Origin of the sequence: Corynebacterium sp. DNF00584 (genome assembly GCF_001552965.1) — a bacterium.
In the GTDB taxonomy this organism is placed as follows: domain Bacteria; phylum Actinomycetota; class Actinomycetes; order Mycobacteriales; family Mycobacteriaceae; genus Corynebacterium; species Corynebacterium phoceense.
Genome location: NZ_KQ959732.1, coordinates 112,980 through 226,454, shown reverse-complemented (window position 1 = coordinate 226,454; position 113,475 = coordinate 112,980). Strand labels below are relative to the sequence as shown.

The 113,475-nt window shown below is 63.5% G+C and carries 107 protein-coding genes, 3 pseudogenes and 1 riboswitch (2 of these 111 running past the window's edge); of the genes and pseudogenes, 73 read left to right on the top strand and 37 right to left on the bottom strand.

All coding sequences use genetic code 11. The features are described 5' to 3' along the window. The 5 genes from HMPREF0307_RS03360 to HMPREF0307_RS03340 all read right to left on the bottom strand — a co-directional run. Positions 1-759, bottom strand: partial view of a GTP pyrophosphokinase gene (locus HMPREF0307_RS03360; protein ID WP_066487126.1) — the 5' portion only. 222 nt of this gene lie to the left of the window's left edge; 759 of the gene's 981 nt are visible here — the first part of the coding sequence; it begins with the start codon at positions 757-759; its stop codon lies off the left edge, out of view. Positions 760-797: 38 nt separating this feature from the next. Next, positions 798-1,523: a hypothetical protein gene (locus HMPREF0307_RS03355; RefSeq protein ID WP_066487124.1), complete on the bottom strand. Its 726-nt coding sequence runs from the start codon at positions 1,521-1,523 to the stop codon at positions 798-800. A 135-nt stretch (positions 1,524-1,658) separates the two neighbouring features. After that, on the bottom strand, positions 1,659-3,128 hold the full coding sequence (locus HMPREF0307_RS03350; protein WP_231725016.1) for an exonuclease domain-containing protein: 1,470 nt from the start codon (positions 3,126-3,128) through the stop codon (positions 1,659-1,661). Between the two features lie 21 nt (positions 3,129-3,149). Continuing rightward, positions 3,150-5,312 (bottom strand): glycogen debranching protein GlgX, encoded by a 2,163-nt coding sequence (gene glgX / locus HMPREF0307_RS03345; protein ID WP_066487121.1) that lies wholly within the window; start codon positions 5,310-5,312, stop codon positions 3,150-3,152. Positions 5,313-5,331: 19 nt separating this feature from the next. Further along, a complete protein-coding gene (locus tag HMPREF0307_RS03340) occupies positions 5,332-5,913 on the bottom strand; it encodes a TetR family transcriptional regulator (RefSeq protein WP_066487118.1) in 582 nt (193 codons plus the stop codon). Between the two features lie 354 nt (positions 5,914-6,267). Here HMPREF0307_RS03340 and HMPREF0307_RS03335 point away from each other — a divergent pair, with 354 nt between their 5' ends. Both HMPREF0307_RS03335 and HMPREF0307_RS03330 read left to right on the top strand, forming a co-directional pair. Continuing rightward, positions 6,268-6,993, top strand: coding sequence for a hypothetical protein (locus HMPREF0307_RS03335; RefSeq protein ID WP_066487110.1), 726 nt, complete (start codon positions 6,268-6,270; stop codon positions 6,991-6,993). 137 nt (positions 6,994-7,130) lie between these two features. Then, the gene (locus HMPREF0307_RS03330) at positions 7,131-7,604 is read left to right on the top strand and encodes a hypothetical protein (protein ID WP_068802199.1); all 474 of its coding nucleotides are present in this window, start codon (positions 7,131-7,133) and stop codon (positions 7,602-7,604) included. Here the strand turns inward: HMPREF0307_RS03330 and HMPREF0307_RS13520 are convergent. From HMPREF0307_RS13520 to HMPREF0307_RS03320, 3 genes and pseudogenes are all read right to left on the bottom strand, one after another. Beyond that, positions 7,528-7,701 (bottom strand): annotated as a pseudogene (locus HMPREF0307_RS13520) (winged helix-turn-helix transcriptional regulator); the annotation flags it as partial. The gene HMPREF0307_RS03330 and the pseudogene HMPREF0307_RS13520 overlap by 77 nt on opposite strands. A 284-nt stretch (positions 7,702-7,985) precedes the next feature. After that, positions 7,986-9,194, bottom strand: coding sequence for a YbjN domain-containing protein (locus HMPREF0307_RS03325; RefSeq protein WP_066487104.1), 1,209 nt, complete (start codon positions 9,192-9,194; stop codon positions 7,986-7,988). A 179-nt stretch (positions 9,195-9,373) separates the two neighbouring features. Next, positions 9,374-10,318: a YbjN domain-containing protein gene (locus HMPREF0307_RS03320; protein WP_066487102.1), complete on the bottom strand. Its 945-nt coding sequence runs from the start codon at positions 10,316-10,318 to the stop codon at positions 9,374-9,376. A 249-nt stretch (positions 10,319-10,567) separates the two neighbouring features. Here HMPREF0307_RS03320 and hisD point away from each other — a divergent pair, with 249 nt between their 5' ends. From hisD to pyk, 14 genes are all read left to right on the top strand, one after another. Beyond that, positions 10,568-11,887 (top strand): histidinol dehydrogenase, encoded by a 1,320-nt coding sequence (gene hisD / locus HMPREF0307_RS03315; RefSeq protein WP_066487093.1) that lies wholly within the window; start codon positions 10,568-10,570, stop codon positions 11,885-11,887. Positions 11,888-11,992: 105 nt separating this feature from the next. Further along, positions 11,993-13,132, top strand: coding sequence for a histidinol-phosphate transaminase (locus HMPREF0307_RS03310; protein WP_066487091.1), 1,140 nt, complete (start codon positions 11,993-11,995; stop codon positions 13,130-13,132). Positions 13,133-13,276: 144 nt separating this feature from the next. Beyond that, positions 13,277-13,888, top strand: coding sequence for an imidazoleglycerol-phosphate dehydratase HisB (gene hisB, locus HMPREF0307_RS03305; protein WP_066487250.1), 612 nt, complete (start codon positions 13,277-13,279; stop codon positions 13,886-13,888). Between the two features lie 13 nt (positions 13,889-13,901). Beyond that, positions 13,902-14,060 carry a hypothetical protein gene (locus HMPREF0307_RS13115; RefSeq protein WP_168162236.1) on the top strand — a complete coding sequence of 53 codons (159 nt, stop codon included), beginning with the start codon at positions 13,902-13,904 and terminating at the stop codon, positions 14,058-14,060. A 318-nt stretch (positions 14,061-14,378) separates the two neighbouring features. Continuing rightward, on the top strand, positions 14,379-15,587 hold the full coding sequence (locus HMPREF0307_RS03300; RefSeq protein ID WP_066510249.1) for an MFS transporter: 1,209 nt from the start codon (positions 14,379-14,381) through the stop codon (positions 15,585-15,587). Between the two features lie 3 nt (positions 15,588-15,590). Continuing rightward, positions 15,591-16,229 carry an imidazole glycerol phosphate synthase subunit HisH gene (gene hisH / locus HMPREF0307_RS03295; RefSeq protein WP_066487089.1) on the top strand — a complete coding sequence of 213 codons (639 nt, stop codon included), beginning with the start codon at positions 15,591-15,593 and terminating at the stop codon, positions 16,227-16,229. Between the two features lie 93 nt (positions 16,230-16,322). After that, positions 16,323-17,087 (top strand): bifunctional 1-(5-phosphoribosyl)-5-((5-phosphoribosylamino)methylideneamino)imidazole-4-carboxamide isomerase/phosphoribosylanthranilate isomerase PriA, encoded by a 765-nt coding sequence (gene priA, locus HMPREF0307_RS03290; protein ID WP_066487087.1) that lies wholly within the window; start codon positions 16,323-16,325, stop codon positions 17,085-17,087. Between the two features lie 30 nt (positions 17,088-17,117). Then, positions 17,118-18,020 carry an inositol monophosphatase family protein gene (locus HMPREF0307_RS03285; protein WP_066487085.1) on the top strand — a complete coding sequence of 301 codons (903 nt, stop codon included), beginning with the start codon at positions 17,118-17,120 and terminating at the stop codon, positions 18,018-18,020. A 5-nt stretch (positions 18,021-18,025) separates the two neighbouring features. Next, complete coding sequence (gene hisF / locus HMPREF0307_RS03280; protein ID WP_066487084.1) at positions 18,026-18,814, top strand: imidazole glycerol phosphate synthase subunit HisF; 789 nt, start codon at positions 18,026-18,028, stop codon at positions 18,812-18,814. Then, positions 18,811-19,197: a phosphoribosyl-AMP cyclohydrolase gene (gene hisI, locus HMPREF0307_RS03275; RefSeq protein ID WP_066487079.1), complete on the top strand. Its 387-nt coding sequence runs from the start codon at positions 18,811-18,813 to the stop codon at positions 19,195-19,197. The genes hisF and hisI overlap by 4 nt, the downstream gene beginning before the upstream one ends. Positions 19,198-19,239: 42 nt before the next feature. Next, on the top strand, positions 19,240-19,875 hold the full coding sequence (locus HMPREF0307_RS03270) for a TIGR02234 family membrane protein (RefSeq protein ID WP_082723199.1): 636 nt from the start codon (positions 19,240-19,242) through the stop codon (positions 19,873-19,875). Positions 19,876-20,090: 215 nt separating this feature from the next. Beyond that, on the top strand, positions 20,091-20,936 hold the full coding sequence (locus tag HMPREF0307_RS03265) for an indole-3-glycerol phosphate synthase TrpC (protein ID WP_231725015.1): 846 nt from the start codon (positions 20,091-20,093) through the stop codon (positions 20,934-20,936). 37 nt (positions 20,937-20,973) lie between these two features. Further along, positions 20,974-21,921 carry a prolipoprotein diacylglyceryl transferase gene (gene lgt / locus HMPREF0307_RS03260; RefSeq protein ID WP_066487070.1) on the top strand — a complete coding sequence of 316 codons (948 nt, stop codon included), beginning with the start codon at positions 20,974-20,976 and terminating at the stop codon, positions 21,919-21,921. Between the two features lie 160 nt (positions 21,922-22,081). Further along, a complete protein-coding gene (gene pyk, locus HMPREF0307_RS03255; RefSeq protein WP_181734561.1) occupies positions 22,082-23,503 on the top strand; it encodes a pyruvate kinase in 1,422 nt (473 codons plus the stop codon). 68 nt (positions 23,504-23,571) lie between these two features. On the opposite strand, the gene HMPREF0307_RS03250 is transcribed toward pyk, so the two are convergent. Then, complete coding sequence (locus tag HMPREF0307_RS03250) at positions 23,572-24,684, bottom strand: PrpF domain-containing protein (RefSeq protein WP_066487064.1); 1,113 nt, start codon at positions 24,682-24,684, stop codon at positions 23,572-23,574. A gap of 157 nt (positions 24,685-24,841) precedes the next feature. Between HMPREF0307_RS03250 and HMPREF0307_RS03245 the strand changes: the two genes are divergently transcribed. Then, entirely contained in the window at positions 24,842-25,078 is a 237-nt protein-coding gene (locus tag HMPREF0307_RS03245) for a hypothetical protein (protein WP_070736227.1), read from the top strand. Between the two features lie 229 nt (positions 25,079-25,307). On the opposite strand, the gene HMPREF0307_RS03240 is transcribed toward HMPREF0307_RS03245, so the two are convergent. Then, the gene (locus tag HMPREF0307_RS03240; protein ID WP_066487060.1) at positions 25,308-27,695 is read right to left on the bottom strand and encodes a glycogen/starch/alpha-glucan phosphorylase; all 2,388 of its coding nucleotides are present in this window, start codon (positions 27,693-27,695) and stop codon (positions 25,308-25,310) included. A gap of 93 nt (positions 27,696-27,788) precedes the next feature. After that, a complete protein-coding gene (locus HMPREF0307_RS03235) occupies positions 27,789-29,006 on the bottom strand; it encodes an amidohydrolase (protein WP_066487058.1) in 1,218 nt (405 codons plus the stop codon). A 36-nt stretch (positions 29,007-29,042) separates the two neighbouring features. Between HMPREF0307_RS03235 and HMPREF0307_RS03230 the strand changes: the two genes are divergently transcribed. Continuing rightward, complete coding sequence (locus HMPREF0307_RS03230) at positions 29,043-29,441, top strand: hypothetical protein (RefSeq protein WP_066487223.1); 399 nt, start codon at positions 29,043-29,045, stop codon at positions 29,439-29,441. Positions 29,442-29,712: 271 nt separating this feature from the next. On the opposite strand, the gene HMPREF0307_RS03225 is transcribed toward HMPREF0307_RS03230, so the two are convergent. Next, the gene (locus tag HMPREF0307_RS03225) at positions 29,713-30,828 is read right to left on the bottom strand and encodes a glycerate kinase (RefSeq protein ID WP_066487056.1); all 1,116 of its coding nucleotides are present in this window, start codon (positions 30,826-30,828) and stop codon (positions 29,713-29,715) included. Between the two features lie 214 nt (positions 30,829-31,042). Between HMPREF0307_RS03225 and gdhA the strand changes: the two genes are divergently transcribed. The 3 genes from gdhA to HMPREF0307_RS03210 all read left to right on the top strand — a co-directional run bounded on the left by gdhA (position 31,043) and on the right by HMPREF0307_RS03210 (position 34,271). Then, the gene (gene gdhA, locus HMPREF0307_RS03220; RefSeq protein ID WP_066487052.1) at positions 31,043-32,395 is read left to right on the top strand and encodes an NADP-specific glutamate dehydrogenase; all 1,353 of its coding nucleotides are present in this window, start codon (positions 31,043-31,045) and stop codon (positions 32,393-32,395) included. Positions 32,396-32,579: 184 nt separating this feature from the next. Further along, positions 32,580-33,485 (top strand): hypothetical protein, encoded by a 906-nt coding sequence (locus tag HMPREF0307_RS03215; protein ID WP_066487043.1) that lies wholly within the window; start codon positions 32,580-32,582, stop codon positions 33,483-33,485. An 87-nt stretch (positions 33,486-33,572) separates the two neighbouring features. Then, entirely contained in the window at positions 33,573-34,271 is a 699-nt protein-coding gene (locus HMPREF0307_RS03210; RefSeq protein WP_066487040.1) for a DivIVA domain-containing protein, read from the top strand. Between the two features lie 21 nt (positions 34,272-34,292). On the opposite strand, the gene HMPREF0307_RS03205 is transcribed toward HMPREF0307_RS03210, so the two are convergent. After that, positions 34,293-34,871, bottom strand: coding sequence for a hypothetical protein (locus tag HMPREF0307_RS03205; RefSeq protein ID WP_066487036.1), 579 nt, complete (start codon positions 34,869-34,871; stop codon positions 34,293-34,295). Between the two features lie 166 nt (positions 34,872-35,037). Here HMPREF0307_RS03205 and HMPREF0307_RS03200 point away from each other — a divergent pair, with 166 nt between their 5' ends. The 8 genes from HMPREF0307_RS03200 to ftsY all read left to right on the top strand — a co-directional run bounded on the left by HMPREF0307_RS03200 (position 35,038) and on the right by ftsY (position 44,896). After that, positions 35,038-35,580: a YceD family protein gene (locus HMPREF0307_RS03200; RefSeq protein ID WP_066487033.1), complete on the top strand. Its 543-nt coding sequence runs from the start codon at positions 35,038-35,040 to the stop codon at positions 35,578-35,580. Beyond that, entirely contained in the window at positions 35,577-36,353 is a 777-nt protein-coding gene (gene rnc, locus HMPREF0307_RS03195) for a ribonuclease III (RefSeq protein ID WP_066487032.1), read from the top strand. The genes HMPREF0307_RS03200 and rnc overlap by 4 nt, the downstream gene beginning before the upstream one ends. Before the next feature lie 6 nt (positions 36,354-36,359). Beyond that, on the top strand, positions 36,360-37,178 hold the full coding sequence (gene mutM / locus HMPREF0307_RS03190; protein WP_066487030.1) for a bifunctional DNA-formamidopyrimidine glycosylase/DNA-(apurinic or apyrimidinic site) lyase: 819 nt from the start codon (positions 36,360-36,362) through the stop codon (positions 37,176-37,178). A gap of 68 nt (positions 37,179-37,246) precedes the next feature. Continuing rightward, positions 37,247-38,767 (top strand): alanine/glycine:cation symporter family protein, encoded by a 1,521-nt coding sequence (locus HMPREF0307_RS03185; protein ID WP_066487028.1) that lies wholly within the window; start codon positions 37,247-37,249, stop codon positions 38,765-38,767. Between the two features lie 47 nt (positions 38,768-38,814). Beyond that, a complete protein-coding gene (locus HMPREF0307_RS03180) occupies positions 38,815-39,093 on the top strand; it encodes an acylphosphatase (RefSeq protein WP_066487024.1) in 279 nt (92 codons plus the stop codon). A 33-nt stretch (positions 39,094-39,126) separates the two neighbouring features. Continuing rightward, positions 39,127-39,318: a hypothetical protein gene (locus HMPREF0307_RS13110; protein WP_168164080.1), complete on the top strand. Its 192-nt coding sequence runs from the start codon at positions 39,127-39,129 to the stop codon at positions 39,316-39,318. A gap of 209 nt (positions 39,319-39,527) precedes the next feature. Beyond that, a complete protein-coding gene (gene smc, locus HMPREF0307_RS03170; RefSeq protein ID WP_066487007.1) occupies positions 39,528-43,040 on the top strand; it encodes a chromosome segregation protein SMC in 3,513 nt (1,170 codons plus the stop codon). Positions 43,041-43,090: 50 nt separating this feature from the next. Further along, entirely contained in the window at positions 43,091-44,896 is a 1,806-nt protein-coding gene (gene ftsY / locus HMPREF0307_RS03165; protein WP_066487002.1) for a signal recognition particle-docking protein FtsY, read from the top strand. A 53-nt stretch (positions 44,897-44,949) separates the two neighbouring features. Here ftsY and HMPREF0307_RS03160 read toward each other — a convergent pair whose 3' ends face one another. Beyond that, the gene (locus HMPREF0307_RS03160) at positions 44,950-46,179 is read right to left on the bottom strand and encodes a hypothetical protein (RefSeq protein WP_066487000.1); all 1,230 of its coding nucleotides are present in this window, start codon (positions 46,177-46,179) and stop codon (positions 44,950-44,952) included. 224 nt (positions 46,180-46,403) lie between these two features. Here HMPREF0307_RS03160 and HMPREF0307_RS03155 point away from each other — a divergent pair, with 224 nt between their 5' ends. The 11 genes and pseudogenes from HMPREF0307_RS03155 to HMPREF0307_RS03100 all read left to right on the top strand — a co-directional run bounded on the left by HMPREF0307_RS03155 (position 46,404) and on the right by HMPREF0307_RS03100 (position 59,977). After that, positions 46,404-49,379: a DUF4040 family protein gene (locus tag HMPREF0307_RS03155; protein ID WP_066486997.1), complete on the top strand. Its 2,976-nt coding sequence runs from the start codon at positions 46,404-46,406 to the stop codon at positions 49,377-49,379. Continuing rightward, entirely contained in the window at positions 49,380-49,850 is a 471-nt protein-coding gene (locus tag HMPREF0307_RS03150; RefSeq protein ID WP_066486995.1) for a sodium:proton antiporter, read from the top strand. It begins immediately after the preceding gene. Further along, positions 49,850-51,388, top strand: coding sequence for a monovalent cation/H+ antiporter subunit D family protein (locus tag HMPREF0307_RS03145; RefSeq protein ID WP_066486992.1), 1,539 nt, complete (start codon positions 49,850-49,852; stop codon positions 51,386-51,388). Before HMPREF0307_RS03150 ends, HMPREF0307_RS03145 begins: the two co-directional genes overlap by 1 nt. Continuing rightward, positions 51,389-51,931, top strand: a complete 543-nt coding sequence (locus HMPREF0307_RS03140; RefSeq protein ID WP_181734554.1) for a monovalent cation/H+ antiporter subunit E — start codon at positions 51,389-51,391, stop codon at positions 51,929-51,931. Further along, the gene (locus HMPREF0307_RS03135; RefSeq protein WP_066486988.1) at positions 51,931-52,221 is read left to right on the top strand and encodes a cation:proton antiporter; all 291 of its coding nucleotides are present in this window, start codon (positions 51,931-51,933) and stop codon (positions 52,219-52,221) included. The genes HMPREF0307_RS03140 and HMPREF0307_RS03135 overlap by 1 nt, the downstream gene beginning before the upstream one ends. 5 nt (positions 52,222-52,226) lie before the next feature. Then, positions 52,227-52,529, top strand: a pseudogene (locus tag HMPREF0307_RS03130) (Na+/H+ antiporter subunit G); the annotation flags it as partial. A 578-nt stretch (positions 52,530-53,107) separates the two neighbouring features. Beyond that, the gene (locus HMPREF0307_RS03120) at positions 53,108-54,517 is read left to right on the top strand and encodes an ammonium transporter (RefSeq protein ID WP_066486983.1); all 1,410 of its coding nucleotides are present in this window, start codon (positions 53,108-53,110) and stop codon (positions 54,515-54,517) included. 3 nt (positions 54,518-54,520) lie between these two features. Further along, entirely contained in the window at positions 54,521-54,859 is a 339-nt protein-coding gene (locus HMPREF0307_RS03115) for a P-II family nitrogen regulator (protein WP_066486982.1), read from the top strand. Between the two features lie 4 nt (positions 54,860-54,863). After that, positions 54,864-56,966 (top strand): [protein-PII] uridylyltransferase, encoded by a 2,103-nt coding sequence (locus HMPREF0307_RS03110; protein ID WP_066486981.1) that lies wholly within the window; start codon positions 54,864-54,866, stop codon positions 56,964-56,966. A 52-nt stretch (positions 56,967-57,018) separates the two neighbouring features. Continuing rightward, on the top strand, positions 57,019-58,653 hold the full coding sequence (gene ffh, locus HMPREF0307_RS03105; protein WP_066486979.1) for a signal recognition particle protein: 1,635 nt from the start codon (positions 57,019-57,021) through the stop codon (positions 58,651-58,653). A gap of 172 nt (positions 58,654-58,825) precedes the next feature. Next, on the top strand, positions 58,826-59,977 hold the full coding sequence (locus HMPREF0307_RS03100) for a TIGR04053 family radical SAM/SPASM domain-containing protein (protein ID WP_066486977.1): 1,152 nt from the start codon (positions 58,826-58,828) through the stop codon (positions 59,975-59,977). Between the two features lie 113 nt (positions 59,978-60,090). On the opposite strand, the gene HMPREF0307_RS03095 is transcribed toward HMPREF0307_RS03100, so the two are convergent. Beyond that, positions 60,091-62,328 (bottom strand): acyltransferase family protein, encoded by a 2,238-nt coding sequence (locus tag HMPREF0307_RS03095; protein ID WP_066486970.1) that lies wholly within the window; start codon positions 62,326-62,328, stop codon positions 60,091-60,093. Positions 62,329-62,690: 362 nt separating this feature from the next. Between HMPREF0307_RS03095 and rpsP the strand changes: the two genes are divergently transcribed. Continuing rightward, on the top strand, positions 62,691-63,197 hold the full coding sequence (rpsP, locus tag HMPREF0307_RS03090; RefSeq protein ID WP_066486968.1) for a 30S ribosomal protein S16: 507 nt from the start codon (positions 62,691-62,693) through the stop codon (positions 63,195-63,197). A gap of 264 nt (positions 63,198-63,461) precedes the next feature. On the opposite strand, the gene HMPREF0307_RS03085 is transcribed toward rpsP, so the two are convergent. Next, positions 63,462-64,160: a TetR/AcrR family transcriptional regulator gene (locus tag HMPREF0307_RS03085; protein WP_082723196.1), complete on the bottom strand. Its 699-nt coding sequence runs from the start codon at positions 64,158-64,160 to the stop codon at positions 63,462-63,464. A 58-nt stretch (positions 64,161-64,218) separates the two neighbouring features. After that, the gene (locus HMPREF0307_RS03080) at positions 64,219-64,632 is read right to left on the bottom strand and encodes a cupin domain-containing protein (RefSeq protein WP_066486960.1); all 414 of its coding nucleotides are present in this window, start codon (positions 64,630-64,632) and stop codon (positions 64,219-64,221) included. A gap of 81 nt (positions 64,633-64,713) precedes the next feature. Between HMPREF0307_RS03080 and rimM the strand changes: the two genes are divergently transcribed. Genes rimM through HMPREF0307_RS03065 form a run of 3 tightly spaced genes read left to right on the top strand, consistent with a single transcriptional unit; the run spans position 64,714 to position 66,423 of the window. Beyond that, on the top strand, positions 64,714-65,214 hold the full coding sequence (rimM, locus tag HMPREF0307_RS03075; protein ID WP_066486958.1) for a ribosome maturation factor RimM: 501 nt from the start codon (positions 64,714-64,716) through the stop codon (positions 65,212-65,214). Beyond that, entirely contained in the window at positions 65,211-66,071 is an 861-nt protein-coding gene (gene trmD / locus HMPREF0307_RS03070; protein WP_066486942.1) for a tRNA (guanosine(37)-N1)-methyltransferase TrmD, read from the top strand. The genes rimM and trmD overlap by 4 nt, the downstream gene beginning before the upstream one ends. Continuing rightward, positions 66,061-66,423, top strand: coding sequence for a hypothetical protein (locus HMPREF0307_RS03065; protein WP_066486932.1), 363 nt, complete (start codon positions 66,061-66,063; stop codon positions 66,421-66,423). The genes trmD and HMPREF0307_RS03065 overlap by 11 nt, the downstream gene beginning before the upstream one ends. Before the next feature lie 84 nt (positions 66,424-66,507). Here the strand turns inward: HMPREF0307_RS03065 and HMPREF0307_RS03060 are convergent, their stop codons facing one another. Further along, positions 66,508-67,491: an FAD-dependent oxidoreductase gene (locus tag HMPREF0307_RS03060; RefSeq protein WP_066486928.1), complete on the bottom strand. Its 984-nt coding sequence runs from the start codon at positions 67,489-67,491 to the stop codon at positions 66,508-66,510. A gap of 37 nt (positions 67,492-67,528) precedes the next feature. On the opposite strand from HMPREF0307_RS03060, the gene HMPREF0307_RS03055 reads away from it, so the two are divergent. Then, the gene (locus HMPREF0307_RS03055) at positions 67,529-69,808 is read left to right on the top strand and encodes a Tex family protein (RefSeq protein ID WP_066486921.1); all 2,280 of its coding nucleotides are present in this window, start codon (positions 67,529-67,531) and stop codon (positions 69,806-69,808) included. A gap of 65 nt (positions 69,809-69,873) precedes the next feature. After that, on the top strand, positions 69,874-70,737 hold the full coding sequence (locus HMPREF0307_RS03050; RefSeq protein ID WP_066486906.1) for an NAD(P)H-binding protein: 864 nt from the start codon (positions 69,874-69,876) through the stop codon (positions 70,735-70,737). Here the strand turns inward: HMPREF0307_RS03050 and HMPREF0307_RS13415 are convergent. From HMPREF0307_RS13415 to thiC, 7 genes are all read right to left on the bottom strand, one after another. Then, on the bottom strand, positions 70,734-70,865 hold the full coding sequence (locus HMPREF0307_RS13415; protein WP_255356842.1) for a hypothetical protein: 132 nt from the start codon (positions 70,863-70,865) through the stop codon (positions 70,734-70,736). The two genes, HMPREF0307_RS03050 and HMPREF0307_RS13415, sit on opposite strands and share 4 nt — an antisense overlap. 13 nt (positions 70,866-70,878) lie before the next feature. Then, positions 70,879-71,949, bottom strand: a complete 1,071-nt coding sequence (locus tag HMPREF0307_RS03045) for a ThiF family adenylyltransferase (RefSeq protein WP_066486903.1) — start codon at positions 71,947-71,949, stop codon at positions 70,879-70,881. Next, positions 71,946-72,725: a thiazole synthase gene (locus HMPREF0307_RS03040; protein WP_066486900.1), complete on the bottom strand. Its 780-nt coding sequence runs from the start codon at positions 72,723-72,725 to the stop codon at positions 71,946-71,948. Before HMPREF0307_RS03040 ends, HMPREF0307_RS03045 begins: the two co-directional genes overlap by 4 nt. Before the next feature lie 2 nt (positions 72,726-72,727). Next, entirely contained in the window at positions 72,728-72,922 is a 195-nt protein-coding gene (thiS, locus tag HMPREF0307_RS03035) for a sulfur carrier protein ThiS (protein WP_066486896.1), read from the bottom strand. Between the two features lie 2 nt (positions 72,923-72,924). Next, entirely contained in the window at positions 72,925-74,037 is a 1,113-nt protein-coding gene (thiO, locus tag HMPREF0307_RS03030; RefSeq protein WP_066486891.1) for a glycine oxidase ThiO, read from the bottom strand. Further along, positions 74,034-74,684 (bottom strand): thiamine phosphate synthase, encoded by a 651-nt coding sequence (locus HMPREF0307_RS03025; RefSeq protein WP_066486889.1) that lies wholly within the window; start codon positions 74,682-74,684, stop codon positions 74,034-74,036. Before HMPREF0307_RS03025 ends, thiO begins: the two co-directional genes overlap by 4 nt. 3 nt (positions 74,685-74,687) lie before the next feature. Next, positions 74,688-76,433 carry a phosphomethylpyrimidine synthase ThiC gene (gene thiC, locus HMPREF0307_RS03020; protein WP_066486887.1) on the bottom strand — a complete coding sequence of 582 codons (1,746 nt, stop codon included), beginning with the start codon at positions 76,431-76,433 and terminating at the stop codon, positions 74,688-74,690. Then, positions 76,430-76,545: riboswitch (TPP riboswitch) on the bottom strand. Its footprint overlaps the gene before it by 4 nt. A 171-nt stretch (positions 76,546-76,716) precedes the next feature. Here thiC and rplS point away from each other — a divergent pair. From rplS to HMPREF0307_RS02960, 12 genes are all read left to right on the top strand, one after another. Next, positions 76,717-77,061, top strand: a complete 345-nt coding sequence (rplS, locus tag HMPREF0307_RS03015; RefSeq protein ID WP_066486884.1) for a 50S ribosomal protein L19 — start codon at positions 76,717-76,719, stop codon at positions 77,059-77,061. 94 nt (positions 77,062-77,155) lie between these two features. Further along, positions 77,156-77,956 carry a cutinase family protein gene (locus tag HMPREF0307_RS03010; protein ID WP_066486877.1) on the top strand — a complete coding sequence of 267 codons (801 nt, stop codon included), beginning with the start codon at positions 77,156-77,158 and terminating at the stop codon, positions 77,954-77,956. An 18-nt stretch (positions 77,957-77,974) separates the two neighbouring features. Then, on the top strand, positions 77,975-78,292 hold the full coding sequence (locus HMPREF0307_RS03005) for a hypothetical protein (protein ID WP_231725013.1): 318 nt from the start codon (positions 77,975-77,977) through the stop codon (positions 78,290-78,292). 69 nt (positions 78,293-78,361) lie between these two features. Further along, complete coding sequence (locus HMPREF0307_RS03000; RefSeq protein WP_066486871.1) at positions 78,362-78,649, top strand: hypothetical protein; 288 nt, start codon at positions 78,362-78,364, stop codon at positions 78,647-78,649. Between the two features lie 211 nt (positions 78,650-78,860). Further along, on the top strand, positions 78,861-79,613 hold the full coding sequence (gene lepB / locus HMPREF0307_RS02995) for a signal peptidase I (protein ID WP_231725020.1): 753 nt from the start codon (positions 78,861-78,863) through the stop codon (positions 79,611-79,613). A gap of 82 nt (positions 79,614-79,695) precedes the next feature. Further along, positions 79,696-80,352, top strand: coding sequence for a signal peptidase I (lepB, locus tag HMPREF0307_RS02990; RefSeq protein ID WP_230384067.1), 657 nt, complete (start codon positions 79,696-79,698; stop codon positions 80,350-80,352). Beyond that, positions 80,339-80,995 carry a ribonuclease HII gene (locus HMPREF0307_RS02985; protein ID WP_066486864.1) on the top strand — a complete coding sequence of 219 codons (657 nt, stop codon included), beginning with the start codon at positions 80,339-80,341 and terminating at the stop codon, positions 80,993-80,995. The genes lepB (HMPREF0307_RS02990) and HMPREF0307_RS02985 overlap by 14 nt, the downstream gene beginning before the upstream one ends. Before the next feature lie 56 nt (positions 80,996-81,051). Then, a complete protein-coding gene (locus HMPREF0307_RS02980; protein ID WP_066486858.1) occupies positions 81,052-81,357 on the top strand; it encodes a DUF2469 domain-containing protein in 306 nt (101 codons plus the stop codon). Between the two features lie 207 nt (positions 81,358-81,564). Beyond that, positions 81,565-81,939 (top strand): YraN family protein, encoded by a 375-nt coding sequence (locus tag HMPREF0307_RS02975; protein WP_066486856.1) that lies wholly within the window; start codon positions 81,565-81,567, stop codon positions 81,937-81,939. Beyond that, on the top strand, positions 81,926-83,491 hold the full coding sequence (locus tag HMPREF0307_RS02970) for a YifB family Mg chelatase-like AAA ATPase (protein ID WP_066486848.1): 1,566 nt from the start codon (positions 81,926-81,928) through the stop codon (positions 83,489-83,491). Before HMPREF0307_RS02975 ends, HMPREF0307_RS02970 begins: the two co-directional genes overlap by 14 nt. Beyond that, positions 83,488-84,669, top strand: coding sequence for a DNA-processing protein DprA (gene dprA / locus HMPREF0307_RS02965; RefSeq protein ID WP_066486844.1), 1,182 nt, complete (start codon positions 83,488-83,490; stop codon positions 84,667-84,669). Before HMPREF0307_RS02970 ends, dprA begins: the two co-directional genes overlap by 4 nt. Positions 84,670-84,690: 21 nt before the next feature. After that, positions 84,691-85,584 (top strand): tyrosine recombinase XerC, encoded by an 894-nt coding sequence (locus tag HMPREF0307_RS02960; RefSeq protein WP_066486843.1) that lies wholly within the window; start codon positions 84,691-84,693, stop codon positions 85,582-85,584. 10 nt (positions 85,585-85,594) lie between these two features. Here the strand turns inward: HMPREF0307_RS02960 and HMPREF0307_RS02955 are convergent, their stop codons facing one another. Next, entirely contained in the window at positions 85,595-86,107 is a 513-nt protein-coding gene (locus HMPREF0307_RS02955; protein WP_066487205.1) for a M23 family metallopeptidase, read from the bottom strand. A 295-nt stretch (positions 86,108-86,402) separates the two neighbouring features. Here HMPREF0307_RS02955 and rpsB point away from each other — a divergent pair, with 295 nt between their 5' ends. The 5 genes from rpsB to HMPREF0307_RS02930 all read left to right on the top strand — a co-directional run bounded on the left by rpsB (position 86,403) and on the right by HMPREF0307_RS02930 (position 90,817). Further along, positions 86,403-87,209: a 30S ribosomal protein S2 gene (gene rpsB, locus HMPREF0307_RS02950; RefSeq protein WP_066486838.1), complete on the top strand. Its 807-nt coding sequence runs from the start codon at positions 86,403-86,405 to the stop codon at positions 87,207-87,209. A 232-nt stretch (positions 87,210-87,441) separates the two neighbouring features. Further along, the gene (gene tsf, locus HMPREF0307_RS02945) at positions 87,442-88,254 is read left to right on the top strand and encodes a translation elongation factor Ts (RefSeq protein WP_066486835.1); all 813 of its coding nucleotides are present in this window, start codon (positions 87,442-87,444) and stop codon (positions 88,252-88,254) included. Positions 88,255-88,491: 237 nt separating this feature from the next. After that, on the top strand, positions 88,492-89,181 hold the full coding sequence (pyrH, locus tag HMPREF0307_RS02940; RefSeq protein WP_066486831.1) for a UMP kinase: 690 nt from the start codon (positions 88,492-88,494) through the stop codon (positions 89,179-89,181). A 91-nt stretch (positions 89,182-89,272) separates the two neighbouring features. Beyond that, entirely contained in the window at positions 89,273-89,830 is a 558-nt protein-coding gene (gene frr, locus HMPREF0307_RS02935; protein WP_066486825.1) for a ribosome recycling factor, read from the top strand. 93 nt (positions 89,831-89,923) lie between these two features. After that, on the top strand, positions 89,924-90,817 hold the full coding sequence (locus HMPREF0307_RS02930; RefSeq protein WP_181734552.1) for a phosphatidate cytidylyltransferase: 894 nt from the start codon (positions 89,924-89,926) through the stop codon (positions 90,815-90,817). Between the two features lie 60 nt (positions 90,818-90,877). On the opposite strand, the gene HMPREF0307_RS02925 is transcribed toward HMPREF0307_RS02930, so the two are convergent. Beyond that, positions 90,878-91,312: a LapA family protein gene (locus HMPREF0307_RS02925; RefSeq protein ID WP_066486815.1), complete on the bottom strand. Its 435-nt coding sequence runs from the start codon at positions 91,310-91,312 to the stop codon at positions 90,878-90,880. 93 nt (positions 91,313-91,405) lie between these two features. Here HMPREF0307_RS02925 and rlmN point away from each other — a divergent pair, with 93 nt between their 5' ends. The 3 genes from rlmN to HMPREF0307_RS02910 are packed head-to-tail and all read left to right on the top strand — an operon-like array spanning position 91,406 to position 94,921. Continuing rightward, positions 91,406-92,512, top strand: a complete 1,107-nt coding sequence (gene rlmN, locus HMPREF0307_RS02920) for a dual-specificity RNA methyltransferase RlmN (protein WP_066486812.1) — start codon at positions 91,406-91,408, stop codon at positions 92,510-92,512. A gap of 31 nt (positions 92,513-92,543) precedes the next feature. Then, positions 92,544-93,347: an ABC transporter ATP-binding protein gene (locus tag HMPREF0307_RS02915; protein ID WP_066486808.1), complete on the top strand. Its 804-nt coding sequence runs from the start codon at positions 92,544-92,546 to the stop codon at positions 93,345-93,347. Next, positions 93,344-94,921 carry a hypothetical protein gene (locus HMPREF0307_RS02910; RefSeq protein ID WP_066486806.1) on the top strand — a complete coding sequence of 526 codons (1,578 nt, stop codon included), beginning with the start codon at positions 93,344-93,346 and terminating at the stop codon, positions 94,919-94,921. The genes HMPREF0307_RS02915 and HMPREF0307_RS02910 overlap by 4 nt, the downstream gene beginning before the upstream one ends. 233 nt (positions 94,922-95,154) lie before the next feature. Here the strand turns inward: HMPREF0307_RS02910 and HMPREF0307_RS02905 are convergent, their stop codons facing one another. Beyond that, positions 95,155-95,592, bottom strand: coding sequence for a DUF2631 domain-containing protein (locus tag HMPREF0307_RS02905; protein WP_066486797.1), 438 nt, complete (start codon positions 95,590-95,592; stop codon positions 95,155-95,157). Positions 95,593-95,775: 183 nt separating this feature from the next. Here HMPREF0307_RS02905 and dxr point away from each other — a divergent pair, with 183 nt between their 5' ends. The 5 genes from dxr (at position 95,776) to map (ending at position 102,312) form a co-directional block, all read left to right on the top strand. Next, positions 95,776-96,957: a 1-deoxy-D-xylulose-5-phosphate reductoisomerase gene (gene dxr, locus HMPREF0307_RS02900; protein WP_066487198.1), complete on the top strand. Its 1,182-nt coding sequence runs from the start codon at positions 95,776-95,778 to the stop codon at positions 96,955-96,957. Between the two features lie 12 nt (positions 96,958-96,969). Further along, on the top strand, positions 96,970-98,178 hold the full coding sequence (locus HMPREF0307_RS02895) for a M50 family metallopeptidase (protein ID WP_066486794.1): 1,209 nt from the start codon (positions 96,970-96,972) through the stop codon (positions 98,176-98,178). 161 nt (positions 98,179-98,339) lie between these two features. Continuing rightward, entirely contained in the window at positions 98,340-99,503 is a 1,164-nt protein-coding gene (gene ispG / locus HMPREF0307_RS02890; RefSeq protein WP_066486788.1) for a flavodoxin-dependent (E)-4-hydroxy-3-methylbut-2-enyl-diphosphate synthase, read from the top strand. Positions 99,504-99,553: 50 nt separating this feature from the next. Beyond that, complete coding sequence (locus tag HMPREF0307_RS02885; protein ID WP_066486784.1) at positions 99,554-101,365, top strand: penicillin-binding transpeptidase domain-containing protein; 1,812 nt, start codon at positions 99,554-99,556, stop codon at positions 101,363-101,365. 74 nt (positions 101,366-101,439) lie between these two features. Further along, complete coding sequence (gene map, locus HMPREF0307_RS02880) at positions 101,440-102,312, top strand: type I methionyl aminopeptidase (RefSeq protein ID WP_066486782.1); 873 nt, start codon at positions 101,440-101,442, stop codon at positions 102,310-102,312. 189 nt (positions 102,313-102,501) lie between these two features. Here map and HMPREF0307_RS02875 read toward each other — a convergent pair whose 3' ends face one another. The 6 genes from HMPREF0307_RS02875 to HMPREF0307_RS02850 all read right to left on the bottom strand — a co-directional run bounded on the left by HMPREF0307_RS02875 (position 102,502) and on the right by HMPREF0307_RS02850 (position 107,394). Further along, positions 102,502-102,894 carry a hypothetical protein gene (locus tag HMPREF0307_RS02875; protein ID WP_070539922.1) on the bottom strand — a complete coding sequence of 131 codons (393 nt, stop codon included), beginning with the start codon at positions 102,892-102,894 and terminating at the stop codon, positions 102,502-102,504. A 50-nt stretch (positions 102,895-102,944) separates the two neighbouring features. Then, positions 102,945-103,286, bottom strand: coding sequence for a hypothetical protein (locus HMPREF0307_RS02870; RefSeq protein WP_066486779.1), 342 nt, complete (start codon positions 103,284-103,286; stop codon positions 102,945-102,947). Between the two features lie 314 nt (positions 103,287-103,600). Next, entirely contained in the window at positions 103,601-104,035 is a 435-nt protein-coding gene (locus HMPREF0307_RS02865) for a hypothetical protein (RefSeq protein ID WP_066486776.1), read from the bottom strand. 45 nt (positions 104,036-104,080) lie between these two features. Further along, positions 104,081-104,485, bottom strand: coding sequence for a hypothetical protein (locus HMPREF0307_RS02860; RefSeq protein ID WP_066486773.1), 405 nt, complete (start codon positions 104,483-104,485; stop codon positions 104,081-104,083). 316 nt (positions 104,486-104,801) lie between these two features. Beyond that, on the bottom strand, positions 104,802-106,202 hold the full coding sequence (mtr, locus tag HMPREF0307_RS02855; protein ID WP_066486770.1) for a mycothione reductase: 1,401 nt from the start codon (positions 106,200-106,202) through the stop codon (positions 104,802-104,804). Positions 106,203-106,407: 205 nt separating this feature from the next. After that, positions 106,408-107,394 (bottom strand): alpha/beta hydrolase, encoded by a 987-nt coding sequence (locus HMPREF0307_RS02850; RefSeq protein ID WP_066486767.1) that lies wholly within the window; start codon positions 107,392-107,394, stop codon positions 106,408-106,410. Between the two features lie 348 nt (positions 107,395-107,742). On the opposite strand from HMPREF0307_RS02850, the gene mqo reads away from it, so the two are divergent. Both mqo and HMPREF0307_RS02840 read left to right on the top strand, forming a co-directional pair. Further along, the gene (mqo, locus tag HMPREF0307_RS02845) at positions 107,743-109,242 is read left to right on the top strand and encodes a malate dehydrogenase (quinone) (RefSeq protein WP_066486764.1); all 1,500 of its coding nucleotides are present in this window, start codon (positions 107,743-107,745) and stop codon (positions 109,240-109,242) included. 23 nt (positions 109,243-109,265) lie between these two features. After that, positions 109,266-110,006 (top strand): annotated as a pseudogene (locus HMPREF0307_RS02840) (pyridoxal-phosphate dependent enzyme); the annotation flags it as partial. Positions 110,007-110,020: 14 nt separating this feature from the next. Here HMPREF0307_RS02840 and HMPREF0307_RS02835 read toward each other — a convergent pair. The 3 genes from HMPREF0307_RS02835 to HMPREF0307_RS02825 all read right to left on the bottom strand — a co-directional run. Beyond that, a complete protein-coding gene (locus HMPREF0307_RS02835; RefSeq protein ID WP_066486760.1) occupies positions 110,021-111,307 on the bottom strand; it encodes an ATP-binding protein in 1,287 nt (428 codons plus the stop codon). 197 nt (positions 111,308-111,504) lie between these two features. Then, complete coding sequence (locus HMPREF0307_RS02830; protein ID WP_066486755.1) at positions 111,505-112,878, bottom strand: protein adenylyltransferase SelO family protein; 1,374 nt, start codon at positions 112,876-112,878, stop codon at positions 111,505-111,507. Between the two features lie 8 nt (positions 112,879-112,886). Beyond that, positions 112,887-113,475 carry the 3' portion of a PhzF family phenazine biosynthesis protein gene (locus HMPREF0307_RS02825; RefSeq protein ID WP_066486747.1) on the bottom strand. Its footprint extends 221 nt past the window's final position, so the window shows 589 of its 810 coding nt (coding positions 222-810); its start codon lies off the right edge, out of view — the gene reads right to left on this strand; it ends in the stop codon at positions 112,887-112,889.

Below are 113,475 nucleotides of genomic sequence, written 5' to 3'. Positions count from 1 at the left end.
ATTGTTGGCCTCGAGCAGCTCGGCGAGGAACCGGATGTGCTCAGAACGCGGGCGGGGGAACGCGTCGCCGAGGAGGACAGCGAGCACGCCAGGAAGCGTTTCGGCGTTGATCTCCACGGAATCTTGCGGGGCGGGGCCGACCTCCATGAGTGCCGCGATGTCATCGAACTGTTGATCCGCGAGCTCGATCAGGCCCGCAGCAAGTGTGAAGAGACGGTCGACTTGGGCCGTGGGCGGCTTGGGGCCCTGCTTGTAGCGGATATCATGCTCGAACTCGGCCCAGGCGTGCTGCAGGACGGTGCGGATTTGCACCTCGAAGGTAAAGCCTTCGTACTCGGCGAGCTCTTCCAGGGAGTCGTTGACCTGCAGGACGAGGTGGTGCGAGCCGTAGCCGAAGCCGCCGGAAATGCGGGTTTCTGCTGCCTTGTCCACACTGCGCAGCACCGTGAAAGAACGCCCCAGGATGTCGATGGCTTGCGGGATAACGGTGGAGTTGAACACGGTGACGCGCGCACCGACGAGGTCATGAATGTCATTCCACGGATCGGGATAAGCCAGGGCGCCGTCCGCGTCGCGCTTCTTTGCCTTCTTCTTCAGCGACGGCCAGCCCTTGACACGCGTGGCGACGCGGTCGTAGACCACGCCGGCGTCATCGAGGACGTCCTCGATGGCTTCGGAAAATTCCGTCGCAGCATTCGGGTGGGTGCGCACCCACTCGTGATAGCGGTTTCCGAGTTGGGAGATAGCATGCTCAGGCACAGTACTGTCCTTTCTCGGGGTCTGGTTGGCGTGCCGTTTTACCCCAGCGAGGTGCCGGGAAGCACGCGAGGGAATCCGTGACACCATAGTAGTGGGGCCAGCGCCGTGGACGGCAACCGGAGTCCAGCGAATGCCGTGGCGCGACCATGGAGACCGTCCGCGTGGTGGGCGGCGAGCCCGCGGAAGATAAAGAGTACGTCGGGTGCCGGCGCGAGATAGACCAGTCCGCCGTGGATGTGGCGGCCGGCGTAGCCCGAGCCCAGTTTCGGCTGGGCGCGCCGGGCAGAGGGAGCGACACCCAATTCCGCAGCGAAGTGCTCGTGCAGGATATTGAAGGTGAGTGGATGCGTGAGCCACGCCGTGATGGGCACGCCCGGCGAACGTACTTGGACTCCGTGCGCCCGGGTATCGAGGACGTCGCGCGCCGGGCGGGATTGGAAGCGGTAGCCTCGCGAGGTGTGCGCCGCGCGCAGCACGTTGTGCGCCGCGGTTGTCCAGGCGTGGTTGACCGTCATGTCCCATTCGGAGAGGGCGCGCAGGCTCACTCCCACGGAGGGGGATTCGCCGAGTTCGGTGAGCCCCGTGCCGCAGCGCAGCTGCATGTCATGGCCAGCGCAGAGGCCGACGGTGGCAACGGAATCGAAGAAACCGTCTTCGCTCAGCCGCGGCCGCGTCGAGACGTTGTGCGGGCGCAGCGCAGGAAAGAGGAGTTCCGGAGCGAGGAGCGGGGCGGAGGTGTGCCTTTCGAGCAAAGAGACGGACATGAGAGAGCCTTTCAGTGCGCAGCCGAAAGAGACTGCGAGAGATACGAGAGTCACTCATATTGGACTGTCCGCATCCCAGAAAGGTTCCCTGAGTCCAGTAAATATCCTGCGCCTACCGGAGGCTCCTGCCTCGGCTTAGAAGGGCGGCTCTTCGTCGAGCCCCAACTCGGCGAGCAGCTTGTCCTTAGGCCAGAGCTGGATGTCCTGGCCCTTGGCGATGAGCTCCTCAGCCTTCTTCTCCTTGGAGGTCTTCGTGGCCCACGTGCCGAGAACGAGGATGGTCGTCTTCTTCGTCACGGACTTTGCAGCCTGGCCGCCGCGCTCGGCGATGCCATTCCATAGTGTTCCCTTGTCGAAGGGATCAAAGTCGCCGGTGAGCGTGACATGCTGGCCAAAGAGCGGACCGTTCGGGTCCGCGTCCTCGTTGGGCTCGGGCACGGTATTCGGCGTCGCGACGGCATCCCACGGAGCCGGGCGGTTGCGGGAGCGCTTCTCCGCCTTCTCACGCGCGGCGTGGGAGTCAGCGGAAGCAGCAGAGGAGAGCGCGCCATCGAGATCGAAGAGCGCAGCCTCGTTGGCAGCGGAGGGCGTGGTTGCGCCACGGTGGCGCGTCTGGTCACGGAAGTCGGTACCGGCGCCGAGATCGGCCGGGGAGGTGGGCGCGGTGCGGGCACGCAGCACCGGCATGACGGCGTCGTTGGTGAGCGTGCCCAGGGCGAATTCGCGTGTGCGGAAGAGGCCCTGGATATCGCCAGCGTAGCCGAAGGCTTGGGCCAGACCGGTGATGATGAGGCCAGCGGCGCGGGCGTCCTCGGTCGCGGCGTGGTGGCGAAAGCGCGGTGCGCCCACGGCGGCGGCCATGGTGGGGAGCTTGTGGTTGGGCACGTCGATGCGACCCGCCTTCGAAGCGTCGCGCGAGAGCGCCAGCGAGCAGGCAAGCGTGATGGCGGGCAGCTCTACGCCCGCAGCGGCCGCGCCGACGCGCAGTGCAGTCGAGTCGAATTGCACGTTGTGCGCCACGAAGACGTCGTCGCCGAGGAACTCGAGCATCTCACCCAGCGCCGTGGCGAAGGACGGGGCGTCCTTGACATCCTCCGGCGTGATGCCGTGGATGCCAATGTTGAACTCGGAAAAGTCCTCCATGCCGGGCGGGGGCGTGCACAGCCACGAGCGGGATTCGACCTCGAGGCCATCGCGGAAGCGGACAGCACCGATGGCGCACACGGAACCCCAGTTGTCGTTGGCGGTTTCCACGTCGATGACGGTGAAGTCCAGGCCCTCGACGGCGACGCCGGCGGTAGGCACCTCGCCGTGGCGGACTGCATCGATGAGCGAGGCGGCATCGGCAGCCGGGGTCGTGGTGCCGGTGCGCGGGGCAAAGCGCACGGTGAAGGTTTCCTGCGGGGTGACAAGGCGCAGGGCGCCGAAGGCGGCGGGGCCAGGCTCGGTGGACTCCACGGACTGGAGGTCCTCGAAGGCGACAACCTCGCGCGCGGGCGCACCAAGGGAGGCGGCCAGCTGGGAGCGCAGGATGACCGCGGAGGTGGGCGTGAGCTCTACGGTTGCGCCGTGGGCATAAATGGTGGGAGTGCTAGGCGACGTCACGGAACTTCGGTCTTGGCCTTTCTAATCCTCGTCGAACTGCGGGGGCTCGACCTGTTTGAGCACCATCGTGGTGCGGTCCTGACACGTCAGCGTACCGCCCGCCTCAATGAAGGTGTCCTCAGCGGGGTAGCCACCAGAATCGGCCGTATCGACCATGAGCTTCCACTTGCCGCCCAACTCGCGGCCCGGCAGGGTGAACTCGATGTCGCCGTCGTGCGCGTTGAAGATGAGAATGAAAGAATCATCCTTGATGGGCTGGCCGAACTCATCCGTCTCCGAAATGGCGGAGCCATTGAAGTAGACCATGATGGCGCGGCCGAAGTCATGGTCCCAGTCGTCCTGCGTCATGAGCTTGCCGGACGGCACCATCCACGCGATATCGCGGTCGCGGACGTCGGAGCCCAGCGGGCCGCCGGTGAGGAAGCGCTGGCGGCGGAAGACTGGGTGCTTGCTGCGGATCCCCAGCACGCGCTTGACGAAGCCGAAGAACTCTGAGTTCTTATCCAGATTGAGCATGGACCAGTCCATCCATGCGAGCTCATTGTCCTGGCAGTACGCGTTGTTATTGCCGTTTTGGGTGCGGCCGAACTCGTCGCCATGGCAGATCATCGGCGTGCCCTGGCTAAGCAGCAGCGTCGTAATGAAGTTACGCTGCTGGCGGCGGCGCAGCTTGCGAATATCGTGGTCCTCCGTGGGGCCTTCCACGCCGCAATTCCAAGAACGGTTATGGGACTCGCCGTCACGGTTGTCCTCGCCGTTGGCCATGTTGTGCTTCTCGTTGTAGCTCACTAAATCCTTGAGCGTGAAGCCGTCATGCGCCGTGATGAAGTTGATGGACGCCGTGGGGCGGCGGCCGTTGTTGGCGTAGAGATCGGACGAACCGGTAAGACGCGAGGCGAATTCGCCCAGGGTGGCGGGCTCGCCGCGCCAGAAGTCGCGGACCGTGTCGCGGTACTTGCCGTTCCACTCACACCAGATGGGCGGGAAGTTGCCCACCTGGTAGCCGTTGTGGCCGATATCCCAGGGCTCGGCGATGAGCTTGACCTGGCTGACCACCGGGTCCTGCTGGACCAAGTCGAAGAAGGTCGCGAGCTTGGAAACGTCATCCAATTCGCGCGCGAGCGTGGAGGCGAGGTCGAAGCGGAAGCCGTCGACGTGCATCTCCGTGACCCAATAGCGCAGCGAATCCATGATGAGCTGCAGCGAGTGCGGGTGACGGACGTTGAGGGAGTTACCGGTGCCGGTGTAGTCCATGTAGTGCGCCTCGTCGCCCTCGACGACGCGGTAATACGCCTTGTTGTCGATACCGCGGAAAGCGATGGTGGGGCCCAGGTGGTTGCCCTCGGCTGTGTGGTTGTAGACCACATCGAGGATGACCTCGAGGCCCGCGGCGTGAAGGCTGCGCACCATGGACTTAAACTCGGCGACGATTTCGCCCGGCTTATTCGCCATGGCGTAGTCCGCCTGGGGGGCGAAGAAGCCAAAGGTGTTGTAGCCCCAGTAGTTACGCAGGCCGATAGCGCGCAGACGATCATCTTGGAGGAACTGGTGGACCGGCATGAGCTCGACCGTGGTGATGCCTAGGTCCTTGAGGTAGTCGATCATCGCGGGGTGGCCCATACCCGCGTAGGTGCCGCGCATGGCCTCCGGGATGTCCGGATGAGTCATAGTCATGCCCTTGATGTGCGTTTCATAAATGACCGCTTCCTCATCCGGAACATTGGGGCGGTGGTCGCCCTGCCAGTCGAAGAAGGGGTTGATGACAACGGAGAGCATGGTGTGGCCGAGCGAGTCATCCTCATTGCGCCCGGTCCCGGCAGGCTCGGCGTGGATGTCGTAAGAATACAGCGAGGCGTCGCCGTCGAACTCGCCCTGGAACGCGCGGGCGTAGGGGTCGACGAGGAGCTTGGAGGGATCGCAGCGCAGGCCGCGTTCCGGTGCGTATTCTCCATGGACGCGGTAACCATAAGCCTGGCCGGGGCCAACCTCGGGGAGGTAGGCGTGCCACACGTGGGCGTGGACTTCCTTGAGCTCGACGCGGGTTTCTTTGCCGCGTGGATCAATGAGGCATAACTCGACTTTCGTTGCGGCTTCGGAGAAGATTGCGAAGTTGGTGCCCGTGCCATCAAACGTGGAGCCCAGCGGATAGGGCTGGCCCGGTCTCACAGTAAAAGTCTCAGTCATAATGCACCAGAATAATGGACTAGCGCGCGCCTAGCCCACTGATAACGATTCCCACGCCCCGCAAGAGATCGTTTGCACCTTCAGGAACGCGTGCGTCCTGCGACTCAGTCATACCATCCGCGGGCTCAGTGTCTGCGGCTTCCGATGCCCCCGTGGCTTCCGCGAGCTGCGTGCGTGCCTGTTCCATGGTGGCTGAGCCGAGCACCAGGTAAATAATGGCGTGGGCGCCAGTAAGCAACTCTTCCTCCGGTGCGGACGACGTCGCGCGGACCGCGGCGACGAACCGGTCTACGAGCCGTTCCCACGTGGCATTGCCAGGCTGGGACAAGCCGGCGGAGGTGACCTCGGCGCCATCGCGGTGGGCAAGCAGACACCGGCGTAGGTCGAGCGCGAGGGCCGTGGGGGTCTCTCCGTCGATCGGTGCGACGATGGCCTCGGCGATGGCGGCGATGAGCGCCTGCTTGTTCGCGATGTGCCAATACAACGCGCCGGGGGCGACGCCAAGTGTCGTGGCGACACGGCGCATGGTCATGTCGGCCAGACCATAATCATCCAAAAGCTGGAGAGCGGTGTCGATGATCGTTTCGCGGTTTAAGTGCACGCTTGCCCATTCTAGACAGCAGCTCGACGGCGAGGGGAGAACCCGAGTGTGGACAGGTGCGTGCGGTGAGCCAGCGATCCATAAGCTCTTCCCTCAGGTTTCACAGGGAACTTTGAGGTTGTCTCCACTATTAACCAATGAACCGATTGATAGACTACTCACGTCACGCCGCGAGTGCGGCGCGCTCTCATGCAGTAACACTGTCACCCTCACGAGCGTGTGGAGCCAGGTTTCTCCTTCCCAGCTAGGGAAGGGAAACTGATACCCTACGGCCCTGCGCCCGTGTCAGTGCGCTGTGAGTGAATACAATTCTTTTACACGTCTGGAGTCATTTTGTCCCTTCGAACCCCCGCCATGAAGTCCATTGCTGCCCTCGCCCTTGTTCTGCCCCTGACATTGGCAGCGTGCGGTAACGACGAGGAGGCGGACAACGCCGCTACCGGCTCGACGACGGCTAAGACGACCGCGACTTCGAAGGACGCTCCGTCTGAGAGCGCCGCCCCGTCGTCTGAGGCTCCCTCCGCGGAGAAGCCGAAGGAAGAGTCCGCTGCGCCGGAGGGGGACAACAAGCCGGCGGAGGGAGATAACGCTGAGGCTGCACCGTCCACCCTGGTCAACCCGTTCGAGGGCGGTGCCGCCGCTGAGGCCACCACCTTCGCTCCGGTCGAAGGCGATGCTGGTGATGACGCGACGAAGGAAACCATCACCAACCTCATCAACGGCACCTACAAGCAGCAGGATGTGCGCTCGCTGGCGCAGTACACCCGCGATAACACATGTGCCCGCGTGATCAACGAGAATCAGCAGGTGGGCCCCAACGGCGAGCAGCTTTCGCTCGCCAACCTGGACCTGTCTCAGTTTGATAACCTGCCGGCAGACCAGAAGGCCATCCTGGAGCCGTACAACCAGCAGATTCGCGACAACTTCTCCAAGACGACCACGGACATCCAGGACGTGCGCGTCAACGGCAACACGGCCTCGGCCAACGTGACCGTCAACAGCCCGGCGGGTTCCGAGACCAACACCATGATCTTTGAAAACGAGGGCGGCGCCTGGAAATTCTGCAACCCGGCGTCCTAATCGCACACGTGGCTTACGCTATCTTCGCGCGGGCAGAGTAGGCTACAAGGCCTATGATTACTCGCGGTACTCGGGTTCGACGCCCGTCCATACCCCGCACCGTCGGTTTCGGTGCGGGGTTGCTTGCATGTGCACTCGTGGCATTCTCGGCTGCTGGCGCCGTGTGGGGGCACTTCCGGCCGGTGCTCACCGGACATGAGGTGGATGGTGGCGGCTACGCGGTCGAGACCCTCGCCGATATCGAGTTCGGTTCCTTCGTCTGGTTCGTTCTCCTCACTGGACTTGGGGGAGTGCTCCTTGCCCTCGGGGCCTATCTGCGCGGCGCACGCCAGCGCGGGTTAGGCATGTTGCTGTGGGTCGGCGTCGCTGCCCTCGCGAGCGCGGTGGCGTTCTATTACGCTGGCTCCCTCACAGCAACGCACCTGCCCTCCGAGCCCGGGGAGACGGTCCAGTGGACCCCGCCCATGCAGCCCGACATCGGGTGGGCCGCGGCGCCGTTTATGGCGATGTTTGCCTACTGGTCTGCGGCGTTTATCAGCGCGGACGTCGACTGGGAAGACGACGCCCCAGACACCCCAGGGGAAGTGAGCGCCGAGCCGTCCGAGCCCTGAACTCAGAGCCGAAGCCGCCCCAGGCCTGATGCTCGGCGATAATCGGCTCGAGCCGCCGCGCGGTGGGCGTAAGCGCGTACTCCACGCGCGGCGGGGAACTCGGGGTAGACCTCGCAGATCACGAGCCCATCGTCCGTGAGCTCGCGCAGCTGCCGGGTGTGTGTACGGTCCGAGACCTCGCCCCCGCGGCGTCCCGCAGCTCGCTGTAGCGCAGTGGCCTGTTCGCGTCGAGCAGAGCCTGAATGAGCGTGACCTTCCAACAGCCGCAGATGAGCATCATCGCCGTTTTGAACGGGCAGCCTTCCATCGCGCGCACTGTGAGGCTTCGCATGTGACTTACGCTACACAGCACGCGCTCCCAGTGAGGCCACTCTGCGAGGCTTATTCGGCCTGCGGGGTTGTGCCGTCCTCGCCGCGTTCATCTTCCTCTGCCGCGTCTTCGGCCTTTTCCGCTTCATCATCCGTGAGACCCAAGTCGAGACCCATCTGATTGGGATCGACGGGGCGCTCGACGTAGTCCTCGTCTTCCCACTCCTCCCAGTCCTCGTCGACCCAGTCCTCATCCTCGGCGGGGTCGTCTGCAGTGTCCGAATCCGCAGCGAAGAGCTGGATGGAGTCTTCCGCCTCCTCCGTGCGGGTGATTTCCGGCAGCTGCGGCGCGAGTAGCGGGGTGAGCTGCGGCTCCAAGTGTTCGAAGGACATGTAGGCGCCGTGGACTGCGGCGTGCACGGCATAGCGCAGCTGGGCTGCAGTCATGCCGTTGCCAATGAGCCAGTTGCGGGCGAGCGAGACCTGCACCTCGTCCTCTTGGACGGTGGCGCTGGCAAGCAGCGAGGCATCACCCGCGTTATAGTCATCGAGCACCGCCGAGATGGCGAAGAGCTGGGAGAGCTCGCCTGTGTCCTGGGCGAACGTGCGGATGGTGAGCCAGCGTCCATCGTTGATGATGCGGAAGAAGGTCCACCTACCTTCGATCCGGCAGCGTACGGTCATCTCGTCCTCGGAGACCTGCGTGTGCACGATGCCTTCCGCGCTGAGCGCCGCGCGAATGCGGTCCGCCGTGACGGGTAGGGGAGTTGTGGTGGGGGCCTCGCCCATGGCCTCCGCGTAGCCGTCAGGCGGACCGACGACCTCGGGGACGGCTTCGCTCAGTTCGCGCACCGCATCCACCATCGTGCTGATGGCGGTGTCGAGGAAGTCGCGCAGCTGCGCGTCCGTGACCCACGCTTCCGCGTCGAGCGACGCGCGCAGATGGGTCAGGAGATAGCCGCGCTCCGTGACGGATGTGTAGGCCACGGGCACCATGCGGCGCGTGTTCATGTCGTTGATGGTTTGTGCCAAGTATCCAGCCAGACGCGGATCAACGCTCGCGTCGAGGGTGCCTTTGACGAGGAGTACCTCGCCCCACTTTCCGGCCAGGGCGATGAGGACGTTGAACTTAGACAGGCGGAAGGTAATCTCCGCCTTGTCCGCGTCGCTCTTGAAATGGTCAATGAGCTCGTCGACGACGTCGACGACGCGGTCGAAGGTTAACGGGCGAGCCGTATCCGTGGTCGCGGGGAAAGCTACTGAAGAAGAATCGGGGGTCATTGAGACCGCCTCCTTGAATGTCGTAGGGGTAGTGGAGGGGAGAATTAGGGGTTTCTCCCACGGCAGCTACACTAAGCGACCCCCTCGACACGAGCCCCGGTTATATCGAAAGTATTCGAACACTGTCGAACGTTCTCGAACACCGTCGAACACTCTCGCACAGGCCGGGCTAATGCGCGTTAGGGCCAGGAGACGGGCGATTGCCCGGAGACTTCTTTGGAGATGTGGTCTACGCCGTGGAGCATGGTCTTGAGCGCGGTGCCCAGCGTGGAACGCAGCTGGCGGTCTGTCATGCCGGCGGCGACGGTCACGGCGAGGTCGAGACGAATCTGCAGGCCGTCCACGTTGCTGTGGCAATAGGCCACTGGTGAGTCAGACATGCGGTTGAAGTCATTGCACACGAGGAAGGCGCGGAGGAACTCCGAGCCGGGGAGATCCGGGTCCCAGTGCCCCTTAACCACGAGGGACGGACCATTGTCGAGGACGAAGGCGAAGAGGACCTCGTTAATCCAGGCGTAAATGGCCTTGCCTTCGGTAGCGTCGGTTCGTTGGAGTTTGTCAATGCCGATGGACGCGAGCGACGCGGCGATACGGTCAGTGTCCACGGCGTAGGCCTGGTTATCGAAGGCATCGTCCGGTTCAGACGCGAGTCCCTCATCGCGCAGCGTTACCGGCGGGGTGAGCGTGACGGTAGGGAAGCGCTCCACGAGCTTGTGCACAAAGGCCGAGGCGTTATCGATGGCCTGATCCGCGGCGGCGACGAGCTGTTCGTCCGTCATGCCCTGGCGCCCATCGATGACCGTGGTTCCCGTTATTCCGACCTCGTCCGTGCTGTCGAAGTTGAGCACGAGCGTGGGCGTGAGACAGTCGTGGTTCCAGTCGTTGACGAGCTCCGCGGCGTCGCGCAACGCGTCGAAGCTCAGCGGAGTGTGGTGCGTGGTCGTCACGATGTATTCCGGGGATTCCGGATCGCCCTCATCCGGCTCAATGGTGGTGGTTGCAATCGAGCCATGGTCGAAGACAAGGAGCGTGGGCTTCTGGGTAATGGCGCTATGTCCGGCGAGCCGTGCCGCGCGAGCAAGTCGTGCGAGGGTCACAGGGCGTGCGGCCTTCGAGTTATTCACTGCGGTCACCTCCCGAGGTGATGGGGCTCAAAATCAGGGGAGCCGAAAGGAGAAATCGGGCAAATCCCCAGCTGCCCACGAGTCTAACCCGTAGGCTAGGGTGCTGTCCGCAGTTTCGGTCATTCGATATGGGGCTACCCGGTGGAATGGACGATTATCTGTAGGGGTATAAAAATAGGTACATTACATAAATTCACATTCGCTGGTCGCGGGAGCTTCCCGCGGCCGAAGGATATGAGAGGACGTCTCGTGCTTCAGGTCACCGACATGCGCGGAACCACCATGACCACAGCGGCTGTGCGCCGCGCCCTGCCCCGCGGCGGCACGGATGTTGCCGCCGTCCTCGACAAGGTCCAGCCTTTGGTCGACGCAGTGCGCGACGGCGGCGCTGCCGCGGCGCTCGACTTTGGCGAGAAATTCGACGGCGTACGCCCCGCTACGGTGCGCGTGCCCGCGGAAGAACTCGCCAAGGCTGCCACAGAGCTGGATCCTGAGGTCCGCGCCGCCATTGAGGAATCCATTGCCCGCGTGCGCAAGGTCCACGCGGAGCAGAAGCCGGAAAACCACACCACGGAGCTCGCGCCGGGCGCCACCGTCACGGAGGTCTTCGCGCCCATCGAGCGCGTGGGTCTCTATGTCCCGGGCGGCAAGGCGGTCTACCCGTCTTCCGTCATCATGAATACGGTTCCGGCCCAGGAAGCTGGCGCCTCGACGCTCGTCGTGGCCTCCCCGCCGCAGAAGGACTTTGGTGGTCTGCCGCACCCCACGGTGCTGGCCACCTGCTACATCCTCGGCGTCGATGAGGTCTGGGCCGTCGGTGGCGGCCAGGCCGTCGCCCTTCTTGCCTACGGCGACGATAACCCGGCGGAGGAGGAACCCCTTGAGCCCGTCGACATTATTACGGGTCCCGGCAATATCTTTGTCACTGCTGCCAAGCGTCTCGTGCGCGGCGTCGTCGGCACCGACGCGGAAGCTGGCCCGACCGAGATCGCTATCCTTGCCGATAAGACGGCTGACCCGGTCTTCGTGGCCTACGACCTCATCTCGCAGGCCGAGCATGATCCCATGGCGGCGAGCGTCCTCATCACGGACTCGCAGGAGCTTGCCGATGCCGTCGAGGCCGAGGTGTCTTCCCGCTATCAGGTCACCGCGAACTCCGAGCGCGCCGCAGAAGCCCTGCGCGGCCAGCAGTCCGGCATCGTCCTCGTCGACGACCTCGAGGCCGGCATCAAGGTCGCTGACGCGTATGCCGCGGAGCACCTTGAAATCCACACTGCCGACTCGCGTGCGGTCGCCGAGCGCATCAAGCACGCAGGCGCCATCTTCGTGGGTTCCTACTCGCCGGTGCCGCTGGGCGACTACATGGCAGGCTCTAACCACGTGCTGCCCACCTCTGGTTCCGCACGCTTTAGCGCAGGCCTGTCCACGCACACTTTCCTGCGCCCGGTCAACCTCATCGAATACGACAAGGATGCGCTGGGCGAGATCGCAGACAAGATCGTCCACTTCGCCAACGCCGAGGCCCTGCCGGCCCACGGCGAGGCCATCCGCGCCCGCTTCGCGCATTAACCCGCCCCGCATCGCACCATCTACCGACGCGGGGTACTCGGCAACGAGCACCCCGCGTTACGTCTTAGTCGCACACCCCGACTCCCAGAGAAGGACCCCATCACCATGACCGCGAACGCAACGAACGAAACCTCCGCTTCGGGTATCACGCTCGAGGACCTGCCCCTGCGCGAGGAGCTGCGCGGCAAGTTCGCCTACGGCGCCCCGCAGCTTACCGTCGCCAACCAGCTCAACACGAACGAGAACCCCTACCCGCCGTCCCAGGCACTCGTCGACGATCTCGTCGCCGAGGTTGCTCGCTTGGCCACGACGCTCAACCGCTACCCGGAGCGCGACGCCGTCGAGCTGCGTCGTGACTTGGCTGCGTACGTCTCCGAGCAGACCGGTGTCGAGGTGAGCTACGAGCAGGTGTGGGCCGCTAACGGTTCTAACGAGGTGCTCCAGCAGCTCCTCCAGGCTTTCGGTGGCCCGGGCCGCACGGTGCTCGGCTTCCAGCCGTCTTACTCCATGCATCCCATCCTCGCGGCGGGCACGCAGACGCAGTTCCTCAACTGCCCGCGTGACGAGAACTTCCGAATTGATCTGGATGCGGCACTCGCCGCCATCGCGAAGCAGCAGCCTAATATCGTCTTCATTACGACGCCGAATAACCCGACGGGTGACGTCACTCCGCTCGAGGACATCGAGAAGCTCATTGATGCTGCGCCGGGCATCGTCATCGTCGACGAGGCCTACATGGAATTCTCGGACTCGCCGTCGTCCACGACGCTGCTGGCGAAGTACCCGACGAAGCTCGTGGTTTCCCGCACGATGTCGAAGGCTTTCGACTTCGCTGGCGGACGCCTGGGCTATTTCGTTGCGCATCCTGCGTTCGTCGAGGCCGTCATGTTGGTGCGTCTGCCGTACCACCTCTCCGTCCTGTCCCAGGCGGCCGCGCGCGTGGCGCTGCGCCACAGCAAGGACACGCTGGGCACGGTGGCCAAGCTTGCCGTGCAGCGTGACCGCGTTGTTTCCCGTCTTGAGGAGCTCGGCTATGAGGTCGTGCCCAGCGAGTCTAATTTCGTCTTCTTCGGTCGCTTCGCGGACCAGCACGAGGTGTGGGAGGAGTTCTTGAATCGCGACGTGCTCATCCGCGACGTGGGGGTGGACGGCTTCCTGCGCACAACCATCGGCCTCCCGGAAGAAAACGACGCGTTTCTCTCCGCCGCGCAGCAGCTCACCGGCTACATCGCGCCGCGCAGCTAGCCCGCTGTTCGGCTCCACTCCACTTCGACGAAAGCTATCCTTGCAACCATGAACGACAACACCCTCGAACCGCAGTGCGCGGAAGACACCGTGACGGACTCCCGGATTGAGAAGGCTCCTGGCGTCGCCGCCCACGGTGGCACCATGGAGGCGCGTCCGCAGCGCATTGGTACCGCCCAGCGCATCACTTCTGAGTCGCAGATCACCGTGGAGATCAACCTCGACGGCACCGGCAAGTCCGATATTGACTGCGGCCTGCCGTTCTTTGCGCACATGCTCACCGCATTCGCGACGCACGGCTCCTTCGACCTCAAGGTCCACGCGCAGGGCGACCTCGACGTCGACGCGCATCATACGGTCGAAGACACCGCCATTGTTCTGGGGCGCGCGTTCCTCGAGGCACTGGGGGATAAGAAGGGCATTCGTCGCTTCGGCTCCCAGCTGCTGCCCATGGATGAGACCCTCGTCGAGGGCGTGGTCGATATTTCGGGCCGCCCCTACTTCGTGATGAATGGCGAGCCAGAGAACATGGAATGGCAGATCATCGGTGGTCACTACGCCACCGTCATCAACCGCCACTTCTTCGAGACCTTCGCCATGCATTCTGATGTGACGCTTCACGTCAACGTCCGCTACGGCCGCGACCCGCACCACATTACGGAGGCTGAGTACAAGGCAGTAGCCCGTGCATTGCGCCAGGCCGTCGAGCCGGATCCGCGCGTGAGTGGCATTCCTTCGACAAAGGGTGCACTCTAGACTCGTGTTCTTTATGGTGTGGATCCTGTTCCTCATCGCTGGCTTGCTCGCCGGCGGTGCGTGGGCAGCGTATCAAAATGACTCGAAATTCTGGACCATCATCGCAGGCTTCCTCGCGGCGATCGCCTTTGCCGCGTCAGTGGCGTGGATGATCCCACAGATGCACGGATAGTTTCACTGCACGGTAAGTTCAGCGGCCGGCTCGGTAGCCCGGCCTGCATTTGCCGTCTACGCTAGTGAACGTCTATACCTAAAGGTTCCTACAGATTAAGGCTCCGGCACGTATCTGTTCATGCCGCAGCGGGAGAAAACTTCCGCCTGAGACGCTTGCGCTGGGCGCGGCGCGGCATGCGTGCGTGCAGCTGCCACAACAGACAGACGGAGAAAGGCGGGTGAGGTGGTGTCGCAGGAGACGCCGCAGGTCGAACAACAGGGGGGCGCTACGGGCACGGCTTTTAGCTTGTGGCGGGTTCCTGGCTATCTGGAAACGATGGCGGCCATCGCGGCGGCCTTCGGCGCGTGGTCACTGCTGTTGCCGCTGCTACCGCTTGCGGTGCTCGACAACGGTGGCTCGGCCGGGTTGGCCGGCGCGACTACGGGTATCTTCATGGCGGCGACCGTGCTCACCCAGATCGTCACCCCGCGGCTGCTGCGTTCCTTCGGCTACCGTCCCGTCATGGCGGGCGCCGCGTTTATGCTCGGCGTCCCGGCCTTGGGGCATCTTCTCGGCATGGAGCCCTGGCTCGTGCTCCTCTTCTGCGCACTGCGCGGCGTGGGCTTCGGTGCGCTCACCGTGGCCGAGTCAGCGCTCATCGCGGAACTCGTTCCGCTGCGCTACTTGGGCAAGGCGACCGGCATGATGGGCGTCTTCATCGGCCTGTCCCAGATGTTATTCCTGCCTGCGGGCCTTGCCATCGAGTCAGCATGGGGATTCTCGACCGCCTACATCCTGGCGGCCGCAATGGGACTTTTCGCCGCCATCATGTGCATCCGCTTGCCACGCGTGCGACCGGAATCCAAGGCGGACCGTGCCGCGGCGCGCGAGCACACCGATGGCCCGCCGCGCGTGGCGATGTGGAAGCTCGTGCTTGTGCCGGCGCTCTCCGTGACCACGTTGTCTATGAGCTACGGCCTCGTCTCGTCTTTCCTGCCAGCCTCCGTGCGCGAGATCGATCCCGTCACGGGCGCGGTGCTCGGCGGCATCATGCTTTCCCTCGTGGGTGGCGCCGCCATGGTCTTCCGCTATGCGGCGGGTGAGTTCGCGGACCGGACGGGACGCCCAGGCGTGCTCACCATCCCGGCGCAGATCCTCGGCTTCGCGGGCATGGGGCTCATGGCCGCGACCGTCGCCTTCGGCTGGTCGGTGTGGTGGCTCGTCCTCGCCGCCGTCGCTTTTGGTGGTGCGTTTGGCGTCATCCAAAACGAGGCGCTGCTGTCTATGTTCAACCGCCTGCCGCGTGAGAACGTCTCGGAGGCCTCCGCGGTGTGGAATATCTTCTATGATTCGGGCACCGGGCTGGGCTCCGTGGTTCTTGCTGCGCTCGTTCCACTGTGGGGCTACGCCGGTGCTTACGGTGCGGGCGCGTTCATCATCATCGGCGGCGTGGCCATCACGGGTCTCGACCTCTACCTCGGTGCGCACCGCGTGACCGAGTACGGCAACATCAAGACACGACTTAAGCGACTGCGTAAGGTGTAATCCATGACTGGAACCAAGAAGGTAGTCCTTCTCGACTACGGCGCGGGTAATCTGCGCTCGGCACAGCGCGCCCTCGAACGCGTGGGAGCCGATGTAACCGTCACGGCAGACCCCAAGATTGCGGTCGAAGCCGACGGCCTGCTCGTGCCCGGCGTGGGTGCGTTTGCGGCATGCATGGACGGACTGCGCGCCGTCCAGGGCCCTCGTGTTATTGGACAGCGTCTGGCCGGCGGACGCCCCGTCATGGGCATCTGTGTTGGCATGCAGATTCTCTTCGACGCCGGCAATGAGCATGGCATCCATGCGGAAGGCTGCGGGGAGTGGCCGGGGCTCGTGGAGCGTCTTCATGCGGATGTGCTGCCACACATGGGCTGGAATACCGTCGAGGTTCCGCAGGGCTCCCAGATGTTTGCGGAGCTTGACGCGGACGAGCGTTTCTACTTCGTGCACTCCTACGGCGTGTGCGAATGGACGCTCGAGACCGAAATTACGGAACCGCCCAAGGTGGCGTGGTCTGAGTACGGCGGAGACCGCTTCGTCGCTGCCGTCGAAAACGGCGCGCTGTGGGCCACCCAGTTCCACCCGGAGAAGTCCGGGGACGCCGGAAGCCAGCTGCTGAAGAACTGGCTCGAGACGCTTTAGCGCTGCGTCGCTTTCCGCCGTGCGCCAGTCGGACGCGTTGTAAAATCCAAAGTCATTGCCACTTTCGTATCGTCCTAGAAGGAAAAATCACCCATGAGCTTTACGTTGTTGCCCGCGGTCGACGTTGTCGATGGCCAGGCTGTTCGTCTCGACCAGGGCGAGGCCGGTACCGAGAAGTCCTACGGTGCGCCGCTCGAGGCGGCCCTTGAGTGGCAGGCGCAGGGTGCCCAGTGGCTGCACTTCGTGGACCTCGACGCCGCGTTCAACCGCGGCTCGAACCACGAGCTCATGGCGGAGATTACGGCGAAGCTCGACATCGAGGTCGAGCTCACCGGTGGCATCCGTGACGACGCCTCGCTTGAGCGCGCGCTCGCCACGGGCGCGCGCCGCGTCAATATCGGTACGGCCGCGCTCGAGAACCCGGAGTGGATTGCTCAGGTGCTCGCCAGCCACGGCGACCAGATCGCAGTGGACCTCGCCGTGCGCGAGATTGATGGCGAGTGGCGCACGCGCGGTAATGGCTGGGTCTCCGACGGCGGCGATCTGTGGGAGGTCCTCGAGCGCCTCGACGCCGCAGGCTGCCAGCGCTTCGTCGTCACGGACGTGACCAAGGACGGCACGCTCACCGGACCCAACGTTGAGTTGCTGCGCGAGGTCGCGGCGGCAACGGACGCCAAGGTGACGGCATCGGGAGGCATCTCGAGCCTCGACGACCTGCGCGAGCTGGCCCTGTACGAGAATGAGGGAATCGACTCGGCGATCATCGGCAAGGCGCTCTACGAAAAGAAGTTCACGCTCACCGAGGCGCTCGCCGCCGTGGCCGAGGTCAAGCCGTACCCCGAAGAAGCGGGAATCTAAGCCGCACTTACGGCTGGGAAGGATCCATCGATGGATAACGCGCTGTCACCGGTAGACATGTTGGCCATTGCGGAGGCGACGGTTGATTCCGTGAGCCCCGCCTTCATCGACGGCTTGGGCGCGCGCCCGGCTCGCTTCAAGGGCGAAGGCGACTTCGCGACCGAGGTGGACCTTGCCATCGAATCGGATCTACGCCAGTCGCTCACGCAGCTCACCGGCATTCCCGTCTTTGGCGAGGAAACTGGTGCCGCGGCACCAGGGGCGACCTATGACCGGGGCGCGGCGGAGTACGCGGCGGCATCGGAAAGCGCAGCGCGCTCCCCGCACTTCCTGGAGCAACAGGAAGGCGCGGACGCGGCGCGAATTAAGGCGCTCACCTCCGGCCCCGTCTGGGTTGTTGACCCCATCGACGGAACGGCGAATTACGCGGCGGGCAACCCGCTGTGTGGTGTGCTCGTCGCGCTGCTCATGGAAGGCAAGCCCGTCGCCGCCGTCGCTGACTTCCCGCTGCTGGGACGCCGCGTCGCGGCTGCGGAAGGCGCGCCGTTGCGTTCTGTGGGTGGCCCGCGTGGTGGCTTTGGTGGGGGACCGGATGCCCTCGGCTTTGAGGACTCCCGTGGCCATATTGGCTGCTCCTCGCACCTGAGCACCGGCATTTACCGGCATCTGCGCCATACCGGGCTGCGCCCGCGCATGACCGGCTCGGTGGGCCTCGACACCGCCTTCGTGGCCCAGGGCGTCTTTGACGGCGCGCTTAACTTCTCCATCCATCCGTGGGACAACGCGGCGGGCGCCTTGCTCGTCAAGGCCGCTGGCGGCATCGCCACGGACCCCGAGGGCAACGAATGGACGGCGCTCTCGCGTGGCCTCGTGGTGGGTACCCCGCAGGTTCACGCCACCCTCATGGACGCAATCGATAAGAATAGGATCTAGTTTTCATGGCACTCGCAGTGCGCGTTATCCCTTGTCTCGACGTCGATCACGGACGCGTGGTCAAGGGCGTGAACTTTGAAAACCTGCGCGACGCAGGCGATCCGGTCGAACTCGCCGCCCGCTATGACGAACTCGGTGCGGACGAGTTGACCTTCTTGGACGTTTCCGCCTCGAAGGATGGCCGCGGCACCATGCTCGACGTCGTGCGCCGCACGGCGGACCAGGTTTTTATTCCGCTTACCGTGGGTGGCGGCGTGCGTTCCGAACAGGACGTGCGTGAGCTCCTGCGCGCCGGCGCGGATAAAGTGTCGGTCAACTCCTCGGCCATCGCGCGCCCGGAGCTGCTGCGCGAGCTCGCGGACGTTTTTGGCTCCCAGTGCATCGTTTTGTCTGTCGATGCCCGCCGCGTCAAGGACCCGGAGGCGCTGGCGTCCGGCGACTTCCCGTCGGGGTTTGAGGTCACGACGCATGGCGGCACCCGCTCGGCGGGTCTCGACGCCATCGCGTGGGCGCGCCGCGGCGAGGAGCTCGGGGTAGGGGAGATCCTGCTCAACTCCATGGACGGTGACGGCACGCGCGAGGGCTTTGACATCGAGCTTCTCGAGCTCGTGCGCGCGGCCGTTCACATTCCGGTGATTGCTTCTGGTGGCGCGGGCAAGGCGGAACACTTCCCGCCCGCCGTTGCCGCCGGTGCGGACGCGGTGCTCGCCGCCTCCATTTTCCACTTCGGCGATGTTGCCCTCTCTGAGGTCAAGGACGCTCTCGCGGATGCCGGATTCGAGGTGCGTCGATGAATACTGATGCTGCACAGGTTTCTAACGACCCAGCCGAGTTCGAGCTTGACCCCGCGGTCGCCGCGCGTCTCAAGCGCAATGATGTGGGCCTTGTGCCCGCCGTCGTGCAGGCGGACTCGGGCGAGGTCCTCATGATGGCGTGGATGGATGACCACGCGTTGGCGTATACGCTGGCCACGCGGCGCGGTACGTACTACTCGCGCTCGCGCCAGGAGTACTGGGTAAAGGGCCTTACCTCCGGCCACGTGCAGGCGGTGAAGTCCGTGCGACTAGACTGCGACGGCGACACTATTTTGCTCGTGGTCGAGCAGACCGGCGGCGCCTGCCATACAGGCGACCGCACGTGCTTTGATGCGGATCTGCTGCTCGGCGAGCACGACTAACACCAAAGACGCGTTACGCGTCGTACCGAGGAGGCGTGCCCTGTGGGCAGAAAATTCGGACCGCTGTTGATGGCTGTGGCCGCGACCTTGCTGTGGTTTTCTTCGCAGACGACGTGGATTACGGCGACGGTGGAGGACGATAAAGCGGGCACGGGGGAGCTCGCCGTGAAGGGCAGCACGTGGTCGCTGGAACTTACCGCCATCGCGTTGCTCTTCCTCGCCGGCGTCATCGCGGGACTCGCGCTGCGTCGCACCGCCCGCCGCATCGTGGGTGCCGTCGTGGCGCTCGCGGCCATCGGCGTGTCCTGGCGTCCCATGGTGGCACTTACCTCACAGGTGGATCTCGCCCGCCTTCAGACGCTGCTTCAGGCGCAGCAGTCTAATGACAACGCGGTGGAGTCCGTCGCTATCTCCAGTTGGGCCGTCGTCCGCGACGCGACCGTGACCCCGCTCGGCCCGGTGCTGGCGCTCATCGCCGCGGCGTTCGGACTCGTGGGCGGCATCCTGCTCGCCATGCGTCCCGGTGCTGACGGCGTGCGCTCGACCAAGTATGAGACGAAGGCAGCTCGCGCGGAGAAGCTCGAAGAAGAACTCGAGACCGCGCCCGACTCCGGGCGCGTCATGTGGGACGCCCTTGACGAGGATATCGATCCCACGGACCCGACGGGCCACCGTTAAATTCATTGTCGTTGCACTCTCGCTGGGGAGTCCCTGAACAGGCATGCTAGTTTACCCGGAGTTTCCGAAACGGGGGCAGTGCGCTGGGTCGTGATTTCTCTGTGCGCGCTCCTGCCCGCTACGCTGAAACTCATTCCTTGCAGTTCCAGGCCTGACCGTGGACCCCGCGGCAGGTGGTAGCGATGTCCTGCTTAGACAGGTGACGGGAGGTAACGGTGAGTGCCCCACTTCACGCGCCCCGGTCCCTGGTCGTAGATCAGCTCGTCGCTGCCGTGCGCAAGGACGTTGACGCCCGCGAGGCACAGGTGAGCTTCCGCGACATCAAGGCCCGTTCCCGCGCCATGGATACCCCGCGCGACGCGAAGGCCGCCTTCCTCGCCCCCGGCTGTTCCATCATCACGGAGCTCAAGCGCGCCGTGCCCTATCGCGGCGAAATCATGCACCTCGAGACCCCAGAAGCCATGGCTCATCTCGCGCACAATCTGGAGTCAGTGGGGGTGCGCCTCCTCGCCGTGCAGACGGAGCGCCACCGTTTCCACGGATCGCTCGCCGATATGTGCCACGTGCGCGATGCCACGACGGTGCCCATGATCTGCCGCGACATCATTATCGACCCGTATCAGATTCATGAGGCGCGCTGCTATGGCGCGGACGTCGTGCCTCTCCAAGTCGAGCTTCTCGAGCAGCCCCACCTGGAATCCTTGCTCGACCGCATCGAGTCGCTAGGCATGTGTGCCCTCGCCGAGGTCCGCAGTCCTGAAGAAGCTGACAGAGCGCTCGAGGCCGGTGCCTCACTCATCGGCATCAACGCGTGGACGCTTGCCTCGGATGAGCTTTACCGCGAGGCGTTTGCCACCATCGTTCCGGGGCTTCCCGAGTCCGTCGTCCGCGTCGCCGTGGGCGGCGTGGAGAACTCCCGCAACCTTTTTGACTACGCGTCGCATGGCGCGGACGCGGTGCTCGTGGGGGAGTCCATTATGGCGGCCACCGATCCGTTGGGACTCGCGCGCCGCCTCGTCGCCACCGGCCAGCACCCGGCCTGCCCCTCCCGCAAGGGGTAAGCGCACGCAGTAGGCGACGATTTGGCACACTATCGGTGTGCAAGAAATGATCCTGGCTAATATCCCGTCCCCGTCGCAGGGCGTATGGCACCTCGGTCCCATTCCTGTCCGTGCCTACGCGCTGTGCATTATCCTCGGCATCCTCGTCGCGCTGTGGCTTACGCTGCGTCGCTACACCGCGCGCGGCGGCAACCCGGACACCGTGTGGGACGCGGCCATCGTCATCATCCCCGCCGGCATCATTGGCGGGCGCCTGTACCACGTCATTACGGACCACGATAAGTACTTTGGCGAGGGCCGCAACCCCATGGACGTGTTCAAGGTGACCAACGGTGGCCTGGGCATTTGGGGCGCGGTAGCCTTGGGCGCGGTCGCGCTCTGGGTCATGTTCAAGGTGAAGAAGGTGCCCTTCGCGCCCTTCGCCGACGCCGTGGCCCCCGGACTCATCCTCGCCCAAGCTATTGGCCGCTTCGGCAACTGGTTTAACCAAGAGCTCTACGGCCGCGAAACCACCGTGCCGTGGGCGCTCGACATTTACTACCGCGTCGACGAGGCCGGCAAGTACGCCCCGGTCACGGGTCATTCCACAGGTGAGGTCATTGCCAGCGTCCATCCCACTTTCCTCTACGAGGCGTTATGGAATGTCGCCGTGTGTCTCTTCCTCATCTGGGCGCAAAAGAAGTGGAAACTTGGCCACGGTCGCGTCTTTGCCCTCTACGTCGCCGGCTATACGCTGGGGCGCTTCGTCGTCGAGAACATGCGCTCGGACGAGGCCACGCACGTCTTTGGTCTGCGCATCAACGTCATTGTCTCCGTCGTGTGCTTTGTCGTGGCGCTGGTCATCTTCTTCCGCCTGCGCCGGGGTCAAGAGACCTCGGCGGAGGTCGATCCGCACTATCAAGCAGAGCTTGCCGATGCCCCCTCGGGCACGTCCCAGGAGCCTTCCGCGTCGCCCGCATCGAGCCCCTCGAAACCCGAAAGGTAGTTCTTTATTTAAGCCCGGTTCCGCCCGTTTGGAACTGGGCTTTCGTGGTTTTGTGTCCGATTAGACAGTTTCTGTGGCATTTTTCAGTGGCCGGAAACGTCAGACGCGGGTACGTTGGGACTCGTTACAGTTCCCAACCGAGAAGGTTTAGAAAAGAATGCTGGACAGAAGAACCAAGATTGTCTGTACGCTCGGCCCTGCCGTCGCGAGTAAGGACGGTATCCTCCGCCTAGTCCAAGACGGCATGGACGTTGCCCGTCTCAACATGTCGCACGGTGATCCTGAGGATCACGAGAAGAACTACAAATGGGTTCGTGAAGCTACGGATGAGACCGGCCGCGCCGTCGGTATTCTCGCCGACCTTCAGGGACCAAAGATTCGCCTTGGTCGCTTTAAGAACACCGAGGAAATGTGGAACAACGGTGAGATCGTTCGCATCACCGTCGACGACGTCGAAGGCACGCACGACCGCGTGTCCACCACTTACAAGAATCTCGCCCAGGACGCCAAGCCGGGCGACCGCCTCCTCATTGACGACGGCAAGGTGGCCGTGGTCTGCAAGGAAGTCGACGGCAATGACGTTGTCTGTGAGGTCGTCGAGGGCGGCCCAGTCTCCAACAACAAGGGCGTCTCCCTGCCGGGCATGGACATCTCCGTGCCGGCCCTGTCCGAGAAGGACATTCGCGACCTGCGCTTCGCACTGAACCTCGGCGTCGACCTCGTCGCCCTGTCCTTCGTGCGTTCCCCGGCTGACGTCGACCTCGTCCACCAGATCATGGACGAGGAAGGCCGCCGCGTGCCGGTCATCGCCAAGCTCGAGAAGCCGGAGGCCGTGGACGCCCTCGAGTCCATCGTCCTTGCCTTCGACGCCATCATGATTGCCCGCGGCGACCTCGGAGTCGAGGTTCCGCTCGAGCAGGTGCCGCTGTTCCAGAAGCGCGCCATCCAGATCGCGCGTGAGAACGCTAAGCCGGTCATCGTTGCAACGCAGATGCTCGACTCCATGATCAACAACCTGCGCCCGACGCGTGCTGAGGCCTCTGACGTCGCCAACGCCGTCCTCGACGGCGCTGATGCTGTCATGCTCTCTGGCGAGACCTCCGTGGGTATCGACCCGCAGAACGTCGTGCGCACCATGGGCCGCATCGTCTCCTCCGCGGAGACCGACGGCACCGTGCCGCCGCTGTCTCACGTCCCGCGCACCAAGCGCGGCATTGTGTCTTACTCGGCACGCGATATCGCAGAGCGTCTCAACGCCAAGGCCATCGTCGCCTTCACCACGTCGGGTGATACCGCCAAGCGTGTGGCTCGCCTACACTCGCACCTGCCGCTCCTCGCGTTCACGCCCTACCCTGAGGTGCGCTCACAGCTGGCTCTGACCTGGGGCGCGGAGACCTTCCTCACACCGTCCGTCGAGTCCACTGATGACATGATGGCTGCCATTGACGAGGCCCTCCTCGCGATGGATCGCTACAACGAGGGCGACATGGTTGTCGTCATCGCTGGTACGCCTCCGGGAATCGCTGGCAACACCAACATGGTTCAGGTTCACACCCTGGGTGAAACTACGAAGATGAAGTAATCCTTTCACCAACGAAGCCCTCCGCGTTCACGGCTTGAACACGGAGGGCTTTCGCGTGCGGTAAGTCTCTAGGGCGCTGCAACTTCGCCGCGCATGAGGATCCGGGCGCTGCGCACCAGCTGGGTCGCCGCGAGCGCGTTGCCGTCATAGCGCGCGCCAGCGGTCACCGCACCAGACGGCGTGCCGATGCGTACTGAACGCAGCTCGGACGAGCCAATCGCTTCGGCGATGATGCCGCCCTTGATGGAGGCGGCTGCGGCGATGCACATCGCACCCGTGCCAGGCACTGCCTTGTGCGTCTTCTGCATGCTCAGAGTGCGCACGAGGACGTCGTGGCCCTCTGCCTCGAGCTGCGTCCCATCCAGCAGCGGTGCCGCAGTCGGAGGCGCCACGACAGCAATCTTCGGCGCGGCCTGCGCGGGCTCCATCCCCATGAGCTTCGCGCCGGCGGCACGGATCCGTTCGAGTCGAGCCATAACCTCGGTGCCATCGAAGGACAACTGCGTTGGGTCTGCGTTTACGTCCGAAGCACGCACGAAGACCATGGGCAGGCATGCGTCAACGAGCGAGACCTCAATGTCGCCGCCCTCATCGTGCACAATATCCGTGGCATTTCCCGTAGGTAGCAAGCCGCTGGTGCGGCTGCCCGCCGGATCGGGGTATTCCAAGGTAATGGGAGAGCCAGTGCCCGCAACGCCCGGCAGCGCGAAGTCTCCATGTACCTGGGCGCGGCCACCAACAACCGTGAGCCGGGCGATGACCGTCTTCGAGGTATTCGTATTGAACAATCGAACGGCATGCTCGCCATCGGGCAACGTCAGGAGGCCTGCCTCGAGCGCGAACGGCGCAATAGCGGAGGAGAGATTACCGCAGTTTGCCGAATAATCCACCGACGTAGTATCGACGGCGACCTGGGCGAAAGTATACGTGAGGTCATGCTCATCGTCGCTCGCCGTGTCCACAATCATGACCTTGGACAGAGACGAAATACCGCCGCCCATGCCATCGAGCTGCCGCCCGTTCGGATCCGGCGAGCCCATCATCGCGCAGAAGAGGGCGTCACGTTCTGCTCGGTCAGCCGGCAAATCCGCAGCATTAAAGAAGACGCCCTTCGACGTGCCCCCTCGGATGAAGCAGGCTTTGAGCCACTGGATGTCGTTCGAATTCTCACCGGTAGTCATGCTGTCGAATGTACCTCACTTGCTGGCAGTCAACTGGAAGTTTGTTCGAAATTTCCCCGGATGGTGGTCGTGAGCCTTCGGCAGCCGAACTCTCCCTATAGGATTCAACCTTGAAGTTGGAGCTAGGTAAAAGGGATAGAAATGAAACCTAAAACTATTGTTGGCGCTGTCATCGCCATCGTCATCCTCGTCGCCGCAGCCCTCGTCATTCCTCGTATCTATCCTCGGCGCCGTCTCCGGCCTTTCCTGCGGCGCCTACCAATACCAGGCCGCCTCCGGTCGCATTGTCTTTGAAGCAACCAGCACCCACGGCGACTCCGGCCCCCAGAACATCGCTGCTATGCCGCTCGACCGCATCATGCCCGCACTCGGCATCGACTCGGTCAACCTCTAAAGAATTGCCGCCCTCCTTGGCGGAACAACACAACTGCATAGGCCTCTCACAAGCCCCCGAGACTGTCTTGGAAGTAGGACTCCACGAAATCCCACTGCAACCGGCACCACACGCCATGTGGTGCCCGCTGCATTCGATTTCCTCGGTGTTCTTTTCCGCGAACGCTTGAGACGCGTGTGCCGCCGCGGAGCACAGTGCTCGGCGGCGGCACGGAGGAGGCCTTAGTTATTTAGGCTTCGGTACCAGCAATCGGCGTTGGCTTAATCTTCCAGACCTCGTTTGCGTAATCCGCGATGGTGCGGTCGGAGGAGAAGCGGCCGGAGTAGCAGATGTTGAGCCATGCCTTCTTCGCCCACTTATCCGGGTCATCGACGTAGTCCTGAGCCATGCGGTCGCGGGTTTCGCGATAGTCAGCGAAGTCGCCGAGGACGTAGTAGGTGTCTTGAGCGTGCTCGCCCTGGCCATCGAGGAGGGAGGAACGCAGGTCGCCGAAGAGACCGGAGTTCTCGTGACCGAGCAATCCGTTGGTCAATGCGTCGAGAACGCGCTTGAGACCCGGAACCGTGTTGTAGAGCTCACCCGGGTTGTAGGACTTGCGCAGCTCCGGTAGTTCCTCGTTGCGGGCACCGAAGATGTAGGCGTTCTCCTCGCCGACAGCGTCGACGATCTCAACGTTCGCGCCGTCCATCGTTCCCAGAGTGAGTGCTCCGTTCATCATGAACTTCATGTTGGAGGTACCGGAGGCTTCCTTACCGGCGACGGAGATCTGCTCGGACACATCGGCGGCCGGGATGATCTTCTCGGCAGGGGAGACGTTGTAGTTCTCCACGAAGACGACACGGATGATGTCCTTGGTCGCCGGGTCGTTGTTGACCAGCTCGGCGATGGTATTGATGAGCTTGATAATGGCCTTCGCACGCATGTAGCCCGGGGCTGCCTTGGCGCCGAAGATGAACGTGCGCTTCGGGACGGTCTCGCCGTCGTCCTTGATGCGGAAGTAGAGGTCCAAGATGTAGAGCGCGTTCATGAGCTGACGCTTGTACTCGTGCAGACGCTTGATTTGGACGTCGAAGATGGAATCCGGGTCGACCTCAGCGCCTTGGTGGTCCTTGACCCAGGCAGCAAAGTCGGCCTTGTTCTTGCGCTTGATGTCCTGGAGCTTGGCGAGCACTTTGGGGTTATCGGCCAGGGGCGCGAGTTCCTTGAGCGCGGTGAGGTTGGTGACCCACTCGTCCGAGCCGGACTGCTTGGTGAGCAGCTTGGCCAGACGCGGGTTACACATCTTCAGCCAGCGGCGCGGGGTGACGCCATTCGTCTTATTGTTGAACTTCTCCGGCCAGAGGTCGTACCACTCAGACAGAGTGTCCGCCTTGATGATCTCGGTGTGCAGGGCGGCCACGCCGTTGATAGAGAAGGCCGCGTAGCAGGCAATCCACGCCATGTGGACCTGGCCGTTGGAGACTGGAGCCATGTAATCGATGCGGCCTTGGTCGAGGCCACGCTCGGCCATCTCGGAACGGAAGCGGCGGTCGATTTCCTCGACGATTTCCCAGATGCGCCAGAACAGCTTCTGGAAGATGGAGACTTCCCAGCTCTCCAGGGCCTCAGCCAGGACGGTGTGGTTGGTGTAGGCGAAGGTCTTCTGGACGACGGCCCAAGCGTCATCCCAGCCCAGCTCGTGCTCATCCATCAGCAGGCGCATGAGCTCCGGGATAGCGAGCACCGGGTGGGTGTCGTTGAGCTGAATGGAGTTGTAGTCCGCGAAGCCTGTGAGGTCGTCGCCGTGGTCCTCGAGGTAGTCGTCGATCATCTGCTGCAGCGAGGCAGAGACGAAGAAGTACTGCTGGCGCACGCGCAGGACCTTGCCCTCGTACGTCGTGTCGTTGGGGTAGAGCACGCGACAGATGTCCATGACGCGTTCGCGCTCGACGATGGCGTCAGTAAAGCGCTGGGAGTTGAAAGCGTCGTAATCGAATTCGTCGATGGGCTCGGACTTCCACAGACGCAGCGTACCCACGTTGTCCGTGCCGTAACCGGTAATCGGCATGTCGTAGGGGATGGCGCGGACATCCATGTCGTCGAAGTGGACGCGGCGCTGGCTCGTGGCGCGGCGCACGACGAAGTCGTAGCCGTTTTCCATCCAGGAGTCCGGCTGTTCCTTCTGGTGGCCGTGGTCGAAAGATTGGCGGAACAGGCCGTAGCGATAGAGCAGACCGTAGCCGGTCACTGGGTAATCCTGCGTGACGGCGGAATCGAGGAAGCAAGCAGCAAGGCGGCCCAGGCCACCGTTGCCCAGCGCGGCATCGTGCTCGGCCTCGAGGACGTCGGTGAGCTCGCGGCCTGCGGCGCGGGAGGCGGCAACAGCGTCATCGACGAGGTCCAGGTTGGTTAAGTTGTTGAGCAGCGCGCGGCCCTGGAGGAATTCCGCGGAGAAGTAATGCTGACGGCGGGTCTTGCGGTATGCGCGGCGCGTGGCCTCCCAGTTGTCCGCAATCTGTTCCATGACGGCGGACGACAGTCCGGACCAGAATTTGCGGTCAGTAGCCGTGAGCGGGGTGACGCCAGCGGCAGCGCGGACGTGGCCTGGGATGGCCCTTTCAAATGCGGAGTGCGACATTTTTCCTCTACTGTTGTGGATGGAAACGAATGCACTCTATTTTAGCCGCGCGAGGTGACGTGTGCAGAGCGGCTAATGACGCGTCGCGCAAGCTTAATGCGCGAGATACGTGAGCGCCGCAGCGGCCGCGGCGCGGGTTGCCGCGTGGGCGGTCGGCTCATACTCCGGCAGGAAGTCTGCTTGGTGGTTGACTGGCGGATTATCCTGCTGATCCGCCGAGGTAGATCCCACAAACCAGTAGTAGTAGGGCACGCCCCAGGCCTGCGGCAGGTAGCAGAAGTCCTCGGAAGCGGTATTGGGTTCCCCGGTGACAGAGTCCTCGCCAAAGGTGGCGTCGAATACCTCGCGGACAGCCTCGTGCGCGGCAATGTCGTTATCAGTGACCTCACCGTGCGCATAAAATTCGAAAGTCGGCGGAAGCGGTGACCCCGAGGCGGTGCATTCGGCCTCAACGACGCGCTTGAGCGATGCATAGACGCGCTCAGCAATCGCGGGATCGTAGTACCGAGTATTGAGCACGAGCGTCGCGGAATCGGGGATGATGTTGTTCTTATCCCCCGAGTGCAGTTCGCCCACGGAAATGACAAAGAAGTCGCTCGGTGCGACCTCACGGCCGACGATTCCCTGGAGACGCACGACGATCATCGCCGCGATATAGGTCGCGTCGATTGATTTATGCGGCATGGACGCGTGCGCGGAACGGCCGTTGATGGTGATGCGGATGGAGTCGCAGCCGGCGAGCACCGGACCCGCGGCGGACTGCACCTGTCCTGCCGGCCCCGGCATGATGTGTTGGCCCAAGCAGATATCGGGCTTCGGCACGCGCCCCACTAGGTCATCGGCAATCATGAGCTTCGCGCCATCCGAGGTTTCCTCCGCAGGTTGGAAGAGTGCGAGGAAGGTGCCAGACCACGCGTCGCGTTCCGCGTCGAGGATGGAGCAGGCCCCCAACAAACCGGTGGCGTGCATGTCGTGGCCGCACGCATGCATGTTTCCATTCGTCGAGGCATACGCCGCGCCGGAAGCCTCCGCGATCGGCAGCGCGTCGAAGTCCGCGCGCACCAGGACGGTGGGACCTTCACCGTTGCGGAAGACGGCCACCATGCCATGCCCGCCGATGCCCCCAATAATCTCGCAGTCCAACGCCTCCAGGCGCTCCCGAATCCGGCTCGCCGTGCGCTCCTCTTCGTGGGAGAGCTCGGGGTTGCGGTGGAGGTCTTCGTAGAACTCGCGCTGCCACGACAGGTCAGCGGTGGTGTCGTGGAGAAGCTGGGCGATAGTAGAGGCATGGGATGTTGTTGCAGAAGACATGGATTTCACCTTACTCCCATGGGTAAGGTTGCCCTCATGCCTATTATTCAATTTGATGTCCTCGCCCCGGATGAGCAGAGCGAGAAGGTCCGCGGGGTTTTCCAGACTGCCGTCGATAAGCTCGTGCAGGCCGGCCGTATGACCTCGGCCAACGTGGAGCTTGTGACGAACCCGAAGCTGCCGGAGGGACTTGCCGACCAGCTGCGCCAGGTCTACCGCGACGAGCACGACGGCCAGGACTTGGAGTTCGCCTCCGTCTACCGTTACCCGATTGCCGTCGAGGGCCTCAACGGTTCTATCAACCAGCTCGCGATGGTGCTCTCACGCCTGCTGACCCCGCATGCGGAGTTGCCGCAGGATTACGTGCTACTCGAGAACGAGAAGGATTATGAGCTGCCCGCGATCTTCCCGTGGACGCTGGAGATCCTCCGCTAGACATCTCAGGCGACGGATATTGCATGTGTATTGGCGGTATTTTCTACCTCGGCCCGTCCATCGCGTGGAGCGAGGTGATATGTATCGCCGCTCATCGCCGAGCTGTCCTGTGGTGTGGGATCGGCCTCTAACGACGTATCCAAGATTGCGATTCTCACCGGCTCGGTGATTGCTGCAGTGATCGGCGCTATCATCCTGGGGCTGCGTAATCGCGTTTTGCGAGGCAGGAATCTACCGCGGAGGCGGAGGAATTCCCGGCAGTCGTTGTGACCTAGCCTCGTGAGCTGAAGCTGCGGGCTATAGCACGGCCGGCCTCGCGCAGTTGCTCCTGGAGCTCGCCTTTTTGGCTGAGCTCGGCAGACAGCACGCCTTCGGGGACGTTGGAGGCAAGTTCGCCCGCGACAACGGCGGCGGGGGTGGCGGAGTCTTCCGCGAGGTCGAGGAGCGTGCCTACGACCTTGCCGGTCGTGGACTGCTCGTCAAAGCGGCCTTCGCCGGTCACGAGGAGGGCGGCCTCGCGGAGACGTTCCGGAATTCCTAGGGCCTCGGCGACGAAGCGTCCGCCGGGCTCGAGCGTGGTGTGGTCCTCGGAGCCCCACAGAAGGGCAGAGACCCACGTGAGCCCGACCGGAATGCAGCCAGCCGCGCCGAAGCTCTCGCGATCGGCGTCGATGCCGGTGACCTCGCACAGACGCAGCATGGCGCCAGTAAGGAGCGCGACGTCCTCGCGGGTCGCGCCCTTTTGTGGGCCAAAGACGGCGGGGGCGTGGGCCGGCACCGTGCGCGTGTCCGCGAGCAACGTGTAGTCAAGCATCGCCGCCTTCATATTGAGCTGCGCGGTATCGATGGTGTCGAGTTGCACGAGTGCGGCGCCGCCCTTGGATAGCGCATAGCCGCGTGCGTCATGTGCGGCGGCACCGAGCGCGGTGAGAATGCCCGTGCCGCCGTCAATCGTGGCGGAGCCGCCGAGTCCCAGCACGATGTGCTTTGCGCCGCGCGACTCGGCATCCGCGATCAACACGCCGGTGCCATATGAATCTGCGGTGCGCGGCTCAAGCGCGTCCTTCACGGCGGGTAGACCCGTGGCCGCGGCGACGTCAATGTAGGCCGTCTGCGTGGACTGGTTGAGGAAGTAGGTTGCCTCGGTGAGCCGGCCCACGGCGTCGGTCGCTGGGAGCTGAACGGTGACCATGTGTTCGCCGCGGGCGGCTGCTGCCTCGGCGAGGACCTGGGCGGTGCCCTCGCCGCCGTCGGCCATAGGGAGGGTGACCACGGTGGCATCGGCAAGCTCGGCGCGGATGCCAGAGGCGATGCCTGCGGCGGCCTCGGCGGCGGTAGCCGAGCCTTTGAAAGAATCAGGGGCGACGATGATGAGGGGCGAATTCATAGAGACGAGTATAAAGGGTGGCGAAATCTCTCCAATTCTGTAGTTGTATAGAAATAGCTATAGAAATTTTTTGGAACCATTATTGCTGGTAGTGGCATTGATGTGGGGAAGCTAACGGGCGCGCGAGTTGCATTTTTGGGTGTGGCGGTGGAAACTATCAATCGTTAGGAATTAAGTCCCGTCACATGGGACGCTACATATAAAGGGGTCGCACATGACTGCATCGGTTGACACTCAAATTTCCGAGTATTACGACAAGCTTCTCAAGCGCAACGCTGGCGAACCGGAGTTTCACCAGGCTGTGTCCGAAGTTCTCGATTCTCTGAAGATCGTGCTGGGCAAGGACCCGCACTACGCCGACTATGGCCTCATTGAGCGTCTCTGCGAGCCGGAGCGCCAGCTCATCTTCCGTGTGCCGTGGACCGATGACAATGGCGACATTCAGGTCAACCGTGGCTTCCGCGTGCAGTTCAACTCCGCGCTCGGCCCCTACAAGGGTGGTCTGCGTTTCCACCCGTCCGTCAACCTGGGCATCATCAAGTTCCTGGGCTTCGAGCAGATCTTTAAGAACTCGCTCACCGGCCTGCCCATCGGCGGCGGCAAGGGCGGCTCGGACTTCGACCCCAAGGGGAAGTCGGACCGTGAAATCATGCGCTTCTGCCAGTCCTTCATGACGGAGCTCTACCGCCACATTGGCGAGTACCGCGACGTCCCAGCGGGTGACATCGGAGTTGGCGGCCGTGAGATCGGCTATCTCTTCGGTCAGTACCGCCGCCTGTCCAACCAGCACGAGTCCGGCGTCCTCACCGGCAAGGGCCTCACCTGGGGTGGCTCCCTCGTTCGCACCGAGGCCACTGGCTACGGTCTGGTCTACCTCACTAGCGAGATGATGAAGGCCCACAATGAATCCTTCGAGGGCGCCAAGGTTATCGTCTCCGGTTCCGGTAACGTTGCCATCTACGCCGCTGAGAAGGTTCAGCAACTGGGCGGCACCGTTGTCGCCATGTCTGACTCCTCCGGTTACATCTCCACCCCGAACGGCGTGGACCTCGAGCTGCTCAAGGACATCAAGGAAGTTCGCCGCGCTCGTATCTCCGCGTACGCTGCCGAGGCCGGCAACGGCGCTGAGTACCACAAGGGCGGCAACATCTGGGAGGTCAAGGCCGACGTGGCTCTGCCGTGTGCCACCCAGAACGAGCTCGACGGCGAGTCCGCCAAGCTGCTCGCTGCCAACGGCACCCGTTACGTGGCGGAGGGCGCCAACATGCCGTCCACCCCGGAGGCTGTTCACTTCTTCCTGCAGAACGACATCCACTACGCGCCGGGCAAGGCTGCCAATGCCGGTGGCGTTGCAACGTCTGCGCTTGAGATGCAGCAGAACGCCTCCCGCGACTCCTGGTCCTTCGAATACACCGACCAGCGCCTCCACGAGATTATGTCCAACATCTTCAAGGACATCGACAAGACCGCGAAGGACTACGACCGCGAGGGCGATTACGTTGCCGGCGCGAATATCGCGGGCTTCAAGAAGGTTGCCGACGCTATGTTGGCGCAGGGTGTCATCTAGGGCTCCGATTCTTCCGGCTGCCTAAGCATTCCGCGGCTCCACTTTCCTCAGGGTTTGGTGGGGCCGCAGTTGTCTTTAGCGGAAACTCTTCACGTAGGCCGCTCGGTTGGGTAACCTGGGTCACAAAGGGAACTTTAAGGTATTTCAGAAGTAAAAGTAAGACGCCATCTGAAAGGAATTTCTCATGTCACGTATCACTTCTGTCTTTGCGAGTACCGTCCTCGCTGTTTCTTTGTCTGTGGCCCCTGCCCACGCGGCCATCGTGCGGGACGGCTCCGGTGGCTACGGCCAGATTGGTCAGGGTCCCATTGGTAACCCGGAGGCGGAGAGCGACTACGCCACTATTCACTACCCGCACCTTCCCACGGTTGTCCAGGGTCAAACGATGACCATCCGGCCGACCTCGATGACACGCCCGGACGGCTCCGTGGTGGCGGATCCGGCCGCGGAGGGGTACACGTTCTCCACGAATTTTGTCGATGACAACTACGAACTGCCATTTCGTGACGACATCGTCCAGGCCGCGCCCGATGGCACCCTGACTATCACGGCGAGCGATGCTGAATATCCCGGCATCAATGAAGTTGCTGTGGCCATCCATAATCCGAAGATTGGCCCCAGTGAGTACACCATCCTGCGCATTCACGTGGTACCGCCCACGCTCGCGGATGCGACTAACGAGAAGATGGACGTTGTCCACTACCGTGCCGTCATGGCGGAGCAGGGCTTTAGTACGACCCAGCCACCGGAGATCTGGTCGCGCGAGACGACCTCGCAGCTCAAAGATGGCCGCAGTGGTTACCGCTACGACATCGTGAGTCCGGATCCTGCGAAGGGTTGGACCGTGCCTGCCTGGGTGTCCGTCGATAAAGGCACGGGTAAGTTCACTGCGAATCCGCCCAAGGAACAGCCGAACGCGACGTTCGTTGTCCCGATTTCTATCCAGGATGTCGCCACCGGAGAGGTCACCATGTCGCAGGTAACGGTGCGCGTTGAGCCCGTGCGTGATGGGCAGGGACGATCGCGTGCGGAGCGTGCGCAGATGGTGAAGCTGTCGAGCGATATCTTTGCCGCGCTCTCGTCGCGCTAACGGGAAAGCCGCATTGAGCGATAATCTTGCGGACACTCGTGCGTGGGATCCCCGTTGTGGGGCGGAGTCCCACGTATTCTGGTGGGCATGTATCGCGTATTCGAGTCCCTTGACGAGCTTGTACAAATCCTGGAGCAGGCCTATGGCGTGCCCATGACGTCGAACTGCGTCGTCCCGCGCAACGATATGCTGGCACTTCTCGATGAGTTGCGCAATGCGCTGCCCGTCGAGCTCGATGATGCACAAGACGTGCTGGACCGCCAGGACGCCATCCTGGCCGGTGCGCAGGAGCGTGCTGACCAGACCATCGCGGACGCGGATCGCGATGCCCAGGACATGGTCGCGCGTGCACAAGAAGATTCGGATGGCATGCTCGCTGAGGCCCAGCAGCGTTCCACTTCGATGGTGGCACAGGCGGAAGATCGTGCCGCCCGTACCGTCGAGGATGCGCGTGCTGAGGCCGAGCGTCTTGTCGCACAGGGCAATCAGTCCTATGACCGTGCGGTGGCGGAAGGTCAGGCGGAGCAGGAGCGTTTGGTCTCCGAGTCTGAGGTCGTGCGCCGCGCGGATGACGAGGCACACCGCATCGTGGAGACCGCCCATGCGGAATCCTCGCGCCTGCGCCGCGAGTGTGATGATTTCGTCGACGAGAAGCTGTCTCAGTTCGAGGAATCGCTCACGGGCATCCTGCGTACCGTGGGCTCCGACCGTCAGGCTCTGCGCCGCGGCGCCGGTGCCTCCGGGCGCGGCGAAGAAGACTACAACGCGTACCGCGCGCAGCGCTAAGCGGGGAATAGCCCGGCGGCCCTAGCGGGTGTGCGCGTGGACGCGCGTGGGGGCATCGGCAGGCTGGGGGCGCCGGGTCTGTGCTGCCAGACCCGCGAAGAGCAGCGCGATGATGCTGCTGGGAATGGCGTAGAGGATCCACATTATGGTGAGCGACGTGGACCAATTGGCCGTGGCGTTGGTGCCAAACTCGAGTTCGTAGACGATATTCGTGAGGATCTCCACGGTGACCGTGCCGAGCATCATGCCAGCCACGGCAACGAAGACGGAGGCGACGGGGAACGTGCCGCGCCACGCTAAGACCGAGGCGGCGAAGATGCATAAACCCGAGGCGATAATGACCGTTACCGTGAAGGGGATTGGCAGCAGCGTAAAGATTCCGAAGCTGAGTCCGCAGGCGAACCCGCGGACGAGAAGCTGACGGAAGCCCAAGCACCGCGTGGTACCAGCGGTGCGGGGACGTGTGAAGTGGCGCGCAAGGAAGCCGATTCCCACGAGGAGAGCGCAGGGCACCACGGCAGCGAACACAAAAGCATGAAGGGCTTGTGGCGCCAGGGTGGCTACGGCGCTCGACGCGCTCGCGAGGGATTCGTTGGTCATAAGAAAAGAATAAGGACGTGCGCTACGCGGAAGAAAGCACTTTGGGTGTACTTAAAGGCCTTTGTGCGCACCTCGACAGGTGATTGCCAGAGAGCGGAGCAAATCTGTGTGCCCGGTAGGCGAACCGCCATGTATAGGGGCGTTCGGGGTAGGATATGTCATTGCTATGACTTCTCCACTTAAGTTTAATGTTGCGGACTTGCTGCGCGGACCGGATGCTGATGGCATGCCGCAGCAGCGCACGCAGACGGGGCCGGCGCCGGAGCGCATTGGTGTCGAAATGATTGCTATCCCCAAAGGTAGCGAGCTGGGCGTCGACGCGACGCTCACCCCGCTGGGCGGCGCGATTATGGTCGACGCCGATATCCATGGACAGTTGGAAGGCGAGTGCGCGCGGTGCTTGCGCCCGCTCACTCCGCCGGTGGACCTTCACATCACGCAGGTCTATGCCACGGACCCGGATTTCATTTCTGGTGATGCGGCGGATGAGGCGGATGAGGGCTCGGGTGACGAGACTCCGATCATCGAGGGTGACGAGATCGATATTCTTCAGGCCGTCATCGATGAGGCTGGCTTGACGCTGCCGTTTAACCCCACGTGTGAGGGCGGCTGCGACGTGCCGGAGGTCGAGGGCGTGACGCTGGGCACCTCAGGCGAAGAGGATAATACGACTGACCTGCGTTGGGCCGGACTGGAGAAGTTCCTGTGAGCAAGAAAATCAAGATGACGGGTGAAGAAGCGCTGGAGGCTGCGTTCAACTCGGTCGACCATGCGCCGCTGCTGGCGTCGCTCGGCATCGACATTCCGCATGACTTGCTCCGTCTTGCGCTGTCGCACCGTTCCTTCGCGAACGAGCACGGCCACTTGCCGAACAACGAGCGACTGGAGTTTCTTGGTGACGCGGTGTTGGGCCTGTCCGTGGCCTCGCAGCTCTATACGCAGTACCCGTCGCGTCCTGAGTCTGATATCTCGAAGATGCGCGCGTCCATCGTCTCGCGCTACGGCTTGTCTGACATCGCACGCGAAATTGGCCTGGGTCAGTACATCCTGCTGGGCAAGGGCGAGACGACCACGGGCGGCGCAGATAAAGACTCCATCCTGGCAGACACGATGGAGGCCCTTTTGGGCGCCATCTACCGCACGCATGGTTTTGAGCCAGCGCGAGCCGTGATTCTCACTCTGTTTAAGAAGAAGATCGACAACGCCACTGCCTCGGGCCGTCATTTGGACTGGAAGACGAACCTGCAGGAGTTGTGCGCGGAGCTGCGCGCGCCCATGCCGGTGTATTCGGCGACGTCCACCGGCCCCGAGCATGCGCAGACTTTCACCGCATACGCGCATGTCGCGGGTAAAGAGCTAGGAGTGGGTACCGGCCAGAACAAGAAGCTGGCCGAACAACAGGCAGCAGAAAAGGCCCACGGCGCGCTGACGGAGCACCCGGAGCTCGTTGCTGGCACCGTTGATACGTGGACCCAGAGCTAGGTCTGCATGCCGGAACTTCCTGAGGTCGAGTCTGTCCGCCGGGGGTTGGTGGGCTATCTGCCGGGCCGCACGTTTGAACGCGTGGAGGTCCTTCACCCGCGGTCGAACAGGGGACAACTGGCGCCGCTGGCGGGCCTGCTCGTGGGGCGCACCGTCGCGGATGTCGCGCGCCGGGGCAAGTTCATGTGGCTCGAATTCGAGGGGGAGGACCGCAGTGATTCGCACCGCGACGTTCTCCATGTGCACCTGGGCATGTCGGGACAAATGCGGGTGGGCGAGGTTTCGTCGAAACACGTGCGGGTGCGCGCGAAGTTATCGGAGGGACTCGAACTGTCCTTTATCGACCAGCGCACGTTCGGCTATTGGCTCTATGGTCCCTGGTCGAAGATTGCACATATCGCGCCTGATCCCTTGGAACCAGCCTTCGATGTCGTGGCGACCGCGCGACGGCTGCGGCGAAAGAAGAGCGCCGTGAAAGTCGCGCTCATGGACCAGACCGTGGTGAGCGGAATTGGCAATATCTACGCGGACGAGGCGTTCTGGGCGGCGGGGATCCGACCGACGCGGCGCGCCTCGAGCCTGTTGCAACGTGAGGCGGTGGCGCTCCTCGGAGCGGCGTCGGACGTCATGGGGCGCGCGCTCGCGGTGGGCGGCACGAGCTTCGACGCCTTGTACGTCAACGTCAATGGCGAATCCGGATACTTTGACCGCTCCTTGCACGCGTATGGGCGAGACGGCGAACCCTGCGATCGGTGCGGCACGCCGCTGACCAAGATCGTGGTGGGCGGGCGCGGCACGCACTACTGTCCGAATTGTCAAAAATAGGGGAGAGTGAGATGTCTCCTGCCGCATGAGATAGGTAGATCCGGCTCACATACCCTATTGTTTTCTGCATGCAGGAAATTTTCAGCACCGTGCTCGGTGCGATTAACAACACTCTGTGGACATGGGTCCTTCCGTGGCTGCTCATCGCCGCGGGTCTCTTCTTTGGTTTCCGGACTGCCGTCGTGCAGATCCGTATGGTTCCCGATATGTTCAAGGCCATCGTCGAGCGCCCCAAGGGCGTGGGCGCCGACGAGGACGAGGAATACGGCGGCATCTCCGCGTTTAAGGCGTTCACCATTTCCGCGGCGTCGCGCGTGGGCACCGGCAACGTCGCCGGCGTGGCCGTCGCGATTTCCGTCGGTGGACCGGGCGCGGTGTTCTGGATGTGGGTGATTGCCATCCTCGGTGGCGCGACGGCCTTCATCGAGTCGACGCTCGCTCAGCTGTGGAAGATCCGCGACGGGGATACCTACCGCGGTGGCCCGGCGTACTACATGAGCCGCGGCCTGGGCTGGAAGAAGCTGGCGGCGGTCTTCTCCGTGGCCATCGCCATTACCTTCGGCTGGCTCTACGAAGCATTCCAGACCAACGCTATTTCTGAGTCCTTCGCGACCTCCTTCAACCAGGACTCCACGACATTTAAGGCCATCATCGGTCTGGCCGTTGCATTTGTCTCGGGTCTCATCATCATCGGTGGCGTGAAGCGCATTGCCAACATCACGCAGGTCGTCGTGCCCTTCATGGCGCTGGCATACCTCGCCGTTGGTCTCGTGGTCATCGTCATCAACATCGGTGAAGTGCCTGCAATGTTCCTCCACATTGTGGAGTCGGCCTTCGGCTTCAGCGAGGTCGCGGGCGCGACACTCGGCATGGCACTGATGAAGGGTATTCAGCGCGGCCTGTTCTCCAATGAGGCCGGTGAGGGATCTGCCCCGAACGCTGCGGCCACCGCGACGGTCTCGCACCCGGTCAAGCAGGGACTCGTGCAGACGCTCGGCGTCTACTTCGATACCCTCGTCGTCTGTTCCATCACCGCGTTCATCATCCTGCTGGGCACGGACTTCGAGTCCTTCGGCAGCGACGAGATCGCTGGCGTGGCCCTCACGCAGTCCTCGCTGAGCAACGTCGTGGGTGCATGGGGTACGCACTTCATCACCTTCATTTTGTTCTTCCTGGCCTTCTCTTCGGTGCTAGGAAACTACTACCTTGCGGAATCCAATATCACCTACCTCTTCAAGCAGAAGTGGGCGCTGTGGGGCTTCCGCGTTATCTCTGTGGCTTTCGTCTTCTACGGCGCCGTGGCCCCGCTGGGCACTGTCTTCGACCTGGCCGATACCGGTGCTGCCATCATGGTGCTGCTCAACGTCGCAGCCATCGTGCCGCTGTCGGGTGTGGCCATCAAGCTGCTCAAGAACTACAACGAACAGCGTCGCCAGGGCGTCGACCCCGTCTTCCACCGCGATATGCTGCCGGGCGTGTCCAACATCGAGGTCTGGGACGGTTCCGATCCTGTGACGCGTCGTAGCGTGGAAGACCGCCAGCACTTGAACGATAGTCTGGGAGACCACACCAACTTCCGCGAGTTCTAACTCGCCACGAGAAACCCAGATACCGAAATTTAAGGAGACCTCACCCCATGGTTCGCATGACCGCATTTGTTCACGGCTACGTCCAAGGAGTGGGGTTTCGTTGGTGGGTGCGCTCCCGCGCCCTAGAACTTGGCTTGGTCGGGCACGCCACAAACTTGAGCGACGGCCGCGTCCAAATCGTCGCGGAAGGGCCGCGCGAGGTCTGTGAGCGCCTCCTTGAGCTCACCCGTGAGCAGCCGTCCACGACGCGCCGCCCTGGCACGGTCGACACGGTCGTTCCGCAGTGGGCAGAGCCCAAGGGCGAATCGGGTTTTATCGAACGCTAGACATTACGGGGAAGGTGGCTCATCCATCGCGTGGTGAGCACCGCAACTTCGCGCGCTGGCGGCGCGGAGGAGCACAGCGTAGGGACGGAGGGCATCGGCAAGCTCAAAGACGTGCTGCCAGCCCTCGGCGCCCGCGTCGTTATCCGCGGCGAGCACGGCCACCCGCACGGAAGCGCCGGTATAAGGCCGAGCGCGCAACGCCTGATTCCCGCACGATATCCGTGACGGTGATTGTCTCCCCTTCCTGCTCACCAGCGAGATGATTGAGTGCGCCAACGACACGATCGAAAGCGCTGTGTGCGGAGGCGTCATTGGCTTCGCGCACGGCGCGCAGTTGTGAATCGGAATGGAAAATCATGGGTAAGTTTGTTTTAATTTAAAATTAAAAATTACTTATATCTGGGTCTGGCGCAGGGCTTGCTAGAATTGCACGAATGCACCTCAAATCGCTCACGCTCAAAGGATTCAAGTCCTTCGCGTCGGCGACGTCTATGAAATTTGAGCCCGGCATTTGCGCCGTGGTTGGTCCCAACGGCTCCGGCAAATCCAATGTCGTCGATGCCCTCGCGTGGGTCATGGGGGAGGGCTCCGCCAAAACTTTGCGTGGCGGCAAGATGCAGGACGTCATCTTTGCGGGTGCGGGTGACCGCAAGGCCTTGGGCCGCGCCGAGGTGACGCTCACCATCGACAACGCGGATGGTGCGCTGCCCATCGAGTACTCCGAGGTCTCCGTCACCCGCCGCATGTACCGCGACGGCGCGAGTGAATATGAAATTAATGGTGCCAAAGCCCGCCTCATGGATATTCAGGAGCTGCTCAGCGACTCCGGTATCGGCCGCGAGATGCACGTTATCGTCGGGCAGGGCAAGCTCGCGGAGATCCTTGAGTCGCGTCCGGAGGACCGCCGTTCCTATATAGAAGAGGCGGCTGGCGTCCTCAAGCACCGCCGCCGCAAAGAAAAGGCGCAGCGCAAGCTCACCGGCATGCAGGCGAACCTGGATCGCCTCCAGGACCTCACGGATGAGCTGGGCAAGCAGCTCAAGCCCCTCGCGCGACAGGCGGAAGCCGCGAAGCGCGCCGCCACGGTCCAAGCGGATCTGCGCGACGCCCGCCTGCGTCTCGCCGGCGATCAGGTCGTGCGCCTGCGCGCCGAATACGACAACGCGGAGAAACAAGCCGAGCTCCTCGCTGAACAGGTCGCCACGCTCCAAGCTCAGCTCGAAGCTGCAGAAGAAGCCCACGCCGACGTCGAGGCCCAGCTCGCCGTCGCGGCACCGGCTGCCGATGCCGCCCAAAAGCTGTGGTTCGATCTGTCCTCGCTCGTCGAGCGCGTCTCTGCGACCCAGCGCATCGCCACCGAGCGCGCCCAGAACGTCGGCGCCCAGGTCGCCTACTCCGGCCAGGATCCCGAGGATCTTGAGGCCCGCGCTGCGCGTGCCGACGAGGAACACGAGATGCTCCTCGAAGCGGCAGAGGAAGCCGCCATGCGCCTGGAGTCCCTGCGCGAAACCTTGCTGGAGAAACGGGAGGCCTTCGAGGCCGCCGACCGCGAACACATGGCCCAACTGCGCGCCATTGCGGACCGCCGGGAGGGCGTTGTCCGTCTTATTGCCGCGGAGGAGTCGCTTACTGCTCAGGTCGAGTCCGTCGAATCCGAGCTCTCCCGCCACGAGGAGACCCTCGGTTCCACCCGTGAGCGCACGCAGGCCGCCCAGCGCGAGGCCGACAGCGTCGCGGATAAGCTGGCGGCCCTCGATGCGGAACGCCAGCCCCTCGAAGAAGCCCACGTGCGCGCCGCTACGGAATCCGATGCCGCCGATAAGCGCCTCGAGCAGCTGCGTGACGGCCAGCGCGAACGCGAACGCGCCGTCTATACGCTGCGCTCGCGCATCGAGACGCTGGCAACCACCGCGCCGGAGACCGCTGATCTCGGTCCCGACTTCCATCCGCTCGCGGACTTCCTCACGACCTCGCAGGAAACGGCCGTCGCCGCGGCGCTGGGCGCCTTCGCCGACGCCCAGGCCGGCAGCCTCACCCCTGAGCTGCTCACGCAGCTTTCCGATGCCGCCCGCGCCACGCTCTTCGACACCTCCACGTACCACGACCCGGGGGACTGGCGCCTCGACGCGACGCTCCCAGGTGGCTGCTCGTGGCTACTCGACCACGTCACCGCAGTTCCGGAAGTCCGCGCCGCCGTCACGCGGCTCCTCGCCGACGTCGTGCTTGCCCCCGACGCGTCTGCAGCCCGCGCCCTCGTCGCGGAGGATCCGCGCCTGCGCGCCGTGACGCCTGACGGCCTTCTCGTCGGTGAGGGCTGGGTTCAAGTCGGCACTGGCGCGCAGACCACCGTCGAGGTCGCCGCCCGCATCGCCGCCGCCGAAGCCGAACTCGTAACCGCCCAAGCGGAGCTCGAGGAACTTTCCGGCACGTTCGAGGGCGCCAAGCTCGCCGCGGAAGACGCCCGCGTCACCGCCGCCTCCGCGAAGGCCGCGCTGCGCGAGCACGACACGCAGATTGAGGCGTGGAAGCGCGACCACCAGCGTCTCCTGTCCCAACATGCGGCGAATAAGGCGGAGCACGAGAAGGCCGCCGCTCGCGCCACGGACATCGAGGTCCAGCTCACGCAGCTGCGCGAGCAACTCGCCGAGGCCCGCGACCGCCTCGCCCGCGTCGACGCGGACGACACCCCAGACGAGCCCAGTTCCCAGGTCCGCGACGAGGCGAACGCCGCCCTCGAACAGGTCAAGGCCATGGAGGTCGAGGCCCAGCTCGCCGCGCGCTCCGCCCAGGACAAGGTCGCCCAAGTGGCCGGCCGCGGCGATGCCCTGCGCCGCCAGGCTGAGCACGAACGCCAAGCGAAGGCCCGCCACGAACAATCCATGGCCCGCCGCCGCGCGCAGGCCGAACTCGCCAGCACCGTCGCCCGCCACGCCCGTGACCTCGCCGCGCGCGCGAGCCTCGCCCTGGATAGCGCCACCGAAGAACGCGACGCCGCGCTGGCCGAGCGCACCCGCCTCCAATCCCACGTTCAGCAGGCCGCGGCCCAGGTCTCCGCCGCGCGCTCGCAGCTCGACCGACTCACCTCGAACGCGCATAACTCGGATATCGCACGCTCCCAGGCCCAGGTCCGCCGCGACGAGGCCGAAGCTAAGCTTGTCGAGCAGCTCGGCCTGTCGATGACGGATCTGCTCCGCGATTACACGCCGGGCGAGGACTTCGACCGCGCCGCGGAGACGAAGCGCCTCAAGCAAGCCGAAAAAGACTTGAACTCCCTGGGCAAGGTCAACCCGCTGGCCCTCGAAGAATACAAAGCGCTGGAGGAGCGCTACACCTTCCTTTCCACGCAGCTCGATGACGTCATCCAGGCGCGCAAGGACCTCACCGGCGTCATCGAAGACGTCGACGAACAGATTCTCCAGCTCTTCACGGACGCGTGGAACGATGTCGAGGCCGAGTTCCCCAAGGTCTTTCAGACCCTCTTCCCAGGCGGCGAGGGCCGACTCGTCCTCACCGACCCAGACGACATGCTCACCACGGGTATTGAGGTTGAGGCTCGCCCGCCGGGAAAGAAGGTCAAGCGTCTGTCCTTGCTTTCCGGTGGCGAGAAGTCGCTCACCGCGCTGGCCATGCTCGTGGCCATCTTCCGCGCGCGCCCCAGCCCGTTCTACGTCATGGACGAGGTCGAGGCCGCCCTCGACGACGTCAACCTGCGCCGACTCATTGCGCTCTTCGAGGAGCTGCGCAAGGACTCGCAGCTCATCGTCATCACGCACCAGAAGCCGACGATGGACATCGCGAACGTGCTCTACGGCGTGACCATGCGCGGCGACGGCGTTACGCGCGTCATCTCGCAGCGCATGACGCGCGCCGGCGACGCCCCGGGCTCGGAGGCCGCGGCTGCCGATGCCGCGCGCCTCGGCGTGGACGCCCCCGCTAGCCGGGGGTGAGTCGCGGCTTTGCTGTGCCCGACTCGTGTGTCTTTGGCACTATAGAGAGCATGAACACAACTCTTACCGTCGTTATCGTCGTTGCTCTCCTGCTTCTCATCATTCTTGGAGTGATTATTGGAGGCAAGAAGCGCGGCGAAGCGAAGAAGGTCTCTTTCGAGAAACCGGCTGAGATTGAGGAAAAGCAGCTCACGCAGGAGCAGAAGTCCGGCAACTACCAGGCCCAGGGCGGCTTTAACTTCACGCAGGCTGGCCCAGCAAAGGAGCCGGTGACTCCGCCGTCGAACCCGAGCGCACAGCCGGGTTCCGCTGAGCCGAGCGCAACGGCGATGGCCAACGAGCAGCTGCGCGGCGAGACTCCGAAGTCTGAGCCTAAGACGCCGGAGCCCGTGAAGTCCGAACCCGCTGCGCCGGTCCAGGACTCGAAGGTCGTCGAGGAAACTAAGCCGGAGCCGGTGAAGTCTGAGCCGACCGCCCCGGTTCAGGAGCCGGAAGCGGAGAAGCCTGCTGCGGGTGCTGCAGCTGCCGGTGCCGCAGGCGCTGCTGCTGCAGCAGCTGTTGGTGCGGCGGCGACCGAGAACGTGGAGGCCGAGAACGTGGAGGCCGAGGAGGCCGCTGCACAGGCAGATGCCGCAGCGGAGACCACACGCGACGAGGTCGAGGAAGAATCCGCGACGGAAGACTCGCCGGTCTTTGACGAGGTCGCCGAGGATCCGGATGACGCCGACATCGCAGATGCGGTGGACGACATCGAAGACGACGCGGATCTCGAGCGCACCCAGGAGGCTGCGGCTGCGGCCGAGGCACAGACGGCATCGGCCGCTGAAGCCCGCGAGGTCACCGAGGTTCCGGAGGAGCCGACGTCCGAGACCGCGTCCGAGGACACCGAGCTGGTGGAGACGCCGGCACAGCCGACGGAGGACATTGCGCCAGCGGCTGGTCGTCTGGGCAAGCTGCGTGGACGCCTGTCGCGTTCGCAGAACGCCATCGGACAGGGCCTCATGGGCATTCTGTCCGCGGGCGACCTGGACGATGACGCGTGGGAGGAAATCGAAGATACCCTCATCATGGCGGACCTAGGTACCAAGGCCACGATGAAGGTCACCGAGTCTCTGCGCGAGAAGATCGCCGAGCGCGGCGTGAACTCCGAGGCGGAGGCCCGTGAGATGCTCCGCGAGTCGCTCATCGAGGTCGGCCACCCGGAGATGGATCGCTCCATCAAGGCCATGCCGAACCAAGGCAAGCCGGCGGTCATCATGGTCGTGGGCGTCAACGGCACCGGCAAGACGACGACCACGGGCAAGCTCGCCCGCGTGCTCGTCGCCATGGGCCACCGCGTCCTGCTCGGTGCGGCGGATACGTTCCGTGCCGCGGCCGCTGACCAGCTCGAGACCTGGGGTCGCCGCGTCGGCGCCGATACTGTGCGCGGCAAGGAGGGCGCGGATCCTGCGTCCGTCGCATTCGATGCCGTCGCGAAGGGTGTGGAGCAGGGTGTCGACGTGGTGCTCATTGACACGGCCGGCCGTCTGCACACGTCGACTGACTTGATGGACCAGCTGGGCAAGGTCAAGCGCGTGGTCCAGAAGAAAGCCGAGGTCGACGAGGTCCTCATGGTCATCGACTCAACCGTGGGCCAGAACGGCCTCGTACAGGCGCGCGTGTTCCGCGAGATCGTGGATATCACGGGCGTCGTGCTCACGAAGCTCGATGGCACCGCCAAGGGCGGCATCGTCTTCCAAGTTCAGGAGGAGCTCGGCGTGCCGGTCAAGCTCGTGGGCCTGGGCGAGGGCGCGGATGACCTCGCGCCGTTCGAGATTGAGGGCTTCGTTGACGCCCTGCTTGGCGACAAGAAGTAAAACGAACACGTGATGAGCTCCGCAGTGAACTGCGGAGCTCTTTTTATATCTGCTTAATCGCCGACGGTCTTCGTCGCGACGAAGTCCGGATCCTCGGCGCCGTCCGCGTCGATGATGAAGTCGCCGTCGCGCATGTCGACGCTGAACGTCCAGGCGGGGAGTGCGTCAGGAAGATCGGCGGGGGCGATCGTGCTGAAGTCGTCGTTCATCGTCACGACGATATCGCCACGCGCGATAGACGTCGTTTGTGAGCACATGGGAACTGCGGTGTGTTCCGGATTGAGGGTGGGTTCCTGGACCGTCACGGCGGTGGAGTAGCCGCCGTTGCCGAAGCGCAGCCCGACACGTTCATCTGCGCTGCTCGCAACGTCCACGAGCGTGGGGAGTGCTTTGATGCCACCGTCGAATTCGAGATTGAGATTAAAGCACAGGCGCCCCCAGCTCGATGCCACGACGTCGTCCATGGTGAGCTGGTTAACGTCGCTGAGCCACGTCCGAATATTCGTGCTCTCGCCTGCGAATTCGATGGCGGTATCGGGTGACTCGACCGTGTCGAGGCCCTCCGTGGTGCGTGCGAAGCGTTCCTGATCGAGGGGGATGGCGCCGGTGCGGGCATCCTTGAAGCCTTCGCCGGGAGCCTGGACGTTGTCGAAACCGTCAAAGTTCGTGAGCACGCCGAGCTCGACCGCGCGGTTGGTGAGCGCCATGAGGTCGTTGGCCAGGGGCGCGACTCGTTCCACATTGTCTGAGGCGGTCATCTGGAACTGCTCGAGCGGAGTTCCCTTTGGGCCGAAGACGGAGAAGAGGGGAGTGGACTGCATCTCGGTGTCTTCGAGGCGGTAGACCGTCCAGTCCGCGAGCGCTGGATCCTTAAATGACGTGGGTTCTGCGACTTCTTCGGTTTTCATGCCCTCGCGGAATTCCGTGGCGTCGACAAAATTGATCATGGAGATGAAGAGTCCTGGCTTATCCTCGCTGTCGACGGCAGTCATGCCGGCGCAGGATTTTCCGTCGAGGAGGACGTCGCTTGCGGTCGAATCGGCTCCGGCGTCGAGTCCCGCTGACTCGTCGAAGCCCGCCTGCACGAGGAAAGGCATGGGGAGTTCGCAGTCGGCGAGGCGGCCGTCCACAAAGAGACGTCCCACATCGCCGTCTGCGAGGGGGAATTCTGTCTCCGACTGTTGGTTGGGCAGATCTTCTTTTGACTTGAGCTCGGGCAGCGCCGAACACCCGCTGAGTGCGAGGAGGGCAACGGCAGGCAGTGTGAGAAAGCGAGGGTGCATAGCGGTGCCCTTAGGGGATAGTGACGTTATTTCACCTTACCTAACCATCTCGTTACCTGCATCACACATGCGGGCGGGGTATGGGGGCATCGGAAAGCTCTGTGCCTTGTCGAACGAACGAAAGGTAATGTGACCTGGGACGAGCCCCGATGGTAGGGTTGAAAACGCTGTATTTAATGCGCATCTGTCCTATTTCAACCAATGTTTGTGAGGCGAGTTCTTTCGTGACTCTTAGCTTTGTTGTCCTCCTCGCAGCCTTGGCATTGATCCTTGCACCCGGGCTCGTCAAGCTCATGGACCGGCAGGCGGGTTACCCGCTTGCGGTCCTTTTTGTTGTGGCCGCGGGGCTCATCATCTCTCGTCTGGGGGACGTGCTGGACGGCACGCCTCTCACCGTCACGTATACCTGGGTTCGCAATTTCGTGGAACCAGGCATGGACGTGAGCGTGTCCCTGCGCGCGGACGCGCTGAGTGCTTTCTTTGCCTTGCTTGCTCTTATCATCGGCGCTGTGGTGTTTACCTATTCCGCGGCGTATCTGCCGAAGAAACAGGGGAATACCAGTTTCTACGTCCTGATGACGGCATTCATGCTGTCCATCCTCCTGCTGGTGTTGGCTAATGACGTGGTGTTGCTCTTCGTCGCGTGGGAGCTTGTCTCCCTCGCGTCATTCATGCTCATCGCGCGTTCCGGCTCCGGCGGCGAGGCAGGCTCCCAGCGCACGTTGATCCTCACCTTCATTGGTGGACTCACCTTGCTCACCGCGCTGGCGATTGCGGCGACGGCAGCAGGGACGACGCACATTGAACTCATTCTGGCCTCTGACGTGTGGGCACAGCGCCCGGGCCTGACCGCGGGCGTCGCGGTGCTCGTGGCGATTTCCGCGTTTACGAAGTCCGCGCAGTTCCCATTCCACTTCTGGCTCCCAGAAGCCATGGCGGCGGCGACCCCGGTCTCGGCCTTCCTGCACGCCGCGGCCGTCGTCAAGGCGGGCATCTACCTGCTCGTGCGTTTCTCCACCATCTTCCACGACGTGGCCGTATGGAACTGGCTACTTATCGTGGTGGGCATGGGCACGGCGATCATGTCCGCCGTCTTCGCGGTGCAGAAGACCGATCTGAAGAAGCTCACGGCATACTCGACCGTCTCGCACCTGGGCTGGATTGTGGCGACCATCGGCGTCGGCACCCCCTTCGCCATCGCGGCCGCCATCGTGCACACGGCGGCGCACGCGCTGTTCAAGTCTTCGCTGTTCATGCTCATCGGCGTCATCGACCACGAGGCGGGTTCCCGCGACATTCGTCGCTTGGGCGTGCTGTGGAACAAGATGCCGTGGACGTTTGGTTCCGTGGTCATCGGCGCAGCCTCCATGGCGGCGGTCCCGCCGCTGCTGGGTTTTGTGTCCAAGGAAGGCATGCTCACCGCGTTTGAGGATGCCCCGATTGGCTCAGCCGGCCAGGTGATCCTGTTGCTTGCCGCGGGCATCGGCGCGTTCTTTACTTTTACGTATTCTGCGAAGATCGTCTTCGGCGCCTTCTTCGACGGCCCGCGTGATGTGAGCGGCGTCCACGAGGCTCCGGTGCGCCTGTGGCTCCCGGCCGCGTTGCCCGGATTCATGTCCTTCCCGCTCGTGTTCATCATGGGGCGTGCGGACGAGCCTGTCGATGCCGTCGTGGATGCGGTCGGCTTAGAGTCCCACACCCACTTGGCACTGTGGCATGGTCTTACCATCCCGCTTCTCATTTCAGTGACGGTGCTCGTGCTCGGTGTTGTGGGCGTTGTTTTCCGCAAGCGCTTCTGGGCCGCGTTCGAGTCCCGCCCGTTCCTGCCACGCAGTGGCAACGAGCTCCTGCACTCCATGCAAAAGGGCGCGACGTGGATTGGTCGCCAGCTCGGCCGCATGTCCGATACGCATAATCCCTCGCGTCTCATGCTGCCTATTGTGCTGCTCATTATCGTTCTTGCAGGTGCCGCTCTCATTGGCGAGGGCGTCGACGGCGTCGCGTTGGCACCGCGCGTTCCTGGCTTGGACAACCCGTGGGATATCATTCCGCTGCTCATCGTGGCGCTGTCCATGATTGGCCTGGTGCGCACGCACAACCGACTCACCGGTGCTGTCATGATTGGTATCGCTGGTGCGGGCGTGACGCTGCAGATGCTCATCATGGGCGCGCCGGACGTGGCGCTTACGCAATTCCTCGTTGAGGCGTTGTCGGTCATCGTCATGATGATGGTCCTGCGTTACCTGCCGGAGCGTTTCCACAACGTGCAGAACACCTCGCGTCGCACGGGCTCGATTGTCATCGCCATCCTTGCTGGTATCGCCGCCTTCCTTGGCGTGTGGGCTCTCATGGGCCGCCACGAGCGCTCGAGCCTCGCGGAGTGGTACCTCAACGAGGCACCCGGAATTACTGGCGGCGACAATGTCGTGGCGACCATCATCGTCGAGTTCCGTGGACTCGATACCTTGGGCGAGCTGTCCGTGCTGGGCATGGCTGCCGTCGTTATCGCCGCGATTACCTCGACGCTGCCGCGTTTCCCGTTTACCTCGGGCACGCGCCCGGCGCCCTTCGGCCAGTCGCAGCTCAACTCCGTGCCGCTGCGCAAGGCCCTCATCCTTGTGGCGCCGATGCTGGTTATCTTGTCGCTCATCGTCTTCTACCGCGGACACCAGGTCTCGGGCGGCGGCTTCCCGGCCGCGCTCATCATGGGTGCCGCGATCGGCTTGGCGTACCTGTCCCGTGGCTCGGATGAGATCGTCTTCGGCCGCATGACGCCTATCCACCTCACCGGTATCGGCATCCTTGTTGCGCTGTCCGCCGGTTTTGTGGGCTACTTCCATCACGGCTGGGGCAACGGCGGCTTCCTTGCTGCTATTCACGCCGAGGCCTTCGGCCAGCACTGGACAACGTCCATGATCTTCGACTTGGGTATTTACCTTGCGGTGTTGGGCATGCTCACCATGGCCATCAACGCTCTGGGTGGTTACTTGCGCCCCGGTACAGAGCGTGACTACCTGCCGTGGGTCCACGGGGACGACTCCTCGCTGCCCACGACGCCGCGCATCACTATGGATAACGCGGACGATCCGTACCCGGCCCCGATTAACCCCTCGACCGACCCGTTGGCCTTGCTCAATGAACGCGAGGCTCGCACCAAGAAGCCGTCTGTTCGCGCAGCACGGATGAAGGGGGAGAAGTAAATGTATCTCGCACTTACCATTGGTATTTTGATGGCCGCTGCGGTCTATCTCATCCAACAGCGTGGCCTTGTCCACATCGTGTTGGGCATGATGGCCTTTAGTCACGCTGCGAACCTCACGTTGCTGGCCACGGGCGTCTACTCCTACCGCGGCGAATCCTTCCCTTCCCGCGTCGATGCCGCCGAGATGGCAGACCCGCTGCCGCAGGCTTTCGTGCTTACGGCGGTTGTTATCTCCATGGCGACAACGACGATTTTGCTTACCATGGCGGCCATGGGCGCCAACGACGACACGGATGTCGTCGAGCCGGTGGATGACAACACTGTCGACCACGCGTTTAGCACCTTGGGTCGCGACGCAAAAAACCGCGACATTCTGGAACGCTCCGCAAATGCGGTGCAGCGCATTAAGAACCCGGATGAGGGCGCGCTTTCTCCCAACGCCGCGAATGCTGAAGGGGGCGAGAAGTAATGCAACTTGCAAGTCAGCTCCTCCCGCTGTTCCCCGCGGTCCCGCTCGTTTCTGCTGCGTTGGCTCTGCTGGCGCCGTGGCGCCGCGTGCGTGACGCCATCATGCTCATCATCCCGGGTATCGGCATCTTCGCCGGCCTTGGTCTGCTGGCGTTTACGTCGCAGAACGGCGTCGTCGCGCATACCGTGGGTCTGTACGTGGGCAATGCCGGTATCGCCTTTGCGGCCGACTCTTTCTCAGCATTGCTCATTATCACGACGATGATCGTCTCGTTCGGCGCGAACTGGTTCGCCATCGTGGGTGGCGAGACCAAGTCTCGCTACTATCCTGCGTTGACGCTCATTCTCATCACCGGCGTTAACGGCGCGCTCATCACCGCGGATCTCTTTAACTTCTTCGTGTTCATTGAGGTCATGCTGCTGCCGTCCTACGGCCTCATCACTATGTCCGGTACGTGGTCGCGTCTCGCGGCTGGCCGTGCCTTCGTCCTCGTCAACCTCTTTGCGTCGACGTTGCTTATGGTGGGCGTGGGCTACATCTACTCGGTCGCTGGGGCGGTCAACCTCGCGGCGCTTAAGGGCGCTGCCGCTGGCAACGGCCAGGTCACCGTCGCGGCCGGACTCATCGTCATCGCCATCGCAGCGAAGGCGGGTGTCTTCCCCGTGCAGTCCTGGCTGCCGCGTACCTACCCGGGCACCTCGGCAGCGGTCATGGGCCTGTTCTCCTCGCTCCACACCAAGGTCGCCGTCTACATGCTCTTCCGCCTGTGGGTCGTGCTCTTCGACATGGACGCGCGGTGGAACGTACTCATCATCGTCATCATGATCATTTCCATGGCGATTGGCGCCTTTGGCGGCTTGGCGGAAAACTCCATCCGCCGCGTGCTGGGTTATCAGATGCTCAATGGCATGCCGTTCATCTTGGTCATGCTCGCCTTTACGGGCGAGGACCCGCAGCGCGCGCTGGCCGCCGGCATTCTCTACACGATTCACCACATGATTACGGTGGGTTCGCTCATCCTGGCCTCCGGCGCCATTGAGGAAACGTATGGCACCGGAAACTTGTCCAAGCTGTCTGGCTTGGCCCGCCGCGACCCGCTCATCGCGTGGATCTTCGCAGCCGGTGCCTTCTCCATCGTGGGCTTCCCGCCTTTCTCCGGTATGTGGGGCAAGGTCATGATCGTCTTCGAGGTGGCGCGCACCGGTACCGCGTGGGCCTGGGTCGTCATCACCGCTATTGTCATCGCGTCCTTCGCGGCCTTCTTGTCCATGCTGCGCGTGTGGCGTGAGGTCTTCTGGGGCAAGCCGCTGCCGGTGGAGAAGGTGCCCGATGAACTCGTCATTCGCAAGTACCTCATGGCGCCGTCTTTGGCGCTCATCCTGGGCTCGCTGTGTATGTTCATCTTCGCCGGCTTCGTTGTCGACGTGACGCTCACGGCGTCGGGCGATCTCCTTAATGTGGATGCCTACTCCGCCGCTATTTTGGGCGATGACCCGGTGGGCATGCCGCAGCTCGATGGAATTCAGGAGGGCCGATAAATGGATATTAAGCGGATTTTGCATGGCTGCGTCTATACACCGTGGCTCGTCAAAGAAATCTTTGTCGCAGGTTTCTCGCTCGCACTCGATTCTTTGAAGCCGAATAATGGCTATCATCCGGTCGTGTTGCGTTATCCGCTGCGCGTGACCGATGCCTGGGATATCTTCTGGTTCACGTCGTCGATTACGGCGACGCCGGGAACGCTGTCGCTGGGTTTGCGTGAACCTCCGCGTGAAGGTTTACCGCGCATCGTCCTCGTTCAAGCGGTGCAGGGCGACGATCCTGCTGACGTGATGGCAAGCCTCGCAGACATGGAAGAGCGCGTGGCACCCCACGTTAAGGGCATCGACTATGGCGTGCCAGGACAAGGAGACGCGACAGAGCTCGACCCAGCGTTCTACGAATATACATTGGAGACCGTTGGCCGGCACATGCGCGCGCCGGATATGGCTCATGCGGATGACACACCGCTGGCTGCAGATGACACGCCGAAGACGACACCGGCTGATCTTCTCCGCGCCAACCGAAAGGAGCAGAAGTAATGATTGACTTCGCGAATCTTTCCCTCTTCGGGTGGATTGTTGTTATCTGCATCTTCATCATGGGAGGTGCCGTGTGCGCGGGCCTCCTGCTTGCCTTGCGCTCGCGTGATGAGCTCACCCGCACGGTGATTTCGGACCTCGTGTTCTACGGCATGATCGCCATGTTTATTTCGTGGACGCTGCTCAACGACATGTCCATTGCGTACGACATCGTGTTGCTGGCAGCCATCGTCGCCGGCGTGCTGCCCACCCTGTCGATGTCCCGCATTATTTCGAAGGGCAGGAGGTAAACCCCATGACGATTGCAGAGATTATCGCGGCGGTGCTCGTCATCGCTGCCACCGTCATGGTCGTTGCAACGACCGTGGCGCTGTGGCGCGCTCCCGATGCCCTCACGCGTGTCAACCTGCTCGGTCCCACCGTAGGTGTGGCCGTGCCCTTGCTCCTTTTCGCCAAGCTCATCATCGATTGGTCGACGACCGGCTTCGATTTTTGGAACCTGGTCAAGGTACTGCTCACGCTGTTTGGTGTGTGGATTATCGGGTCCGTGGGCTCGTTCTACATGGGCCGTTCCATCTACGGTGTGACGGTCACCGACGTGAAGTTTGCACGCCGCAAGGCCGCGCGTGAGTCTAAGGACCACAAGGTGGTGGCAGACAATCCACTGCCGGCCGGCATTGTGCCGGATCCTAACGCCCCGCAGTCCCCGGGGGATGCGGCAGCACAGTAGGAACGAGGCGCCGGTGAGCTTCTGCTCGCTGGCGTCTTTGTGTTTTTCTAGTCGTCGAAGCTGAGCTCTCAGGTTCAGTGGTGCGAAGTAAGCGTCGGGCGGGTGGTTCGGGCTGTCTGGTGGAACGGTGGTCATGAGAGGCTACCCCTCCATCAAGGCGTTAGATTATATGTTCGAGAGCTACGGCAACCCGGCATATCCATCCCCGTTGGCGTTGGTCAACACTTTCGAATGCTTAATGTGGGAAGCTGTGCGGGCGGGCGAGGCGAGGTGGGGTCGGGCCTTTAAATTCAGGCCGGGCGTTCGGGCGATCGGGGTAACGGTGCAGGTGATAGCGCTGACCGGATTGGGGGTGACATGCGAAAGGTGAACCCAAGCTGTGTTTCTATAGTGTGACAGGTAATGTCCTTCGCGTACCTATCAATCTATAGACAAGGGCGAGACGGATGACTCCCGATCAACTGGCTGCGGTGTCCGGCAACTCCGCGTGGATGCTTATCTCTGCTGCATTAGTGCTTCTCATGACGCCGGCCCTGGCGTTGTTTTATGGTGGACTTTCGGATAAGCGAAGTGTCCTCAACATGATGATGATGATGTCCTTCGGCGCGCTCGGCATGGTCTGCGTCGCCTACGTCCTGTGGGGCTGGTCGATGTCCTACGGCACGCAGTCGTGGGGCGGCGTGGTCGCGAACCCGTTCGAGTTCTTCGGACTGCGCGACTCTATTACGGACGCGGACGGCAACTACATCGCGGGGGCGTCCGGGTATGCGAACGTCATCGATATCGGATTCCAGCTCACCTTTGCGGTGATCTCTACCGCAATTATTTCCGGTGCGCTGCTGGGCCGCGTGAAGTTCGGTACGTGGCTGGCTTTTAGTGGTCTGTGGGTGACTTTTGTTTACTTCCCGCTGGCGCACATGGTCTGGGGTGGGGGATTGCTCTCCCACGCGGAGCGTTCCCTTTCTTCCTGGATCTTCGGCACCGTTACTGAGGCCGGTGAGACCACCGCGGCAGTCTCGCCGGTGGACTTTGCAGGCGGCACCGTTGTGCATATCTCTGCTGGTACCGCGGCACTCGTTCTCGCCATCGTCGTGGGCAAGCGTGCCGGCTGGCCCACCAAGGTCTCTCGTCCGCATAACCTGCCCATGGTCATGACAGGCGCGGCGCTGCTCTTCTTCGGCTGGTTCGGCTTCAACGGGGGCTCCGCCTTCGCCGCGGATGGTCTGGCGGGCCTGGCGTGGCTCAACACGGCGGCGGCGACCGCAGCGGCCATGCTCGGCTGGATGGCTGTAGAGGCCATTCGAGATAAGGCGGCCACGTCTCTCGGCGCGGCCTCCGGTTTTGTTGCTGGACTTGTCGCCATTACTCCCGCCGCTGGCGCGCTGACTCCGGTGACCTCGTTGATTCTGGGTGGCATCGGCGGCGCGGTGGCGTGCCTGGGCGTGGGGCTGAAGTACACATTAGGCTTCGATGACTCGCTCGACGCGGTCGGCGTGCACCTCGTCGCCGGTCTGTGGGGCACCATCGGCTTGGCACTTTTTGCCAGCGAGGGCGGCCTGCTTACGGACGATGCAGGCTACGGCGTTAAGCTCCTCATTATTCAGACCGTCATCGCGGTGGTCGCTATGGTCTTCGCTGGAATCGTCACGCTAGTCATTGCGCTGGCGCTCAAGTACACCCTCGGCTGGAGGATTGAGGACGAAGACGAGGCGGCCGGTGTCGATGTTTCCGAGCACCGTGAGTCGGGTTACGATCTGGCCGCACAATCTGGCATGCGAGCACCCGCTACTATGATTGGCAGTACGAATAATTCCACGGCGCCTACCATCCCGCCGCGCACCGACGTCAAGGAGTAAACCATGAAGCTCATCACCGCAGTAGTCAAGCCCTTTACCCTTCCGGACGTGCGTGCAGCGCTGGAGCAGCTCGATGTCCACGGCCTGACCGTGACGGAAACCCAGGGCTTCGGTCAGCAGCGCGGCCACAGCGAGGTCTACCGCGGCGCCGAGTACGCCACGGACTTCGTGCCGAAGGTCAAGCTGGAGATCGTCCTCGCCGATGAGCAGGTGGACGAGGTACTCAACGCCATCGTCGAGTCCGCGTACACCGGCAAGATTGGTGACGGCAAGGTCTGGGTCACCCCGGTCGAGGACCTCATCCGCGTCCGCACCGGCGAGCGCGGCGAAGCCGCCATTTAGTCCCGTGACACCATCCGACATTCGCGCCGAGGCTTATGCCTCGGCGCTTGCCGTTGTCCGCTCTCTCGATCTGCCCCAAGGCACCGCGCTCGCCGCGACAGGGTCGTTCGCCCGCCAGGAGATGACCCCACGCTCGGACATCGACCTTATTCTCCTCCATCCCGCTGACAAGGAGCTGGACGAGGAAAAGGTCGCGCAGATGTGGTACCCCGTGTGGGACGCGAAGTACCACCTCGACTACGCGGTGCGAACGCCGGACGAGTGTGCGGACATTGCGGCAGAAGATGCATCGGCAGGCTTTGCGCAGCTGGATCTTGCCTACGTCGCGGGCAATAAGCTGCTCGTCGATGAAGCCCGCGCGAAGTTGCTCGCCGTCTGGCGGCGCCAGCTCCAGCGTGGGTTCGATGCGTTTATTGATACCGCCATCGCGCGCTGGCACCGGTCCGGCGCCGTCGCCGCGATGACGAACCCGGAGCTTAAGAACGGCAGGGGAGGGCTGCGCGATATTCAGCTCCTGCGCGCACTCGCGCTGGGCAACCTGTGCGATAATCCGCGGCTCGATACGCAAAAAGAGCTCTTGCTCGACGTGCGCACCCTGCTCCACGTCCACGCGCGCCGCCATCGCGACGCGCTCGACCCCGAATTCGCCGCGGATATCGCAGAAGAACTGGGGTTTAAGGACCGCTATGAGCTCTCCGCCGCGCTCGTCGAGGCCGCCAGCGCGGTCGACCATGCCCTAGAAAGAGGCCTGGCCACCGCCCGCGGGCTCGTAGGGAAAAGGGAGCGGAAAGGGATCCGGCGGCCGCTCGACATCGACGTCATCGACGCCGGGGGCACTATTACGCTCTCGCGCAACCCCAACCTAGAGGATCCGTGGCTGCTCACGCGCGTTGCGGCGGCGTCGGCACGCACGGGCATTCCCGTTTCCGAGGCGACGTGGGTGCAGCTCCAAGAGCTACCCACGGTCACGGACCGGTGGCCACAAGCCGCGGTGGATGACTTTTACTCCATCCTGTCCTCGCCGCGCCATACCCCGCGGGTTATCGAAGACCTCGACGCGCATGGCCTGTGGGAGCGGCTCGTGCCTGACTGGGCGCATATCCGTGGCCTTCTGCCGCGGGAGCGGTCGCACACGCATTCCGTCGACGCGCATTCCATCAACACGGTGGCGCGCTGTGCGGAGGCCCGCACGACCGTCGCGCGGCCGGACCTTCTGCTCTTGACTGCGCTCTTCCATGACATGGGCAAAGGCTACGACCGCCCGCACGAGCAGGTCGGCGCGGAAATAGTCGTTCGCCAAGCCCAGCGTATGCGGCTCAACCTCGCGGATATGTCGCGCGTGCAGACCATCGTTGCTGAGCACACAACGTTGGCCAAGCTCGCCGCGCGCATGGACCCTTGGTCGGACGAGGCGCGCGACGCGCTTCTCGATGCCGCCAGCTACGACCAGCTCACCGTCTCCCTGCTAGCCGTGCTTGCGGAGGCCGACGCCCGCTCGACGGGGCCCGGCGTGTGGACCTCACGGCTGGCCTCTGCTGTCCACGCGATGACGACCCGCGCGCTGGAGGCGCTCGAGCCCCGGGCGCTCACCCGGCCCATCGTCGACGCCCCGCGCGATATCGGCCTGCGCGTCGACTGGGAGGAGGAGCGGCTTACCGTGTACTGGTGCGGCGAGTACCAGCGCGAGATGGTGCGCCCGCTCGCGCTCATCGCGGCCCTGGGCTGGACCGTCATGGGCTCGCGGATTATCCGCGAGCGGGACGGCAGCTACGCCGCGGAGTTCGATATCCGCACCGTCCAGCAGCAGCTTGCCGATGCCGCCAATGAGCAGCGTTTCCTCCAATCCTATGCGTCGGGCACATACTCGGTCCTTCCCGAGATTGAGCCCGCTCCGACCACCGCTGTCTTTGAACTCGGCGCGGTGCTTACTGTGCGCACGGCGGAGCGGGTGGCCGCGTTGGGCCATTTGCTGGGCGCGCTGCCGGACGTGGAGTGGCTGCGCCACGAGGTTCTCGGCGCCACAATGATCGTCCATGCGCGTCTGCGCGGCGAGGTAAGCCGCTCTGCCGTGGTAGCGAATGTGACCCGGGCCTTGGCAAGCGACTAGAGTAGTTAAAAGCGAAAATCCGTCAAATTTTACTTAAGGGAGCGCCACCGTAGTGTTTGAATCACTATCTGACCGCCTACAATCCGCCCTCTCCGGGCTGCGCGGCAAGGGCAAGCTGACCGAGGCCGATATCAACACGACGGCCCGCGAAATCCGCCTCGCGCTGCTCGAGGCCGACGTCTCGTTGACCGTCGTCCGCGGCTTTATCAAGCGCATCAAGGAGCGCGCCGTTGGTGCCGAGGTCTCCGAGGCGCTCAACCCTGCCCAGCAGGTGGTCAAGATCGTCAACGAGGAGCTCGTGGAGATCCTCGGCGGCGAGACGCGTCGCCTCCAGTTCGCGAAGAACCCGCCCACCGTCATCATGCTCGCCGGCCTCCAGGGTGCCGGTAAGACGACGCTCGCCGGCAAGCTCTCCAAGCACTTGGCGAAGAACGGACACACGCCCATGCTCGTGGCCTGTGACCTCCAACGTCCGGGCGCGGTCCAGCAGCTCCAAATCGTGGGCGAGCGCGCCGGCGTGCCCACCTTCGCGCCGGACCCCGGCACGTCCATCGACACCAGCGAGCACGAGATGGGCACCTCCCACGGCGACCCGGTTGCCGTCGCCCAGGCCGGTATCGAGGAAGCCAAGCGCACCCAGCACGACGTGGTCATCATCGATACCGCCGGCCGCCTCGGTATCGACGAAACGCTCATGACACAGGCTCGCAATATCCGCGACGCCGTGAACCCGGACGAAGTCCTCTTCGTCATCGACTCGATGATCGGCCAGGACGCCGTCCAGACCGCCGAGGCCTTCCGTGACGGCGTGGACTTCACCGGTGTCGTGCTCACCAAGCTCGATGGCGACGCCCGCGGTGGTGCCGCGCTGTCCATCCGTGAGGTCACCGGCAAGCCCATTCTCTTTGCATCGACCGGCGAGAAGCTCGACGACTTCGACGTCTTCCACCCGGAGCGCATGTCGAGCCGCATCCTCGGTATGGGCGACCTGCTCACCCTCATCGAGCAGGCCGAGGCCACCCTCGACCACCAGAAGGCCGAGGAAGCCGCAGCGAAGATCGGCTCGGGCGAGATGACGCTCAACGACTTCCTTGACCAGATGCTCATGGTCCGCAAGATGGGCCCCATCGGCAACCTGCTCAAGATGATGCCGGGCGGCAAGCAGATGTCGCAGATGGCTGACATGGTCGACGAGAAGCAGCTCGACCGCATCCAGGCCATTATTCGCGGTATGACCCCCGAAGAGCGTGAGAATCCCAAGATTCTCAACGCTTCGCGCCGCAAGCGCATTGCCAACGGTTCTGGTGTGACCGTTTCTGAGGTCAACTCCCTTATCGAGCGCTTCAACGAGGCGAAGAAGATGATGTCGCGCATGGCCGGCCAGTTCGGCATGCCCGGCATGGGCGGCGGTCGCTCCGCCACGAAAAAGAAGCCCAAGGGCCGCAAGGGCAAGAACGGCAAGCGCAAGCCCGCCAAGCAGCGTCGCGGTGGCGGCGGTGGCATGCCTGGAATGCCGGGTATGCCTGGCGGCATGCCCTCCATGCAGGAACTGCAGAAGATGCAGGAGCAGATGGGCCAAGGCGGAGGCTTCCCCGGCATGGGTGGTATGGGAGGCATGAAGTTGCCCAAGGGTATGGAAAACATCGACCTTGACAACCTCGATTTCGGCCAGGGCAAGAAGAAGTAGCTTTATTATCACTTCAGGCCGGGATGAGCCTTCCGCCACGGGTGTGGGGCTCATCTCGGCCTGAAGCGTCAGTGAGGGACTAGATGGAATGGGAGTGAGGCTCTCCTTATTTTATGCGCGAGATTTCTACGACTAAAGTTGTAGAAAACATTCGCTTCAGTGAGGGGACCCCGTGAAGGACACGCCCATCGTGCGCCAGGTGCGCCACGATATTAACGCCAAGCCGTTCATCGCCATTTGGGAGGTCACGCGTGCGTGCCAGCTCGTGTGCCAACACTGCCGTGCGGACGCTCAACACGAGCCGGCGCCGGGGCAGCTCACCACGGCGGAAGGCAAGGCGTTGCTCGACTCCATCGCGACGTATGACAAGCCGCGTCCCATCGTCGTCCTCACCGGCGGCGATCCGTTCGAGCGCGGTGACCTGGAGGAACTCACGGAATACGGCACCTCGCTGGGGCTCAACATTTCGCTGTCGCCGTCCGTGACGCCGCGGTTGACCCGCGCGCGCCTGGAAGGCCTCAAGGCGGTGGGAGGCTCGGCGCTCTCGCTGTCCCTCGACGGTGCGACGGCCGCGACGCATGACTACTTCCGCGGTTTCAGTGGCACGTTTGTCCGCACCGTCGAGATGGCGGAGATCGTCACGGACGTGGGCTTCCGCCTGCAGATCAACTCGACCATCACGTCGAACAACGTGAAGGAAGCCCCGGCGCTGCTCAAGCGAGTCATCGATATGGGCGCCAAGCTGTGGAGCGTATTCTTCCTCGTGCCCACCGGCCGCGGCACGGGACTCGGCGCGCTCAGCCCGCTCGAGCGTGAAGACGCCATGAACTGGCTCCACGACGTGTCCAACCGCGTTGCCATCAAGACGACGGAGGGCCCGCAGTACCGGCGCATTGTCATTCAGCGCTCCAAGGGACAGCCCTATGAAGGCGGCGAGCTCTATAAGTTCCTCACCGAGGAAACCGAGCGCCTGCTGGGACCGGCCGAGCACACTCGCCGTCCGCGTCCGCCCATGGCTATTAATGCGGGTTCCGGCTTCGTCTTCATCGACCATCTCGGCGACGTGTACCCGAACGGCTTTCTGCCCATGCACTGCGGAAACGTCAAGGAGCAGACCCTGCCGGATATCTACGCCACCTCGCCGGTGTTTAAGAAGCTGCGCGATCCGCAGCAGTGGTCGGGTAAGTGCTCCGTGTGCGAATTTGCGTCCGTGTGCGGTGGTTCGCGGTCGACTGCGTTCGCCATGACGGGCGATCCGCTCGCCTCAGACCCGACGTGTGCGTACGTGCCGCAGGCGTGGAAGGAACTCCACGCCGCTTCGTAAAACTAGAAGGCCCTAGCAGGTTGGCCATTCGCGCTGTTCACCGAAATTCATGGGAATTCGGCGAGCTGGGTAAATGACCAACCTCCTAGGGCCATGTGCGGCGTGAGGCGGGTTTAAACCGCGGTGGGGGCCGCGACCATGGGGTAAGGGGCAACGTCCGCCGTGGTGCGGGGGTTCTGGTGTTCTTCGTCGTACGGCGTGGCAGTGGGGGCTGCGGGGTCTTCGCCCGCGGGGGCATCGGGAGCCTCTTGTTGGACCGTCTCGCCCTTCATGAAGGGCTCGATGTACTGACGTAGCAGCGGCATTGCCGAGTCTGCGAAGGCATTCGAGATGTGGTGCATGTCGCGGTAGACGAAGACGTTGCCGATAATGACGGGGCACTGCGTGTCGTCACAGAACCAGTTGGAGGTATCAACGGCGATCATGTTCTTGTACTTCGCAAGCACAATCGCGGCCGGGTCCACTGGGGCGTAGACCTGGTTGCGGTCCATGCTGCACGCGTCCACGTCCTGGGTTGCGACGTAGCACTCGTCAAACTCGCGGCCCACGCCAGCGGCGTCGAAGCCCCACGGGTTATCGCGCAGGCCCATGAACGGAATGTTCTGCTCCGCGAGGAAGTCCCAGAACGCGGCGTAGCCGGCTGGCACGACGTCGGGGCCGTGACCGTAGAAGTCCTGTGGACGCGTGGTGTTGGAGATGACGAGGTCCGCACCGCCATCGACGATCTGCTCGACGGCGCCCTCGGCCCAGGCCTTGCACTCCGGGGTGACGGTTACGTCATCGCCCAACTCGATGGGGCAGTCTTGGCGGACGATCGGAACGAGCTGGAAGTGCATCTCGCGGCCAAGCTTGTCTAGGCCCGAGGCCCACTGCTCGGCGTGGGAACCGCCGACGAGGTAGACCTTGAAGTCCGCATCCTGGTCGCCGAAGATGCACGGCGTTCCGTCTACGCGTTCCGTGTTGTAGTAGTTCGGATCCGCCTGCTTCGCCACGAAGCAATGCGAGGTCGAGGTCGGAGGCATGATGCCGCCCACGAGGATAGGATCCGGCTGGACCGTGACACCCTCTGGGGCCGTGGTGCCGTTGAACGCCATGGCGCCGGGGTAGCGCGCGGGGTCGAGGGTGAGGCCCTCGCCGTCGCGGACCTGGGACATCCACACGGGCTGAATAGTAAGCAGCGCAATGGTCGCTGCGCCCATAAGCACGCCGCCCACGCCGCGCCAGGCGCCGGCCGTAGTGCGCAGAGAGGCGAGCGCAGAATTGACCGGCATATCGTCGCGCGTCGGGCGCTTGCGGCGCTGGCGCAGCGGACGCTCGAGGAAGCGGTGCGTGAGATCCGCGAGGACGAGCGAAATGGCGATGATGATAACGCCCAGCCACCAGGTGGGGCGCTCCATGCCCAGGTACGCCGTGGACAGGATGAGCAGCGGCCAGTGCCACAGGTAGAGCGGGTAGGCGACGTCGCCGAGCCAGCGTGCCTTCTTCGAGGCCATGGCCTGGGACAGGGATCCGCCGCCGCCCAGGATGATGAGCACGGCACCGCCGAGCGGCAGCAAGGACAGCGGACCGGGGTAGGCCGCCGTATTCGCGATAAGCGCGCCCGTGCAGATGAGCGCGAGGAGGCCGAAGCCCGTAAAGAAGTTGGAAAAACGCTGGGGGACGGCCAGCTTTGCACCGTAGATGGCGAGCACACCGCCGAGCGTGAGCTCCCACGCACGCGACCAGGTGGAGTAGTAGTTTGCGGCCGGGCCGTAGAGACCAAAGCGGCAGGCGTATGCGAAGGACGCGATCGTGACGATAACGAGGATGGGGCCGGCGATCTTCTGCACGGTGAGGGTGCGGCGGCCCAGTGCGCGGACGAGGAGCCCCAAGCCCAGCGCAAACGCGATGGACATGACATAGAACTGGCCCTGCACGGCCATGGACCACAGGTGCTGCAGCGGCGAGGTGCTTGCCGATGCCGCCGCATAATCGGCGTTCTGCCGTGCCAGCTCCCAGTTCTGGTAGTAAAACACCGTCGCCGTGATCTGCTGGACGAGCTCCGTGCGCAGCAGTTGCGGGGTGAAGAACTTGACGAGGAGGAACGTTGCACCCACCGTGAGCGCAAGCGCCGGGACCAGGCGGCGCAGCGTGCGCCAGATCGGCCACCACGGGTTAAAAGAGGCATTCGGCTTTTCCGTGTAGCGTAGCTGGGAGCCCAGGAAGAAGTAGCCAGAGAGCAACAAGAAGACGTCCACGCCGCCGGAGACGCGTCCCACGAAGACGTGATAGAGGACGACGAGGCCGATCGCGATGCCGCGCAGTCCATCAAGATCGTAACGGTAGCGGAAATTTCGTGTTGATTCTGCCATGGTGTGGGTGGGTCCTGACCTCGTCCTTAGTGCTCCTCCTATAATCCCGTCGCAGGAGACGGGGAAAGAAAGAGCAGGCAAACGGGAAGCTATAAACTAGGTACGGCCCGTAAGGTTACCTGGCGCATGCATGAAAACCGGAACTGACGCGACGTGATTTCCGGAATTGGCCTGGTTGCCTGTAATATATGTCGGGTTGCCACGCATGTGGCGGCACAATTTGATACTTATCCTGCGTAACGCCCCCACCGCCTACGGACGGCGGGCATGTCACACGCAGGCTAAATCCGAGGGTTGAACCGGCGCGAGCACACGGCTCGCGTGTCTGTACTGCCCAGTGACTACACGCAAAGGAGCCAATCATGGCCGTTAAGATTAAGCTGCAGCGTATCGGTAAGATCCGCACCCCTGAGTACCGCGTAATCATCGCTGATGCCCGCACCCGTCGTTCCGGTAAGGCTATCGAGAACATCGGCATCTACTCCCCGAAGCAGCAGCCGTCCCTCATTCAGATCGATTCCGAGCGCGCACAGTACTGGCTGGGCGTCGGCGCACAGCCGACCGAGCCGGTACTCGCTCTGCTGAAGGTCACCGGTGACTGGCAGAAGTTCAAGGGCCTGCCGGGCGCCGAGGGCACCCTTCAGGTGGCCGAGGAGAAGCCGTCCAAGCTTGACCTCTTCAACGCTGCCCTGTCTGAGGCTGCCAACGGCCCGACCCTCGAGGCCATCACCGAGAAGAAGCGCAAGGCCAAGGAAGAGGCTGAGGCTAAGGCTGCTGCTGAGGCTGCTGCCGCCGCCGAGGCTGAGGCCAAGGCTGCCGCTGAGGCTGAGGCTGCTGAGGAAGCTCCGGCTGAGGAGTCCGCAGAGTAATTCTGCTTAAGCGCTACCCCGTCACCGTTCGCGGTTGCGGGGGTTTACGCGTTTTCCCCATACAATGCGGCCCTGGAGCAGGAACACCCCCGGATTATTGTCAGACAGGGACAGGAATAGGTCATACCGAAGCCAGCGACTAGTTCCACTGTCCTTTCGGACGGCGGGAATGGGCATAAACATAGCCCGCCCACTCGGGTGGACAGGCTATGAATTTTCGGTGCCTTGGGGTGGAACTGCTTCCAACGTCATGGGCGCGACGGCCTAGGTATCGTCGTCCGAATCTGGCTTGCCGTCGGGGTAGTTGCGGAACGGGTCGTTGACATCCGTGAAGTCTGTGCCGCGCATGGCGGAGGCGAAGACGCCTTGGGCGAGCTCGTTCTTCATCTCACGCGGCAGATCCGCCATCTGGCCGGTCGTACAGAGCACGGTAAAGCCGTGGACCGTGGACCACGCGGCGAGCGCGTTCTGCATGAAGTACTGGAGGTGGCTCACGCCGTCCGTGCGCTGGGCATGGATGCGGAAACACTCGGAGAATTCCCGCAGCGCCTGTACGTGTGGCTCGAGATGCTCCTCATCACCGCCGCTGCCGCCCATCACGGTGGGAAGGTCCAAGCCACGTCCGGCGAGCATGCAACGAAACATTTGGGGCTCTTCCATCGCGAAGTTGAAGTAGACCCACGCACACGCCATCATGCGGTCCGCAACGAGGGGGCGGCTCTCGCGATCGGTGAGGACCACGTTGAGACGCGCGATGAGCTCGTCGACCGCGCGGGTGGACACGGCGTTGAGGAGCTCCTCCTGGTCCGTGTAGTGACGGTAGGCCGCCGTGGGGGACACACCGACGCGGCGGGTGACTTGGCGAATGGAGATCGCTTCGGGCCCTTCTTCGCGGCCGATCTCTTCGGCGACGCGCAACAACTCGCCCTTGAGGTTTCCGTGGTGATAAGGCTTCGTACTCACAGAAATAGATTATAAGTGTCTCAGGTCCAGTGGGTGTTATCGCGAGTTCTTATCGGCTTTATTCACCCGTGTGCATGGTGAGCAGCATGATCGCCTGGCCGTGATCAGAGTTTTTCGGCAGCCGCACCGCATGCGGAAGGTGGGCCGGCAGGTGGACTGCGACACCCGGGTGCAGTTCGTGGGTGTCGCCTTCGCACTCGAAGAGCACAGAGCCTGTGAGGACTTGCACGGTGATGGGGTGGGCCGCCTTATGATCCGGCAAGGTCTGGCCGGGCACGAAGGTGAAGACGATGTGGTTGGCGCGGTGTCCGCTGAGGACACGCTTGACTGCGGGTCGCGGGCGGGAGGCATCGGCAGCAGGCGCCTCCGCAAGGAAATCGAGGAAGACGAGTCCGCCGCCCTCATGCGCAGCGTCGCCGAAGGTCGTCACGTCATTGATGGGCAGGGAGGAAGGGTTCTCTGGGGTTGTCATGCGCCCAGCCTACGGGCCCGCTCAACCGCCTGGTAGGTGTTCTTGGTCGCAGCGAAAGCCTGACCCTATAGAGTAGGCGGCATGGAATTACTCATCGGCCGCGTCATCAAATCGCACGGCATCAAGGGCGAACTCGTTGTCGAGCCCACCACGGACGAACCGGAGATCCGGTACGCCGTGGGCGAGGTCCTGCATGGCACGCAAGGAAAAAAGGAACACACGCTCACGGTGAAGTCCGTGCGCGTACACAAGGGACGACTCCTTATCTTCTTCGAGGAGATTCACGACCGCACGACAGCGGATACGCTGCGCGGCACCCAGTTCTTCGCGCCGCCGCTTGAAGACCCGGACGATGATGGCTTCTACGACCACGAGCTCGAAGGCCTGCGCGTCATTCACAACGGTGCCGATGTCGGTGAGGTCACCGGTGTCACGCACGGCCCCGCGCAGTCGCTCCTCGAGCTCACTCTCGACGGTGGCAAGGAAGTCTTGGTCCCGTTCGTCGAGGAAATTGTGCCCGACATTGACCTGGAGGCTGGCACGTGCACCATCACTCCGCCAGAGGGGCTGTTCGATCTATGAGGCTCGACGTTGTCACCATCTTTCCCGAGTATCTCGACCCGCTGCGCCACGCGCTGCTGGGCAAAGCGATCGAACAAGGTCGCCTTTCTGTCGGCGTCCACGACCTGCGCGGCTGGGCCACGGACGTCCACAAGTCAGTGGATGACTCGCCGTTTGGCGGCGGCCCTGGCATGGTCATGAAGCCGGAGGTCTGGGGCCCTGCGCTGGATGATGTCGCCGCGGGGACCGCCGCGGCCACTGAACTCGAGTCCTCGCTTCCGCACCTTGCTCGTCCGACGCACGACGATGTTGAGGGCGTTGAGGCAACCCCCTACGAGGGTCGTGACGTGCGTGAAGGCGAAGACCCGTCGTTGCCGCTGCTTATCGTGCCAACTCCCGCTGGAAAGCCTTTCGTGCAGCCCGATGCCCGCGCCTGGTCCCGCGAGGAGCACATCGTCTTCGCATGCGGACGCTACGAAGGCATCGATCAACGCGTCGTCGATGATGCGGCGCACCGGTACCGCGTGCGCGAGGTCTCCATTGGCGACTACGTCCTCATCGGTGGGGAAGTTGCCGTCCTCGTCATCGCCGAGGCCGTCGTACGCCTGATCCCGGGCGTCCTGGGCAATAAACGCTCGCACGAAGAGGATTCCTTCTCCGATGGGCTGCTCGAGGGCCCAAGTTACACCAAGCCCCGCGAATGGCGCGGGCTCGAGGTTCCCGAAGTGCTCACCTCCGGTAACCACGCGCTCGTCGACCGCTGGCACCGCGACCAAGCCCTCAAGCGAACTCTGGAGCGCCGCCCCGAATTGCTGGAAGGCGTGGCGTTGGACAAGAAAGACCGCGCTTACTTAAAGGAACTTGGGTTTGAAGGCTAGTACTGATCTCACCGTGCTCATGTCGCCGCAGGACATCGCGGGCCTCGACCTCGCTGCGGCCCTCGCTCCCGAGACGACCGTCGAGCGTGAGTCATGTACCCTCGTCGAGTCCGCCTGCACCCCGGAGAACATCCTGGTGTCCGAATACACTGCGAAGTACGACTCCATGCCGATTACCCAAGGCACGTACCGCCTCACCCTCAATGTGGAGACAGAACTTGCCCCGCGCGCGTTGACGCAGGCCGTCGTCGCGGCCCTGCCGGAGAACACGCTCTGGTACGGCACTTCCAACGAGGGCCACCTCGCGGATGATGCCTTTGATACGCGTCCCGGCAAGGCGCAGTGCCTGTAGCATGCCGAGCCCCAGCGCTTTCCCCACCCTAACTCCGAAAATCTGTCAGAATTTCGAAGTTATGGTGGGGAAAGGGCGTTTAGCCTAGTCGTTCAGAAGCTCTTTAACTCCGGCCGCTGCGCGCTTGGCATACGGACCTACGCCGGTTATCGTCGCGGCGCCCGGGCCCACGATGTCGCCGTAGCCCACGAGAAAGAGACCCGGATGGAGCGGCACTGGCGTGCCGCTCGAAGAGTCAAGGACAGCCCGCAGCGCGCGCAGCGCCGGACGGAACCCGGTGCACCAAATCAAGTGATCTGCCTTGACCCGGTCGAGGGAGTCGAACATCGGTGTCGCTTTCAACCTGCCGGAATCACGCGCTTCGAGGATCTCTGGCAGCATGACGATGTCCCCGGTAGGGCCTGGCCCGGGATCCGGCTCGCCGCGCATCAGCGCAATGGCGCGGCGGTGTGCGTCCTCAAAAAGCACGCGCCCGTCCACATCATCCGCCATCCACCGCGGCTCGTGGCGGGTGTACCACGTCACTTCAGCGACGCGGGTGAGCTCCGCTGCGATCTGCGCGCCTGAGTTCTTCGCGCCGACGACGGCGACGCGCGTGCCCTCAAAAGGCTTAGATCCGGCGTAGCGGGCCGAATGCCATTGGGTCCCGTCGAAGGCGCCGGGGACGAAGGGCACGTACGGCGCGGACCACGTGCCCGTCGCTGCGACGACGGTGCGCGCCTCCATCGCGCCGACGGAGGTCTCCAGCGCATAGGAGCAACCAGTCCACGACAAGGAGGACACGTGTACGGGCCGGTGCACCTCAAAGCCGTAGCGCTCTTCGTATTTCTCTAGGTATGCAATGACGTGACTGGCTGGCGGGAAACCGTCATAGTGCGGCATAGGCATGCCCGGCAGATTAGAAAAGCTCGCCAAGCTAAATAGCGTCATGGACGGCCACACATGGCGCCACGCCGCGCCGGGGCCGTTCTGATCGTCGAGAATGAGCGGTTCGATTCCAGCTCGGCGCAGGTAGTACGCGGTCGCGAGTCCGGCTTGGCCGCCGCCGATGACGATGCAATCCCTCATACAGATCGAGTCTAAAGCGACCGGTAGAATCAGGCGAATGATTGCAGCTACCATTGCACAAGAAATCGGGGTACGCGAGTCCCAAATCGAGGCAGCGCTCAAGCTGCTCGCCGAGGGCAATACCGTGCCGTTTATTGCGCGTTATCGCAAGGAAGTCACCGGCGGGCTCGACGACAGTCAGCTGCGCACCATCGAGGAGCGTGCGACGTACCTGCGTGAACTCGAGGAGCGCAAAGAGACGGTGCTTGCCGCCATCGAGGAGCAGGGCAAGCTCACGGACGACCTCAAGGCGCTCATCCGCGGCTGCGAGACCAAGGCGCGCCTGGAGGACCTGTACCTGCCGTACAAAAAGCGCCGCAAGACCAAGGCGGACATCGCGCGCGAGGCCGGCCTCGAGCCGCTCACCGATAAGCTGATCGAGAATCCGACCGCGGACCCGGCCGAGCTGGCGGAACACTACAAGACCGAGGGCTTCGAAGACACGAAGAAGGCCCTCGAGGGCGCCCGTGCCATCCTCATTGACCGTTTCGCACTCGACGCGGACCTCGTCGGCGAGGTCCGCGAGAAGATGTTTACCGACGGCACCATGACAGCCGGCGTCGTTGCGGGCAAGGAGCAAGAAGGCGCGAAGTTCAAGGATTACTTCGAGTTCTCCGAGCCTTTCGACAAGCTTCCGTCCCACCGAATCCTCGCGCTCCTGCGCGGTGAGAGCGAAGGCATCCTGCAGCTCAACCTCGACGCGGGCGACGATACCCAATACGAAGGGCTCATTGCCGACCGCTTTGACTTGGATGTCAAGGACTCAAAGTGGCTGTCCGACGCCGTCCATTGGGGCTGGCGCACTAAGCTCTACATCTCGTCTGGCCTCGACGTGCGCATGCGCCTCAAAGAAATCGCTGAAGATGGCGCGCTCAAGGTCTTCGCCACGAACCTGCGCGACGTCCTGCTTGCTGCCCCCGCCGGCCAGCGCGCGACCCTGGGCATCGACCCGGGCTACCGCAACGGCGTGAAGTGCGCGGTCGTGGACCCCACCGGCAAGGTGCTCGACACCGCGATTGTGTATCCGCACCAGCCGCAGAACCGCTGGAACGACGCCGTGCAGACCCTCGCCGGGCTCTGCGCGACGCACGCCGTCGATCTCATGGCCGTGGGCAACGGCACCGCGTCCCGTGAGTCCGAGAAGATGGCCAACGAAGTCGCGGACCTCATCGCGAAGGCCGGCGGCAAGCGCCCCACACCCGTCGTGGTCTCCGAGTCCGGCGCCTCCGTGTACTCCGCCTCGCAACTGGCCGCCGACGAGTTCCCGGACATGGACGTTTCCCTCCGCGGCGCTGTGTCCATCGCCCGTCGCCTCCAGGACCCGCTCGCGGAGCTCGTCAAGATCGACCCCAAGGCTATCGGCGTGGGGCAGTACCAGCACGACGTGAACCAGACCGCGCTTGCTCGCACCCTGGACGGTGTGGTCGAGGACGCTGTCAACGGCGTGGGCGTGGACCTCAACACGGCCTCGGTCCCGCTGCTTGAGCGCGTCGCCGGCGTGAACTCCACCATCGCGGGCAATATCGTTGCTTACCGTGACGAGAACGGTTCCTTTGCTTCGCGCAAGGAACTCAAGAAGGTCCCGCGACTCGGACCCAAGGCGTTTGAGCAGGCCGCCGGCTTCCTCCGCATTACCGGCGGCACGGATCCGCTTGATGCCTCCGCCGTCCACCCGGAGGCCTACCCGGTCGTCGCTCGCATCGCTGAGTCCACCGGCCTGGGAGTTGGCGAACTCATCGGCAACTCCGCCGTCCTCACCAAGCTCAAGCCCGCGGATTTCGCGGACGAGACCTTCGGCGTGCCCACCGTCACCGATATCATTGCGGAGCTCGACAAACCCGGCCGCGACCCGCGCCCGGAGTTCAAGACCGCGTCCTTCAAGGAGGGCGTCGAGAAGGTCTCCGACCTGAAGCCGGGCATGATCCTCGAGGGCACCGTCACCAACGTCGCGGCCTTCGGCGCCTTCGTTGACGTGGGAGTCCACCAGGACGGCCTCGTCCACGTCTCCGCGATGAGCGACAAGTTTATCTCGGACCCGCATGAGGTCGTTCGCTCCGGCCAAGTCGTCAAGGTTAAGGTCATGGAGGTCGACGTCGAGCGTCAGCGCATCGGTTTGTCGCTGCGCCTCAATGACGAGCCGGGTCAGCCTGCGCCGAAAAAGCGCGGCGGGGGCCGCCAAGGCGGCCCGAAGAGCAAGGGCGGCAATAAGCAGTCCCGTGGCAACCAGGGCGGCGGCTCGCTTGCCGATGCCCTCCGCAACGCCGGCTTTGGCCGCTAGCTCGCCGCTTCAAGATTAAAGCGGGGTAGAGTCGTGGAAAACACACTAACTGTAAGGAGTTTTCCATGACCACCATCGGCATGACCGGCGCCACCGGCCAGCTCGGCGCGCTCACCGTCGTCGCACTCATGAATCGTGGCGTGCAGCCCGGCGATATCCGCGGCATGGGCCGTCACGAGGGCAAGCTGCAGGCACTCGCCGACGTGGGTCTGCAGACCGCTGTCGTGGACTACAACGACTCGGCGACCCTCGACGCCGCACTCGATGGCGTCGAGACCCTCATCTTCATCTCCGGCTCCGAGATGGGCCAGCGCGAGCAGCAGCACGCCAACGTCATCGACGCAGCCGAGAAGGCCGGCGTGAAGGAGATCATCTACACCTCGGCGACCCGCGCGGGTAACTCTCCGCTCTTCGTCGCGCCGGAGCACAAGGCGACGGAGGAGCGTCTCGCTGCTTCGCCGATTACCGCGACGATTGCCCGCAACAACTGGTACAACGAGAACTACCTCGACGCTTACCAGCTCGTCGTCGCCCGCGGTGCACACTTTGCCCACTCCGGCGACGGCACGATCGCATCCGCTTCCCGCAAGGACTACGCGGAGGCGCTCGCTGTTCTCGCCACGACGGATGAGCACCGAGGCGAAACCCTCGAGCTGGGCGGCCAGACCGCCTGGACCGCACTCGAATTCGCCCAGACCGTCGCTGACGTCTCGGGCCAGCAAATCGAGTTCCTCGAGTCCGACGAGGATGGTCACCGCGCCAAGCTCGAGGCCGAAGGCGTCGACGAAGGCACCATGGGCTTCCTGCTCGGCATGGACACCGCCGTGGCCCAGGGCGGCCTCGACGGCCCGTCCGAGACCCTGTCTCAGCTCATCGGCCACGACACGACGACGTTGGAGCAGACACTCCGCGAGGAAATCGCTGGCTAGTCCTCCATCGTGTCGACGCGCAGGGTCAGCCCGACGGCGCGAGCGGCTTCACGATCTCGGTGAGCTGCGATGGTTTCAGGGCTGTCGAGATAGTCGGTCACCGACCAAGACTTGAGCTCGATAGACATGCCACTGGTTTAGCTAGGAACCGAGGACACGAGCTCCGCCGTCGATGTTGTGCAGGTGCGTGCCGCACGTGTTCGCAAGCTCCTCGTAACGCAGTGCGAAAGCGGCGGACTTCTTGCCCAGAGCACACAGGACTCCCACGTCGTCGGCGTCGAGCTCTCGGAGGGCGTTGGCGACGTGGGCGTCGTCGTGGATGCGGGAGAGCGGCAGCTCAACGAGACGTGTGCCGGGCGGGGGCGTGAGCTCAACCAAGAGTCGCTCCTCGTATTCGCGGATATCGAGAACCGCGCTGGGCCATCGCGCGATAGCGCTAGTCTTCTGTGCTTCCGGCAGGTGGGTGACGAGTGGGCGCGCCGGGTCTGCGCCCACGGTGAGCGTGCGGAATAGCGGTGGGAACGCGTCGTAGCTCGTCACCCGTCCGACCGGTGCGTCGAGTTCAGAGAGAAACCCTAAGGCCGTGGTCGCCATGAGTCCGCCCACGACGGATGTCGTCGCGCCGAGGACGCCGGCGGTCTCGCACGTCGCGGTGTCTGACGGCGGGGAGGGGAGGAGGTCGCGCAGGCCCACGCCACGACCGTCCGGGGTGTCGGCGCCGGAATGGAAGAGCGCGACGTCGCCGTGGAAGCGCAGGACTGTGCCCCAGACGAGCGGGGTCGACGTCATCTCGCAGGCGTCCGCGACCAGATACTTCGTTGCATAGGTGTCACTGCCGTCGAGGACGAGGTCTGCCACGGCGACGAGGTCGAGCGCGTTGTCTGAAGTGAGACGCTCGCGTCGCGCGTCGATCTGTACGCCGGGCTGGAGGTCGCGTACTCGGGCGGCTGCGACCTCCGCCTTGGGGTGACCAACGTCTGCGGCACCAAAGAGTATCTGCCGGTGGATGTTTGTCAGATCCACGACGTCGTCATCGATGAGCGTGAGCTTGCCGATGCCTCCTGCTACCAGCTGCTGCAGTGCCGGGCAGCCCAGGCCGCCAGCGCCCACGACGAGGACGTGTGCGTTGTGGAGTCGTTGCTGCGCGTCGCGACCGATGAGCAGGGTTTGGCGGGCGGTCCGACGTTCTTCCTCCGGAGATAAGGGCGTCACAGAACCGCCTCTTGCCACGACGCGAAGCCCTCGAAGGTGGAGGAAGCTTGGGCATGTTCGCGCTTCGGAATGCGGCCAGCGTCGCGCGCAAGAAGGCCGGATTCAACTGCGAGGCGCATGGCGTTCGCCATGGCCGTCGGATCCTGGCAGCGGTTGACGGCGCTGGCGAGGAGGACACCGGAGCAGCCGAGCTCCATGGCGCGGGCGGCATCGGAAGCTGTGCCAATACCAGCGTCGATGAGGACGGGTACGGACGCGCGGGAGCAGATGAGCTCGATATTGTGCGGGTTGAGGATGCCTAGGCCCGTGCCGATGGGCGCGCCGAGCGGCATCACTGCGGCGGCGCCGGCGTCCTCGAGGCGCTGTGCTGCGGCCGGGTCGTCGCTGGTGTACGCGAGGACTGTGAAGCCCTCCGCGACGAGGAGCTCGGTGGCGTCGAGGGTCTCCACGATATCGGGAAGCAGCGTGTGCTCGTCCGTGATGACTTCGACCTTCACCCAGTTCGTGCCGAGCGCCTCCCGGGCGAGCTGTGCCGTGAGCACGGCGTCGCGGGCCGTGCGGCAGCCCGCCGTATTGGGCAGCGGTGTGATACCCAGTCGCTTGATCAGCCCGAAGACGGACTCGCCGCCGGCGTGAGGGTTGAAGCGGCGCATGGCGACGGTGGTGAGCTGCGTGCCCGAAGCCGCGAGCGCGGACTCGAGGGCGTCGAAGCTCGTGGCGCCGCCGGTACCCATGATGAGGTGGGAGTCGAAGTTCTTATCAGCGATGGTGAGCATTCTTAGCCTCCTTGGACGGCGGTGAGTAAGTCGACGGTCGCGCCGGGCTCGAGCGCTGTGTGCCACCCCGACTTGGGCACGACGCGGGCATTGATAGCGGCGGCAGTGCCGTCTTCGGGCGCGCCGAGTTCGGTGATGAGCTCGGCGAGTGTTGTGGCGTTGGTCTCGTATGGGGAGCCATTGAGGGTGATATGCATGGTTAGTCCTTATGCCGGAGCGGATCGCAGGCGGTGAGGTCGAGAGTGAGAGTCTGCTCTTCGATGAGCTCGCGGGTCGTGCGAGCAGCGAAAGCAGACAGCAGGATGCCGTGCCGGAAGTAGCCGGTGGAGACGATGATCTGTGGCGCGTGCGGGAGGCGCCCGAGGTAGGGGAGATCGTCGGGCGTGCCGGGGCGGGCGCCGGTGGTGACTTCGAGGAGCTCGCATTCCTCGAGGCCGGGGACGACGCGGATGGCGTCGCGGAGCAGGTCGTAGACGCTGCCGACGCGGCGGGGGAGGCTGTCTTCGCGGGTCGTCGCTCCCACTGCGATGGTGCCGTCGACGCGGGGGATGACGTAGATGGGGCGGTCCTCGACGAAGCCGCGGACAACGCGAGTGACAAGCGGCTGGAGAGAGACGGGTACGCGGAGGCGCAGAATGTCGCCATAGACGGGACGCAGCTGAAGCGGGTTCGTGTCCTCGTACCAGCCGTTGATGTGGGCGACGCCGAGTCCGGCTGCGAGCACCACAGTGTCAGCCTGGTGGGTGCCTTGGTCGGTGGTGACCGCGCCGTCTGGGGTGATACGGGTGACACGCTCGGTGCGGACGTCGACGCCGAGATTGCGCGCGGCGTCGAGGGCGGCCGCGGCGAACATCCGCGGGAAGAGCTGCGTGTCGCCGGGGATGGAGACGGCACCGGCGAGACGCGGGGAGAGCGCGGGCTCCATGGAACGGGCGGCTCGGGTCGTAATGCGTTCGACCTCCATGCCGTGGGCGGTCTGGTAGTCGAGCAGTTCGGAGAGGTGTTGCGCGTCCGCGCGGTCCGCGGCGACGACGAGGGTGCCCTCGGCGCGGTAGCCGGTGGGCAGGTCCGTGTGCGCGGCGACGAGTTCGATGAGCCGCGGGTGCCAGGCGCCGGCCGCCTGCATGAGTGGGAAGAGCGGGTCTTGCTGATAGACGACCTCGGCGGCGGGAGCAAGCATGCCGCCGGCGTGGTGCGTGGCGCCGGAGGCAGGCGCGGGATCAAGAACCGTGACGTTGTGGCCGGCGTTCGCGAGCTCGACGGCGGTGGTGAGGCCGACGATTCCGGCGCCGGCGATGACGACGTGGCTCATGCGCGCTCCTCGAAGGCGGCGCGGATCCGCGTGCAATAGGCGGCCGGATCGTCGGCATGCATGATGCCGCGCACGACGGCGACGCCCGCGACGCCGGTGGCGGCGAGGTCGGCCGCGTCGTCGACGGTGACGTCGCCGATAGCGATGACGGGCAGCTGCGACGCGGCGACGATGGCGGGATAGCCCGCGAGTCCCAGCGGTGGCCGGCCGGAGTCCTTCGTGGGGGTGGCACGGAAAGGACCGCAGCCGACGTAGTCGAGGACGTCCGCGTACTGGTTGGCGTCCTCGATGAGGGACAGGGTGCCGGTCGTGAGCCCGATGAGTGCGTCGGGGCCGAGGAGCTCGCGGGCCGCGCGGACGGAGAGATCGTCCTGGCCCAGGTGGACACCGGCGACGGGGAAGCCCGCCTCGCGCAGGGCGAGGGCGACGTCGACTCGGTCGTCGATGACGACGGCGGTGCCTGGGTTCGCGGCGTGGACGGCGGTGGACACAGCCGCGCCGAGGTCATAGAGGTCGCGCGCCGAAATGGGCTTCGAACGTACTTGGATGACCCCGGCCCCACCTGAAGCAGCTGCGGCGGCGCGGCGGGCGAGGGCATCGGAAGGCTCGGAACCTGTCACAAAGTAACAGCGCAGATCGGCGCGCATGGATTAAACCTCCTGGTAGATTTCGGAGCCGGCGGCGCGGAACTCGGCGGCTTTGAGGGCTTCTCCTGCTGCTTCTGCGGACGCGCCAGCGGGCGCAGGCATGGTGGGCATGCCGAGCTTCGCGCCGAAGGTGTCGCGAATGTCCTGGCTGATGCGCATGGAGCAGAACTTCGGGCCGCACATGGAACAGAAGTGGGCCGTCTTCGCAGGCTCGGCCGGCAGGGTTTCGTCGTGGTAGGCCTGCGCGGTATCCGGATCGAGGGAGAGCGCGAACTGGTCGTGCCAGCGGAACTCGAAGCGGGCCTTGCTCATCGCGTCGTCCCAGGCGCGGGCGCCGGGGTGCCCCTTGGCGACATCGGCGGCATGGGCCGCCAGCTTATACGTAATGACGCCGGTCTTCACGTCGTCGCGGTTGGGCAGGCCGAGGTGCTCCTTCGGCGTGACGTAGCAGAGCATCGCCGTGCCGCCCATCGCGATGTGGGCCGCACCGATGGCCGAGGTGATGTGGTCGTAGCCGGGCGCGATATCGGTGACGAGGGGACCGAGGGTATAGAAGGGGGCATCGGAAGCCCAGTCCTGCTCCCACTCGTTGTTCTCCTGAATCATGTTGAGCGGGACGTGGCCGGGGCCCTCGACCATGACCTGGACGTCGTACTCCCAGGCGCGACGGGTGAGCTCGCCGATGGTCTTCAGCTCCGCAAACTGCGCGGTGTCGTTGGCGTCCGCGAGGCAGCCGGGGCGCAGGCCGTCGCCGAGGGAGAAGGCGACGTCGTAGCGGGAGAAGATCTCGCAGAGCTCGTCGAAGTTCTCGTAGAGGAAGGACTCCTTGTGGTGGGCGAGGCACCAGCCGGCCATGATGGAACCGCCGCGGCTGACGATGCCGGTGACGCGCTCGGTGGTAAGCGGAATGTAGGGAAGCAACACGCCGGCGTGGATGGTCATGTAGTCCACGCCCTGTTCGCATTGCTCGATGACGGTGTCACGGAAGATCTCCCAGGTGAGGTCCTCCGCGATGCCGTTTACCTTTTCCAGTGCCTGGTAGATGGGCACCGTGCCAATGGGGACGGGGGAGTTGCGCAGGATCCACTCGCGGGTCGTGTGGATATCGTCGCCCGTGGAGAGATCCATGACGGTGTCTGCGCCCCAGCGAGTGGCCCAGCGCAGCTTTGACACTTCTTCCTCGATGGAGCTTGTGACCGCCGAGTTGCCGATGTTGGCGTTGATCTTGGTGAGGAACTTCCGGCCGATGATCATGGGCTCGGACTCGGGGTGGTTGATGTTGTTGGGGATGATGGCGCGCCCGCGGGCGACCTCGGAGCGGACGAACTCTGGATCGCAGTGCTCGCGCAGGGCGACGAATTCCATTTCCTTGGTGATAATGCCCTGGCGGGCGTAGTGCATTTGGGTGACGCGTTTGGTCCCCCTACGTGGCGTGGGCTTTGTGCCCTTCCATTCCTGGGACGCGGCACCACGCTTCTGGGCAGACTTGCCGTCGTCAGCGAGATCGCGTGCGCGGCCCTCGTATTCTTCGGTGTCGTTACGCTCTTCGATCCATGCTTGTCGCAGGGGCGGAAGCCCTTGCGTGGGATCGCATTCCGGGCCGCGGGTGCGGTAGATGCGGAAAGACTCGTTGGGGCCGGTGGGGGAGTCGTCGAGTTGGATTTCGGTTTCCGGGACCTCGAGACCCTTCTCACGGATCGGCGAGTAGGAGTGCTTGGGGTGGATTTCTTGCTCATGGGTAGCCGACATGGGCCTGACCTCTCTTCCTTCGCTGGTGCTAACCAGACAGGTTCGAACGGTGCGGCCGCGGTTCCAGCGGCCATCTCAGCCCGCTTCCATGCGGGCTCCCGTGGGGATAAGTGCGAGTCCTAGACTAAACACAAGGCCTCGGGTTTGTCAGCGATTTGAGAGATTTTGTTTGGGTGCAGGGGTTATGGAACAATAGATGGCTGTTCTATGTAACAGGCACGAACCGGTCAGCTTCCCTGAGGAAGCGCTTGGGTCCTCTGTCTTAAATTGAAAAGGAAAATCAATGACCAACAAGATTGATCTGCTGGACAAGGCCTCGCTGCGCGAGGACATCCCGAACTTCCGCCCGGGCGATACCCTTGACGTCAACGTCAAGGTCATCGAGGGCACCACCGAGCGTACCCAGCTGTTCAAGGGTGTCTGCATCCGCCGTCAGGGCGCTGGCATCCGCGAGACCTTCACCGTCCGTAAGGTTTCCTTCGGTATCGGCGTCGAGCGTACCTTCCCGGTGCACTCCCCGAACATCGCCTCCATCGAGGTCGTTCGCCGTGGCCGTGTCCGCCGTGCGAAGCTGTACTACCTGCGCGACCTGCGCGGCAAGAAGGCTCGCATCAAGGAGCGCCGCTAGTTCTAGCGCGCTGTTACCGCCTCGTCTCCTGTGCTGGAGCGGGGCGGTTCCGCCGTTTTATGCGGGGCTACACGGCACGGCTTAGAATTCCCTCGTGACGCTCTCTGCTCTCCGCTCTGTGCTTGCCTGCCTTCTGGTCGCTGTGATTGCCGTGCTTTCGGTGCATGCGGCCCCGCGCGCGGTCGCACGCCAGTGCACGGCCATTCACGTTCTGCAGGCGGCCGGCACGGGATTTAGCGCGCGGTATTACACCGCGGAGCCGGTGGGGCTCGACTTCAGCGGGTGGAATCCCGTAGATACGCTCCAGATTCGTCTCGGCGCAGATGATGTGAGCGGTACGAATATCCAATATCCGGCCTCCCTCGGCCGATTCAGCGCTTTCCAACCCAACGCGCTGGGTTCAGAAGCCGCGACCTATGGTGAATCCGTGCGTGCAGGCGTCGAGGACGCGCGCCGCGAGCTCGAGTACGTCGAGCGTGCGTGCCCTTCCACGCGCTACATGGTGATTGGCTACTCCCAGGGTGCCTCGGTCGCCGGTGATATCGCCGCAGAGATTTCCGCCGGCCGCGTGAAGGGCGTAACGCCTGACGATGTCGCCGCGGTCATCCTTGTTGCCGACCCCGGCCGCGCACGGCTCGGCGCCCCACCTGCACGACCCGCGAAGCTCTACGGTCCGGTGCCCGCGGGCACACGCGCGGCGAATGGCGAGATCATCCTCGACGGCGGGACGGGCGTGAGCGCTGGTCGCGAGGGCATGACCGGCCAGCGCCCCGGAAACTTCGCAGGCATGGAGGGCAAGGTTGTCTCCCTGTGCAATAACACGGACATGGCATGTGCGACGCCCTCGGATACCATCGTGCGCGATATCGCGGACTACGCCAATCGCGTCGAATAGGAGGGCCCCTCGGATACGTTGACGCCCCGCGTGGTGGAGCGCTTCCTCGCCGGGATGTCAGAGGGCAAAGATGTGGGCGCGGCCTTGGCCGAGTCGGGTGCGTCCGTCCTCCAGGTGCCCACACTCGTGGCGACCGTGGCGGAGTTGTCCCAGTACTACCTGATTCTCGAGTCGCATACGCACCCGGGACTATCTATTGAGCAGCTCGTGGGTATCGGGCTCATCGCGGCGTTGCCCAACCTTGCGTATGAGGGCGCGATGTCGGACTATCTCATCCCGGTGCTCGAGGTCGCGTCCGAGCCGCTGAACTCGATAAGCCCCGAGGTCGGCGCCTAGTTCGACGTAGCAGTCGAGGGCTTCAAGGCCGTCGATGCCGCCGAATCCGTCTACTGGCAGGCCTATCACTTGGGACTCGCGCCGCAGCTGGACACGCCCACGCAGCTGCGCCAGCGTGCGGCGAAGCAGGTCACGACGCAGCTCGTCGCGCAGCTTCAACACGCGGCGGGATTGGATGCGGCGATGGCGGATCCAGCCAACCAAGGAACCATCAACTCGCTGCGCGTCGCCGGCGACTTCGGCTATACGCACGTGTCCTACTTCGAGCAGGGCTTCTACGTCGACGGCAAGCTAGGCCGCGACTGGGCGGACGAGTGGCTGCTTGAGGTCGCGCGGGGAGTGCTGCGGGAGCGCTAAATGTCGCGCTGACGCGATGCGTGTTACCTAAAGGTGTGAGGAAGAAGGTTTATTTCCCCCTCTGGAGGGCGAAATAAACCTTCTGGCTCACACCTTATGCGTAGCCGACGGCGAGACTTGGGCATCCGAGGGATCTGCAGTACGCGGCGAGTCGTGTTGTAGGCTTTAGCCCGTGACTAATAATGCTGTACCCGCATCCGGTGACTCGCACGTGCCGGGTGTGCCGGATGAGACCAGATCGAAGAACGAGAAGAAGCAGAAGAAGCAGCTGCCGTGGCTGGTAGAGACTCTGCTCATCGTCGTCGCGGTGCTCGCGGTGGTGGGTTTGGTGCAAAACACTATCGGCCGCCAGTACGTCATTCCGTCCGCGTCCATGGAGCCGACGCTGCATGGCTGCCAGGGATGCACGGGCGACCGCATCTTCGTCGAGAAGGTCAGCTACTACGGGGATAAGCATCCGGAGCCGGGCGATGTTGTGGTCTTCAAGGGCACGGACTCGTGGAATGGCGCGTATACCTCGCCGCGCTCGGATAACCCGACCATCCACAAGATTCAGGACGCACTGTCCTACGTCTCGCTGACGCCACCGGATGAGAACACGCTGGTCAAGCGCGTCATTGCGACGGGTGGCCAGACGGTCTCGTGCCAGGCGGGCGACCCGGCCGTTATGGTCGACGGCAAGCCTATCGATCAGTCCTATATCCAGAACCCGCCCACGTACCCCGTCGATGAGTCGAACGGCTCGGAGGAGTGCGGCGGCCCGTACTTCGGTCCGATCACCGTGCCGGAGGGCAACTATTGGGTGATGGGCGATAACCGCACGAACTCGCTTGATTCGCGTTACCACATGCAAGACGAATACCAGGGCACGATCCCGGAGGAGAATATTCGCGGCAAGGTTTCCTTCATCTTCTTCCCGTTCACGCGCATTGGCGGCGTTGATGCCATCGACATCCAGGGCTGACACTCACCGCCTGCCGCGCGAACCTCAGCGCATTACGCTGGGGCAATCCGTGCGGGATGACGCCTCATGGCTGCTGAAAACCATGCTCGCCGCCTTCGTACTGTTGGCGGTGGGATCGGCGCTCATCGGACGCATCTACGTTATCCCGTCGGGGTCCATGGAACCGACGCTCCACGGGTGCCAGGGCTGCAACGGGGACCGCATCGCGGTGGAAAAAGTGAGCTACTACTTCGCAGATCCCAAGCCCGGGGATGTCGTCGTCTTCGAAGGCGAGCCCTCGTGGAACACGACGTATGAGCTGCAGCGATCGCATAACGTGTTTATTCGCGGCCTGCAGAACCTCTTCGCCGCGGCGGGCCTTATTCAGGGCGACGCGAATATCCTCGTCAAGCGCGTCATCGCGACCGAAGGCCAGACGGTCTCGTGCCAGGCGGGGGACCCCGGCATCATGGTTGATGGCCAGGCGCGCACGGAGCCGTACGTGCTTCAGCCCCCGCAGAATCCTATTTCGCCGGAGACGGGCTCGCTGGCCTGCGGCGGCGATTACTTCGGACCGGTCACAGTACCCGAGGACCACATCTGGGTCATGGGAGATAACCGCACGAACTCCGCAGATTCCCGCGCGCACTTGGGTGACGCGGAGCAAGGCACCATTCCGGTCGACAACGTGCGCGGCAAGGTTCGTGCCATCGTCATGCCGTTGAGCCGCATCGGCACCGTTGAGCATGCGCACGCTTAAACAGCAGCGCACCTACGAGGTCGCGCTCGCCCAAGCCGGCTTGGGGCCCGTCGCAGGCGTAGACGAAGCCGGCCGCGGCGCGTGCTGCGGTCCTATCACCATCGCCGCGTGTGTGCTACCCCAGCGGATTATCCCGGAGCTGGCGACGCTCACGGACTCGAAGAAGCTCACGCCCGCCGCACGCGAGAAGCTCTTTCCTATCATCAAGGCGAAGGCGCTTGCGTGGTCGGTCGTCCACATCGAGGCCTCAGACATCGACTACTGGGGCATTCAGCATGCCAACGTCTCCGGCATGCGCCGCGCCGTCGCGCGCCTCGAGGTGCGCCCGCGTTATGTGCTTACCGATGCCCTCAAGGTCCCCGGTCTGCCCGTGCCCCAGCTCCCGATGGTAGGCGGCGACGCCGCCGCGCGGTGTATCGCCGCGGCGAGCGTGCTGGCCAAGGTGAGCCGTGACCACATTATGGTGGACCTCGACGAGCGTTACCCAGGCTATGGGCTTGCGAGGCATAAGGGCTACGGGACCAAGGCACACGAGGGGGCCATCGGAAAGCTGGGCGCCACGCCGGAGCACCGCATGAGCTATGCGAACGTGGCCCGAGCGCAGGCGGAATTTCTCGCGCGTGGCAACGTGGCGCGGGCGTAACGGGGCGCTAGAGTTTAAAGCCTGTAAGAACGAGGTAACTTTCTCAAGGAGCAACGATGAGCGCTGAGGAACTGGACAACTACGAGGCCGAAGTCGAGCTGTCCCTCTACCGCGAATACCGCGATGTGGTGAGCCAATTCTCTTATGTCGTGGAGACCGAGCGCCGCTTCTACCTTGCCAACGCCGTCGAGCTCATCCCGCACACCTCCGGCTCGGACGTCTACTACGAGGTCCGCATGTCTGATGCCTGGGTGTGGGACATGTACCGCTCCGCGCGTTTCGTCCGTTACGTCCGCGTCATTACGTACAAGGACGTCAATATCGAGGAGCTCGATAAACCGGACTTCATCATGCCGGATTAGGCGCGTTCGTGCCGGTGCCATTCACACCGGCATGAGACCTGTCAATGTGTTGAACAATCTCTCTGTGGATAACTCATATCGTGAACTACGTTATCCACAGAATCGGGGCCGCCCGCGAGGCGGCCCCTTGTCGTTGTGGTGTATCTGCCGCTTGGCTAGGTACGAGGCCGTAGTACTGCGGTCCGTAACTAACTAGGAGACAGACACATGCAAACGAAAACTCAGGCTCGTACGCACCTGGCCCGGCGCGGGGAAAGCTGGGCCGCCCGCTTTTATTGCGCTCGGGGCGCGACGGTGCTGGGATGCAACGTCGCTTACGCGTGCGGCGAATTAGACCTCATTGTCCGTGAGAAGGACGGCACCATCGTCTTCGTGGAGGTAAAGACGCGTTCCACGCCGGCCTTCGGCGTGGCGGAGGCTGTCACCCCGCGCAAGCTCAAGCGCATGCGCAAGGCCGCGCAGCAGTGGCTCGCCGGGGCCCGGCCGCTCGCCGACGTGCGCTTTGACGTCCTCGCGCTCACCGCTCGCGGCGACGACTTTGACGTGGACTATTACGCAGGAGTCGAACATGGCGCTGGGTAAGGCTGCGACGACGGCCCTCGACGGCGTGCTCGCGCATCCGGTCCACGTCGAGGCGAATATCGGGGTGGGCCTGCCCGGCATTCAGATCGTGGGTATGGCCGATACCGGAATCAGCGAGGCGCGCTCGCGGATTCGCACCGCCGTGTCTAATAGCACGCTGCCGTGGCCAAAGACGAAGATCATCGTGTCCATGGCGCCCGCGAGCCTGCCCAAGTCCGGCGCGCACTTCGATCTGCCCATTGCACTCGCCATTCTCACCGCGGGGCTGACGGAACAGGAAGAAGAGCTAGGCGGCTTCGGGCTCTCCGGCGATATCGTGCGCCGTCTGGAGACAACGCTCTTCCTCGGGGAGCTGGGCCTCGACGGCACGGTGCGTCCCGTGCCCGGCGTTATTCCTGCGCTGCTCGCCGCGCAAAACCACGGCTTCGAGTCGCTCGTCATCCCGCCTGGCAACGCGGCGGAGGCCGCACTCGTGCCCGACATGCCCGTCTATGTTGCGCGCACGCTTGCCGATGCCTTCGGCTGGGCGTGTGGCCGTCGCCTCCTGCCTCGCGCGGGGTCGCTGGCGCAGCCCACGCGCCCCGAGGCTGGGCCGGCGCCCTGCATGAGCGATATCGCGGGACAGCATGCGGCCAAGCATGCGGCCGAGGTCGCTGCCGCCGGTGGGCACCATCTGCTCATGCTCGGCCCGCCTGGCGCGGGCAAGTCCATGATTGCTGCTCGCTTGCCGTCCATTTTGCCGCCGCTCACCACGGAGCAGTCCCTGGAAGCCACCGCCATTCACTCCATCGCGGGCTCGCCGGGACGCGTCGTGGAGGCCGCGCCCTTCGTCGCGCCGCATTCCTCCATTACCCGCGCCTCCTTGCTCGGCGGCGGCTCAGGGCGCCCGCGGCCCGGCGCGGTCTCGCTCGCGCACCATGGCGTGCTCTTCCTCGACGAGGCCTCCGAGGTCGCCGCCGGCGCCCTCGATGGCTTGCGTGCCCCACTCGAGGAAGGCGAGGTGAGGCTCGTGCGCTCGCGCCGGGAGGTCGTCTACCCGGCGCGCTTCCAACTCGTGCTTGCTGCGAACCCATGCCGTTGTGCCGCCGAGGACCCGGCGCGGTGCACGTGCACGCCGGGACAGCGGCAGGCCTACCTGTCCAACCTTTCCGGTCCGTTGCGCGACCGTCTCGACATGGTCCTGCGGCTCTCGGGCCGTTCAGCACAGCTCCACGCGGACGGGGAGGAGACCTCGGCGGCTATCGCGGACCGCGTCGCCGCCGCGCGCGAGCGTTCTCGTGCGCGTTGGCAGGCGGCCGGTCTCCAGGTCCACACCAACGCGGGCATGCCCTCCGCCCTCCTGCGTCGGCGCTTTCCCGCGGAGGACGACGCGATGGAGCTCCTGCGCGCGTACCTCGCGACGGGAGAGCTAAGCCAGCGTGGCGTGGACCGCACGCTCAAGCTCTCGTGGACGCTCGCGGATCTGGCGGGGCAGGATCGCCCGACCATCGAACACGTATCCTCCGCCCTTGATCTTCGCGGCGACGCCGTTCGCGAGGAGGTGGCGGCATGACCGAGCTTAAGTTGGATACGCCGCTGCAGGCGTGGGTCTACCTCAACCGCGTGGTGGAAGGTCCGTCGCGCACGCTGGCCGCGCTGCTTCAGGACTACACCCCGGAGCACATTGCGCACGGCATTTATCACCAGGCGGACTGGCTGGGTGCGCTGCGCGACGAGACCTCGGCGCGCCGGGACTGGCTGCGCCAGGACGAGGACATCGCGGCCGCGGAGAAAGTGGGCGCACGGCTCATCACGCCGGAGAGTCCCGAGTGGCCGGCCGCGCAGTTCAACTCCGCCTTCGGCTTCTATGCGGCGGGGCTTGCCGATGCCCCCGCGGACTTCGACAAGGCCGCCGTCGCGCCCCATTGCCTGTGGGTCCGCGGTGCTCCGGTGGGCGAGGTCGTTAGCCAGGCCGTCGCTGTCGTGGGCACGCGCGCGATTACCCGCTACGGCTTTGACGCGACGCGCCTCATGGTTTCCGGACTCGTGCCACACCAGTGGACGATTGTTTCGGGTGGTGCGATGGGTGTCGACACCGTTGCACATGAGCAGGCGCTCGAACATGGCGGTATCACCGCGGTGGTCGCCGCGTGCGGCATCGACGAGCCGTATCCCGCGCGCAACGCAAAGCTCTACGAGCGGATCGTGGACCGCGGCGGGACCATCCTCACTGAATTCGCGCCGGGCTCGAAGCCGCAGCGCCATCGGTTCTTAACCCGCAATCGTTTGGTCGCGGCACTCACATCGGGCGCGGTGTGCATCGAGGCGGCCTTTCGTTCGGGAGCGCTCAATACGCTCAACTGGACGGAGGCGCTTGGCCGTGTCGCGATGGTGGTGCCCGGACCGATTACGGGGCCAGGCTCGGTGGGATGTCACAAGCGCATCCAGGAACATCGCGCGCAGCTCGTCATGAGCCCCGACGGTGTGCGCGAACTCCTCGAGCAGGTCGGTGCCGTCGACGAGGAAGCGCAGTTGGAACTCGTCTACGCGCCCTCGAAGACGCAGCGGCTGTCCCGTAACGAGCTGCAAGTTTTCGGCTCGACGCCCGTCGACGAGACGGCGAGCGCCCAAGACATCGCACGCGAGGCGGGGCTGCGGCTGCCGCTTACCATCCATCTGCTCGTCACCTTGGAGAAGCAGGGGCTGGTCGTGCGCCGCGGCGGACAGTGGCAGCGCCTCGACGTGGACTAACCACGGGTATACTCTGGCCCCATGAGTAACACGCCGGGCGGTCAGCTTGAGCAGGCCATCGAGGATTTTGCCGAGTACCAACGTCTAGTGCTCGGCCGATCCGAGGCCACCATCCGCGGCTACCGCTCGGATCTGCGCGACCTGGCCGCGCGCGTGCCGGACTTCGCACATTTCACGCTCGACGCCCTGCGTGCGTGGCTGGGCGATGCCGTGGCGGCGGGGAAGTCCCGTGCCACGCTCGCTCGGCGCACCGCGGCCGCGCGTGCTTTCTCCACGTGGGCGGCGCGCGAGGGCTACCTCGCCGCGGATGTCGCCGCGCGGCTCGTCACGCCTAAGGTGGGCCGCCACCTGCCCAAGGTTCTCGCCCAGGACGAGGCAGGGGAGCTTATGGGCAATGCTGTGTCTCCGGACGAGAAGCACTTCCTGCGCGACAGCGCGATGCTCGAGCTGCTCTACGCTACGGGCATGCGCGTCGCGGAGCTCACCGGGCTTAATGCGGGTGATGTCGACTTGTCACGCCGCACCGCGCGCGTGACCGGTAAAGGCAATAAGCAACGCGTCGTGCCCTTCGGACATGCCGCCGCAGACGCGATTGCCGCGTGGCTCGACGTGCGCGGCGAGTTTCCACCCGCAGCAGACGAGAACGCGCTTTTTCTCGGCACGCGCGGCAAGAGGATCGACCAGCGTCAGGTGCGCCGCGTTGTGGAGCGCGCCAGCCAGGTCACCGGGACGACGGGACTAACACCACACGGGCTGCGGCACTCGGCGGCGACACACCTGCTCGAGGGCGGCGCCGACCTCCGCGTGGTCCAGGAAGTGCTGGGACACGCCTCGCTCCAGACAACGCAGGTCTATACCCACGTCTCCGCGGCACGCCTGAAGAAGATTTACGAGCAGGCGCACCCGCGGGCTTAAGGACGCAGACCTAGACGGGCTTCAGGCGGATCGTGGGGGCATCAAGAAGCTCGAGTGGATTGAGATAAGAATCCGGGCCGTCGAGTGCGCCCCAATGCAGGCCGGGATAGCCGTCGAAGGTAGGCGCGAGCGTGCCGAGTACGTCTCCGGCGGCGACTGTCTGCCCGACCTGGACGTGGGCGTAGACGGGGGAGTAAGTGGTGCGCAGTCCGTCCGCGTGCTCGACGGAAACCGACGGGGTGCCGGCGACAACGCCTGCGAAGGCGACGGTCCCGGGGCCCGCGGCGGCAATGGGCTGGCCAACGTCTGCCGCAAGATCGACGCCGCGGTGTCCCGGCAGCCAATTGTGGTCCGGATTATCGAAGGCGCGGATAACGCGGAGTGGAACGGGTGGCGAATAGCCGCGGGCGGAGGGCTGCGCGGCGGTGGGCGATGGTGCGGCGGCGGCCGGAAGCGTAGCGCCTGTGGCGAAAGTGGTTGCAGTAATAAGGAGAGAACTAAAAATGAGGCGAGAGAGTTTCATGGTCTCCACCATGCCGGATTTTGGGGCAGAGCGCTAGGTTGTGTTGGTGGGATTTTGCAGGCAGTTCGCGTGCGCGCCGTTTTGGCAAAGCGTGGCGAAGCATATAAGCTATCCGGCAGCAGTGTGTCCTTTGGACTCATTGACTACGCGCGGCAAGAACAATGACGCAGTCAACGTGGTCCCGAATCTGTTCATGACTTGGGTGTTGACAGCTAGGACTTGCAGCCAGGGTGTGGGATAAAAGCCCGCACAACACGTATTGGAAAACCTAAAGAAAATAGAAAGCGAGCGAATCATGGCAGTTGTAACCATGCGCGAGCTCCTCGACGCCGGTGTCCACTTCGGTCACCAGACCCGTCGCTGGAATCCGAAGATGCGTCGTTTCATCTTCACTGACCGTAATGGCATCTACATCATCGACCTGCAGCAGACGCTGACTTACATTGACGAGGCTTTCGAGTTCGTCAAGGAGACCGTCGCACACGGCGGCACCATCCTGTTCGTGGGTACGAAGAAGCAGGCTCAGGAAGCCGTGGCTGAGGAAGCTACCCGCGTGGGTATGCCGTACGTCAACCACCGCTGGCTGGGCGGCATGCTCACCAACTTCCAGACCGTGTCCAAGCGTCTGAAGCGCATGAAGGAGCTTCAGGCCATGGACGCCGCTGAGGACGGCTACAAGGGCCGCACCAAGAAGGAAGTTCTCATGCTCACCCGCGAGCGCACCAAGCTGGAGCGCGTCCTGGGCGGCATCTCTGACATGTCCAAGGCTCCGTCCGCCCTGTGGATTGTTGACACCAACAAGGAGCACATCGCGGTCAAGGAAGCTCACAAGCTCAACATCCCGGTTGTTGCCATCCTCGACACCAACTGCGATCCGGACGAGGTCAACTTCCCGATCCCGGGCAACGACGACGCCATCCGCGCCACCAAGCTGCTCACCGGCATCATCTCCACCGCTGTGGAAGAGGGCAAGAAGGCTCGCGAAGAGCGCCAGCTTGCCGCTGCCAAGGAAGCCGCTGGCGACTCCGCAGAAAAGGAGCAGCGCGACGCGGCTGAGGCCGCTGCTGCATCCGACCCGGCTTCTGCCGAGTCCGCTGAGTAATACAGATTAATTTCTGTGGCTGACTTTTAAACCCCCGTTGTGCCGACTAAGGCCACGGGGGTTTGTCGTGACACGACGTGTCTCACGTGCATCGCGCGCGTGTGGAGCCGTGGCACGGTATTTCGACGGCGCGGGGGCATTTTTCTAGCCCCCTAGAGCGGCGCGCGGCGCGTGCGTCGACTACGCTGTTTCAACGAACATTGTTTGATCAACAAGGAGGATCGCCCCAACTATGGCGAACTACACTGCTGCAGACGTCAAGGCCCTGCGCGAAGCTACCGGCTCTGGCATGCTCGATTGCAAGAAGGCCCTGGAAGAGTCCAACGGCGACTACGACAAGGCTGTTGAGATCCTGCGCATCAAGGGCGCAAAGTCCGTCTCCAAGCGTGCGGACCGCGAGGCTTCTGAGGGGCTCATCGCCGTCTCCGGCAACACCATGGTCGAGATCAACTGCGAGACCGACTTCGTGGCAAAGAACGACGCCTTCAAGTCCTTCGCAGCCAAGATCGCTGAGGCCGCAGGCGAGGCTAAGGTCAACTCCGCTGAGGAGCTCAATGCTCTCGAGATCGACGGCAAGACCGTCGCCGACATTGTGACCGAAGAGTCCGCAAAGACCGGTGAGAAGCTGCAGGCTGCCCGCGCTGCCACCATCGAGGGCGACAACGTCGCCGTCTACCTCCACCAGCGTTCCGCAGACCTGCCGCCGGCAGTGGGCGTTCTCGTTGCCTACGAGGGCAACGCTGAGGCCGCACACCAGGCTGCTCTGCAGATCGCCGCGATGAAGGCTGAGTACCTCACCCGCGAAGAGGTTCCGGCTGAGGTCGTCGAGAAGGAGCGCGAAATCGCTGAGGCCACCACCCGCGAAGAGGGTAAGCCGGAGAAGGCTATCCCGAAGATCGTGGAAGGCCGCCTGGGTGGCTTCTTCAAGAACGTTGTCCTGCTCGAGCAGGCCGCACTGGAGGACCACAAGAAGACCGTCAAGCAGGTTCTTGACGAGGCTGGCACCACCATCACCGCCTTCAAGCGTTTCGAGATCGGTGCCTAAGTCTCACTCCCGCGGCAGGGTTACTGCTGCTGCGTGAGGGCGAGCTTTCGCTCGAAAATCAGCCCACGCTCCGCTTCCGCGGGGACGTGGGCTTTTGCGTGCCGCCGGCGAGGCGCGGTGTTAGGTAGCGGGGCGTCCTAACAGGTAAGATGGTCGGAGAAAATTGTGCCCCTTTAAGTGGAAGGACGTCTCCAGGTGACTACCCCGGATTCCAAGCGAACTGCGTACAAGCGAGTGATGCTCAAGCTGGGTGGTGAAATGTTTGGCGGCGGCAAGGTCGGCATCGATCCGGACGTCGTCGAAAACGTCGCCCGCCAGATCGCGGACATTTCCAAGCAGGGTACCGAGGTCGCCGTGGTCATCGGTGGCGGCAACTTCTTCCGTGGCGCGGAGCTCTCCCAGCGCGGCATGGACCGTGCGCGCTCGGACTACATGGGCATGCTCGGCACCGTTATGAACTGCCTGGCCCTCCAGGACTTCCTGCAGCAGCAGGGCGTGGATTGCCGCGTGCAGACCGCCATCAACATGGCGCAGATCGCGGAGCCGTACCTGCCGCTGCGCGCTGACCGCCACCTGGAGAAGGGCCGCGTGGTTATCTTCGGCGCTGGCATGGGTATGCCGTACTTCTCCACGGACACGACCGCGGCACAGCGTGCCTTGGAGATTGGCGCCGAGGTCCTTTTCCTCGCCAAGGCCGTGGACGGTGTCTATTCGGACGACCCGCGCACCAACCCGGACGCGGAGCTCTACACGGAAATCACGCCGCGCGAGGTCATCGAGAAGGGCCTGAAGGTTGCAGACGCCACCGCGTTTAGCCTGTGCATGGACAACAACATGCCCATCCTGGTCTTCAACCTGCTCACTGAGGGCAATATCGAGCGCGCCGTCAAGGGCGAGCCTATCGGTACCCTCGTTCAGTCGAAGTAAGCCCCGCCGGGGAATATGACCCGCAAGCGGCGAAAAACCTGCTAGATTTTCTACCCAGCACCTACGACACACAGAAGGAACATTCTTCCTCATGATTGATGAGATTCAGCTCGACGCCGAAGAGCACATGACCGCCTCGGTGGAGCACACCCGCGAGCAGTTGGTGACCATCCGCACAGGCCGTGCCAACCCGGCCATGTTCAACGGTCTCGTGGCCGAGTACTACGGCGTGATGACCCCCATTACCCAGATGGCGACCATCTCGGTTCCGGAGCCACGCATGCTGCTCATCAAGCCCTACGAGCAGTCCATGATGAACGAGATCGAGAACGCTATCCGTAACTCGGACCTGGGCGTCAACCCGACCAACGACGGTCAGGTTCTGCGTGTGACCATTCCGCAGCTGACCGAGGAGCGTCGCCGTGACATGGTCAAGCTCGCCAAGTCCAAGGGCGAGGATGGCAAGGTGGCCATCCGTAACCTGCGCCGCAAGGCCATGGAGCAGCTGAAGAAGCTGCAGAAGGACGGCGACGCGGGCGAGGACGAGGTCGTCGCCGCAGAAAAGGAGATGGAGAAGATCACCGCCTCCTACATCGACCAGGTGGACAAGCTCGTCGCCGCTAAGGAAGACGAGTTGATGGAGGTCTAGACCCTCCGCACCACATGTACACAACAAGCCGTCGGACGCATTCACGCTTCGGCGGCTCGTTTCATGCCCTACCCCGCGAAAGGATGTCTGGTCGTGCCCGATACCGCCTCCCAGAATCGCCACCTGCCTAAGCCGAAGAATGGCGCCGGCCGCAACCTACCGGCAGCCATCGGCGTGGGCGTGGGGTTGGGCGCACTCGTCGTCTTTGCCGTGTGGGCGGGTCCGCTCGCGTGGTATATCGTGGTGGCGGCCGCGCTGGGATTTTCCATGTGGGAGGTCACCACGCGACTGCGTGAGCATTCCTACCAAGTGCCGCGCACGTTGCTGATCGTTTTGTGCCAGGCCATGATTTGGGCCTCGTGGGTGGCAGGGGCGTCAGGCCTCGTGGCGGTCTACGTGTTGAGCGTCCTGGCGCTCATGTTTGGCCGACTCTTCCACAACGGTCGGCACCGTCCGCCCATTAACTACCTGCGCGATATGTCCGTCGGGTTGTTCGTACTCACGTGGATTCCACTCTTCGGCTCGTTCGCGGCGATGTTGTCGTACATCGATACGCCATTGGCCTCGGGTGCCGCGTCGATTATCGTCTTTATGCTCTGCGTCGTCGCGTCCGATACCGGTGGTTACGTCGCTGGCGTTATGTTCGGCTCGCATCCCATGGCCCCGGCTGTCTCGCCGAAGAAGTCCTGGGAGGGCTTCGTGGGCTCCATCGTCTTTGGCACGCTCACCGGCGCGCTGGCGGTGAAGCTCTTGCTCCATCACGACGCCTGGGTCGGCGCCATCATGGGCTTGCTGCTCGTCTTTTGCGCGACGCTGGGCGATCTCGTGGAATCCCAATTTAAGCGCGAGCTGGGCATCAAGGACATGTCGCATATCCTGCCCGGCCACGGCGGACTCATGGACCGCCTCGACGGCATGTTGCCGTCGGCCATGGTGACCTGGGTGGCGATGAACGCCCTCGCCACCGGCTTCGTGCCGTTGCCGTAGTCACCACGCACACAAAAGCCGCGTCCACGAGGACGCGGCTTTTCATTATGCGGTGAAGCGTTAGTGGCGCTGGGCCTGCTTGCGCACCTGGCGGCGCAGCTCGAACATGCGCCAGCCGCCCACAAGCGCCATGATGAGCGCGCCGGCGATGGCGAAGATGAGGAACGCGATGCCTGCGGGCAGCTGGCCGGACCAATTGAAGAAGTTGAGCTCGGCCGGCTGCTGATTCTGCAAGATAAAGATGATGAGCAGAATTAGCAGCAGGAAGCCCACGATGAGCGCGGCCCACGTGCTGGCAGCAAAGGACCCCTTCACCTTGGACTGCTCCTTTTGAAACTCGGCGAAGGCGACGCGGTCCTCGGCAGAGAACGAGTCCTGAGCGGCAGGAACCGGAGCGGGAGCAGACGCTGGGGTGGAGTCGGGCGTAGCGGAGGGGGCATCGGCAAGCTCAGCGGAGGGGTCGGGCTGAACGTTACGGGGGTCCTTGGAAGTCATGGATACCAAGATACCGGCACGGCGTTGACTTCATCACTTTAGGTTCCTTTTAATTAGCCGTTGAGCGCCGAGAGTGGGACAATAGCGAGCACCATGGCTGAACCTTTGAAACTGAATTTCTCCGCCCCGCGGCGTGGCTTGCCGCCGAAGCACTTTGCGGACTTTACTGTCGACGAGCGCGTTGCGAAGCTCGCCGAGCTGGGACTGCCCAAGTTCCGCGCCAAGCAGCTGGCGAAGCATTACTACCAGCACCTCACCAACGACGTTGAGAAGATGACGGATATCCCGGCCGAGAAGCGTGCGGCCGTGCAGGAAGCCCTCTTTCCGGAACTCATGACGCCCATCCGCCAGACCTCGACGGACGATGGCTCGACCACGAAGTCCCTGTGGCGCCTCCACGATGGCACGCTGCTCGAGTCCGTGCTTATGCGCTACCCGGGCCGCGCCACCCTGTGCATTTCGTCCCAGGCGGGCTGCGGCATGGCCTGCCCGTTCTGTGCCACCGGCCAGGGCGGCCTCGACCGCAACCTGTCCACCGCGGAGATCGTGGAGCAATTCCGTAACGCGTCCGCGCAGATGGAGGCCGAGGGCGGTCGCCTGTCCAACGTCGTGTTCATGGGCATGGGCGAGCCGCTGGCCAACTACAAGCGCGTGATGCACGCGGTACGCCAGATCACCGGCCAGGACGGCGAAGGCTTTGGCCTCTCCCAGCGCAACGTCACCGTGTCCACGGTGGGTCTGGCGCCGGCCATCCGCAAGTTCGCGGACGAGGGGCTGGCCTGCACCCTGGCTGTCTCGCTCCACACGCCGGATGATGAGCTGCGCGATAGCCTCGTGCCGGTGAACAACCGCTGGCCGGTCTCCGAGGTCCTCGACGCCGCGCGTTACTACGCCGACAAGTCAGGCCGCCGCGTCTCCATTGAATACGCGCTCATCCGCGATAAGAATGACCAGGGCTTCCGCGCGGACATGCTCGGCCGCAAGCTGCACCAGGCGCTGGGCTCCAAGGTCCACGTCAACGTCATTCCGCTTAACCCGACCCCGGGTTCCGAATGGGACGCAGCACCGAAGGCCCGCCAGGACGAGTTCGTCCGCCGGGTCATCGCGCAGGGCGTGCCGTGCACGGTGCGCGACACCAAGGGCGACGAGATCGCCGCGGCCTGCGGCCAGCTCGCCGCCGACGAGCGCGAGTCCGCGTAAAGCAGACCATTTTTAGTTAAGGTGTGGAGACATGACGTCTCCACACCTTTCTGCTTTAGTACCCGACCCGCGCGAGTGCGCCTTTGCGGTGCGCGACCTCGCCAAGGCCTTTGACGGCCGCCCCGCTGTCCAAGGCTTGAGCCTCGACGTCCCCCGCGGCGCCATGTACGGCGTGGTGGGGCCCAACGGCGCAGGAAAGACCACCATGCTCACCATGGCGTGCGGCTTGTTGCGCCCGGACCACGGCGCGTCCTTTATCGCGGGGCACTCCGTCTGGGAGGATCCACTGCCCGCCAAGGCCGCCGTCGGCTTGCTCATGGACGGCGCTCCCGTCTTCGACCGGCTTACCGGCGCGGAATATCTCTACTACTTGGGCGCTCTGCGCCGCCTCCCGGAGGAGGAGTCCACCCGCCGCGCCGCGCAGCTCCTCCAGGCTCTCGGGCTTTCCGATGCCGCCTCCAAGCCCATCGCCGATTACTCGGCCGGCATGACGAAGAAGATCTTGCTCGCCGGCGCACTGCTCCATTCGCCGGAGGTGCTCGTCCTGGACGAGCCGCTCGAGGCCGTTGACCCTGTCTCCGGACGCCTTATCCAACAGATGCTGCGTTCCTTTGCTGCACGCGGTGGCACCGTCGTGTTATCTTCCCACGTCATGAGCCTCGTGGAGGGACTGTGTGATCACGTGGCGATCATCGACCAAGGTCGCGTCGTCGCGTCCGGTCACGTGGACGAGGTGCGCGACGGGCGCAGCCTCACCGACGTCTTCGTGGACCTCGTGGGTGGCGGCGACTTCGACGAGGCCTCGCTCGACTGGCTGGGGGAGGGCTCGCGATGACCCGCACCCTCATCACACTTCACCGCACATTGTGGACCCGCGCGCTGCACTCCAACCCGCAGCAGTTCATCCTGGCCTTCCTCATCGGGTTTTACGGACTTCTCGGCCTGGTCTCGCTCAGCCTGGCGGGCTACATGGATTTTGCCGATGCTACCCACAGCTTTCACGTCCTCACCGTCATCAACGGTCTCGGCGTCGCCATGTATATTCTGCTGTCCGTCATGATGCCGGCGGGGGAGAAGCAGCTCACCCCTGCCGAACTGGGGACTTTCCCGCTGAGTTACCGCGAGGTACGCCCCGCGCTCGCGTGGTCCCTGTTTCTCACCACCCGCTCCATCATCGCGACCCTCTTCACTGTCATCTTCGCCGTGGGCGGCGCGGTCTTTCTCACCACGCACGGCCGTCCCCTGCTCGCGGCCGCGTTCGTAGTCTCCATGGCGTTCTCGCTCGCGCTCACAGTCTTTGCCGCAGACCTCGTGGGCGCCCTCGGCTCGGCCGCGTTGAGCAAGGACAAGGCGAACCTCGTCATGGGCCTGGGCGGCGTGGCGCTCCTCTTCATCTTCACGAACCTGCAGGGCATCCTGAACAACATCGTGCCGCTGGGCACCGTGGGCGGGGTCCTCGCCTGGACGCCGCTGTCCGCGCTCACCGGATGGGTGGCCTCGCTGGCCGACGGTGCCCTCGCCCCGGCGCTGGCGCAGCTGCTCATCGGCCTGGTGACCCTCGCCCTCCTCGCCTGGGGCTGGGACCTCACCACGCGCCAAACCTTCGAAAGCCCCGTCCACGGCAACGCCCCGAGCGCCGCCCCACGCGCCGAGGGTGTCACGGCCCTTTCGCTCGGCGGTCTGGCCTACCGCAGCCCCGCGTGGATGGAGTACTCTCGTTCCCTGCGCTACTTCTTCCGCGACTCGCGGCTCACCATGACGCTCGTCATGCTGCCCGTCTTCCTCGCCTTCGCCTTGTACCAGCTCTGGCGCGGCGAGGAGGTCCTCGGGTACTTCTTCGTGGGCTACCTGGGTGTTCTCGGCGGCATCGTGGCCATCAACGACTGTGGTTACGACGGACCTTCCCTGTGGGTGAAGATGCTCGCCCCCGTGCGCGCCTCGGTCCTCTTCCGCGCGCGGCACTGGGCGCACCTCACAACCACCGCCGTGGTCATCGCGCTCGGCGCGGTCGTCCTTCTCCTCCTGGCACCGGACCGCGCCTTCGCCGCCTGCATAGCAGCCCTTGCCGTGGGCATGGTGCTCTCCTCCGGCAGCTTCGCCGCGCTGCTCTCCGCGTTCAACCCGTATCCCGTCTCTCCGCCCGGCACCAACCCATGGACGGATAAGTCCGGATACTCCGCCGGTGCCTTCATCGCTGCAATCGTGTGCTTCTTCTTCGGTTGGCTACCCGCCGCTCCGGGCATCATCATGGTGATCCTCGGCGCCGACTCCGGTCTCAAGTTCGCTGGCGCCGCCGTCGGACTCGTCGTCCCCGCCGCCATCTACGTCCTTGCGCTGTGGCTGGCCTCCCGCCGCGTCGACGCTCAGATGCCGGAGATCTATGCGAAGGTGCGCACGTACGTGTCGTGATAGCGCAACGGCGAATAGCCTTCGGCTGAAGGTGAAAATCCAGAATAGAAGTTCTTGCGATGGCCAAGGTGGACCACCACGACGCGCAATTTCTTGACTCCCCAGGACTTGACCTCAATGCACCTCATGTGCACGTCGTGGGGAGAGGGGGCGGTCACGCAGAGTACGTAGCGCGAAAACAACGAAAGCCTCCGCACCAGGCGGAGGCTTAAAGCCGTGAGAAGCAGCAGCGCTTAGTGAGCGGCGTGCTTGCCCTCGGTAACGGCGCGCAGGTGGGTTACGCGGGCCGGGTCGATGTTGAGGGCACGAAGCTCATCATCGGTCAGCTCGGCGTAGGTGTGGCCCAGGGTCTTCTGTTCGTATGCCCACTCCGGCTCGGCGTGGCCGAGCGGCTGGTTGCGGGCGGTAAGGGTTCGCACGTTGGCGAGCTTCGGCTGGAAGAGGTGGATGAGCAGCAGAAGCGCAATAACGACAGCCAAAAGAATAAGGAAGATGGTCTCCACGTGGCCCTTGTGGTTACCGAAGTTGAACATCAAGAGCATGAAGACGGAGAACCAACCGGCAATCTGGATGCCGCTGCGCGGGGTCTTGGACCAGCCGAACGCTGCAGACGGGACGTCGTCGGTGGAAACGCCGTTGTAGACCTCAGAGGTCACTTTGTGGGAAGACACTTGTTCTCCTTCGCGTGTACGTGCCTATTTGTCCCCAATAGAATAGTCCATGGCCCGCCGGAACGTGGCACTTACCCCCGAGATTTCGAGCTCCACGCGAGGAAGTAAACTACGTCACACCCGCGTGGGTGGAGGGGCGTCCCGAGCGACCTACTACAGTAGGGGCTCGTGACTCATCCCGACATTGCAGCGCAGCATGCGCCAGAGACTGCACAACGCGTCCTTATCCTCGGCTCCACAGGTTCCATTGGCACCCAGGCTTTGGAAGTCATCGCGGATAATCCCGATAAGTTTGTCGTCGTCGGCATCGCGGCTGGCGGCGGACACCCGGACCTCGTCATCGATCAGGCGAAGGCCCTCAACCTTTCGGCTAACCACGTCGCCGTCGCCAACACGCACGCCGCGGATAAGGTGAGCGTGGCTCTTGGCGGCGCGGTCCTCGAGGGGCCAGACGCCGCGGAGCGGCTCACCCGTGAGGTGGAAGCCGACACGGTCCTCAACGGACTCGTGGGCTCCATGGGGCTTGCAGCCACCCTCGCGACCATCGAGATGGGGGAGTACCTCGCCCTCGCCAACAAGGAATCCCTCGTCGCCGGCGGAAAGCTGGCCATCAACCTGGCCAAGCCGGGCCAGATTATTCCGGTGGACTCGGAGCACTCCGCCATGGCGCAGTGCCTGCGCTCCGGCGAGCGTGGCGAACTCGACAAGCTGGTGCTGACGGCATCGGGAGGCCCCTTCCGTGGCTGGACCCGCGAGCAGATGTGGGACGTCACGCCTGAGCAGGCCGCGAAGCACCCCACGTGGTCCATGGGGCAGATGAATACGCTGAACTCCGCGACGATGATCAATAAGGGCCTGGAGCTCATCGAGGCCACCCTGCTCTTCGACATCGAGCCCGAGCGCATTGACGTCACCGTCCACCCGCAGTCCATCATTCATTCCATGGCGACGTTTGTGGACGGCGCCACCATCGCGCAGGCCTCTCCGCCGTCGATGAAGCTTCCCATTTCCCACGCGCTCTACTGGCCGCGACGTGTGCCGGACGCGCAACCGCAGCTCGACTTCAGCCAGGTTTTGGACTGGCACTTTGAGCCGCTTGACGATGCCGCCTTCCCGGCCGTCCAGCTCGCCCGCGAGGCCGCACAAAACAGCTCAGGCGTGGTCTACAACGCGGCGAACGAGCAGGCCGCCGCCGCCTTCCTTGCTGGTCGCATCCACTTCCCAGAGATAGTGGACACAGTCGCGCACGTGATGGGCCAGTATTCTCAGTTGGCTGGTGTACTCTCTAGCGTCGATGACATCCTCGCCGTGGAGCGCGAGGCGCGCGCCAAGGCGGACGCGCGAATTGAACAGATCGCACGCTAGGACACTTCACCTATGGCCTATATTCTGGGCATTCTTCTCTTCGCCCTAGGCATCGGCATCACCATCGCCCTGCACGAGGCGGGCCATATGCTCACCGCCCGTTCGTTTGGCATGTGGGTACGCCGCTACTACATCGGTTTCGGCCCCAAGATATGGGCGAAGAAGAAAGGCCGCACCGAGTACGGATTCGCGGCCCTGCCCGTGGGCGGCTTTTGCGACATCGCGGGCATGACCGCCAACGACGAATTCCTCACCGACGAGGAAGAGCCGTATGCGATGTACAAGAAGCCAGCCTGGCAGCGCGTCCTCGTCATGGCCGCCGGCATCCTCGTCAACATCGTGCTGGGCTTCTCTATTCTTTTCTGCGTCGCCGTGACCACAGGCCTGCCCGACGTCCACGCGGACGTGCGTCCCAAAGTCGGCGAGGTGGTGTGCTCCGCCGACCAGATCGACGAAAGCACCTACGAAGACTGCACCGGCACCGGTCCTGCCGGCGCGGCCGGCGTTGAGCCCGGCGATATCATCGTCGCCCTCGACGGTGAGGAGCTTGCGGACTTCAACGCACTGCGCGAGGCGGTCATCGCCAAGCCGGGGGAGACCGTCACGCTCACCGTCGAACGCGACGGCCAGCCCCGCGACTTTGAAGTCCACCTCGACACCGTCAAGCGTCTCACCACGGACGGGCAGACGGTCGAGGCCGGCTCCATCGGTCTCACCAACGCGCCGCTCGATATCGTCAAGAAATACAATGCAGCCACCGCTGTCCCGGCGACCGCGGATTACTCGTGGTACCTGGCCAAGTCCACCGTCGACGCCATCATCCACATGCCGGAGAAGGTCCCCGGCATCGTCGCGTCCATCTTCGGCCACAACCGCGCCGATGATTCGCCCATGTCCGTCGTCGGTGCCTCCCGCGTGGGCGGCGAGCTCGTGGAGAATAGCCTGTGGTCCTCCTTCTTCATGATGCTGGCCTCGCTCAACTACTTCCTTGCGCTGTTTAACCTCATCCCGTTGCCGCCCTTCGACGGCGGCCACATTGCGGTGATCGCGTACGAGAAAATCCGCGACGCCCTGCGCCGCGCCCGCGGCCTGGCAGCCAAGGGTCCGGCCGACTACACGCGCCTCATGCCGGTCACCTACGTCATGGCGGCCATTCTCATGACCTTCGGCGCGCTCGTCATCATCGCGGATGTGGTGAACCCGATTCGTCTCTTTGGCTAAACGCCACGTGGTGTAGGACGTGTCACTGACTGCACCGATGGTGAAACTCAGAACCTCCAGCTCTGCCCATTTGCCATAGTCATTAGACTGTATGGATAGCGTAGAGTGGTTTGCATCTAAACCCCGTGTACCCATCTTTTTTCCAATAAATAGGAGAACGTATGTCAACCCCCATCGGACTCGGAATGCCGGACGGACCTGCCCCGACTTTGGCGCCGCGTCGTAAAACGCGTCAGCTCTTCGTCGGCCCCGTGGGCGTTGGCTCCGAGCACCCGATCTCGGTGCAGTCGATGACAACCACCAAGACTCATGACGTCAATGCGACCCTCCAGCAGATCGCTCAGCTCACGGCTTCCGGCTGTGATATCGTGCGCGTCGCCTGCCCGAAGACCGTGGACGCGGACGCTCTGCCAGCCATCGCGAAGAAGTCGCCCATCCCGGTCATTGCGGACATCCACTTCCAGCCGAAGTACATCTTCCAGGCTATCGACGCTGGCTGCGCTGCTATCCGCGTTAACCCGGGCAACATCAAGGAGTTCGACGGCCGCGTTAAGGAGGTCGCTAAGGCGGCTTCTGACGCTGGTATCCCGATCCGCATCGGCGTCAACGGTGGCTCCCTGGACAAGCGCCTGCTCGAAAAGTACGGCAAGGCCACCCCGGAGGCCCTCGTCGAGTCCGCCATCTGGGAGGCTGGCCTGTTCGAGGAGCACGGCTTTGGCGATCTGGCCATCTCCGTCAAGCACTCGGATCCGGTCCTCATGGTCGAGGCCTACCGCCAGCTCGCAGAGAAGACGGACTACCCGCTCCACCTCGGCGTGACCGAGGCTGGCCCGAAGTTCATGGGCACCATCAAGTCCTCCGTCGCCTTCGGCGCTCTGCTCTCGCAGGGCATCGGCGACACCATCCGCGTCTCCCTGTCCGCAGACCCGGTCGAGGAGATTAAGGTCGGTGACCAGATCCTGCAGTCGCTCAACCTGCGCCCGCGCAAGCTGGAGATCGTCTCTTGCCCGTCCTGCGGCCGCGCCCAGGTCGACGTGTACAAGCTCGCCGAGGAAGTCACCGCTGGCCTCGAGGGCATGGAGTTCCCCATCCGCGTGGCCGTCATGGGCTGCGTCGTCAACGGTCCGGGCGAGGCCCGCGACGCTGACCTTGGTGTTGCTTCTGGCAACGGCAAGGGCCAGATCTTCGTCAAGGGCGAAGTGGTCAAGACCGTACCTGAGTCCCAGATTGTGGAAACCCTCATCGAAGAAGCCATGCGCATTGCCGATGAGCAGGGCCTTGAGGCCGTCGAAGGCGCCAAGGCCGAGGTTCGCGTTACCCGCTAAACCGCGCGCCTAACCCGCGTTGTGCCGCCGTCCCAGTAGTGTTGAAAGACATGAAACGGACGGCGGCTTTTCTTTGCGTAGCGGGGATTATGGGCACCTCGCTGGCTGCGTGTACGCCCAAACCGGTCGCGGCGGATCCGGTCGCTGAGGACTTCATTGCGGCGCTTGAAAACCACGACGTCGACGCACTCAAAAGCGTCGTCGACGACCCTGACATTGCCGCGGAACAGTACGGGGAAACGTACTCCGGCCTCCAAGCCGAGGGCCTCGACGTTGAGCTCACCTCTATCGACCAACGAGACTCCGTCGCTACCGCCAACTACTCCGTGACGTGGGACCTGCCCAAGGACCGCGAACTCACCTACGACGCCAAGGCCGTACTCACCAAGGTCGATAAAACGTGGACCGTTAATTGGGAATCCACGGCGCTGCACCCCAAGCTCGGCGCCCACCAGCACCTCGAGCTGCGCCCCGTTGTCGCCGACCGAGCCTCCGTCGTGAGTTCCGACGGCGTCGAGCTTATGAGCCCGGGCGTTCAATACCGCCTTCTCGTCGACACCTCCTCCGGCGATATGCGCGCGCTCGCGGGCCAGCTCGCGCCCCTCGTCAACCAGGACGCGGGCGAGCTCGCCACGAACCTTGAAGAGGCAGGGGAGACCTACTCCGTGGGTCTCTACAACGAGGGAGACCGCAACGCCATCCAAGGCGCCAACCTTCCCGGAGTCCGCTTCAATGAAGAGCCGGCGCTCATCACCAAAGAGACGGGCTTTGCCACCGACATCATGTCCCGTGTGCGTTCCATCGTCGCGGACAAGCTGGACGGCACGAATGGCTGGCGCATCGCCGTCGTTAACGAGAACGGCGCTTCACTCAGCGACGTCGAATTCCACGACGCCACCCCGTCGCCCGCCATCCGCGTGGGTATTGATTACAACGTCCAGCGCGCCGCGGAGCAAGCCGTGGATCTCCGCGCGGACTCCGAGGCCATGCTTGTCGCCATGCGTCCCTCCACCGGCGAAATCCTCGCCGTCGCGCAGACCGATGCCGCCGATAAGAAAGGCGACCTGGCCCTGTCCGGTCAGTTCCCGCCCGGCTCCGTGTTCAAGATCATCACCGCCTCCGCTGGCGTGGACAAGCAAGGCCTCAACTCCGGCACTATCGTCCCGTGCCCCGGCACGATGGATATCTACGGCCGCACCGTCACGAACTATAACGGCTTCTCCCTGGGCAGCGTCTCGCTCGAAGAAGCCTTTGCACAGTCCTGCAACACGACCTTCGCAAACATCTCGACCGACCTCGGTGAGGGCGAACTCAAGGAGGAAGGCTCCCGCTTCGGTCTGGGCCTCGACTACGACATTCCTGGATTGACCACGATTACCGGCTCCATCCCCGAGGGAGAGACTCCACTGGAGCGCACCGAAGCCGGCTACGGCCAGGGCGCGGACCTCGTGAGCCCCTTCGGCATGGTTCTGGCTTCGTCCACCGTCGCCGCAGGCGTGCGTCCCACTCCGACCCTCATCGCGGGGCAGAAGACGACCGTCTCGGAGAACCCCGATGGCCCGTCACCCGTCGTCATCGACAACCTTCGCACCCTCATGCGCGCCACGGTCACGTCCGGTACCGCACGCGGCATGGGCGCTGGCGGCACCATCTATGGCAAGACCGGTGAGGCCGAAATCAACGGCGGTTCCCACGCGTGGTTCACCGGCTTCCGCGATGATGACATTGCCTTTGCCACCCTCGTCGTCCTCGGCGGCGGTTCCGAGACCTCCGTCGCCATCACGGACAGCTTCTTCAAGCGTCTTGACGAACTGCGCACTCAGCAGGACCCCGAGCAGGTCGCCACCGGCGGCGCCGAGTAGCTTGCCGATGCCCCTCATCGCCGCCGCCCAGCCCGACCGCCGGGGTGACAGGGTGGGGGACTACCATAGACGGCATGAGCAATCGCGCAAAACTTACCCCAGGAAAGCCCACCCCCGTTCGCACCGTCCCTGACTCTATCGAGCGTCCCGAGTACGTGTGGAAGGACTCGGTCCAAGAAAACATCGGCGAACCTTTCGTTCAGACCCCTGAGGTCATCGAGGCCATGCGCGAGTCGTCCAAGATTGCCGCCAACGCCCTCAAAGAAGCGGGCAAGGCTGTCGCCCCCGGCGTGACCACCGACGAGATCGACCGCATTGCGCACGAGTACATGTGCGACCATGGTGCTTACCCGTCGACCCTGGGCTACATGAACTTCCCGAAGTCCTGCTGCGTCTCCTTGAATGAGATCGTGTGCCACGGCATTCCGGACACGACCGTCATCGAGGACGGCGACATCGTCAACATTGACGTCACCGCCTACAAGAACGGCGTCCACGGCGACACCAACGCCACCTTCCTCGCTGGCAACGTCTCCGAAGAGCACCGGCTGCTTGTCGAACGCACCAAGGAAGCTATGATGCGCGGCATCAAGGTCGCCAAGGCTGGTCGCGAGATTAACGTCATCGGCCGCGTTATCGAGTCCTACGCACACCGCTTCGGCTACAACGTCGTTACCGACTTCACCGGCCACGGTGTGGGGCCCACGTTCCACAACGGCCTCGTTGTCCTGCATTACGACTCCATGGCCTACCGAAACGTACTGGAGCCGGGCATGACGCTCACCATCGAGCCGATGATTAACCTCGGAGGCCTCGACTACGAGATCTGGGATAACGACTGGACCGTCCAGAACAAGGACGGAAAGTTCACCGCTCAGTTCGAGCACACCCTCGTCATCCAGGAAGAGGGCGAGCCGGAAATCCTCACTCTTCCCGACGAAGACTAATCGAAACAGTCGCTCAACGAACCTCATAGCGACTCACAGAGCGAACAGAAGCGCCCGTCCCACCACTGTGCGGTGGAACGGGCGCTTCTCTGTGCCTACTGTTCATCCCTACGCCTTAAGCTCAGTCCTATTTGAGAGATGAAAAAGCGCCCCGCAGTGCGGAGCGCTTGAAGGCGTGAAGGTTCTACATTAGAACTTCAGCTGACCGTTCATTGCCTGAGCAACGTAGTCAGGGATAACGCCGTTGTACACAGCGAAGTTGTAGGTTGCGACGGCAACGGAGACAGCAGCAGCGGCAACACCGACGTAGGTGGTGTCGCGCCACAGCTGAGCCCACTGCGGGTTCTTATCGTCGTCGACGGAAGAGCCGAGCAGGTCGCGGCCGTTGGCAGGGGTGTCTTTGTCGGTAGCATCGCCAGCCTTGGAGGACAGCGAACCCTCGCCCTCGGAGGAAGCGCCCTTAGCGGCAGCAGACAGAGCGCCGGTGTTCTCGGTCTCGGCAGCGGTAGCAGCGGAAACGCCGCCGAAAGCGACGGTGGTGGCGGTTGCAAGAGCAACGGCGGCAGTGCGGAAGTTACGCATTGAAGTGAATACCTTTCAAAAAGATTTTGGTAGGGGCTGTAAGGCCGTTACTAGAACTTGATGGGGCCGAACTTGATGAAGTTCAGGGCCGGACCGACGAGGCCACCGATGACGGTGACGACGGCGGAAGCGATTCCGATGCCGTACAGAGCCTGTGCCCAAGCCGGCTGGGACGAAACGTCGGCGTCCTGGCCGAAGATTTTACGGCCATCGGCGTTCGTGTCGGCGTCCAGAGCGTCGCCGATCTTGGAGGAGCCACCCTTGTTCTCGGTCTGGTTGGAGGAGGTGGTGTTCTGGTCAGAAGGAGCCTCAGCCGCAGTGGCGATGGAAGCGCCGGAGAAAGTGACGGCGAGGGCGGTTGCGCCAGCGATGGCGGCCTTGCGAATACGCATATCAAAAATCCTTAAGAGTTGTCTGTGCGCGGCTTCCGGGGGAAGGAAACCCATGTGTGAATCTCACGAAGAGATTCTCGAGCATCTCGAGTCCGATTACGGAAATGTAACGGACGGTCGATGTTGCGCTAGCAAGTATAGAGCATTACGCACAGCAAAGGGGCATGGGGGTAACAATTCGCCTACAGGTAGATAAATATTTACTGCGTTAGCCCCATTTATCTGCCTGAATGAAATTTGGGTGAATCAAAACAAAAAGAAGACCCGCACAATGTGCGGGTCTTCATCCAGACGTCTTCGTCTAAGCGAGTGGCTTAGCGGTTGAAGATCGGGTCAAGGATGTGGTTCGGCAGGATGTGGTTGTACACAGCGAAGTTGTAGGCAGCGATCAGGGCGCCAGCAATGGTGGTGCCGATGAGGGCGTAGGTGCCGTCGCGCCAGATCTTGGACCACTGCGGGTTAGCCTCGTCATTAACCTCTTTGCCGAAGAGGTCAGTACCCTTGGCCTTTACCTTGTTGTCGGTGACAGCGCCAACCTTAGAGGACCCAGTCGGGTAGTTCTCGTCCTTGGAGGAGAGAGCATCAAAAATCTCGGAGGCGGTAGCGTCCTTGGTGACGTCCTGGTTCTCGGTGATGGTCTCGTTGTTGGCCGGCTTCTCGCCCGTCTCAGCGGAAGCGATAGCGGTGCCGCCGAAAGCGACGGTGACGGCGGTGGCAGCAGCAACGGCTGCGGTGCGGAAGTTACGCATTGTGTGTTTTACCTTTCGAAAGTGGTGTGAGCCGGTGAGCTGCGTTTAGCGGGAGAAGGGACCGAACTGAACGAAGTTAGCCAGCGGGCCGACAACCATGCCGATGAGGGTGGCAATAGCGGTGGCGATGGTGGTGCCGTACAGGACCTTGGCCCACTTCGGCTGCTCAGACAGGTCCTTGGAGGAGCCGAAGATCTTCTGGCCGTCAGCTTCCTTGTCGCCCTCGAGCTTCAGGCCGGTGTTGATCTTGGAGGAGAGGGAAGCGCCCTTTGCGGCATCCTTCTCGTCCGGGGTGGACTCACCCTTGTTGTCCGAGGTGGAGGAGCCGTTAGCGGTGGAGGACTGCTCCTGCTTCGGAGCGGCGGTGTCCTCAGCGGAAGCAACGGTGGTGCCGCCGAAAGCGACTGCGAGAGCGGTTGCGCCGGCGATGGCTGCATTGCGGATACGCATATCAAATGTCCTTAAATGTCGTACTTGCAAGGCTTCCAGGTGGAAACCTAAGTGTTATTGGATTCCCAGGGGAATTCCAGAAACACGCGGTCGCCGGTGTTACGGCTTGAGCCGGTGTCATTGGGGAACTCTAGCTGTTCGATTCTGAATATGCACGTCGGGCGGCGCGTTTAAGTGCCTGTTAAGCAAAAATCCACCCCATAATCCTGTCAAGTTCATGGCAGCGACGTTCTCTAAATCCCAAGGTTAGGTAACGAATGTTACTCATGTGACTAGGCAAGAGGGGGTGGGGGTGATTTATGTCACGTAACGCTAATTAGGCAAATTCGAGGCTTAAAATCGCGTTCTCGGTCACCTCGGCAAGGGCCGGATGGATCCAGTACTGGTTACGCGCGAAGTCGCGAAGATCGAGGTCATATGTCATCACAGTAATCATTTGCTGGATGAGCGTGGATGCCTGAGGGCCGAAGTAGTGCGCGCCAAGGAGTTTGCCGGTGGTGCGTTCTGCGATGAGCTTCACAATTCCGGTGTGGTCCTCCATTGCCCAGCCGTAGGCAACGTCGCCGTAGTTCTGGACCTTGACGGTGACGTCGTAGCCAGCCTCGCGAGCCTGAGCCTCGGTCATGCCTACGGTGGCGATTTGCGGGTGAGTGAAGATTGCAGACGGGACGTGCTCGTGCGGCATCGGGCGAAGGTCGTCGTGGTGCAGGAGGTTGTGCGAGATGGCACGGGTCTCAGCGTTAGCGACGTGCTTGAGCATATAAGGCGACGAGACGTCGCCCAGGGCCCACACGCCCTCGGCGGTAGTGCGTCCGTACTCGTCGACCTTGATGCGACCGTCCTCGTGCATTTCAATGCCGGCGGTGTCCACGTCCATGAGATCGCCGTTGGGGGTGCGACCGGTGGCGACGAGGATGGCGTCGGCCTCAACGGTCTCGCCGTTGTCGAGGGTGAGCTTGACGCCGTTCTCGGTTTGTTCGAGGAGAGTGCCGTTGCCGATGCGGATATCGAAGCGCTCCCGGGCGATGGTGTTGAAACGGGTGACAAGGTCTTCATCGAGGAAGCGCAAGAGCTTTTCTGAGCGGTTGACGATGGTGACCTTGGTGCCCAGGCCGTCGAAGACGTGGGCAAACTCCATCGCGATGTAGCCGCCGCCGACGATGATGAGGCTCTTTGGCTGTGTGGGCATGCGCATGACATCTTCGTTGGTGTAGAACTTCACGCCAGAGTTGCGGTAGACCGGCGGAATGGTGGGGCGAGAGCCCGCGGCGATGACGATCTGGTCGCCGGTGATGACTTCGCCGCCGACCTCGATGGTCTTCGGGCCGACGAAACGGGCGTGCTGGTCATAGACCGTGATGTTCGGGGTCTCGTCGCCGCGGCGGTAGGCTTCGCCGCCCTGCGCGATGCGGTCGATGCGGTTGGTAAAGACGCGGTCAACGATGGAGTCCCAGTCCACGCTATTGACCTGAGCATCGAGTCCGAGACGACCTGCCTCGCGTGCAGCAAGGGCGACGTCTGCGGCATAGACATACATCTTGGTGGGGATGCAGCCGACGTTGAGGCAGGTACCGCCGAACGTGCCTTCCTCGATAATGGCGATGGAGACATCGTCGTACTCCGGGGTGGGGATGGAATTTCCCGAGCCCGTACCGATGATGATGAGGTCGTAATGTGCCGACGGAGTTGCGGGAGAGCTGGTATTCGAGGTGTTCAATGTATTCTCCTTTAATATATATAGGAATAAGTTGTGTATTTTACCTAAGCCTGCTGGCCGGATTCGCGGAAGTAACTATGTGACCGCTGAACGGCAATGGAGACTGTCGCTGCTGTTACGTGGCGTGCATATTCGCGGAAACAGCCCAGACTACATCTTTATTTCTGATTGGGTTGTGCCGGATGCGGACGTCGGCGATGGATGGCTAGTGACTGGGCGTCGGCTCGGCCGGGAGATGGGTGGCGAGCCAATCATCGACCGTGCGGAAGACTTCGGGACGGATTTCGGGGCGGGAGGCGAAAGCCTCGTGGCGTGCGCCATGGATGGGACGCAGCGTGCACTCCTTGCCGAGGGTGGGTGCCCAGTGCATGGTTTGGGTGACGTCGACGACGCAGTCGACGTAGTTGATTTCCTCCGAGTAGGGCTTGCCCAGGATGGAGCGAGTCGAGCAGATAGTGAGGTAGGGAACGCCTACGTCGACGCCGCGGTGCAGCTTTGCAAAGCCACCGAAGATGGCGCGCAGCCAGCCTACGTACTTGCGGTGACCGCCCAGCGGCTTGAGGGTGAGGTCGTAGTCCCACTCGCCATACTTGCTGGCATGCATGGAATCGCCGAAGGCTGTGAGGTTACCGCCGGGGAAGGCGAGCATCGGAAAGCGTTTGCCAGCGCGGTCGATGACAGGGGAGAGCGCCTTGACCACCGGGCGGGGCACGCTCATCATGTCGAGCCAGGGACCGTTGAGGATAAGACCAGGAACCTGCTCAGGGTGTTCGGCGTCGAGCCACAGCGCGCAAATGAGCCCACCCGTGGAGTGACCCATGGGGACGACGCGGGAGTTAGGGATGGCCGCGAGAGCGGCATCAAGATCCTGGTAATAGAGCGTGAGATCCGAAATGTAGTGCCAGGTGTGGCCCTCGCGGCGCGAGCGGCCACACTTGCGGAGGTCGACGGCATAGAAAGCGTAGCCCAGCTCCTGATAATGCTGCGCGACATGAGCATCAAAGAAATAGTCCGTCATGCCGTGGACCCAAAGGAGGGCAGGGCGCTGCGAGAAATCGGGGGTGTCACGCTTGTAGGCGACGAGGGTGGCGGAGACATCGCCTTGGCCGTCAGGGTCCGGCCCCAGCGGAAGCGTTGCCTGGGTGAAGTCGGGGCCCAGCATATCCTCGGTCCAATGAAGTTCAGTGCTCATGTGGACCAGCTTATCCATAGCCGAGTGGGGCCGCTTGAGGGTACGCCGTGAGCTGGAGAGCACGAACGGGGGTAGGGAATGGTGCGCAAAATGGGCAGTACGTGCGTTCTGCTGGGCTGATATTTGTGCGAGTGGGTAAAGGCGTAAGGTTGATAAGTAATGCGTTGAGTGCTTGCGCCGCGGATGTGACTGAGGTCTTTGGTGGGCTTGGGTAGTCGCGAGGAGACTGCCTTTACATGCGTACACCGCAGGTTGATCGGAGAGCTTAGGTCCTGCACGCGGCGCGGTATGAGCGCACAGCTTTATAAGACGTGCACGATCAAGCGAAAGTCAAAGAGGTTTAACACCGTGTCCTCCGCAAAGAAGACCGCACAGGTCACTGAAGAAGTTGATGTAGCCCTCGTCGGCGGCGGCATCATGTCCGCTACCCTCGGCGCCATGCTCCGTGAGCTAGAGCCGAGCTGGACGCAGATGGTGTTCGAGCGCCTCGACGGTCCGGCTCTGGAGTCCTCCTCTCCGTGGAACAACGCCGGTACCGGCCACTCCGCGCTCTGCGAGCTCAACTACACCCCGGAGAAGAACGGCCGCATTGACGCGACCAAGGCCTTCGGCGTCAACGAGAAGTTCCAGGTTTCCCGCCAGTTCTGGGCACACCAGCTCAACAACGGCATCCTCACGGATCCCAAGGCCTTCATCAACCAGGTTCCGCACGTGTCCTTCGCTCAGGGCTCCATTCAGGTCGATTACCTGAAGCGCCGCTACGAGCTGCTCAAGGACAACCACATGTTCCCGGGCCTGGAGTTCTCCGACGATGACGCAGTCTTCCAGGAGAAGCTGCCGCTCATGTCAAAGGGCCGCGACTTCAACTCTAAGAAGGTCGCCATCTCCTGGACCGATGCCGGTACCGACGTGAACTTCGGTGCCCTGGCGAAGCAGTTCTTTACTGCTGCCAAGGCATCCGGCACCGAAATCCGCTACGGTTCCGAGGTCATCGACATCAAGCGCGATGGTGCGAACTGGAAGGTGTACGCCAAGAACGTGCACACCGGTGATTACTCCGTCATCCGTGCGAAGTTCGTCTTCGTCGGCGCAGGCGGCTACGCCCTCGACCTGCTGCGCAAGGCAGGCGTCAAGGAAGTTGCTGGCTACGCTGGCTTCCCGGTCTCTGGTCTGTGGCTGCGCGCCAAGAACTCGGAGCTCATCTCCCAGCACCAGGCCAAGGTCTACGGCAAGGCTGCTGTGGGCGCTCCGCCGATGTCCGTGCCGCACCTCGACACCCGCGTCATCGACGGCGAGAAGGGCCTGCTGTTCGGTCCGTACGGTGGTTGGTCGCCGAAGTTCCTGAAGAAGGGCTCCTACCTCGACCTGTTCAAGTCCATCCGTCCGGACAACATCCCGTCCTACCTCGGCGTTGCCGCCCAGGAGTTTGGCCTTACCAAGTACCTCGTCTCCGAGGTCCTCAAGGACTTCGAGCAGCGCGTTGAGACCCTTAAGGAGTACGTCCCGTCCGCAGACCCGGCTGACTGGGAGACCGTCATCGCTGGCCAGCGCGTCCAGGTCATCAAGCCGGCCGCTGCACCGCGCTTCGGTTCCCTCGAGTTCGGTACGACGCTCATCAACAACCCGGAGGGCAACATCGCCGGCCTGCTCGGCGCTTCCCCGGGAGCTTCCATCGCCCCGGCCGTCATGGTCGAACTCATCGAGCGTTGCTTCGGTGAGCACATGATCCAGTGGGGCCCGAAGCTGCAGGAGATGATCCCGTCCTACGGTGAGACGCTCGCCAAGAACGTCAAGCTTTACGACGAGATGTGGGAGTACACCCAGAAGACCCTCAAGCTCGAGCAGTAAATCCTCGCGCTGGATACACGGCCCTTTTCGCTTCGGCGAGGGGGCCGTTGGTCATTTTTCTTCACCCCGCCTGGTCCCGCGAGTCGCGTCCGCAGATGCTTGAGCGCACCGGTGCGCTTCCCGATGCCGTCGTGGCCTGCGCCGGAGGCGGCTCCAACGCCATTGGCACCTTCGCCGAGTACCTGCTCGGCATGGAGGACGGCGAGCAGTATGCAGGCAACGACAATGTCCGCCTCATCGGTGTCGAGCCGGCAGGCGAGGGCCTTGACACGGACAAGCACGGCGCGCCGCTCAACAAGGGTGTGGTGGGCATCCTGCACGGATCTTGCTCGTATGCGTTGCTCAAGGACGGCGAGATCCTGCATCCGCATTCGGTGTCTGCGTGCCTGGACTACCCGGGTATCGGCCCGGAACACTCCTACCTCAAGGACACCGGCCGCGCGGCGTACTCGGCCGTCACGGACGCGGAGGCCCTCGATGCCTTCCGCATGCTCTCACGCTACGAGGGCATCATCCCAGCGCTCGAGTCCTCGCACGCGCTGGCGTATGCTCTCAAGCTCGCCCAGCAGTGCGAGGAGACCGGCGAGGAGATGAACATCTTGGTCACTCTCTCCGATCGCGGCGATAAGGACGTGGACTACGTCCGCCGCATCCAAGGCGACTTGGCAGCCGAAGACCCGGCCACTCATCCGGTAGTCAATCTCAACATCGAGGGCGTGCTCGCGGAGATGACTGCCGAGTCCAACGCGCGCGAGGGACTCTAAACCGCGGCCGAGCTTTAACCCTCGGTCGGGGAGTGGGCCTCTCCGGTTTCCCAGAGAGCATTGATCGGCACGGCCCAGATATTGTCGCCGAACGGCAGTATTTTTGTGCCCGTGTAGAGCACAATTCCTGCGATAAATGCGTCACCTACCTTGTCCCTCACCGAACGAAGGTTGCGTACATGCTGGGCACGAACGGTGGTGGTCGTCTTCACTTCGATGGCGACGATCTGGTGGCGGCGGTTTTCCAGGATGAGGTCGACCTCTTCGCCATCGCGATGTCGGTAGTGCATGATATTGAATTTCACCGAAGACCAGGCGCGTTGTTTCGCTAATTCGGTGGCAACGAAATTCTCAACGAGGCCGCCGGTGAGCTGCCCCGCGATGTCGTATTCAAGGCTTTCCACGTCCGTGCCGGTCAGGATGCTCGCGATCGCGGTGTCGTTAAACATCACCTTCTTTCGCCCCGCCACGCGTGACGAGAGGTTGCGTCCCCAGGGATCCAGTTCGTCGATGAGATAGACATCGCGAAGCGTGTCTAAGTACGCGGGGATGCTGCGTGCCGGAACGTCGAGACTGCGACCGGCTTTGGCTGCGACAAACTCCATGGCTGGTTCCGCGGCGAGCAGTCGCAACAATCGCCCCAAACGGTCGGGGTGCTGAACTCGGCGGACCAGGCGTGCATCAAGGTTGGTCACCCTCTCGACATAGGCGTCGAGCCAGGCCTCAGCCAGGGCGGCGGGTGCATTGTGGATCTCCGGGAAGCTGCTCTGCACGACGGTAGTGAGATAGTCACGACGGCTGAGTTCCGGGAGGTCGAGCTGTGGCGACGGATTCTCCGGCAGCTTCCATGCCCATGCTGCAAAATCGTCAGTGATACCGCGTAGCTCGCCTTGGCTGAGTCCGCGCATGGGGATGGTGATGGCTCGTCCTGCGAGGCTTTCCTCGGTCCCGGACAGGCTAAAGAAGTTGGACGACCCAGTCACGACGAAGCGTCCCGGCCGACGGTCAGCGTCGACGGCCGCCTTGATGGCGAGAAAGAGCTTCGGAACGCGTTGGATCTCGTCGATGACGAGGGGCCGGTCGCTGAACTGGCGAATGAATCCGTCAGGATCAGCATCTGCGGCCTCGCGGTACGCCTCAACGTCGAGATTGGCGACGACTGCATCGGTATCTCGTACGAGCTCTTGGGCGAGGGTGCTCTTGCCCGTCTGACGTCCGCCCGAGATAACAGTCACGGGGCTAAAAGCGAGGATTTCCTTCGCCCGGGGCATGATATTGCGTTGGATGACGTAACCGCTCATGAGCTCGTATTTTAGTGCAAAATGCGATTCAAAGTGATAGTCTTCGCCGTTTTGCGACTATTCCTTCGCCGATTCGCGTAGTTGTTCTCGCCGATTCGCGGTAATAGAGGAAGAAAATCTTATGAGATGCGGGGTATCGTCGTGTAGACGTCGCCGGAGGTTCGGGGACGATACGTGCGTCTTCTGCTGGAGCCCGTTTAGGTTCCGCAGTAGGTGCGGTACATCTCCAGCTGTGCGGGGGCGCTGGGCGCCTCGAATTCGTCGTTCGGCGTGAACGGGTGCGTGACGGCATCGAGCAATCGGAGAAACTGGCTCATGTCGGTAGGCGCGTCGCGCAGCGCGGCTTCGACGGCGAGGTTGCGGGGAATAACAACCGGGACGCGTGGTCCGGTCTCCGAGGGCGCGGCGGGGGCTGCCGCGGCGTAGCGCTGCTGCCATTCTGCCAAGGCTCCGGCCGGGACATCGCCGCCGTAGCGGAGCGCGGCGAGAGTCCGCGTGAGTTCGTGGTCAGGCAGCGCTGCGAGAAGATCCGTGGTGAGCTCGCGGGAGGTCTCCGGTTTGAGACCGAGCGCCTGGGCGAGTTGAGCGTGGTGTTCGGTCTCGAAGGCGTTGTAGAAACCGTTGATGGTCTCCTGCGCGAAGGAGACGGCCTCGTTGGGATCGGCGTCGAAGAGCGGCAGCATGGACTCGGCGAGGCGCGCGAGGTTCCATCCGAGGATGCCGGGCTGGTGGCCGAAGCGGTAGCGGCCCTGCGTGTCGATGGAGGAGTACACCGTGTCGTGATCGAAGGTTTCGACGAAGGCGCAAGGGCCGAAGTCGATGGTCTCGCCGGTAAGCGTCGTGTTATCCGTGTTCATGACGCCGTGGAGGAAGCCGAGGCGCTGCCACGCGGCGACGGTACGGATTTGGGATGCCATGACTGATTCGTAGAGCCCCGTGTAGTCGCCTGCGGCAAGGTCGGGATAGTGGCGCTCGATAGCAACGTTGGCGAGGGCGCGCAGCGTGTCTTCACCGACCATCTGCGCGTAGTGGACCGTGCCCACACGGATATGGCTGGCGGCGACGCGCACGATGACGCCGGCGGGCTCGACCATCTGGCGTTGAATCTTGCGACCGGTGGAGAGTACCGCCAGCGGTCGGGTGGTAGGCACGCCAAGTGCGTGAAGCGCCGAGGAGACGAGGTATTCGCGCAGCATGGAACGCAGCGTGCCGCGGCCGTCCGAGCCCGGACGAGAAAACGGCGTGCGACCGGTGCCTTTGGTGTGGAGATCCCAACGGGCGCCGTCGCCGTCGACGACCTCGCCGAGAAGCAGTGCGCGGCCATCGCCCATGCGGGGATTGAACTGGCCGAATTGGTAGCCCGCGTACGCCATGGCGTAGGACTCTTCGCCGTGGCCGAGGAGAAACTCGATGCCCTCGGGCGAACGCAGCCACTCCGCGTCGAAGCCGAGCTCGGTGGCGAGTTCCTCGTTGAGCAGCACGAGACGGGCGTCGGGATGGCTTTCGCCGCGCGCGGCCGCGACGAGGTCCGGAAGTGCTCTGGCGTAGCTGTGCTCGATGGAGGGGTGCATGGTGCTCCTTAGGATTCCAGCGTGCCGCGCACGCGGATGGCGACTGCGCCGCCGACCCAGATATCGGTGCCGTCGTCATGGATGTGGACGCGGCCGGCGCGACCGAGCTGCGAGCCTTGCGCCGCGACATAGGTATTGGGCACGAGGCCGCGGCCGCGGAGGAACTGCGCGGCGCCGCCGTTGAACGAGCCGGTGACGGGGTCTTCGAATGCGGACGTGAATGCGCGAACCTCATAGGCGGTCTCGCTTCCGGAGGCTTCGAGGCCCACGACGCCGACCTTGACCCCGGGGATGGGGGACGGCTGCAGGGCGCGGACGGAGGCTGCATCGGCAAGCTGGATGAGCCGCCAGCCGGGGCCGTTGTCGACCCAGCCGGAATCGACGACGTCGGCGGGAGTGATGTTAAGGAAGCGGCACGTCTCCTCGAGCTCTTCGGGGCTCAGAGCGCCTTCGCGGCGCAGAGGTGGGGTGGCGAAGGAATAGACGCCGCCCTCCTCGCGCAGGTGGACCAAGCCCACGCCGCATTCCTGGACAAGGGCGCGGCGTGTGCCGGTGAGTTCGCTGAAGACGCGGGCGGTGCCTAGCGTGGGGTGGCCG

Excerpts from the sequence above, each read along its gene's own strand:
- HMPREF0307_RS03120 (WP_066486983.1), top strand. The coding sequence starts at position 53,108 with ATGACTCCCGATCAACTGGCTGCGGTGTCCGGCAACTCCGCGTGGATG.
- HMPREF0307_RS03215 (WP_066487043.1), top strand. The coding sequence starts at position 32,580 with ATGTCACGTATCACTTCTGTCTTTGCGAGTACCGTCCTCGCTGTTTCT.
- HMPREF0307_RS03325 (WP_066487104.1), bottom strand. The coding sequence starts at position 9,194 with ATGACCCCCGATTCTTCTTCAGTAGCTTTCCCCGCGACCACGGATACG.
- HMPREF0307_RS03180 (WP_066487024.1), top strand. The coding sequence starts at position 38,815 with ATGGTTCGCATGACCGCATTTGTTCACGGCTACGTCCAAGGAGTGGGG.
- HMPREF0307_RS03240 (WP_066487060.1), bottom strand. The coding sequence starts at position 27,695 with ATGTCGCACTCCGCATTTGAAAGGGCCATCCCAGGCCACGTCCGCGCT.
- rpsP (WP_066486968.1), top strand. The coding sequence starts at position 62,691 with ATGGCCGTTAAGATTAAGCTGCAGCGTATCGGTAAGATCCGCACCCCT.
- HMPREF0307_RS03250 (WP_066487064.1), bottom strand. The coding sequence starts at position 24,684 with ATGACTACCGGTGAGAATTCGAACGACATCCAGTGGCTCAAAGCCTGC.
- thiS (WP_066486896.1), bottom strand. The coding sequence starts at position 72,922 with ATGCATATCACCCTCAATGGCTCCCCATACGAGACCAACGCCACAACA.
- hisI (WP_066487079.1), top strand. The coding sequence starts at position 18,811 with ATGAATACTGATGCTGCACAGGTTTCTAACGACCCAGCCGAGTTCGAG.
- HMPREF0307_RS02895 (WP_066486794.1), top strand. The coding sequence starts at position 96,970 with ATGGCCTATATTCTGGGCATTCTTCTCTTCGCCCTAGGCATCGGCATC.
- HMPREF0307_RS03335 (WP_066487110.1), top strand. The coding sequence starts at position 6,268 with ATGAAGTCCATTGCTGCCCTCGCCCTTGTTCTGCCCCTGACATTGGCA.
- lepB (WP_230384067.1), top strand. The coding sequence starts at position 79,696 with ATGCTCGCCGCCTTCGTACTGTTGGCGGTGGGATCGGCGCTCATCGGA.
- HMPREF0307_RS02980 (WP_066486858.1), top strand. The coding sequence starts at position 81,052 with ATGAGCGCTGAGGAACTGGACAACTACGAGGCCGAAGTCGAGCTGTCC.
- rimM (WP_066486958.1), top strand. The coding sequence starts at position 64,714 with ATGGAATTACTCATCGGCCGCGTCATCAAATCGCACGGCATCAAGGGC.
- HMPREF0307_RS03300 (WP_066510249.1), top strand. The coding sequence starts at position 14,379 with ATGGCGGCCATCGCGGCGGCCTTCGGCGCGTGGTCACTGCTGTTGCCG.
- hisB (WP_066487250.1), top strand. The coding sequence starts at position 13,277 with ATGGAGGCGCGTCCGCAGCGCATTGGTACCGCCCAGCGCATCACTTCT.
- map (WP_066486782.1), top strand. The coding sequence starts at position 101,440 with ATGAGCAATCGCGCAAAACTTACCCCAGGAAAGCCCACCCCCGTTCGC.
- HMPREF0307_RS03310 (WP_066487091.1), top strand. The coding sequence starts at position 11,993 with ATGACCGCGAACGCAACGAACGAAACCTCCGCTTCGGGTATCACGCTC.
- HMPREF0307_RS02865 (WP_066486776.1), bottom strand. The coding sequence starts at position 104,035 with ATGCGTAACTTCCGCACCGCAGCCGTTGCTGCTGCCACCGCCGTCACC.
- HMPREF0307_RS03145 (WP_066486992.1), top strand. The coding sequence starts at position 49,850 with ATGCAACTTGCAAGTCAGCTCCTCCCGCTGTTCCCCGCGGTCCCGCTC.
- HMPREF0307_RS03080 (WP_066486960.1), bottom strand. The coding sequence starts at position 64,632 with ATGACAACCCCAGAGAACCCTTCCTCCCTGCCCATCAATGACGTGACG.
- HMPREF0307_RS03115 (WP_066486982.1), top strand. The coding sequence starts at position 54,521 with ATGAAGCTCATCACCGCAGTAGTCAAGCCCTTTACCCTTCCGGACGTG.
- rpsB (WP_066486838.1), top strand. The coding sequence starts at position 86,403 with ATGGCAGTTGTAACCATGCGCGAGCTCCTCGACGCCGGTGTCCACTTC.
- HMPREF0307_RS02985 (WP_066486864.1), top strand. The coding sequence starts at position 80,339 with ATGCGCACGCTTAAACAGCAGCGCACCTACGAGGTCGCGCTCGCCCAA.
- thiC (WP_066486887.1), bottom strand. The coding sequence starts at position 76,433 with ATGTCGGCTACCCATGAGCAAGAAATCCACCCCAAGCACTCCTACTCG.
- HMPREF0307_RS02860 (WP_066486773.1), bottom strand. The coding sequence starts at position 104,485 with ATGCGTATCCGCAATGCAGCCATCGCCGGCGCAACCGCTCTCGCAGTC.
- rlmN (WP_066486812.1), top strand. The coding sequence starts at position 91,406 with ATGGCTGAACCTTTGAAACTGAATTTCTCCGCCCCGCGGCGTGGCTTG.
- gdhA (WP_066487052.1), top strand. The coding sequence starts at position 31,043 with ATGACTGCATCGGTTGACACTCAAATTTCCGAGTATTACGACAAGCTT.
- frr (WP_066486825.1), top strand. The coding sequence starts at position 89,273 with ATGATTGATGAGATTCAGCTCGACGCCGAAGAGCACATGACCGCCTCG.
- trmD (WP_066486942.1), top strand. The coding sequence starts at position 65,211 with ATGAGGCTCGACGTTGTCACCATCTTTCCCGAGTATCTCGACCCGCTG.
- HMPREF0307_RS02925 (WP_066486815.1), bottom strand. The coding sequence starts at position 91,312 with ATGACTTCCAAGGACCCCCGTAACGTTCAGCCCGACCCCTCCGCTGAG.
- HMPREF0307_RS03135 (WP_066486988.1), top strand. The coding sequence starts at position 51,931 with ATGATTGACTTCGCGAATCTTTCCCTCTTCGGGTGGATTGTTGTTATC.
- HMPREF0307_RS02955 (WP_066487205.1), bottom strand. The coding sequence starts at position 86,107 with ATGAAACTCTCTCGCCTCATTTTTAGTTCTCTCCTTATTACTGCAACC.
- HMPREF0307_RS03355 (WP_066487124.1), bottom strand. The coding sequence starts at position 1,523 with ATGTCCGTCTCTTTGCTCGAAAGGCACACCTCCGCCCCGCTCCTCGCT.
- HMPREF0307_RS03160 (WP_066487000.1), bottom strand. The coding sequence starts at position 46,179 with ATGCACCCTCGCTTTCTCACACTGCCTGCCGTTGCCCTCCTCGCACTC.
- HMPREF0307_RS13115 (WP_168162236.1), top strand. The coding sequence starts at position 13,902 with ATGGTGTGGATCCTGTTCCTCATCGCTGGCTTGCTCGCCGGCGGTGCG.
- HMPREF0307_RS03225 (WP_066487056.1), bottom strand. The coding sequence starts at position 30,828 with ATGAATTCGCCCCTCATCATCGTCGCCCCTGATTCTTTCAAAGGCTCG.
- thiO (WP_066486891.1), bottom strand. The coding sequence starts at position 74,037 with ATGAGCCACGTCGTCATCGCCGGCGCCGGAATCGTCGGCCTCACCACC.
- HMPREF0307_RS02885 (WP_066486784.1), top strand. The coding sequence starts at position 99,554 with ATGAAACGGACGGCGGCTTTTCTTTGCGTAGCGGGGATTATGGGCACC.
- HMPREF0307_RS02910 (WP_066486806.1), top strand. The coding sequence starts at position 93,344 with ATGACCCGCACCCTCATCACACTTCACCGCACATTGTGGACCCGCGCG.
- HMPREF0307_RS13415 (WP_255356842.1), bottom strand. The coding sequence starts at position 70,865 with ATGTCTATCGAGCTCAAGTCTTGGTCGGTGACCGACTATCTCGACAGC.
- HMPREF0307_RS02960 (WP_066486843.1), top strand. The coding sequence starts at position 84,691 with ATGAGTAACACGCCGGGCGGTCAGCTTGAGCAGGCCATCGAGGATTTT.
- HMPREF0307_RS02915 (WP_066486808.1), top strand. The coding sequence starts at position 92,544 with ATGACGTCTCCACACCTTTCTGCTTTAGTACCCGACCCGCGCGAGTGC.
- hisF (WP_066487084.1), top strand. The coding sequence starts at position 18,026 with ATGGCACTCGCAGTGCGCGTTATCCCTTGTCTCGACGTCGATCACGGA.
- ispG (WP_066486788.1), top strand. The coding sequence starts at position 98,340 with ATGTCAACCCCCATCGGACTCGGAATGCCGGACGGACCTGCCCCGACT.
- HMPREF0307_RS03200 (WP_066487033.1), top strand. The coding sequence starts at position 35,038 with ATGACTTCTCCACTTAAGTTTAATGTTGCGGACTTGCTGCGCGGACCG.
- smc (WP_066487007.1), top strand. The coding sequence starts at position 39,528 with ATGCACCTCAAATCGCTCACGCTCAAAGGATTCAAGTCCTTCGCGTCG.
- tsf (WP_066486835.1), top strand. The coding sequence starts at position 87,442 with ATGGCGAACTACACTGCTGCAGACGTCAAGGCCCTGCGCGAAGCTACC.
- hisH (WP_066487089.1), top strand. The coding sequence starts at position 15,591 with ATGACTGGAACCAAGAAGGTAGTCCTTCTCGACTACGGCGCGGGTAAT.
- HMPREF0307_RS03285 (WP_066487085.1), top strand. The coding sequence starts at position 17,118 with ATGGATAACGCGCTGTCACCGGTAGACATGTTGGCCATTGCGGAGGCG.
- dprA (WP_066486844.1), top strand. The coding sequence starts at position 83,488 with ATGACCGAGCTTAAGTTGGATACGCCGCTGCAGGCGTGGGTCTACCTC.
- HMPREF0307_RS03050 (WP_066486906.1), top strand. The coding sequence starts at position 69,874 with ATGACCACCATCGGCATGACCGGCGCCACCGGCCAGCTCGGCGCGCTC.
- HMPREF0307_RS03140 (WP_181734554.1), top strand. The coding sequence starts at position 51,389 with ATGGATATTAAGCGGATTTTGCATGGCTGCGTCTATACACCGTGGCTC.
- rplS (WP_066486884.1), top strand. The coding sequence starts at position 76,717 with ATGACCAACAAGATTGATCTGCTGGACAAGGCCTCGCTGCGCGAGGAC.
- priA (WP_066487087.1), top strand. The coding sequence starts at position 16,323 with ATGAGCTTTACGTTGTTGCCCGCGGTCGACGTTGTCGATGGCCAGGCT.
- HMPREF0307_RS02875 (WP_070539922.1), bottom strand. The coding sequence starts at position 102,894 with ATGCGTAACTTCCGCACTGCCGCCGTTGCTCTTGCAACCGCCACCACC.
- HMPREF0307_RS03060 (WP_066486928.1), bottom strand. The coding sequence starts at position 67,491 with ATGAGGGATTGCATCGTCATCGGCGGCGGCCAAGCCGGACTCGCGACC.
- HMPREF0307_RS03210 (WP_066487040.1), top strand. The coding sequence starts at position 33,573 with ATGTATCGCGTATTCGAGTCCCTTGACGAGCTTGTACAAATCCTGGAG.
- HMPREF0307_RS02970 (WP_066486848.1), top strand. The coding sequence starts at position 81,926 with ATGGCGCTGGGTAAGGCTGCGACGACGGCCCTCGACGGCGTGCTCGCG.
- HMPREF0307_RS02850 (WP_066486767.1), bottom strand. The coding sequence starts at position 107,394 with ATGAGCACTGAACTTCATTGGACCGAGGATATGCTGGGCCCCGACTTC.
- HMPREF0307_RS02975 (WP_066486856.1), top strand. The coding sequence starts at position 81,565 with ATGCAAACGAAAACTCAGGCTCGTACGCACCTGGCCCGGCGCGGGGAA.
- HMPREF0307_RS02835 (WP_066486760.1), bottom strand. The coding sequence starts at position 111,307 with ATGAGCGGTTACGTCATCCAACGCAATATCATGCCCCGGGCGAAGGAA.
- HMPREF0307_RS03055 (WP_066486921.1), top strand. The coding sequence starts at position 67,529 with ATGATTGCAGCTACCATTGCACAAGAAATCGGGGTACGCGAGTCCCAA.
- mutM (WP_066487030.1), top strand. The coding sequence starts at position 36,360 with ATGCCGGAACTTCCTGAGGTCGAGTCTGTCCGCCGGGGGTTGGTGGGC.
- pyrH (WP_066486831.1), top strand. The coding sequence starts at position 88,492 with ATGCTCAAGCTGGGTGGTGAAATGTTTGGCGGCGGCAAGGTCGGCATC.
- HMPREF0307_RS02830 (WP_066486755.1), bottom strand. The coding sequence starts at position 112,878 with ATGCACCCCTCCATCGAGCACAGCTACGCCAGAGCACTTCCGGACCTC.
- HMPREF0307_RS03235 (WP_066487058.1), bottom strand. The coding sequence starts at position 29,006 with ATGTCTTCTGCAACAACATCCCATGCCTCTACTATCGCCCAGCTTCTC.
- HMPREF0307_RS03230 (WP_066487223.1), top strand. The coding sequence starts at position 29,043 with ATGCCTATTATTCAATTTGATGTCCTCGCCCCGGATGAGCAGAGCGAG.
- HMPREF0307_RS03095 (WP_066486970.1), bottom strand. The coding sequence starts at position 62,328 with ATGGCAGAATCAACACGAAATTTCCGCTACCGTTACGATCTTGATGGA.
- HMPREF0307_RS03150 (WP_066486995.1), top strand. The coding sequence starts at position 49,380 with ATGTATCTCGCACTTACCATTGGTATTTTGATGGCCGCTGCGGTCTAT.
- HMPREF0307_RS03205 (WP_066487036.1), bottom strand. The coding sequence starts at position 34,871 with ATGACCAACGAATCCCTCGCGAGCGCGTCGAGCGCCGTAGCCACCCTG.
- HMPREF0307_RS03025 (WP_066486889.1), bottom strand. The coding sequence starts at position 74,684 with ATGCGCGCCGATCTGCGCTGTTACTTTGTGACAGGTTCCGAGCCTTCC.
- HMPREF0307_RS02870 (WP_066486779.1), bottom strand. The coding sequence starts at position 103,286 with ATGCGTATTCGCAAGGCCGCCATCGCTGGCGCAACCGCCCTCGCCGTC.
- glgX (WP_066487121.1), bottom strand. The coding sequence starts at position 5,312 with ATGACTGAGACTTTTACTGTGAGACCGGGCCAGCCCTATCCGCTGGGC.
- HMPREF0307_RS03040 (WP_066486900.1), bottom strand. The coding sequence starts at position 72,725 with ATGCTCACCATCGCTGATAAGAACTTCGACTCCCACCTCATCATGGGT.
- HMPREF0307_RS03185 (WP_066487028.1), top strand. The coding sequence starts at position 37,247 with ATGCAGGAAATTTTCAGCACCGTGCTCGGTGCGATTAACAACACTCTG.
- ftsY (WP_066487002.1), top strand. The coding sequence starts at position 43,091 with ATGAACACAACTCTTACCGTCGTTATCGTCGTTGCTCTCCTGCTTCTC.